This window comes from Paenibacillus dendritiformis (assembly GCF_021654795.1).
In the GTDB taxonomy this organism is placed as follows: Bacteria; Bacillota; Bacilli; order Paenibacillales; family Paenibacillaceae; genus Paenibacillus_B.
This window is the reverse complement of the sequence record NZ_AP025344.1, coordinates 4,895,498-5,010,840: the sequence shown is the minus strand read 5'-3', so window position 1 is coordinate 5,010,840 and position 115,343 is coordinate 4,895,498. Positions and strand designations below refer to the sequence as shown.

At 52.0% G+C, this 115,343-nt stretch carries 83 protein-coding genes, 2 pseudogenes and 1 riboswitch; of the genes and pseudogenes, 52 read left to right on the top strand and 33 right to left on the bottom strand.

Going from position 1 to position 115,343, the window contains the following annotated elements; translation table 11 throughout:
• The first annotated feature begins 258 nt into the window (after positions 1-258).
• From L6439_RS22135 to L6439_RS22105, 7 genes are all read left to right on the top strand, one after another.
• Positions 259-1,203: an AraC family transcriptional regulator gene (locus L6439_RS22135; protein WP_213470804.1), complete on the top strand. Its 945-nt coding sequence runs from the start codon at positions 259-261 to the stop codon at positions 1,201-1,203.
• Positions 1,204-1,762: 559 nt separating this feature from the next.
• Positions 1,763-3,775 carry an endonuclease MutS2 gene (locus tag L6439_RS22130; RefSeq protein WP_213470803.1) on the top strand — a complete coding sequence of 671 codons (2,013 nt, stop codon included), beginning with the start codon at positions 1,763-1,765 and terminating at the stop codon, positions 3,773-3,775.
• Between the two features lie 128 nt (positions 3,776-3,903).
• A complete protein-coding gene (locus L6439_RS22125) occupies positions 3,904-4,644 on the top strand; it encodes an ankyrin repeat domain-containing protein (RefSeq protein WP_172879035.1) in 741 nt (246 codons plus the stop codon).
• Between the two features lie 715 nt (positions 4,645-5,359).
• Positions 5,360-6,223 (top strand): sugar phosphate isomerase/epimerase family protein, encoded by an 864-nt coding sequence (locus tag L6439_RS22120; RefSeq protein WP_168178298.1) that lies wholly within the window; start codon positions 5,360-5,362, stop codon positions 6,221-6,223.
• Between the two features lie 77 nt (positions 6,224-6,300).
• On the top strand, positions 6,301-7,368 hold the full coding sequence (locus L6439_RS22115; RefSeq protein WP_168178297.1) for a Gfo/Idh/MocA family protein: 1,068 nt from the start codon (positions 6,301-6,303) through the stop codon (positions 7,366-7,368).
• 36 nt (positions 7,369-7,404) lie between these two features.
• On the top strand, positions 7,405-9,381 hold the full coding sequence (locus tag L6439_RS22110) for a hypothetical protein (protein WP_213470802.1): 1,977 nt from the start codon (positions 7,405-7,407) through the stop codon (positions 9,379-9,381).
• A gap of 84 nt (positions 9,382-9,465) precedes the next feature.
• A complete protein-coding gene (locus L6439_RS22105) occupies positions 9,466-10,341 on the top strand; it encodes a sugar phosphate isomerase/epimerase family protein (protein WP_168178295.1) in 876 nt (291 codons plus the stop codon).
• Positions 10,342-10,380: 39 nt separating this feature from the next.
• Here L6439_RS22105 and L6439_RS22100 read toward each other — a convergent pair whose 3' ends face one another.
• On the bottom strand, positions 10,381-11,871 hold the full coding sequence (locus tag L6439_RS22100) for a gluzincin family metallopeptidase (RefSeq protein WP_213470801.1): 1,491 nt from the start codon (positions 11,869-11,871) through the stop codon (positions 10,381-10,383).
• A 229-nt stretch (positions 11,872-12,100) separates the two neighbouring features.
• Here L6439_RS22100 and L6439_RS22095 point away from each other — a divergent pair, with 229 nt between their 5' ends.
• On the top strand, positions 12,101-13,843 hold the full coding sequence (locus L6439_RS22095; protein WP_237096591.1) for a protoglobin domain-containing protein: 1,743 nt from the start codon (positions 12,101-12,103) through the stop codon (positions 13,841-13,843).
• A 169-nt stretch (positions 13,844-14,012) separates the two neighbouring features.
• On the opposite strand, the gene L6439_RS22090 is transcribed toward L6439_RS22095, so the two are convergent.
• The 4 genes from L6439_RS22090 to L6439_RS22075 form a co-directional block, all read right to left on the bottom strand.
• Positions 14,013-14,423 (bottom strand): YjdF family protein, encoded by a 411-nt coding sequence (locus tag L6439_RS22090; protein ID WP_168178292.1) that lies wholly within the window; start codon positions 14,421-14,423, stop codon positions 14,013-14,015.
• Between the two features lie 195 nt (positions 14,424-14,618).
• Complete coding sequence (locus tag L6439_RS22085) at positions 14,619-15,593, bottom strand: hypothetical protein (RefSeq protein ID WP_213470798.1); 975 nt, start codon at positions 15,591-15,593, stop codon at positions 14,619-14,621.
• A gap of 384 nt (positions 15,594-15,977) precedes the next feature.
• Positions 15,978-16,895 carry a transposase gene (locus L6439_RS22080; protein WP_168178290.1) on the bottom strand — a complete coding sequence of 306 codons (918 nt, stop codon included), beginning with the start codon at positions 16,893-16,895 and terminating at the stop codon, positions 15,978-15,980.
• A gap of 539 nt (positions 16,896-17,434) precedes the next feature.
• Entirely contained in the window at positions 17,435-18,013 is a 579-nt protein-coding gene (locus L6439_RS22075; RefSeq protein ID WP_168178289.1) for an LOG family protein, read from the bottom strand.
• Between the two features lie 78 nt (positions 18,014-18,091).
• Here L6439_RS22075 and L6439_RS22070 point away from each other — a divergent pair, with 78 nt between their 5' ends.
• A complete protein-coding gene (locus tag L6439_RS22070; protein WP_168178288.1) occupies positions 18,092-18,424 on the top strand; it encodes a MazG nucleotide pyrophosphohydrolase domain-containing protein in 333 nt (110 codons plus the stop codon).
• Between the two features lie 135 nt (positions 18,425-18,559).
• On the opposite strand, the gene L6439_RS22065 is transcribed toward L6439_RS22070, so the two are convergent.
• Positions 18,560-18,922, bottom strand: coding sequence for a VOC family protein (locus tag L6439_RS22065; RefSeq protein WP_213470797.1), 363 nt, complete (start codon positions 18,920-18,922; stop codon positions 18,560-18,562).
• A 230-nt stretch (positions 18,923-19,152) separates the two neighbouring features.
• On the opposite strand from L6439_RS22065, the gene L6439_RS22060 reads away from it, so the two are divergent.
• Positions 19,153-19,545 carry a rhodanese-like domain-containing protein gene (locus L6439_RS22060; protein WP_213470796.1) on the top strand — a complete coding sequence of 131 codons (393 nt, stop codon included), beginning with the start codon at positions 19,153-19,155 and terminating at the stop codon, positions 19,543-19,545.
• A 104-nt stretch (positions 19,546-19,649) separates the two neighbouring features.
• Here L6439_RS22060 and map read toward each other — a convergent pair whose 3' ends face one another.
• The gene (map, locus tag L6439_RS22055) at positions 19,650-20,399 is read right to left on the bottom strand and encodes a type I methionyl aminopeptidase (protein ID WP_213470795.1); all 750 of its coding nucleotides are present in this window, start codon (positions 20,397-20,399) and stop codon (positions 19,650-19,652) included.
• Between the two features lie 249 nt (positions 20,400-20,648).
• Positions 20,649-21,584 (bottom strand): helix-turn-helix transcriptional regulator, encoded by a 936-nt coding sequence (locus L6439_RS22050; protein WP_213470794.1) that lies wholly within the window; start codon positions 21,582-21,584, stop codon positions 20,649-20,651.
• A gap of 327 nt (positions 21,585-21,911) precedes the next feature.
• Between L6439_RS22050 and L6439_RS22045 the strand changes: the two genes are divergently transcribed.
• The 5 genes from L6439_RS22045 to L6439_RS22025 all read left to right on the top strand — a co-directional run bounded on the left by L6439_RS22045 (position 21,912) and on the right by L6439_RS22025 (position 27,927).
• Positions 21,912-23,303 carry an extracellular solute-binding protein gene (locus tag L6439_RS22045; RefSeq protein ID WP_168178283.1) on the top strand — a complete coding sequence of 464 codons (1,392 nt, stop codon included), beginning with the start codon at positions 21,912-21,914 and terminating at the stop codon, positions 23,301-23,303.
• A gap of 346 nt (positions 23,304-23,649) precedes the next feature.
• Positions 23,650-24,969, top strand: coding sequence for an ABC transporter substrate-binding protein (locus L6439_RS22040; RefSeq protein WP_237096590.1), 1,320 nt, complete (start codon positions 23,650-23,652; stop codon positions 24,967-24,969).
• Between the two features lie 122 nt (positions 24,970-25,091).
• A complete protein-coding gene (locus L6439_RS22035; protein ID WP_213470863.1) occupies positions 25,092-26,024 on the top strand; it encodes a carbohydrate ABC transporter permease in 933 nt (310 codons plus the stop codon).
• Positions 26,025-26,067: 43 nt separating this feature from the next.
• On the top strand, positions 26,068-26,889 hold the full coding sequence (locus L6439_RS22030; RefSeq protein WP_213470793.1) for a carbohydrate ABC transporter permease: 822 nt from the start codon (positions 26,068-26,070) through the stop codon (positions 26,887-26,889).
• A gap of 24 nt (positions 26,890-26,913) precedes the next feature.
• Positions 26,914-27,927 carry a zinc-dependent alcohol dehydrogenase gene (locus tag L6439_RS22025; protein WP_213470791.1) on the top strand — a complete coding sequence of 338 codons (1,014 nt, stop codon included), beginning with the start codon at positions 26,914-26,916 and terminating at the stop codon, positions 27,925-27,927.
• Positions 27,928-28,323: 396 nt separating this feature from the next.
• Here L6439_RS22025 and L6439_RS22020 read toward each other — a convergent pair whose 3' ends face one another.
• Positions 28,324-28,932, bottom strand: a complete 609-nt coding sequence (locus L6439_RS22020) for a DUF2087 domain-containing protein (RefSeq protein WP_168178998.1) — start codon at positions 28,930-28,932, stop codon at positions 28,324-28,326.
• A gap of 266 nt (positions 28,933-29,198) precedes the next feature.
• Between L6439_RS22020 and L6439_RS22015 the strand changes: the two genes are divergently transcribed.
• The 10 genes from L6439_RS22015 (at position 29,199) to L6439_RS21970 (ending at position 61,202) form a co-directional block, all read left to right on the top strand.
• Complete coding sequence (locus tag L6439_RS22015) at positions 29,199-30,329, top strand: C45 family autoproteolytic acyltransferase/hydrolase (RefSeq protein WP_213470789.1); 1,131 nt, start codon at positions 29,199-29,201, stop codon at positions 30,327-30,329.
• A 429-nt stretch (positions 30,330-30,758) separates the two neighbouring features.
• A complete protein-coding gene (locus L6439_RS22010; protein ID WP_213470787.1) occupies positions 30,759-35,192 on the top strand; it encodes a non-ribosomal peptide synthetase in 4,434 nt (1,477 codons plus the stop codon).
• Between the two features lie 47 nt (positions 35,193-35,239).
• On the top strand, positions 35,240-35,944 hold the full coding sequence (locus tag L6439_RS22005) for a thioesterase II family protein (RefSeq protein WP_213470785.1): 705 nt from the start codon (positions 35,240-35,242) through the stop codon (positions 35,942-35,944).
• Between the two features lie 44 nt (positions 35,945-35,988).
• Complete coding sequence (locus tag L6439_RS22000) at positions 35,989-44,724, top strand: non-ribosomal peptide synthetase (RefSeq protein ID WP_213470783.1); 8,736 nt, start codon at positions 35,989-35,991, stop codon at positions 44,722-44,724.
• A gap of 17 nt (positions 44,725-44,741) precedes the next feature.
• Entirely contained in the window at positions 44,742-45,962 is a 1,221-nt protein-coding gene (gene fabD, locus L6439_RS21995) for an ACP S-malonyltransferase (RefSeq protein ID WP_213470780.1), read from the top strand.
• A gap of 16 nt (positions 45,963-45,978) precedes the next feature.
• Complete coding sequence (gene panD / locus L6439_RS21990; RefSeq protein WP_168179004.1) at positions 45,979-46,326, top strand: aspartate 1-decarboxylase; 348 nt, start codon at positions 45,979-45,981, stop codon at positions 46,324-46,326.
• 45 nt (positions 46,327-46,371) lie between these two features.
• Positions 46,372-51,012 (top strand): type I polyketide synthase, encoded by a 4,641-nt coding sequence (locus L6439_RS21985; RefSeq protein ID WP_213470777.1) that lies wholly within the window; start codon positions 46,372-46,374, stop codon positions 51,010-51,012.
• Between the two features lie 23 nt (positions 51,013-51,035).
• Positions 51,036-56,516, top strand: a complete 5,481-nt coding sequence (locus tag L6439_RS21980; protein ID WP_213470775.1) for a hybrid non-ribosomal peptide synthetase/type I polyketide synthase — start codon at positions 51,036-51,038, stop codon at positions 56,514-56,516.
• 105 nt (positions 56,517-56,621) lie between these two features.
• Complete coding sequence (locus L6439_RS21975) at positions 56,622-58,070, top strand: condensation domain-containing protein (RefSeq protein ID WP_213470773.1); 1,449 nt, start codon at positions 56,622-56,624, stop codon at positions 58,068-58,070.
• 54 nt (positions 58,071-58,124) lie between these two features.
• The gene (locus L6439_RS21970) at positions 58,125-61,202 is read left to right on the top strand and encodes a cyclic peptide export ABC transporter (protein ID WP_213470771.1); all 3,078 of its coding nucleotides are present in this window, start codon (positions 58,125-58,127) and stop codon (positions 61,200-61,202) included.
• Between the two features lie 114 nt (positions 61,203-61,316).
• Here the strand turns inward: L6439_RS21970 and L6439_RS21965 are convergent, their stop codons facing one another.
• Both L6439_RS21965 and L6439_RS21960 read right to left on the bottom strand, forming a co-directional pair.
• Complete coding sequence (locus tag L6439_RS21965) at positions 61,317-62,219, bottom strand: ABC transporter permease (RefSeq protein ID WP_213470768.1); 903 nt, start codon at positions 62,217-62,219, stop codon at positions 61,317-61,319.
• Between the two features lie 14 nt (positions 62,220-62,233).
• Positions 62,234-63,139: an ABC transporter permease subunit gene (locus L6439_RS21960; RefSeq protein ID WP_213470767.1), complete on the bottom strand. Its 906-nt coding sequence runs from the start codon at positions 63,137-63,139 to the stop codon at positions 62,234-62,236.
• Positions 63,140-63,322: 183 nt separating this feature from the next.
• Between L6439_RS21960 and L6439_RS21955 the strand changes: the two genes are divergently transcribed.
• Positions 63,323-63,733 (top strand): hypothetical protein, encoded by a 411-nt coding sequence (locus tag L6439_RS21955; RefSeq protein WP_213470766.1) that lies wholly within the window; start codon positions 63,323-63,325, stop codon positions 63,731-63,733.
• On the opposite strand, the gene L6439_RS21950 is transcribed toward L6439_RS21955, so the two are convergent.
• From L6439_RS21950 to L6439_RS21940, 3 genes are all read right to left on the bottom strand, one after another.
• Positions 63,730-64,101 (bottom strand): DUF4363 family protein, encoded by a 372-nt coding sequence (locus L6439_RS21950; protein WP_213470765.1) that lies wholly within the window; start codon positions 64,099-64,101, stop codon positions 63,730-63,732. The two genes, L6439_RS21955 and L6439_RS21950, sit on opposite strands and share 4 nt — an antisense overlap.
• A 20-nt stretch (positions 64,102-64,121) precedes the next feature.
• On the bottom strand, positions 64,122-64,838 hold the full coding sequence (locus tag L6439_RS21945; RefSeq protein WP_168179013.1) for a DUF421 domain-containing protein: 717 nt from the start codon (positions 64,836-64,838) through the stop codon (positions 64,122-64,124).
• Between the two features lie 297 nt (positions 64,839-65,135).
• The gene (locus L6439_RS21940; RefSeq protein ID WP_213470764.1) at positions 65,136-65,756 is read right to left on the bottom strand and encodes a flavin reductase family protein; all 621 of its coding nucleotides are present in this window, start codon (positions 65,754-65,756) and stop codon (positions 65,136-65,138) included.
• 95 nt (positions 65,757-65,851) lie between these two features.
• Here L6439_RS21940 and L6439_RS21935 point away from each other — a divergent pair, with 95 nt between their 5' ends.
• Positions 65,852-66,562 (top strand): ArsR/SmtB family transcription factor, encoded by a 711-nt coding sequence (locus L6439_RS21935; protein WP_168179015.1) that lies wholly within the window; start codon positions 65,852-65,854, stop codon positions 66,560-66,562.
• Positions 66,563-66,639: 77 nt separating this feature from the next.
• On the opposite strand, the pseudogene L6439_RS29790 reads toward L6439_RS21935, so the two are convergent.
• Positions 66,640-68,175: pseudogene (locus L6439_RS29790) on the bottom strand (IS1182 family transposase).
• A gap of 176 nt (positions 68,176-68,351) precedes the next feature.
• Positions 68,352-69,116, bottom strand: coding sequence for a class I SAM-dependent methyltransferase (locus L6439_RS21925; RefSeq protein ID WP_168179017.1), 765 nt, complete (start codon positions 69,114-69,116; stop codon positions 68,352-68,354).
• A 471-nt stretch (positions 69,117-69,587) separates the two neighbouring features.
• Between L6439_RS21925 and L6439_RS21920 the strand changes: the two genes are divergently transcribed.
• Positions 69,588-70,337: a class I SAM-dependent methyltransferase gene (locus L6439_RS21920; protein ID WP_213470763.1), complete on the top strand. Its 750-nt coding sequence runs from the start codon at positions 69,588-69,590 to the stop codon at positions 70,335-70,337.
• 280 nt (positions 70,338-70,617) lie between these two features.
• Here L6439_RS21920 and L6439_RS21915 read toward each other — a convergent pair whose 3' ends face one another.
• The 13 genes and pseudogenes from L6439_RS21915 to L6439_RS21860 all read right to left on the bottom strand — a co-directional run bounded on the left by L6439_RS21915 (position 70,618) and on the right by L6439_RS21860 (position 84,447).
• On the bottom strand, positions 70,618-71,220 hold the full coding sequence (locus L6439_RS21915) for a hypothetical protein (protein ID WP_213470762.1): 603 nt from the start codon (positions 71,218-71,220) through the stop codon (positions 70,618-70,620).
• Positions 71,221-71,375: 155 nt separating this feature from the next.
• Positions 71,376-71,591: a hypothetical protein gene (locus tag L6439_RS21910; protein WP_213470761.1), complete on the bottom strand. Its 216-nt coding sequence runs from the start codon at positions 71,589-71,591 to the stop codon at positions 71,376-71,378.
• A 46-nt stretch (positions 71,592-71,637) separates the two neighbouring features.
• The gene (locus L6439_RS21905; RefSeq protein ID WP_213470760.1) at positions 71,638-72,375 is read right to left on the bottom strand and encodes an MBL fold metallo-hydrolase; all 738 of its coding nucleotides are present in this window, start codon (positions 72,373-72,375) and stop codon (positions 71,638-71,640) included.
• A 179-nt stretch (positions 72,376-72,554) separates the two neighbouring features.
• Positions 72,555-73,511: an ABC-F family ATP-binding cassette domain-containing protein gene (locus tag L6439_RS29785; RefSeq protein WP_420540599.1), complete on the bottom strand. Its 957-nt coding sequence runs from the start codon at positions 73,509-73,511 to the stop codon at positions 72,555-72,557.
• A 72-nt stretch (positions 73,512-73,583) separates the two neighbouring features.
• Positions 73,584-74,009 (bottom strand): annotated as a pseudogene (locus L6439_RS29780) (ATP-binding cassette domain-containing protein); the annotation flags it as partial.
• A gap of 440 nt (positions 74,010-74,449) precedes the next feature.
• Positions 74,450-75,919: an MFS transporter gene (locus L6439_RS21895; protein WP_213470755.1), complete on the bottom strand. Its 1,470-nt coding sequence runs from the start codon at positions 75,917-75,919 to the stop codon at positions 74,450-74,452.
• A gap of 95 nt (positions 75,920-76,014) precedes the next feature.
• Positions 76,015-76,797, bottom strand: a complete 783-nt coding sequence (locus tag L6439_RS21890; protein WP_168178631.1) for a TrmB family transcriptional regulator — start codon at positions 76,795-76,797, stop codon at positions 76,015-76,017.
• A gap of 129 nt (positions 76,798-76,926) precedes the next feature.
• Complete coding sequence (locus tag L6439_RS21885) at positions 76,927-77,988, bottom strand: DUF2332 domain-containing protein (RefSeq protein WP_213470753.1); 1,062 nt, start codon at positions 77,986-77,988, stop codon at positions 76,927-76,929.
• A 112-nt stretch (positions 77,989-78,100) separates the two neighbouring features.
• Complete coding sequence (locus tag L6439_RS21880) at positions 78,101-79,204, bottom strand: iron-containing alcohol dehydrogenase family protein (RefSeq protein WP_213470751.1); 1,104 nt, start codon at positions 79,202-79,204, stop codon at positions 78,101-78,103.
• Positions 79,205-79,231: 27 nt separating this feature from the next.
• Entirely contained in the window at positions 79,232-80,077 is an 846-nt protein-coding gene (locus L6439_RS21875) for a MetQ/NlpA family ABC transporter substrate-binding protein (protein ID WP_168178629.1), read from the bottom strand.
• A 53-nt stretch (positions 80,078-80,130) separates the two neighbouring features.
• Positions 80,131-80,790 (bottom strand): methionine ABC transporter permease, encoded by a 660-nt coding sequence (locus L6439_RS21870; RefSeq protein ID WP_168178628.1) that lies wholly within the window; start codon positions 80,788-80,790, stop codon positions 80,131-80,133.
• Position 80,791: 1 nt separating this feature from the next.
• Positions 80,792-81,796: a methionine ABC transporter ATP-binding protein gene (locus L6439_RS21865; RefSeq protein ID WP_168178627.1), complete on the bottom strand. Its 1,005-nt coding sequence runs from the start codon at positions 81,794-81,796 to the stop codon at positions 80,792-80,794.
• 113 nt (positions 81,797-81,909) lie between these two features.
• A riboswitch (SAM riboswitch) is annotated at positions 81,910-82,021 on the bottom strand.
• Positions 82,022-82,092: 71 nt separating this feature from the next.
• Positions 82,093-84,447, bottom strand: a complete 2,355-nt coding sequence (locus L6439_RS21860; protein WP_213470749.1) for a S9 family peptidase — start codon at positions 84,445-84,447, stop codon at positions 82,093-82,095.
• A gap of 359 nt (positions 84,448-84,806) precedes the next feature.
• On the opposite strand from L6439_RS21860, the gene L6439_RS21855 reads away from it, so the two are divergent.
• From L6439_RS21855 to L6439_RS21750, 22 genes are all read left to right on the top strand, one after another.
• Entirely contained in the window at positions 84,807-86,669 is a 1,863-nt protein-coding gene (locus L6439_RS21855; protein ID WP_168178641.1) for a bifunctional metallophosphatase/5'-nucleotidase, read from the top strand.
• 235 nt (positions 86,670-86,904) lie between these two features.
• On the top strand, positions 86,905-87,909 hold the full coding sequence (locus L6439_RS21850; RefSeq protein ID WP_213470747.1) for a DNA-binding transcriptional repressor DeoR: 1,005 nt from the start codon (positions 86,905-86,907) through the stop codon (positions 87,907-87,909).
• A gap of 38 nt (positions 87,910-87,947) precedes the next feature.
• A complete protein-coding gene (gene deoD, locus L6439_RS21845; RefSeq protein WP_168178624.1) occupies positions 87,948-88,658 on the top strand; it encodes a purine-nucleoside phosphorylase in 711 nt (236 codons plus the stop codon).
• A gap of 480 nt (positions 88,659-89,138) precedes the next feature.
• Entirely contained in the window at positions 89,139-89,999 is an 861-nt protein-coding gene (locus L6439_RS21840; RefSeq protein ID WP_168178640.1) for a MurR/RpiR family transcriptional regulator, read from the top strand.
• A gap of 188 nt (positions 90,000-90,187) precedes the next feature.
• The gene (murQ, locus tag L6439_RS21835) at positions 90,188-91,102 is read left to right on the top strand and encodes an N-acetylmuramic acid 6-phosphate etherase (protein ID WP_168178623.1); all 915 of its coding nucleotides are present in this window, start codon (positions 90,188-90,190) and stop codon (positions 91,100-91,102) included.
• A 31-nt stretch (positions 91,103-91,133) separates the two neighbouring features.
• Positions 91,134-92,564, top strand: coding sequence for an ABC transporter substrate-binding protein (locus tag L6439_RS21830; protein WP_168178622.1), 1,431 nt, complete (start codon positions 91,134-91,136; stop codon positions 92,562-92,564).
• A gap of 88 nt (positions 92,565-92,652) precedes the next feature.
• Complete coding sequence (locus L6439_RS21825; RefSeq protein ID WP_168178621.1) at positions 92,653-93,555, top strand: carbohydrate ABC transporter permease; 903 nt, start codon at positions 92,653-92,655, stop codon at positions 93,553-93,555.
• A 21-nt stretch (positions 93,556-93,576) separates the two neighbouring features.
• A complete protein-coding gene (locus L6439_RS21820; RefSeq protein ID WP_168178620.1) occupies positions 93,577-94,437 on the top strand; it encodes a carbohydrate ABC transporter permease in 861 nt (286 codons plus the stop codon).
• Positions 94,438-94,605: 168 nt separating this feature from the next.
• Positions 94,606-95,424 carry a GNAT family N-acetyltransferase gene (locus L6439_RS21815; RefSeq protein WP_306434368.1) on the top strand — a complete coding sequence of 273 codons (819 nt, stop codon included), beginning with the start codon at positions 94,606-94,608 and terminating at the stop codon, positions 95,422-95,424.
• Positions 95,424-96,128 (top strand): PIG-L deacetylase family protein, encoded by a 705-nt coding sequence (locus tag L6439_RS21810; protein ID WP_168178619.1) that lies wholly within the window; start codon positions 95,424-95,426, stop codon positions 96,126-96,128. Before L6439_RS21815 ends, L6439_RS21810 begins: the two co-directional genes overlap by 1 nt.
• Positions 96,129-96,159: 31 nt before the next feature.
• Positions 96,160-97,302, top strand: coding sequence for an exo-beta-N-acetylmuramidase NamZ family protein (locus tag L6439_RS21805; protein ID WP_168178618.1), 1,143 nt, complete (start codon positions 96,160-96,162; stop codon positions 97,300-97,302).
• Between the two features lie 84 nt (positions 97,303-97,386).
• Entirely contained in the window at positions 97,387-98,304 is a 918-nt protein-coding gene (locus L6439_RS21800; RefSeq protein ID WP_168178617.1) for an N-acetylglucosamine kinase, read from the top strand.
• A gap of 489 nt (positions 98,305-98,793) precedes the next feature.
• Positions 98,794-100,494, top strand: coding sequence for a GspE/PulE family protein (locus L6439_RS21795; RefSeq protein WP_213470745.1), 1,701 nt, complete (start codon positions 98,794-98,796; stop codon positions 100,492-100,494).
• The gene (locus L6439_RS21790; RefSeq protein WP_168178615.1) at positions 100,491-101,579 is read left to right on the top strand and encodes a type IV pilus twitching motility protein PilT; all 1,089 of its coding nucleotides are present in this window, start codon (positions 100,491-100,493) and stop codon (positions 101,577-101,579) included. The genes L6439_RS21795 and L6439_RS21790 overlap by 4 nt, the downstream gene beginning before the upstream one ends.
• A 36-nt stretch (positions 101,580-101,615) precedes the next feature.
• Positions 101,616-102,827 carry a type II secretion system F family protein gene (locus tag L6439_RS21785; RefSeq protein ID WP_213470743.1) on the top strand — a complete coding sequence of 404 codons (1,212 nt, stop codon included), beginning with the start codon at positions 101,616-101,618 and terminating at the stop codon, positions 102,825-102,827.
• A 92-nt stretch (positions 102,828-102,919) separates the two neighbouring features.
• Entirely contained in the window at positions 102,920-103,213 is a 294-nt protein-coding gene (locus L6439_RS21780) for a prepilin-type N-terminal cleavage/methylation domain-containing protein (RefSeq protein ID WP_237096588.1), read from the top strand.
• A 113-nt stretch (positions 103,214-103,326) separates the two neighbouring features.
• Positions 103,327-104,679, top strand: a complete 1,353-nt coding sequence (locus L6439_RS21775; protein ID WP_213471782.1) for a transposase — start codon at positions 103,327-103,329, stop codon at positions 104,677-104,679.
• A gap of 365 nt (positions 104,680-105,044) precedes the next feature.
• Positions 105,045-105,305 carry a hypothetical protein gene (locus tag L6439_RS21770; protein WP_213469271.1) on the top strand — a complete coding sequence of 87 codons (261 nt, stop codon included), beginning with the start codon at positions 105,045-105,047 and terminating at the stop codon, positions 105,303-105,305.
• A 297-nt stretch (positions 105,306-105,602) separates the two neighbouring features.
• Complete coding sequence (locus L6439_RS21765; protein WP_213469270.1) at positions 105,603-106,370, top strand: prepilin peptidase; 768 nt, start codon at positions 105,603-105,605, stop codon at positions 106,368-106,370.
• Between the two features lie 11 nt (positions 106,371-106,381).
• On the top strand, positions 106,382-107,542 hold the full coding sequence (gene pilM / locus L6439_RS21760) for a type IV pilus biogenesis protein PilM (RefSeq protein WP_213469269.1): 1,161 nt from the start codon (positions 106,382-106,384) through the stop codon (positions 107,540-107,542).
• Complete coding sequence (locus L6439_RS21755) at positions 107,539-108,141, top strand: hypothetical protein (protein ID WP_213469268.1); 603 nt, start codon at positions 107,539-107,541, stop codon at positions 108,139-108,141. The genes pilM and L6439_RS21755 overlap by 4 nt, the downstream gene beginning before the upstream one ends.
• 1 nt (position 108,142) lies before the next feature.
• On the top strand, positions 108,143-108,898 hold the full coding sequence (locus tag L6439_RS21750; protein ID WP_213469267.1) for a hypothetical protein: 756 nt from the start codon (positions 108,143-108,145) through the stop codon (positions 108,896-108,898).
• Between the two features lie 65 nt (positions 108,899-108,963).
• Here L6439_RS21750 and L6439_RS21745 read toward each other — a convergent pair whose 3' ends face one another.
• The 3 genes from L6439_RS21745 to L6439_RS21735 all read right to left on the bottom strand — a co-directional run bounded on the left by L6439_RS21745 (position 108,964) and on the right by L6439_RS21735 (position 111,695).
• Complete coding sequence (locus L6439_RS21745) at positions 108,964-110,448, bottom strand: hypothetical protein (protein ID WP_237096587.1); 1,485 nt, start codon at positions 110,446-110,448, stop codon at positions 108,964-108,966.
• Between the two features lie 129 nt (positions 110,449-110,577).
• The gene (locus L6439_RS21740; RefSeq protein WP_213469266.1) at positions 110,578-111,243 is read right to left on the bottom strand and encodes a prepilin-type N-terminal cleavage/methylation domain-containing protein; all 666 of its coding nucleotides are present in this window, start codon (positions 111,241-111,243) and stop codon (positions 110,578-110,580) included.
• Entirely contained in the window at positions 111,243-111,695 is a 453-nt protein-coding gene (locus tag L6439_RS21735; RefSeq protein ID WP_213469265.1) for a prepilin-type N-terminal cleavage/methylation domain-containing protein, read from the bottom strand. Before L6439_RS21735 ends, L6439_RS21740 begins: the two co-directional genes overlap by 1 nt.
• Positions 111,696-111,938: 243 nt before the next feature.
• On the opposite strand from L6439_RS21735, the gene L6439_RS21730 reads away from it, so the two are divergent.
• Together L6439_RS21730 and L6439_RS21725 are read left to right on the top strand one after the other, a co-directional pair.
• On the top strand, positions 111,939-112,520 hold the full coding sequence (locus tag L6439_RS21730; protein WP_168178604.1) for a TetR/AcrR family transcriptional regulator: 582 nt from the start codon (positions 111,939-111,941) through the stop codon (positions 112,518-112,520).
• A 136-nt stretch (positions 112,521-112,656) separates the two neighbouring features.
• Positions 112,657-114,573, top strand: coding sequence for a serine hydrolase domain-containing protein (locus tag L6439_RS21725; RefSeq protein WP_237096948.1), 1,917 nt, complete (start codon positions 112,657-112,659; stop codon positions 114,571-114,573).
• 53 nt (positions 114,574-114,626) lie between these two features.
• Here the strand turns inward: L6439_RS21725 and L6439_RS21720 are convergent, their stop codons facing one another.
• Complete coding sequence (locus tag L6439_RS21720) at positions 114,627-115,250, bottom strand: GNAT family N-acetyltransferase (protein WP_213469264.1); 624 nt, start codon at positions 115,248-115,250, stop codon at positions 114,627-114,629.
• Between the last annotated feature and the right edge of the window lie 93 nt (positions 115,251-115,343).

Genomic DNA, 115,343 nt, shown 5'->3' with positions numbered 1-115,343 from the left:
AGCACCATCGGTCACCTCTGCATGTCTGATTTTCTCCTCATGCGGGTTCAAGAATCTTAATATCAGGCTACCGTAGCGAGTGGAAGCCTCGCTCAATCCCAGGCCGTGACTTATTCTACCGGACTTTTCGAATGGGCAGATATATTGCGCATCGGCAAAAGCGAATGTCCGGAACTACCAATTGGGCAAACGGCTGAAAGCGTTGTACAATAGAAGCAAGGACTTTTATCTTCTCAATGGACAGACAGGGTGATGTACATGTCACATGACGGCAGGCGCGGTCATGACAGCGAGGCCGAGGCGCGCGGCGTCATCGAATTTCGTTCGGAGCAGGAGCTGCAGGCCCATCTTCCTTGCAAGGTGTACCGGTTGGATCAGTCGATCGGCAACATCTGGGATCATACTCATGACTACATTCAGATCTGGTACGTGCTGAAAGGCGAGTTCAAGCATACGATTAACCATCATAGTTATCATATGGTCAAAGGGAATTTATTCATTATCCCGCCGTTCGCGGTCCATCGGGTCGAGATGGTGGCCGGGCAAGAGGTGGAGATTATCGGGTGCGAATTTTTACCGCATTTCGTCCTTGATTCGGCGGAGCGCGAAGGCGAGCGGGGCGTTGACTTTTCTTATCTGGAGCAGTTCCTGATGGATGAGAAGCAGTCGACGCCGAAGGTGGCACTGACGGGTGATACCGATATCCAGGTGGGGCGGCTGCTGCAGGAGATGCTGGAGGAGTATCAGCATACCCGCCGGTATTACGAACTGGTGCTGAAGGCTGATCTGCTCCGGCTGCTGGCGATTATTATTCGCGAATATACGAAGCCCGCCGACAAGACAAGCGAAGAAGACGATCGGGTGGAAAAATACCGGGACGTCATTACCTCCGTTACCGAATATATTCATCTTCACTATGCGGAAGAGCTGAGGCTGGAACGGCTGTGCCGCCAATTCAGCTTGTCGAAGACGTATTTTTGCTACTTGTTCAAGCGCTTCACCGGCAAAACCTTCAATGATTACTTGATTGATCTGCGAGTACGCAAGGCGGTCGATTGTCTGCTGGAATCCGATATGTCGATTACGGAAATTTGCTTCGGCGTCGGGTTTAACGATCTGGCTTACTTCTCGCGGATATTCAAGCGGCATACCGGCCTGTCTCCCTCTCAGTACAAGAAGAAGGCGCCCGGGCGGCTGGAGTAGGATGAATCCGGGAATATCAAGCGGCGGAACCGCATTCCCGGGCGGAGGGAGACGCGTGCGAAGCCGGCGGATCGGAGGGAGCGGGAGCCGGACTTGACTTTGCGGGTGCAATCGATTACGATGAGATTATCCATATACAGGGAGAGATGTTAATGTTGGCGAGCGTTCTTAACTAATCAATTCCATAGGGAAGCCTTGCATTTGTTCGAAAAAGCGTCTTGCTGGACGTTTATTTGAGCATGTGCGAATCAGACTTCCGGAATTAGTTAAGAACAGCGGAGATTCATTTGAAGCCAAGATTAACGTCTGCAGGCGACACGATCCGTGCTGTTGTTAGAGCACGGTTTTTTTGCGTTCAGGAGAAGGGAAGACGCACGCTTTCGGCGAATGCGCGCCCGCTCCTTGCACGTGATTGCGCTGCCCGGGCGGGACCGGGCAGAGCCGGGTCGCGATACGTTATGACGGAAGGCAGAAGATGCGATACTTGCGCATTCTTCTGCCTTTTTTGTCGCATGCGGACATCTGTGTTGGAAGGAAGATATGAGAAGGAGTGCTGAACATGGACGACAAAATGCTGGAGCGTCTAGAATACGGACGCGTGAAGCAGGAGGTAATGAAGTATGCTCTCTCTTATGCCGGGCAGCGGCATATAGAGGAGATGAAGCCGCTCACCGATGCCAAGGCGGTGCAGCATGCGCTGCTGGAGACGGAAGAGGCGACTCGGATGCTTGCCAAGGGGGCAAGCGTTCCAATTCCTTCCCTGCAAGGAATGGACACGGTGCTGTCCCTGCTTGGGTCAGGGTATCTGTTCGGCGAGAAGGATATTGCGCATGTACGGCAGTTCCTGCACAGCTGCTCGCAGCTTATCGCCTATATGCGGTCCAAGGAGGGAATCGCCCCGACGGTCGCCGCCTATGCGGCCTCAATGCATCCGCTGGACGGGGTGGCGTCCGAGATCGACCGCTGCCTCGCGCATGGCCGGATTCGGGATGAGGCGAGCAAGGAGCTGCATAAGGTCCGGCGCAAATTGACGGCCGTCGAAGACAAGATCCGCGGCAAAATCGACGCGCTGTTGAACCGGTACCGCTCGCTGATGCAGGAAAATCTCGTGAGCCAGCGGAACGGACGCTATGTTTTTCCGATCAAAAAGGAGTACCGTAAGCAGATCAAGGGCAGCGTCGTTGACGAATCGTCCAGCGGACAGACGGTCTATGTCGAGCCGCAGGAACTGGCCGTGCTGCAGCAGGAGCTGGCGATCCTTCGTATCGAGGAAGGGAAGGAAGAGGCGAAGATTCTCAGCTATCTGACCGAGCTGCTCGATGGTAAAGCGGAGGAGTTGCGCCGCAATGCGGAAACGGTAGGCTGGTATGACTACGTGTTCGCGCGGGGGAAATATGCGCAATCGATCGAAGGGCAGCCGGTCCGCTTGAACGAGAACGGCGTCGTCGATCTGCGGCAGGCGAAGCATCCGCTGCTTGGCGGCGGCACGGTTCCGCTCGATATTCAGATCGGGCGGGGCTACCGGGCCTTGATCGTCACCGGGCCGAACACAGGCGGCAAGACGGTGGCGCTCAAGACGGTCGGGCTGCTGTGTCTGATGGTGCAGTCCGGCTTGCTTGTGCCTGCCGGGGAAGGGAGCAGCTTCCCGGTGTTCCGCCATATCGCGGCCGATATCGGCGACGGGCAGAGCCTGGAGCAGTCGCTCAGCACGTTCTCGGCTCATATTACGCGGGTCATCGATATGCTGGCCTTTGCGGATGAGGCGACGCTCGTGCTTATTGACGAGATGGCGTCGGGCACCGATCCGGGTGAAGGGGTCGCCCTGTCGATCGCGCTGCTGGAGGAGCTGGCGCGGCGCGGGACGATGGTCATCGCGACGACCCACTACAACGAGATCAAGCATTTCGCCGGCGTCACGCCGGGCTTCCGCAACGCCCGGATGGAGTTCGATCCGGATACGCTGCAGCCGCTCTATCGGCTCTGCATCGGAGAAGCCGGCAGCAGCTACGCCTTCCTCATCTCACGGAAGCTCGGGCTGAACCCGGAGCTGATCCGCCGAGCGGAGGAACTGGCGGCGCGCCGGGAGGAAGCGCCGGGGCTGCGCGCGGATGCGGAAGCGGGGACGGCGGCGGGCTATGACGCCGGATTGCTGCGGGATGGCGAATCCATGTCGGAGCCGGTGTCCCGGCCGCTGCTTGACTCAGAGGCGCCCGCGGCTGTTAACGGGGCCGCCTCGCCTGAGGATGGGGCAGCGGAGAATTCGAGTGGAGTGGAGGCGAAGCAGGACCGTCCGCTGGAGATTGGCGATTGCGTCTATATCTCGTATCTAGGGCGGACCGGAATCGTATATGAAGCGGCGGATGCACGGGGCAATGTCGGAGTCATGATTGAGCGGCAGAAGGTCAAAATCAATCATAAGCGGCTGTCGCTGTATATTGAAGGCAAGGAATTGTATCCGGAAAATTATGATATGGACATCGTGTTCGAGACGAAGGAGAACAGGAAAAAGCGGAAGCTGATGGAGCGCAAGCATGTGGAAGGCTTGAGCATTGTCCATGAGGCGGAGGAATGATGCCGGGCGGGGCCTGCGGGCCCCGTCAGATCCGAATCATATGGAACGCGAACAATGAAAATATTTTAGGTATCGGTGAGGGCGTGATACAGTAGAGCGAGATAATTGGTTGCTTGAGGAGGGGATGCATGATGCTGCGCGCAGTATTGTTCTGCCTGTCGCTCGTGTTGGCGTCGGGCTGCGGCGTCGCGGAGGAGCGCTTCGCAGACGGCCATATTCAGGCTGGATCGGGGAAGGACAGCGAGAGCAGGGAAGCGATGGCCCGCGATGCGGCACTGCTTGACGCAGCGAAGAAGGGCAAGGAGGAAGACGTCCGGCGGTATATTAAGGAAGGCGCCGATGTCAATGCGCAGGACGGCAGCGGGCGCACGCCGGCGATGCTGGCGACGCTAGGCGGACATACGGAGGTCGTTCGCCTTCTGATTGACGAAGGGGCGGATGTCAATATCCAGGCGGATAACCGGGACAATCCGTATTTATATGCGGGCGCGGAGGGGCAGCTCGATATTTTGAAGCTGACGATTGAAGCGGGAGCGGATACGAAGCGGACGAACCGCTTCGGCGGAACGGCGCTTATCCCGGCCGCGGAGCATGCGCATCTGGACGTCATCGAGTATTTGCTGACGTCGTCGGATGTGGATGTGAACCATGTGAACAACCTCGGCTGGACCGCCCTGATGGAGGCGGTCGTGCTGGGCAGCGGCGGGGAGCCGCACCAGCGGACGGTGGAGCAGTTGATCCGGCATGGCGCGGACGTGAACATCCCGGATCGTGACGGGGTGACCGCTCTCAGCCATGCCCGTTCGCGCGGCTTCACCGAGCTCGCGCGGCTGCTGGAGCAGGCTGGAGCCAAGGCGGATGCTCCTTAGAGCCAGCAGGCAGCGCCCCGCCTTGGCTTCGGCCTGGCGTGGCGGCGCAGTAGTTGTCCTCTTTGCTCTTATGTTCACTCTGGCATCGGTTCAGGTTCCCTGCCTAGCTTGTTGTCTCATCCCCTTTGATGTCCTTATGAGTACTATCCCATTAAGGCAGAATTATTTTTTCTGTTCCGATGGGATATTGTTCGCGATGAGGGAGACTGGTAGACCTAAGCTTCCTGCCTCGATGGGATATTGGCGGCAAGAGGGCATGAGCAGGTTCGTATTCTGCGCCGATGGGATATTGTTGATAAGAGAGCAAGAGCAGGTTCGTTTTCTGCCTCGATGGGATATTGGTGACAAGAGAGTATGAGCAGGTTCGTTTTCTGCCTCGATGGGATATTGGTTATAAGAGATCATGAGCAGTTAGTTTCCTGCGCCGATGGGATAGCGGTCGTAAGAGGCCAGGGGATGATTAGGGTTGACTATTTAGTACGGCACGCCGTGTCGTTCCTGCCCAAAAGAACGGCTCATTTATACATTTGCCTTCGAACCCGGCTTGCCGGGTTTATTTGTGTAAGAAAGTCCAACAATTGTGGACTATAGTTCAATGTGTTTTGCACGGGCTTTCCTATAATAGAGGTGAGAGGAACGGCCGGGACTGTAACCGTTTGCAGCAGCAGGACGCGATACAAGCCGGTTGAACCAAGACGAAATGGAGTGAGCCAGGGTGAAATTAGGAGTCAGTATTTATAGCTTGCATGCCGCTCTGCAGGATAAACGGATGACGGTACTGGACGTGCTGGACTGGATTAAGGCGCAAGGAGCCGATCATGCGGAGATCGTGGACATGGATCTCGATCTGGCCAATCATCCCGATCGGGTGGATGCCATTCGCGAGAAGGCGGCGGAGATCGGTCTGGAATTGTCCAATTACTGCATCGGGGCGAACTTCGCCGGACTCGATGACGAAGCGTTCGCCAAGGAAGTGGCGCGCGTCAAGTCGCATGTGGACGTCGCTCATCGTCTCGGCGTGAAGCGCATGCGTCATGATGTCGCATCGCGGTTCTATCCGGAGACCGATGTCAGCTATTTCGAGCAGGATTTCCCCGCGCTCGTGGAGGCATGCCGCCAAATCGCCGACTATGCGGCGGGCTTCGGCATTACGACAAGCGTGGAGAACCACGGCTTCTACATTCAGGCAAGCGAGCGGGTGAAGCGTCTGGTGCTGGCGGTCGATCGCGAGAACTTCCGCACGACGATGGACGTGGGCAACTTCACGTGCGCGGACGAGAATCCGCTGAATGCCGTCCGTAACAACGTCGGGCTGGCGTCCATGGTTCACCTGAAGGATTTCTACATCCGTCCGGCGGATCGCAATCCGGGCGAAGGCTGGTTCCGCTCGCTGTACGGCAATTACTTGCGCGGCGCCATCGTGGGGCAAGGCGATCTGCCAATGTACGATCTTATCCGCACGGTGAAGGGATCGGGTTATGACGGATACGTCAGCATCGAATTCGAGGGCATGGAAGATTGCCTTAGAGGTACGAAAATCGGAATCGAAAATGCGCGGCGTATCTGGTCTGAAGTGTAAACGCGCCATAATACGATTATTTTATAGCCGGAGTTAAGCAACTCTTTATTATCAATATCTAGGGGAGGAAGTCCATCATGAGCAAAGTCAAAGTAGGCGTCATTGGCGCAGGTTCGATCTCGGAAATGCATTTTGGAGGATATCAAAAGAACAATGAGGCCGAGCTGGTGGCGGTCTGCGATCTGAATGCGGATCGGGCTAAGGAGAAGGCGGAGAAATTCGGGGCTCCCGAGGCGAAGATTTACACGGACTATCATGAGCTGCTTGCGAATCCGGACGTAGAGGCGGTCAGCATCTGCACATGGAACAACTCTCACGCGGAGATCGCGATTGCCGCGCTGGAAGCGGGCAAGCATGTCCTTGTCGAGAAGCCGCTCTGCAAGACGGTGGAGCAGGCGCTGGCGGTGCAGGAAGCGCAGAAGAAAAGCGGCAAGACGCTTCAAGTGGGTTATGTCCGCCGTTATGGCATGAATACCCGCGTGTTGAAAAAATTTATCGACGCCGGCGACCTGGGCGAAATCTATTATGCGAAGGCGTCCTGTCTGCGCCGGCTGGGCAACCCGGGCGGATGGTTCAGCGATGTGGAGCGTTCCGGCGGCGGTCCGCTTATCGACCTGGGCGTCCATGTCATCGACCTGTGCTGGTATCTGATGGGCAAGCCGAAGGTCAAATCGGTTAGCGGCAACGCGTACAACCGTCTCGGCAACCGGAACCATATCGAGAATCTGTCCTTCTACCAGGCCGCGGATTACGACGCGAACGTGAACACGGTCGAGGATATGGCCAACGCGCTTATCCGCTTCGAGAACGGAGCCTCGCTCGCTGTGGATGTCAGCTTCGCGCTGCATTTGAAGCAGGACGAGATCAGCGTCCGCTTGTTCGGGGACAAGGGCGGCGCGGAAGTTGAGCCGCAGCTGCTCATTATGGGAGAAAAGCATGATACGATTTTGAATATGACGCCGCAAATCGACCACCTCAGCTTTGATTTCGAACGGGGCTTCCAAAAAGAAGTCGATCATTTCATCGATTGCTGCCTTGGGCGCACCGAGACGATCTGTCCGGTGGAAGACGGCGTGGAACTCATGAAAATCCTTTGCGCGATTTACGAGTCGAGCGCCAAGGGAACCGAAATTGTTTTCTCTTAATGCAATGGCGAAGAAGCGGGAGGGAGGAAGAACAGCATGAACCGCAAAGACCCCGCTTTGGCTGTAATAACACGCAGCAATGATAATGATATGCTGCAGGCGATTCGGCTGATTGAGCCGAATGTGGCCGTCCTGCATCCGGATGAGGTGCGGGAAGGCGTATTGGATGCGTACGAAGCGATTGCGCTGCTCGGCGGAACGGAAGAGACGCCGCTTCTGTTCCCCGCGCATCAGCGCGTGCTGCTGGAGAAGCAGATTGCCGCCGGCAAGCGCATCTTCGCGGAATATGTGGCCAGCATCGGCCATGTGTATTGCGAGCCGCCCCAGTCGACGCGGTACCATCGTCTCATCTATTGCTCCAAGGAGACGGATCTGGCGGGACTGCCGCTCGGCGCGCTGCTCGATGATCAGTGCGGCATGCGCCTGCGTCCCTTCGCGGGGGCGTGCCTGCACGATGTGCCGATTTTGCAGTATGCGCGAGTGCATGCGCATGACCGCGTGGAGCTGGATGATTCCTTCTTCGGGGAAGTGTCCGACCGCGCGCTCTGGTTCGAGCAGGATACGCTGCTCGTCTGCGGCTTCCGGCTCTGCCCGTGGCTGCGCGCACGCTATTCTCCGCTGCAGCGCATCCGGCATGTCGTCGCCTTTGTCATCGGCTGGCTGCTGGATCGCGGGATCGAGGTCGCGGCTCTATCTTCGCTGGAGCCGGTCGTCAGCACCGGCCCCGACGGAAGGCGGGCCGCTTCCTATAGAGAAGCCGCGGAACGCGCCATCCGCTGGTTCGAGCGATCGGGCGTGCTGTACGATGAAGGCCGCACCGGGGTGCACGAGGGCTGGGGCACCGAGATATACGGCGACGGCAGCCAGCGGCTGAGCCGCCAACAGCGGGCTGACTGCATCGGCGAGACGGCGATGGCCTATTTCATGCATTATAAGGTGACGAACGATGAGCGCAGCCTCGCCATTGCGAATCGCCTGCATGATTATGTCTTCCAGTACTTTCTGTGCAAAGAGGATGTCCCTTGGTCCGGCATGATGCGTTTTAACGCGGAGGCGTGGAGCATCTGTTATCAGGATGACGTGTCGCGAGCCATTCTGCCGCAAATGTGGCAATGCTTCTTGGAGGGCAGCGAACGTCATCTGGACGACTGTCTGCTGGCGCTCAACTTCCTCTTGAAGACGACCGGGTCGGATGGCATGCGGGTGTCGCGCACGAATAATATGATATTCGACCGACATCCCGAGGAGCTTCACAGAATGCGCAGCGAGCCGGCCCAATTCCCGAGCGCTCATTATAACGCTTATTATTACGCGGCGCTGCTGCTCGCGTACCAGCTTACCGGGATCCGGCTGTTCCTGGATGCCGGCCGCAAAGGGCTGGAGGCGCTGATGCGCGTCTATCCGGATACGGTGCGGGAGCAGAGCCAGACGCAGGAGTTGTGCCGTCTCGTGCTGCCGCTAAGCTGGCTCTACTGGTCGACGCAGGATGAGCGGCATCGCGAGTGGCTGTATCGGGTAACCGAGGATTTGCAGCGCTTCAAGCATCCGAGCGGCACTTATCTGGAATGGGATGAAGGCTATAAGGCGCCGATGTGGGAAGAGAACGGCATGCGGGACAACTCGCTCGTTACGGAGAACGGGCACCCTGTCGTCGACCTGCTGTATTCCAACAACTGGCTTCCGATGGCTTGGATGCAGGCTTACTTCGTGACCGGCGACAGCATGTTCCTTGACTTGTGGACGGAGAGCTCCGACTTCATGGTCCAGGCCCAGCTCAGCAGCCCCAATCCGGACATTGACGGCGCCTGGGCACGGGCCTACGATGTCGAGCTCGGCGAGGTCTTCGGATCGCCGTCCGACATGGGCTGGGGCCCATGGGCGATTGAATCGGGCTGGACGGTGGCGGAGATTGCGAGCGGGCTCATGATTGGCGATCTGAAGGATGAACTTGCCCCCCTTTTTCAAGAGCATGCCGCGAAGCGGCGGAAGGGAACGGGCTACCCGAACCGCTAGACCGGCCACTCGGCCTTCGGAATTGATTTTTGAATATGCGCAGCCGCGCATTTCCATCATAAACCTGATTAAGGAGTGATTCACATGGCATTGTTAACGAATCCAATCGGTGTCATTACGGACAGCTTCCGCCTTCCGCTGCGGGAAGCGCTGGCCAAGGCGAAGGAAGTGGGCGCGGACGGCGTGCAAATCTATGCGGTCAGCGGGGAGATGGACCCGGATAACTTGTCGAAAGATGCGCGCAAAGAACTGGCGAAGTATATCGATTCGCTCGGCTTGAAAATCTCGGCGCTGGTCGGCGACCTGGGCGGTCACGGCTTCCAGGACAAAGAGGCGAACCCGGCCAAAATCGAGAAGTCGAAGCGCATCCTCGATCTGGCGCTTGATATGGGAACCAACGTCGTAACGACCCATATCGGCATCGTGCCGGATGAGCAGAACGAGATATATTATGCGATGCAGCAGGCTTGTGAAGAGCTGAGCCAGTACGCGAACAGCCTGGGCGCGCATTTTGCGATTGAGACCGGCCCTGAGCCGGCGGCGCATTTGAAGTCGTTCCTGGATACGTTGTCGGGAAAAGGGGTAGCCGTCAACTTCGACCCGGCGAACATGGTGATGGTAACCGGAGACGATCCGGTGCAAGGCGTTCATACGCTGAAGGATTATATTGTTCATACGCACGTCAAGGACGGCGTCCGTCTGCGGGAAGTCGATCCGCGCCTCGTCTACGGCATGCTCGGCTTCGAGCCAATGTCGCATGAGAAGATTGCGGACATGGCGACCGACGGGCCATTCCAGGAAGTGCCGCTCGGAGAAGGCAAAGTAGACTTCGATGCATATTTCCAGGCCTTGGTCGATATCGGCTATTCCGGCTATCTCACAATCGAACGCGAAGTCGGTGAATCTCCGGAGACCGACATCCGCAAAGCGGTTGAATTCATTAAGCGTTACAAAGGCTAAACAAGCAAGCCACCCGAATCTCGGGTGGCTTATTTCTTCTTATGATGAGGGTGGATTGTTCAGCAATTGCCAGAGCCGGTCATGCTTCTCCTGTCCGAGCGCATCCTCGGCTATATTGAGGAAGCCTTCTATGGTCGCGAATTGCCCCCGGTAGCGATTGAAGTAGCTCTTCCAGAGGACCGGGACAGCATCGGTTCCGGCCTCCTGCGCCCAGGCCGCGAGCAGTTCGGCGCCCCGGTCGCGGTAGATGGTCAAGGCATCCTCCCCGAGTTGGGCGGCAGGGAGCGCGATCGTCCGGTAATCGGTGGTTAAGGCGGATGGCCAAGGCTCCTGCAGCCGCTGATGCCGATAATAGCGTGCGGCGAATTCGGACATCCCCTCATCAAGGAAGCCATCGGTCCGTGAGTTGACGCCGATTGCGGATCCGAACCACTGCTCCGCAATCGATCGAAGCATATCGGGCGAGAGCGCGCCGTTCAGCTTCTCCTTCCTGCCGAACAGAACCACGCCGTCGAGGCTGTCGCTCATCCCGGCATAGGGAGCTTCGACGAATGCCCAATGCTTTCCCGGAAGCTCCCCGATCGCATCGGAGTAGAACGCGATCGCATCGGCTGCGGCGTCAAGCCATTGCTCGGTCGGCCGTTCCCCGTCGTCCAGCGTGTAGACCGCGAGGGACTTCCCGTCCGGAAGCGGCCGCTTCGTCTCGGTATAGTCCGGGCTGGCGTAGAACGCGAGCTGGCGGATTCCATTCGCCCGAATATGAGTGGATTGCACGCCGTCTTGCACGCGATGCTCCAATTGCTGTCCTGTCGTGACGACAATCCAGGAAGCGGGCAGCTGGAGATGAACGTCGTAATCCGCCGGATAAAAATAATCGCTCGGGTATCCGGGATAATTCGGTACCCGGTTCCAGGCATGGCGCAGCGGATTGTATACCGCAAGCTGCGGCGTCCAATAGGTTCCGCCGGCGAATTGTTCGTTGCAAGCCAGCCTCCAGGCTCCGTACGGGACTTGGATCTCATAGCGGATGCGAAGAGACACGGTGCCGTTCGGGGCGAGGGGCTGCTTCAGTTGTACGGTCAGAGACTGATTGGCATGCTCGTACTCCAGAGGCTGGCTGTTCTCCGAAGTTACGGCGGTCGTGGTGACTCCGCCGCTGGCAGGCAGGTCGGAGAGCGCGGTGCCCAGCAGCCCTTCGGACGCCAGGCGCTGATTGAGCTTCCGCTCATGAATCGGCTGCGCATCCGGAGTGCGGTAGCTGTCGGCATACCAATGGAAGACAAGCTCTTTCAAGGACTGATCGAACTCATTGCGAAAATGCACCACGGCCGTCGCCTTCAGCGAATGAGCGGCATCATTCCAGACGGCGGTCACTTGATACTGAATGGGGGATGATCCCTGCATAGCCTGCGCGCTGTTGTCCTTCCCCGTGCATCCTGCGAGGACGGCCACAAGGGCCAGCAGAGAGACGAGGATGCCGGCATGCCGCTGCAGAAGTGAATTGTATATGGAAACGCCCGTTAGCCTCATTGGCCCTCTTCCTTCCGTCATCGGTCCTATCGTATGCTATTTTTATTGTATCGAAGGCGCGTTTCGAGTCCTATTGAATTGACTTACGCCATGCTTACGATTTTGTCATCCGCAACCGATTCAAAAATTCAGGACTATTGTCGCAGAAAAATATGGTATTATTACATAAGTGTGAAAAATATTATAGAATACAGAACTCATGCATCTGGTTGCAGAAAGGAAGGATATTTTGATTTACCGTAAGCCGAAGATGCCAGACAATATCGAAGCCCTGCAAATGGAAACGCTTCCGTCCCTTCGGACCAAGCTGATGTTTCTGCAGATGACGACTCAAGACCTGAAGCTGTTAAAGCGGTTGACCCCTTATTTCGAAAAGTACGCCAAGGCCATTACCGACCGTCATTATGAGCTGCTGTTCGAAATTCCCGAGATGAAGCAATTAATCGAGCGTCACAGTACGCGCGAACGGCTGGCCAAGACATTCATCATCTATCTGAATTCGATTCCGAACATTCGACTTGACGAAGAATATATCCGGATACGGCAGAGGATTGGCGTTGTGCATAGTCATATCCAACTGGCGCCGGAGTGGTTCGTATCCTCCTTTTTACGAATATATGAATACTTTGTCCCGCTGATCCTGCAGGACTTTCGCACCGCTGAAGCGTCGGATCTGCTCCTGGCACTGCACCGTATCCTGATGCTGGATGCCCAAATCGTACTGGAGGCCTACCAGTCCGCCTACGAGTTCCGCTTGCTTGATACGAATAGCGAGACGATGGAAAAGCTGATTCAAATGGATGGAATACATACTTTATTAATGTCTGCCGAAGCGTCGATGCAGGATGCCCAGCATATTCAGGAGTCTGCAGAGCAGTTGACCGCCTCCATCGAGGAAGTCTCCTCACAGACGACCGAAGCCGCTGCCACGACCGAAAAAATGCTCGGCACGCTTCAGGAGAACCGTGCAATCGTGGAGCAGACGATAGACGGATTAGAGGAGATGACCGACTTGTTCCGTGATACCAAAGCACGGTTCGAGGAGCTTCAGCAGTCGCTCCTGGAGTTGTCCGGAGTCGTCGATATGATCAACTCCGTTGCGGATTCGACTCATCTGCTTGCGCTGAACGCATCGATTGAGGCGGCGCGGGCCGGCGAAGAAGGGCGCGGCTTCGCCGTCGTGGCAGGCGAAGTTCGGAGGCTGTCCGAGCAGACCAAAACCTCCGTAAGCGAGGTCTATGAAGTTATTGCCAACATCCAGCAGTTGGCGACATCCGTTCAGGAACGCACCGACCTGATGGCCGGCAAGATGGAGCTGCAGCATGATAAGAACCGTGGGGCATTCATACAGCTGGAGGAAATGATGCGCGCCATCGACGAGATGGGAATGTCGGAAGAGTCGATTGCTTCAATCGTCGAACAACAAGCGGCGGCCACGGTAGAAATCACGGAGCATATGAAAGAAATCGTCGATCAGACCCGGCAGGTCGTCACGTTGGCAAGAGACACGGGGGAACATTTATATCATACCAGCCGCTCGGTGGAAGAGCTTCGGTCAGAGTCGCTGCAGTGGTTCCATCATTTGAACGATTCTCAGCTGCTGCGGGTCCTCAAGACCGACCATTTGTTATGGAAATGGTGGATCTATAACCGGATGCTCGGCTACGACAAGAGCGAGATCCATATTATCGGGAATTCGCAGCGATGCCGGCTAGGAAAATGGATTGAAGCGCAAAAATCCGTTCCGGGTTCGGTGCTGACTCAACAGCGGGCGTTCCGCGAGATGGTCGAACGGCATGAGCGAGTCCATTCACTTGCGGAGACGGCAGCACGGCAGATCGATGCCGGTCAGACGGAGCAAGCCATCCAAAGCTATCATCAACTGGGTGAGCTGTCTTCGCAGCTGCTGGACAATCTGGATGGCCTGCGAACGCTGTTAAATCAGCCATTGCCCAAGAGCAGCCACGTATAGCAGCAAGACAAGCGCTGTTGCGGAGCGTGTTTTGTGCCCGCAGAATTCGACCGGGAAAGGATTGCCCGGGAAATGAATGTTGACAGCCAGCAAGAAAACTGAAATAAATCCGAAAATAGAAAGAAGCCCCGCTGCGCTTGCGTACGGGGCTTCCCAGATAGCATAGAGGCTATCTGCCTCTATGCTTATCTTTTCTTTTTTGGATGCGAATGCTCCGTTTTTTCTCCTTGAGAGCCTCGCGCTGTTCGCGGGTGCTTACCGTCCGCTCCTTTTTTCTCGCCTCAAGATCCAGCCTCAGCGCTTCCTGAGACTGCGACGATATTCCGTGCCGCTGCATCTCTCTGGCAACGATTCGGGCAAGCCGCTTCGGATTGACCGGACGCTTCCGGGAAATCTCCGTTTCAACACCGCTTTGAACCTGCTCCAACAACGGATTCATTCGGGTCATCACGAATTCCATCACTTCGGCATCTCTGGGCTCTGCACCAAACACATGACGACAAGCCTTCACTTGATTGCCGAATTGCTCTTCCACGACACCTACCCAGAACGGGGTCTCAAAATAAACGGTTAATTTCACATTCCATTCCCCCTCAAGTAACTTCGAGTGAGGGACATCCCGAGGGGGGAAGGTTACTGACATTCGCAGCAGCAAGATTCATTGCGCAAGCGAATGCGCCCGGACTACCAACCGGACCGTGTTTTTACACTCGATTCTATTATAACGCTTTGGCCAGTAGCGCCACAGCACTATATTTTGATGAACAGCAGCAATTTACTTTAGCTTGCCTTTTGATCTCAGATAATCCTCCACGAGTGTTTCGCCATGAAAGGCCTGGACCATCATCCAATCGGTATACAGTTTGCCGAATTTGGAGCTGAACCAATCGGAAGTGTATTGATTGCTTAATGAAAATAATTGGTATATTTCTCCAACGGTATTAGTATGCTTGAATCCATTGTCATCCACCCACTGCACCTTGCGCTTCAAATCGACTTTGCGGATATCTTTGAACTCCATTTGCAGGATGGAACCATCTTGTTTGTAATAAACGGCAATATTTTTCTCGTTAGGATGTCCTTTTAGCAAGCGCCAACCTTTCATATCTCCGCTGGCGGCCACATCATACATTTTCGACTTTTTGCTCTGTGCTGTTTTGTTCTTGGCGGAATCTTTCTTCGGAGGGTTCAAAATGGAATCCGGAATCGATCCGACATAGGTTGTATTCGTAGCTTGGTCATATTTCATCTTGAGCCCTAAAATATCGGCCACAGACTGGAACGAAACATACACATTTCCTCCGGTCGTTCCTCCGGTCGAAATGGTAGCGTCTTCGACCGGGATGCCGTGAATGCTTGCCTTGTATTCATTTATGGCACCGGTTACGCCACGATCGCCGGCGACCTCCCCGGACTCGCCGGTTTCCTTCACCTCTTTGCCGAGCGATTCCCAAGCTTCGATAACCTCATCGGACACCATCCCCGCCGGAAGCATGCCTAGATAGAAGGTCTTGCTGTCTTCATCGTACAAATAATCCAGTTGGAACAGATTGGCCATCCCTTCGAGAGTAGCGTAAACCTTGCCCTTGTACAGGAGGACGTTGCTCTTCACCAGCTTGCCGTTCACTTTCACGCGGGCTTCATTGAAATTGACGTTCATTTTGACCTTCTCCGCCGCAAATGCCTGTACCGGCGCCAGCAGCAGCGTAGCAGCCAGAAGTCCGCTAATCGCTTTTCTCAGTGCTTTCATTGTTCTGGATCCCGCCCTTTCGATATTCAACTTGTCCGGGTCGTAGCAAGTTCCCATTACTAGAATGACTTCCGGATAATCATATGTGAAAACAGCAAAATTGACCAGTATATGATTGGGTGATTGTGGTATCGAATTCCAGTGAAAAATGATAGATTTTAGAAATGTGGGGAAAGGTACGATGATTGAATATGGGATGAACCAGGCGCAAGGTATGCTTGATGACTTATGAATTATGAATGGTGAACTTAGATGATACTCCGGGATAATTAAGGGTTCTCAGTCCTTATCAGCACTCTCCCATTGGCTCAGACTGAACGCCCCAATAATGCTAGCAGGCACGATATGCGCAGGGTGGATCGAAAATGGACGGATAAAGAAGTATCAGGCAGCTTTCGCTCTCGAGTTGAATGCGTTCGCTCTTGTACGTGGTTCCTTGTTATGGAAAGAATAGGGCCTAACAGATGTGCACAATGACAGAAGCCGTGCCCACAGGCTTACGGAGGTATCCAAATTTTTATGGAAAATAAATTCATCTATATAGCGCTGCAAGTACTTGGGACCGATTCCGTGAAACGTATCATTCAGCCACCGGCATGCTTGCCGGAATGTCTGATACAAAGGGCTATTTCTGCGCACCCGAAAATACTGATCGACAATGGAGACACGCGCAGCGGTGCTCGGCTCGACGTGATCGGCAATAAACTGTTCGGTGCCAGAACGGTACAGGCGTTTTTCGATAACATGCTTCTTGTCAACCAACGTCATCTTGAGCTGAGGAAGCTCCCCTTCCGGAACGATGGATTCAGCAACGATTAGAGCGCATTCCCCGGGATGGAGTTCGACAGATGGACGATAGGCCCTGCCATAGAAGACGACAATGCCCTGAACTTCGCCGGAAAGCCGCTTCTCGGCATGGGCTTGGCTGATTGCCGCCCGTATCTTATGAAGCATTGACCAGGCGGTCTTATATGTAACCTGTATGAGGGAGCGCAGGCGAACGGCATTAATTCCTTCCTGAGCCCGTGAAAATAGCCAGAAGGCGGCGAACCACTTGCGCAGAGACGTTCGGCTGCCTTCCATGACCGTGCCCACGGTAGGCGTGGTCTGATGGCGGCAGGCGCGGCACTCATAGATAGGAAGCCGGCGGGTCTTGGTGATATAAGCGCTATGATGACTGCAGCGCGGGCAGGAGAAGCCATGCGGCCATTTCCATTGAACAAGATAATCGACGCAAGCGGACTCTGCCGGAAACTGACGGTATAACTCCTCAAGAGCAGCAATGTTCTCAAGACCATCCACCACCCTCGTCACCACCCTTTGCAAGGAACATTTGTTCTATATTCCATTATAACGAACATTAGTTCTTATTTCAAGATGAAAATGGAATATTCCGGATTGATAAATGGGGCTTTTTTAGTCGGGATTTTTAGTGGGGGAACTTTAGTGCGGATTCGGTTGTCGCTTCTGACGCGAAGGGATAGTGCTACAAAGGAGGAAGTCCCGACCTTTTGGAGCAGGATTCTGAGTCGATGGGAGAGTGCTGCTAAGGAATGGAAGACACCATTTTTCTGACAGGGGAGCGGTCTCGATCGTTTGGTCTTATCGCAAAAATAAGATAAAGTAGTAATTAGTGCATGCGCAAAGAGGGAGGAGGAAATGGTGCCGGGCAAGGCCGTTCTAACGGGGAGTTAGAAGGAAGCCGTTGTGAAGGATTTAAGCCGCTGGACTGTGGCTGGAATGTTGGGGAGCCTATGCCGCGTTCTATCTGTGGAGAGGCTTGGAAGACCACGCGAAAATCTCCACAGATGAACTTGCATAGTAACAATAGCGGAGCAGTTCTAGTCGAGCTGGTTCCATTTGTTGCCGAATTCCGGCGTTTTAAAGCTTGCCAGCATGCTAAGCAGCTCACGCGGATCGGTTGAGGATAGCAGCAGCTGCTCATGCTCGGCTCTGGCAAATCCGGCTTGGATGGAGTGACGAATCATCTCGATCATCGGCGTAAAGTAGCCCTGGATGTTGAGCACGCCAATCGGTTTTTTGTGGATGCCGAGTTGAGCCCAGCTTAGCGCTTCGAACAGTTCCTCGAATGTTCCGAGCCCGCCGGGCAGGGAGATAAACGCATCGGACAGGCGATGCATGGTCGCCTTGCGCTCATGCATGTCCGCTACTTCGATGAATTCGGTCAAGCCGCTGTGCATCAATTCTCCGCGGAACAGGCCGCGCGGCATGACGCCGGTCACTCTGCCGCCGAGACGGAGCATTTCGTTGGCGACTTCACCCATAAGACCTACGGTTGAACCGCCGTAGACCAGTTCAAATTGTTGTTCGGCCAATGCTTGGCCCAGTTCTTTCGCCAAGGCGGCGAAGTCGGGGTGGTTGCCCAGGTTCGAGCCGGCAAAGACACATATTTTTTTCATCGGTATGGCATCTCCTTCAATTCGATAGTACACATGTTCTAGTATAGACATCTTGCACAAGGAAGGAAAGAGAAGGAAATGGATATGAATGAATTTCAGGAATGGGTAAGCGGATTTTACAAGAAGCGGGAATGGTCGCAATATAATTCGTTTATTCGGGTCGGCTTTTTGATGGAAGAGGTCGGGGAGGTGGCCAGAGTGGTGCGGGCCCTGGAAATCGGCCGTGATCGTCCGGATGAGACGCAGTTATCTTCGGCGGAGCTCAGACAGGAGCTGGTTGAGGAGTTGGGCGATGTATTGGCCAATCTGTTGATTCTGTCGGAGAAATACGGGATCGGTCTATCCGAGATTGCCGAGGGCCATATTAAAAAGCTATCGGAACGCTTCGGTATGGCGACGACGGCAGAATAGAACATAGATATAGCAGAAAGCCGTTGGATAAGACAAAGGGATGTTGAGGGGGAGCGGGATCTGTGTCGGCTTGGCCAGCCCGGGAGGCTGCTTCTTCGCCTGGGAGAAGCGGCCTCCCTTTCAGCCGAGGAGAGGTTAACCTTTCAGCAAAAATTGGTTGCCGTCCGGATCAGAGAAGCTGGCATAGGTTCCCCATTGCATTGTATTGGGTTCCCCATTGAACTCTACTCCGTTCGCCTTCATCGTTGCGTATGTCGACATGATGTCGTCACATTCGAACACGATGGAGGCTTTTTGTTCCTCCCAGCCCTTCATCATCGAGCGCGGATAGAGGACGAGACGGCTCCCGCCTCCTGCCGGAGCGACTTCAAGCCACAAGGAGTTGGGACCCATAGGATGCTCCGCGGTGACCGTAAAGCCGACCTTCTCGGTCCAAAAACGCTTGGCTTGCTGCTGAGCTTCGACATAGACCGCAACGGTCGCGATTTGCTTGATCATGAAAATGCCTCCTTTTTTCCTTAATATGCCCGAGCGCCAGAAAATATTGTATCCATACGCAGACTGGCCGGCAAGCGTATCTTTTGGGGAAGTACGCTTTGAGAGACCTGGCGGGTGCATTTACAATGCGGCCGAATTTGTGTATAATACATACCCGTTAGGGTATATTGTCGTTTGTTTTTTTGTTCTCTTTCATACAGTATGGGGTATCTGTCAGGAGGGAGAAGCCGATGTGGATTCTCGTCGTCTTATTGATAATGGGCCTTCTGTATGCCGTGTGGACGCAACGTCCTGTGCAAGGCCTTCACTATTTGCAGCCTCATGAGCTTCAGGCGCTTCGCGAGGGGACTTCGCCGGTGAAGCAGGTGGATGTGCGCGAGCCTGCCGATTATTATTGCCGCCATATGGAGGAGGCGGTGTCGATGTATGTCGGCCGTATGCCTTATGTATGGAGCCAGGTGCTGAGTCCTGGGGATACGGTGGTGCTGATCGGGGCGCGGAAGCGGCATATCCGCAAGGCGGCACGGCTGCTGAAGCGCCGCGGCTTCAGCAGAGTGTACGGGTATATGTACCCGTGCGAGGCGTTCGCGACGTGCGTGCATCCTTGCTGCGGCTGCGCGTAAGCGAGCAGCCACGCGGCCAATGCAGGCGGCGGCGCCTCCCGGCAGGCCGGCTCGGCTGCAGGAGCGAGCTGGCCTGGCAAGAAAGACAGAGCAGCCGGAGTGAGTTAGCGCTGCTCTGTCAGTATGAGCGGGCCATGCTTCGTGATGGCCACGGTGTGCTCGTATTGGGCCGACAAGCGGCCGTCCCATGTGCGGGCGGTCCAACCGTCATCATCGATCCACATCTCGTGCGTGCCTTCGTTGAGCATGGGCTCGATCGTGATGACCATGCCTTCCTTCAGGCGGAAGCCCCGGCCGGGCTTGCCGACATGGACGAACTTCGGCTCCTCGTGCAGGGCGCGGCCGACCCCATGCCCGAGCAGATCGCGGACGACCGAGTAGCCATTCGCCTCGGCATGGCTCTGGATGGCGTGGGTGACATCGCCAATCCGGTTGCCCGGGATTGCCTGCTGAATGCCGAGATCGAGGCATTCCTTCGTGACCCGCATCAGTCGGCGCGCGGCGGCCGATATGTCGCCGACCGCATAGCACCATGCGGAGTCGCCCACCCATCCGTCGTACACCGCGACGACGTCGATTTTGACGATATCGCCATTCCGCAGGGGCTCCGGGTTGGGAAATCCGTGAGCGATGACATCGTTCACCGAGGCGCAGGTCGCATACGGAAATCCTTTGTAGCCTTTTGTATATTGCTGCCCGCCCTGCTCTTTAATATAACGTTCCACGAAATCGTTCAGCTCCAGCGTGCTGACGCCGGGCCGTATGCGCTTCGCCAGCTCGCGGTGACAAGCCGCGACGAGCTGCCCCGCCCGTCTCATCTGCTCGATCTCCGCTGCCGTCTTCAGCTTCACCATCGCGTTGTCTCTCCTTCATCCGAACCTGTTCATTGATGTCCTTGGTCCTTTTGTGGTTCCTGCAACAAAATCTTGTGTCACTTCACCGGAAAACTGCTTTTTACCGGAAACGGTCGAACCGGGCGTTGTCTCAGCAGGCCGCCGAGCGGTGGAGACGATCCGCCGGCCATGCCGGACAAACACCCGATTCAGAGTCTTTTGCAGTAAATATATGCCTGAAATGCGCGATGGTGATTGGGGACGGAATAATTAGCGGTAGTTCGCCGCGATGCCGGAGGCCAGGTCGCGGATGCGCAGGCGGACCGATTCCGGCTCCAGCACCTCGGCTTCGGGGCCGAAGCTGAGAATAAAGCCGTACAGCCAAGCATTGTCGGGCAAGGAGACGTTGGCGATCGAATGCCCTGTCTCCTCCTCCTGCAGCGCTTCCGCTCCGAACCACTCCTCGGCCGCATGCCGGATGCCGGGACCGAAGCGAAGCACGAGGGAGACGAGGCACTCGGGCGCATGCCAATCCTTGTCCCATGGCCGGTTCTCCAGGGAGATGTCTTCCCGCTGGAATCGGAGATCCAGCGGTTCCAGCCGCTTCATCCGGACAAGCTTGAAGAAGCGGAATCCGAGCTTGCCGGTGCAATAAGCGTATAAATACCAGGCATGGCCCTTCAGCACGAGGGTGTAGGGGTGAACGGTCCGCTCCGTTGCTTCTCCTTCAGCGCTGCGATAGGAGAAGCGGACGGCCTGCCGCTCTTCAATCGCTTTTTTCAGCGCCAAAATCATCGCTTCCAGCTTGTCATGGTTCCCCCAAGGGGTTAAATCAACGACAAATTGCTTCGTCCGGAACTGGAAGTCTTCCGCTTGCGAGGCGGGTATAATGCTGCTGATCTTCTCCACCAGCATGGCATGCCCTTCATCCGGATAAGAGGAGGACACGCTCTGAAGCGCGGTTACGATCGCGGCCAGTTCCTCGTTCGTCAGCACATTCCGATCCAGACGGTAGCCTTCGGCGAGCCCGATGCCGCCGTTCGCTCCCTGGTAGGTCACGATCGGAATGCCGGCTTGATTAATCGCATCGATGTCGCGGTAAATGGTGCGAATCGAGACCTCGAACCGCTCCGCCAAGTCTTTGGCCTGCACGATGGGGCGATTCAGCAGCAGAATGATGATATTGAGCAAGCGATCGATTTTCACAATAAGCGTCCTCCACAGCATTGATATCGTTCGGCGGCCTCCCTTGGCGGGATGCTGCTCTTTCCTCTATTGTAGAGGATGGGGGAGCGGGGGGAAAGAGGCGGGCCAGGAAGGGGAGAGCGTTCATTGACTTTTCGTCTTCAGGCCGATATCATGAAATAATATACTAGATATATACTAGAATCTGATCGATAGAGCGACGGATTAGCGTGAGAGACTATGGTAGAGGCTAACGATACAGACTAACAATAGATTAACGCTAGAGATTAACGATACAGATTAACGATAGAGAACTGCAAGTAACGATGAATTGAAGGAGCGTACAGGATGACGAGCAGACCAAGCCGCACTACGTTTAGACAGCGATTGGACGAAATGGTTACCGTGCTGCGGGACGATATTATTACGGGCCGTCGTGCCGCCGGCGATTATTTGCCCTCGGAGGTGGCGCTTGCGGAACAATTTCAATTAAGCAAAAATTCGGTCCGCAAAGGCTTGGAGCGGCTTGTCGAGGAGAAGCTGATCGAGAAGGTGCCGCGGGTCGGGAACCGGATCGCCGATCCGGCGGCGTCCGGCACGGTGCTGCTGCGGTTCGGATATTACCGGTCCGTCATCCAGGAGGCGGCCCTGGACCAACTCATCGAGCGCTTCCAGCAAACCCATCCGCACATCCGGGTCGAGCTTGTTCCCCTTCCGTACGAGAACTATCCCGATGCGGTCTCCGGCTATATCGGGCATGACATGCTGGATGTGGCGACGGTCAATTACAACGATTTCCGCTGGCTCGCGGATGAGGGGCGCGATGAGCTGCTGGAACCGCTGGATCCCCGCCCGGAGCTGTATCCGTTCATCGCGGACTGCTTCCGGCATGAAGGGAGGCTGCTGGGCCTGCCGCTCATTTTCTCGCCGGTCATGCTCTGCTACAACCGGGATCATTTCCTGGCGCTAGATCTGCCCGAGCCGGACAGCAGTTGGCGGTGGCCCGACCTGATGGCTGCGGCGGAGCGGCTCGGAAGGGAGCCGGGCACGTTCGGCTTCTATTTCCATATGCTCTCGAACAACCGCTGGCCGGTGTTCCTGCTGCAGAGCGGCGGGCGGTTCGAGCCCGACGGAGCGGGACATGTCCCTGTCTGCGGTACGAAGCTGATGGAGGGCCTCCGGCTGACCCGCGAGCTGATCGACAGGCAGAGCGCGTATCCGGCCTATCTGTCGGAGAATGATATGGATGCGGAGCGGCTGTTCCTGCAGGGCAAGCTGTCGGTCATTATCGCAACCTACTTCAGCCTGAATCATTTGAAGGATGCGCCGTTTGCGTTCGAGGTGGCGCCGCTGCCCTACTTGAACGAAGCGAAGTCGCTGCTGCTCGCCATCGGCCTGATGGTGAACCGGACGTCGGCGGCGAAGGAAGCGGCGCTTGAACTCGTCGCTTACTTGCTCTCCTACGAGGCCCAGCTCCATATCCGGCAGCATACGTTCAGCATTCCGGCGCACAAGAAGGCGGCGGAATGGAACGGGCCGGAAATGTTCCCGCGGCCGAGCCGCTTCTCGATGTACCGCGAGATTATTCCGACCCTCCGCTTTTTCACGGAGCTGGGGCTGCGATCCGCGGACCTGCAGGACGTGTGCAATGCGTTGAAGCTGTATTGGTCGCGTCTCGAAGACGAAGCAGCGATGTGCAGCAGACTGGAAGGCCTGCTGGCCGATGGGGCCGCCCGTTAAGGGCGGTTTTTTTGTTCATGAGAAAGAACGCCCGGGTCATGGCCGCCCAGTTCGCTTCTGTCTTTAATTCGTCTTTTAAAAAACAGGATTGACAGCGCTTTCTTCGGGGTCTATGATTGTTTACATACCAGATATGAACTACAACTTGTCTGGGTCATTGCAATTCATGCGTGATGAATCGGAAGCAATACAGAATTTTATAAAAAGAGAGCAGGGAAGGGAGGCGGGGTCTGCCTAATCATCTTCATTCGAAGCCGGTGAGAAAATGTGTGCGAGGTCGGAAACGAAGGGGATTAGTATACATCTGGATTATAAAAGCTATGAATAGAAGGGATGGTCTAACAAGATGACGAAACGTTCCAGTCTGTTGATGCTGGCCTTTGTGCTGGCGTTGTCCATGCTCCTGACGGCTTGCGGCTCGGGGGGAGCGGGAAGCTCCGAGTCCCCGGAGAAGGAAGCGGCCAATTCGGGCGCAGGCCAGCCGGAGGGCCAGCAAGAGCAAGCGCTGTCCGGCACGCTTACGGTATGGATTCATCCTTATGTGTCGGAGGAGAAAAAGAACGACATGAAAGCGGTGTTCGACGGCATTATCGCGGAATATAACAACAAATATCCGGATGTGAAAGTAAAGCTGGAGGAAATCCCGTGGAAGAACCGGGAGCAAAAAATATTGACAGCGCTGGCGGCCGGGAACGGGCCGGACGTATTCTATCAGCTTCCCGACCAGATCCCGCAGTTCGCCAGCAAGGATGTCCTTGAGCCGCTAACCCCTTATATGGATGACAATCAGATGGATGATTTCACCCCGGGCGCGTTGGCGGCGGCCACGTATCAGGAGACGCTGTACGCGCTGCCGATTCTGCAGGAAGCGCAGCTTATGTTCTACAACGCGGACATTATCAAGGAGATCGGGGAGGACCCTTCGGCCTTGCCGCAGACATGGGATGAGTTCAATGCGTGGGCCGAGAAGGCCGTGGCCAAAGGCTATTACGCCCGCGATTTCAACGGCGGCGCGGCATGCTGCAACGGTACGCTGTATCCGATTCTGTGGCAGCAAGGCGGGGACGTCATCGACGGAAACGGCGAGATCGTCATCAACAATGAAGCGGGCGTCCGCACGTTCCAGATGATTAAAGAGATGTATGACAAGGGTTGGATTCCGAAGGATTCGATTTCGAATCAGGATCAGTTGGCCGAATTCCTGTCTGGCAAGATGCTGGCGGTCTGGGGCTCGGGCTACACCCAAACCGTCCTTAAGGATGAGAAGTTCAATTATGCGGCCGGCCCGCCGCTCAAAGGCGCGGAGCAAGCCAGCTTCGGGACGGTCGGCATGTTCGCCGTGCCGAAGAACAGCAAAAACAAGCAAGCGGCGGTGGAATTCATCAAAGTCTTGACCAATACCGAAGCGCAGAAAAAGTTCAACAAGCTGGCCACTTATATCCCGACCCGGAAATCGGCTTCGTCCATCTATGAAGGGGATAAGGATATGGAAATGTTCCTGGAGGTAACGGCTTATACCCGTCCTGGCGTAATGAGCCCGGTGGCCCGCACGATTATGCCGAAAATCCAGGCCGAGATCGCCGCGATGCTGGAAGGCGGCAAATCGCCGCAGGAAGCGGCGGATGCGGCAGCCAAGGCGATTCAGGACGACATGAAAAAAAGCTGACTCTTGGCGGAGAGCGGCGGGAGGGCGCGGACCGGAGCTTGCCGGCCGCCGCTCGGCCCGCTGCCTTGCGTGGCGCGGCCGGCCTCATTAACAGGGATGGAAGGTGATATCACGTGCAAACAGTGAAGCAGGGAGCCGCGGCTCGGGAGTCTGCCATCCGGCGGCCGCCGGGAGAGCGGTTCCGGCAGGAATTCCGGCGGAATGCCATTGTGTATGTATTTTTGATTCCGATACTGATTCATTTTCTTGTGTTCCAGCTGTTCCCGCTGGCCTTCAGTCTCGTGCTGACGTTCATGGACTGGCCTATCATCGGCACGCCGGCCTTCGTCGGCTTTGAGAACTGGAGTTATTTTTTCACGGATGAGATTGCCTGGAAGGCGATCTGGAATACGGTGCTCTTCTCGGTCTACTATATCGTGCCGACGATGGGAGTCGGGCTGCTGCTGGCGCTGCTCGTCAATTCGGGCGTGCGCGCGGCGGGTTTTTTCAAGAGCTTGTACTTCTTGCCCGTCGTCACTTCCTTCGTCATTATCTCGGGAATCTGGGCATGGATGTTCAAGGGAACCGAGTACGGCATGATCAACTATGTGCTCAGCTGGTTCGGCATCGAGCCGCAGCTGTTCTTCTCGAATTCGTCGCAGGCGCTGCCCGTGCTGGCGGGCCTGAGCATTTTCAAGGTGGCGGGAAGCACGATGGTCTACTATTATGCCGGCCTCAAATCGATTCCGAATCACTTGTACGAGGCGGCCAAAATCGACGGCGCCGGCCGCTGGCGCACGTTCTGGAGCGTGACGTTCCCGCTGCTGCTGCCGATTCATTTTTACGTTGCCATTATTACGACAATCGGTTCTTTTCAAATTTTCGATTCCGCGTTTCTCATTACGGGCGGCGGACCGAACTATGCAACGATGACTCTGGTGTATTACTTGTATGAGGAAGGCTTTACCGGACTTCGCCTCGGGTATGCCAGCGTGCTTGCGTATATATTGTTTTTCATCATTTTCGCGATATCGCTCGTACAGCGCCGCGTGCTGGGCAAAGAGGTGCATTACTGATGCGCGCCCGCAGTGAACGCCGGCATCCGAAGGAGGGGCTCGCATGAATATTCGTTTGAAGCACAAGGCCGTCATTTATGTGCTGCTCGTCATTCTCGGCATCCTGTTCTTTTTTCCTTTTGCGATGATGATTCTCGGTTCGCTGCAAAAGGTGGAGAAGGCAACGGCCGATCCGTTGTTCTGGATTCCGACGAATCCGACGCTGTACAATTTCACGTACATTATCGGGCAGAGTTCGTTCCTGCATTGGATTAAGAACTCGCTTGTCATCACGCTGATCCCGGTGGCGACCCAGATTTTTTTCGGGGCGGTGCTCGGGTATATTTTCGCCAAAAAGCGGTTCCCCGGCAGGGAGATCGTGTTCTGGCTCATGATGGCTGTCGTCATGGTGCCCGGCCAGCTGCTTATTATTCCGAAGTATATCATGTTCAGCCAATTCGGCTGGATTAATACGTACGGGGCGATTATCGTTCCGGAGCTGTGGGCCATTATGGGGGTATTCCTCGTAAGGCAGTTCATGATGACGATCCCGAAGGATCTGGAGGAAGCGGCCTACATCGACGGCGCGGGGGATTTCACGATTTTCTTCCGCATTATGCTGCCGCTGGCGAAGCCGGCCATCGCGACGATCGGGACGTTCGCGTTCATCAGCTGCTGGAATGATTTGTTCACGCCGCTGATTTTCATGACGACGGAAGAGATGTACCCGATTACGGTCGGACTGGCGTCCCTGCTGACGAAGGAAGGGAACTTCGGGATTGAAATGGCGGGAGCGGCGATTTCCTTTGTGCCGACTTTCCTTATTTTCGTCTTCTTCCAGCGGTATTTCACGGAAGGGATCGCCATGTCCGGTATCAAGTCTTAACACCATAGAAAGAGGAGATTACCCATGAGAGCAGTCGTATCTACAGATGGCGTCGTCCACACCGTGGAAAAGGAGGCGCCGGTGCTCCGGCCCCATTTCGTGCTGGTGGACACCGTCTATTCGGCGATAAGTCCGGGAACCGAGATGTCGATGCAGCAAAAGGTCCAGGGGCCGTTCGCCCTGGGCTACAGCGCCGCCGGCATCGTCAGAGAGGTCGGCGAGGGCGTCGGCCATCTCCGCCCGGGAGACCGGGTGGCCTGCTACGGAGCGCCGTTCGTCAAGCACGCTTCGCTGCTTGCCGTGCCGAAGCATCTGGCTGCGCCGCTGCCCCCGCAGGTATCGCTGCGGGAAGCGTCCTTCGCGGGGCTCGGCGCCATCGCGATTCACGCGCTGCGGCAAGCGCGGCTTCAATTCGGGGAGCGGGTCGTGGTGGTCGGCCTCGGCATCCTGGGGCAGATCATCGCGCAGGTGGCCCATGCGGCAGCCTATACCGTCATCGGCTATGATCTGCTGCCGGAACGGTGCGCGATGTTGAAGCAAGCCGGCGTCGAGGCGGCTTATGCCGACCCGCAGGAGCTGGAAGCGGCGATTCGCGAGCTGACGAACGGCGAGGGCGCCGATGCGGTGCTGCTGTGCGCCGGCGGCAGCGCGACCGATCTAATCGACAAGTCGCTCGGCTGGCTGCGGGATCGCGGCAAGGTCGTCATCGTCGGCGACCTGAAAATGGAATTCGACCGCGAGCGCATGTTCGCGAAGGAAGCGGAGGTGCTCATCTCGCGGGCGGGCGGGCCGGGACGGTATGCGCGCGACTACGAGGTAGGCGGATTCGATTATCCGATCGGCTATGTGCGCTGGACGGAGGGCCGCAATGTGGCCGAGTATGTCCGCCTGCTGGCGGCGGGCCGAATTCGCGTGGATCCGCTTATCTCGGCGGAGCTGCCGATGGAGAAGGCGGACATCGCCTATGCCCGCTACAAGCAATCGCCGAAGGATACGATTGGCGTCGTGCTGCGCTATGCGGACGCCGGCCGCTCATAGGAAGCGGCGCGTATGAGGCGGCCCGGTCCGGGCTTGGATGCGATCCAGATCCGGACCGGGCCGTTGCGCGTTTGGCTCGGCGGGGCGTTCACTTGGTGACGGTGTCGCTTGTTTCCGCGCTTGTTCAGTCGCGCGTTTTCGCTGTTGCTTGGCTCTGCGTTTTTCCGGCTGCCCTAGCTGCACGGTGTGCTGTTGCGCGGCCCCCACCCCGGGGCGTCCCGGTAAGCGCAAGCCCGACTTCCTCCATCACTTCGCGCGCGATGGTCTTTTCCAATATATCGGGCACGGTCCCCTCCCCGTTTTTTTCGAGTATAGCGGATATATTCCTGGCATGTCTTGACGGTCGCCAGTTCGTGTCCGTTCTGCCTCCTCATGTTCAAGGCGCATGGGCGCGGTTTACTTGAGCTGTCTCCAGGAGGCCCACATTTCCGGCGGATTCAGTTCGTAGATGCTGTTCTCCCGGTACATGAATTGGTGCATGACGAATTCCCGGCGCAAGGTCGCGAAGTCGTCGTGATAGGAACGGATGAACGCGTTGATCTCCTGTTCCGTATATTTCCGCCCGCTCTCCAGGCGGGAGACAAGATGCTCGAGTACGATGAGCTTCTTCTTCAATTGGGCCGGAATGGTCTTCAAGCGGCCATCCGCCGTGAAGAAATTGTTGATAACGGACTCCTGGTATTTCTGTTGGGCTTCTTGAACCTGCATTAGGCTCTCCTCCTTCCGGCCGGCATGGCGATAGATGAAGTCAAAGGTCGCCGTCGCGTTCACTTTCATAAAGTAATGGTTCAGTGAAAAATAGATCGTGTTTTTGTCCCGGCGCTCGTTAATGAGGGCCGCCTCCCTCAGCTTGGCCGCATGGTGGGTAATAGTGGCCGGGGTGACGCCGAGACGTTCGGCCAGCCGCTGTCCGCTGTATTCCTCCTGGGCGATAAGGACGAGCATTTTGATGCGCGTCGGGTCGGAGAGCGCCTTATGATACGCAACGATCTTTTCCAATTGCATGTATGCCTCACCCTTTATATTCACATAATTTAATGACCACCTAATAAAACATTCGTTAAATTAGATGGTAATTAAATAAGGTTCCGCTGTCAAGCCGCATTGGCGAATCTCGTAAGGTGCGCAAGGAGCGCATGCAGACATTGGCCCGATGGTGTAGCGTCTGCGAAGCCGTAATCAATAAAATTTGAAATAAATTTATTATATAGTAAAATATGCATATAGCGACTTGCAAAATCAGTCAATTACCGGCGGAAAGGGTGATCCTTATGGAAAATAGCGACCATAAAGAACCGATGATTTTTGATATCCATGTCACAGAAGGAACCCACTATGAGGTAGGCAAGCAAAGGGCGATTACATTTAAGGAGCATTATCCGGAAGATATTGACTACTATATCACTCCTCTGGAAGGACAGGATTTTCTCTGTGCGTCAGAGGCCCATAAAAGAATGATGATGATTGATAAAATATGTCCCGGGTTTACGGATGAAATACAGGGATTTGCCGATGAAATAAATACGGAACCGGAAAAAATAGTATGTTACGCCAATTCATTTCATACCGCACCAAATTGCTGTCAATTCGCCGTACTACCTTCAAATACAAGTGACGGGCACTTTTACGTTGGGAGAAGTTATGAGTATTTTGTAAGAGACGAGAGAAGTTTGTGCATTACCCGAGTAAAAGGAAAACCCAAGCATATGGGCTTTTCATTGCAAAATGCCGGACGAATGGATGGGATGAATGAATATGGACTCGTAGTTACCATGTCGAGCACGGCATATTTAAAACCTCTGGAAGGGCACGGATGTGAGTTCTGGATTGCCATTCGGGCTCTTCTGGATCGCTGTAAAGATGTATATGAAGCCCGGTGCCTGCTTGAAGAGATGCATGTATGCACTAACGCGAATATCCTGGTCGCAGATGCTTCTAATCATGCATCTGTCTTCGAAATTGCCAGTTTCTCTTCGCACAAGAAAAAAATAACCGAACGTAAACCGGTGGGTGACCTCATCCTTGCTACCAATCACTATGTGAGCAATGAGATGCAAGAATTCGATGAATATCATTTCTGGCACTCGGAAATGCGTTATACCGCGGTCTGGAATACTTTATTGCGGGAAGCGCCGAACGTTGATCATGAAAAGATTACGAACTTAATGTCGACAAAATATCCTTTTGGCCCATGCTGTCATTATTATTCAAGTGGAATGGGAACGCTTAGAAGTATGATATTTGATGTAACAGACAAGAAATTAAAGGTTAGTTTTGGCCCTCCGGATATGAATGATTGGCACTCTTTTGATTTTGATGAGCCCGTAGGAATTCATGAAGTTGTGTGCGAATATGAAGATGTGAATATCGATGATCCGGATCAATTTTGGAGAGAAATGTGATGTAACAAAACCGACAAGGCGTAGAGATAAGGGTCCTATGGATAAAAACATCTCCGAACCACCGTAGCATGCCATGTGTGCAAGAAGCTTGCTGCGGTGGTTTTTTTTCCTCGGCTCAGGCATAGGTGTGCTCGACAATGCTTTTTCTGAGGGAACCCGATCGTAACGGTACAAGGAAGGAAAAACCTGGCGGCTCTTTGCAGGCAATAGGTTTTTTTATTTTGGATGAAACAAGCGCATTTACAAAGTTCAAATAAAGTTCATATAATATTGGTCTTTTGTACAAATTAATCCAGCAGGTGTTGAAAATGGTTTGCGAACATGCTACATTGAAGATATTGGAATAGATTCCTTGTATTTAAATCTTGTGGACATTTTGTAAATAAGAAGTGCTAATGCAATTTTTTTCAGTCCGGAGGGGACTATGGCATGTCAAATGAAAAGATTCTCTATCATTTAACTGAACCGCAAAAAAGAATTTGGTATACCCAAATGATCTATCCCAATTCATCGATGTATAACATTGGAGGAACTGTTTTTATTGAAGGGACTGCCAATCTTGAAGCTCTCGAGAAAGCAATTTGTATCTTTGTCAATTCACATGATGCTTTTAAAATTCGGTTGTTGGTTCAGGATAATCAGCCCAAACAATATTTTTGCCGGGAAAAATATGATTCAGTGGAACAAATTGACCTGAGCGATAGAGTTGAGCCTGCTCTGCACTTGAAAAAAATTTGTGATCGTAAAGCAAGAGAGTCTTTTGAATTAGAAGGCTCTCCATTATTTGAATTCATCATATTCAAACTAAATAATGAAAAATCAGGGTACTTTGTAAAAATACATCATATTATTGCGGATGGATGGTCATTACAAATACTAACCCACCAAATATCCAAGATTTGTGAACAAATGTTGGCGGGGAAAGCTGATTTGTCGCCGCAACAACCAAGCTACAAAGATTTTATACATAACGATGCAGAATATTTACGATCACCGAAATACGCTAAGAGCAAACAGTATTGGTCCGAGCGATTTGAACAGTTGCCGGAACAAATGCCGCCTTTATCCCATGACGTTGATGGTGACAGGATCGTTAGCTTTTTACATAAAGAACAGTCCGATAAGATAATAGGTTTCTGTGAACGGCATAATATAACGCTGAATACCTTTTTTATTTCGTTATATCTTATCTATAAATTTAAAGTAACCGGAACCAAGGATATGATTCTCGGAGTTCCGGTGGTGGGCCGTTCAGGTAAAATAGAACGAAATACGTTTGGAATGTTTGTAAACACAATGCCTTTCCGGTTCGTCATGAATTGCGATGAGACAGTTCTGGATGTTATGCACAGGGTTTCAAAACTGTTAACGGTAAATTATAAACATCATAGATACCCGTATAATCATTTCCTTAAAGATATTAACCTTGCCCAAAAAGGATATGACAGACTATTTGAGGTTTGTATCAATTATTATGGGACCCAATTGAGTAATGACATAGATGGTTTACCTGTACATAATCACGAATTTTATAATGGCCAGCAGGAGTATCCTTTACAAATTATTATTCGCAACTGGTTGGATGATAAGGGAATCCAACTGGATTTTGACTACAAAGTAAGTGAGTACACTCAGGAACAAGTAATGGGGATGTTCAACCATCTAAAATTAGCAATAGATCTCATCTTGAGAGATGATCGTAAACCGGTTTCCGATTTTCTTTTAGTCACAGAAGACGAGAAACAGAGATTGGTATTTGATTACAATAAAACGGATACGGACCAGAGAAATGACCGCTCGATTATAGATTTATTTGAAGAGCAGGTTCAACTTACTCCCGATCGCGTAGCTATTGAATGCGGCAATGATTCTTTGACCTATGAGGAACTTAATCAACGCTCTAATCAATTAGCAGCACTTCTTACATCGAAGGGCGTGTCGAATCATGCGATCGTCGCAATCATGACCAAGCATTCCCTGGACACCGTAATCGGTATTTTAGGGATATTAAAGGCCGGCGGGGCGTATCTGGCGCTAGATCCCAATTATCCCAAGGAACGTATTTTGTTTTCATTGAAAGATGCTGGTGTAAATATTCTATTAAGTAATTTGGATCATCATGACTTTCAGTTTGCCGGCGAGATCATAAAGCTTACCGGTGAACTATATTCGAGCGCGCATATTCAGGAAAATATCAATGACTGCAGGCTGAATGATTTAGCTTATGTCCTTTATACATCCGGCTCTACGGGCAATCCCAAAGGAGTTATGGTCGAGCATCGTAATTTAGTGAATTATATCCATTGGGCTAGAAAAACCTATGTAACCGAACAACAGGAAATCTTTGCGCTTTATTCCTCTGTTGCATTTGATTTAACCGTCACCTCGATATTTACTCCACTGGTCAGCGGAGGAACGATCATCGTCTATCCTGATGTACAGGACTCATATATTTTTGACAGCATTTTGCAAAATAACAAGTGTACTATCCTGAAACTAACTCCCTCTCATCTCCAATTCGTAAAGACCTATGACAATAGAACGTCTCGTGTAAAGAAGTTGATTGTCGGTGGAGAGAACCTGAAGGCTGATCTGGCAAAGGAAGTATATGATTCTTTCGGGGGCAAAATCGAGATTTATAATGAATACGGTCCTACAGAGGCAACTGTTGGATGTATGTATTATAAATTCGACCCTCAATCAGACAAGTTCGGGGCTGTACCGATTGGTAAGCCTATTGACAATACTTATATTTATATCCTGGATCAAAACTTGAATCCATCTCCTCTGAATGTAAGCAATGAACTGTATATATCCGGTTCTGGAGTTGCGCGCGGTTATTTAAACCAACCTGAGTTGACGGCAGAAAAGTTTATGAAAGATCCATTTGTAAAAGATGGAGTTATGTATAAAACAGGGGATTTAGCCAAATTTATTGATTTCAAAACTATTGTTTATGAGGGCAGAAAGGATGAACAAATCAAAATCAGAGGCTATAGAATAGAGCCTGGCGAGATCGAAAATACGATACGGTTGTACAACAAAGGCATACAAAATGTCACTGTTGTTATGCACAACAGGCAAGAAGAGGCTAAATTTTTGTGTGCGTATTATGTAAGCGAGAATTCTATTGATGAGAATGGTTTGCGCCAGTTTCTTTTGAGACATTTGCCTGCTTATATGATTCCGGCATTTTATGTACGGGTTGATAAAATGCCTTTGACCATAAACGGAAAAATCGACAAAGGCAAATTGCCTTATCCCACTAAATCTGGCGATAAAAAGCCGGATATAAAATCCTATCATGAAAATGAAGTGGTTTTATTAAGTACAATTTCAAAAGTATTGGGACTTCCGTCTGTAGAACTGGATGACAATTATTTTCTGTTAGGCGGAGATTCGATAAAAGCGATTTTAATATCATCTCGTTTAAATGAAGATCACTATACATTAAAAGTCAAAGATATTTTGTCACATCCGGTACTTGGTGAAATGGCGGCCTTTATGCAAAAAAGAGAGCAAAAACATGTCAGCCAAAAGGCATGTGCAGGAAGTATGCCGCACACCCCCATCGTACACTGGTTTTTCTCCAATGATATTGCAAATCGGGATCGTTATTGTCAAAGTGTTCAATTAAAATTCAGCAAGAAACTTCCTCTAAAAACAGTAAGCGAAATTCTGGGGGAGTTAGTGAAGCATCACGATGCGCTTAGGCTGAACTACAATGCAACGAAAGACACATTGTATTTTAATAACAAATATTTAACACAAGATATAGCTATAGAAGAATGGGATTTCTCTGAAGCGGATCGCAGTCAATTCAATTATGAAGTGAATCGTGTGAAGGCTCGACTCATCTCCCAAATAAAAATAGATTCGGGGTTGTTATTGCGTTCCGCCATATGTCATACACGGGATGGAATGATATGGATTATTGTAGTTCACCATCTGGCGATCGACGGCGTATCATGGAGGATCATACTTGAAGATATCCAAACGATGTTAAGGCAAACGGATCATATGGAGAAATTCAGCCTGCCTTTGAAAACAAACTCTTATCAGGAATGGGCCAATTTCTTGCAGCACTATAAAATTAGCAATGAGTTCATGCCTGAAAAGGCACTATCACAAAATTTTTATAATCAGGCCCCCAATGAAAATAAGATTCACAAGCTATTTCATATATTGGATGAAGAGACTACAAAAAATTTAGTCACTTCAGCAAATAAACCTTATAACACCAAGACCGTGGAACTTCTGCTTGCTGCCTTAGCTTTGGCCATCCCGAATATGGGTAAGACAGAAGAATTCATAATTGAAGTAGAAGGTCATGGAAGAGATGAAATATACAATGATTTCAATATTTCCAGAACAGTAGGTTGGTTCACGACTATCTTTCCGGTTGCCGTAACATCCGGACCCTATGATTTGGCGATGAGTATTAAAGCTATTAAAGAGACCTATCGTTTATCCTCAGAAAAAAGCCTAGAGCATGCGATATATTGCATGAGACATAATCAATGGGATAAATCAACGTTCATCAGGTTCAATTTTTTAGGGGAATTCCAAACTCATTATGAGTATTTCGAGTTGAGTTCTGATGTATTAAACCACGATAATGAAATGACGAGTCTCATCGAAATGGATTCCATGATTGTGGAAAAGCGATTGAAAACGGCAGTTCGAGGAAGGTCGCCACTTTTAGCGGAGGATTTGAACCGGTTGCTGGATTATTATCATGAAATGATCCAAAGTATTGTTCATCATTGCATGAATAAAGGTGATGTGGATTATTCGCCATCGGATTTTAGCAAGAACGATCTTTCACAAGGAGAATTGGACTTATTGTTCAGCGAGTCATGATGTCGAGGGAATTGTAGAATTGAATTTTCGGTAACCGGGAGACTCTTATGGAAAAGTACAAGTTGATTTGTATTCCTTATGCTGGTGGGTCGGAGACGTGTTATGCGCCTCTGAAGAAATACATGGATCAAAATATGAACATGCACACTGTGGAATTAGCGGGCAGGGGGACAAGAGCGAAACACCCGTTTTATAAGGATATTCCAGCAGCTGTGGAAGACATACTAGAAAATATAATCCCTTATATCAGAAATGATAAATATGTATTATTCGGACATAGCATGGGGAGCATACTTGCTTGCGAATTAGTATACAGGCTGATGGATTTAAACTATCCCTTGCCTGTCATGACGATTGTCTCAGGAAGAAATCCGCTCGGGAGTATTGATCATTCCCAAAAAATTCATGATGCACCTATCAATGAATTTACGGAGGAAATTTTGAAAATTGGCGGGACCAACCAAGATATTTTTAAGATTGAAGAACTTAGCTCCTATTTTGTACCTATTTTGCGTGCTGATTATCGGATTGTTGAAAACTATAACTATACGGAAAGAGGCAAAAAAATGCCGTGTAGAATGACCGTGTTTTATGGCGCGGATGATCAAAATACGGACGAAAATGAGCTGGAACAATGGGCAGAGTATACTGAGAAATCATGCACATTGAGACGTTTTCCAGGCGGTCATTTTTTTATAAATGAGTCGGCTGAAGAGGTTGTAAAGGCAATAAAAGAGATGTTAGAAGAATAGGTGATCTGCAACAAATCTCTCCTATCAGGAAAGGAAAGGTTAAAATGAGCCAAGCTTCCACTCTCCAAAAAAGTAAAGTAAGGGATATTATCGGATTAAATGAGCTGCAGAAAAGCATGCTTTATTACTATATTCAAGATTCCTCCAGTGATGCGTATTTAGAGCAAATTGTATTTCTCTTGCCGGAAAATATAGTTGAAGAGAGATGTGTTCAAGCTTGGAAGGCCGTTGTAAATTCACATGCAGCTTTACGCTCCGTCTTTCGGTGGGAGGGCTTGAAAGAGCCGGTACAAATTCTTCTAAAGGAAATGCCCGATCCTATATTTTTTGAGGATTTGTCCTCTAAAACATTACCGGAGGATATAGAGAATTATATTTTTCAGAACGATAGGGAAAAGAAAATAGATATCACAAAAAATCCTTACCGCATCACTTTTTACAAAATCAATGAAAAAAATCAGTATGCTGTGTCATTACTTAGCAACCATATTCTTTTTGACGGTTGGAGCACCTCTATTCTGGTAAATCAATTTATTCAAAATTACAAAAAGCTTGCAAATGGAATTCCATTAGCTCCCGCGGATGAAGATGACAGTGTTTTTTTATGTAAAAGAAGAAGCGATGAGACAGAAGCTTTGCGGGAATTTTGGAAACCGCATTTGGAAAATTGTGTACAACAGCCTTATATAGAAGAAGTGAGCATGGAGTGTACCAACAATGCGATATCAAATGCTTACTATGATTTTCCTATACTCGATGATATTTGCCTGGAAAATGGAAATGAAGCAGCAGCTTATTATTTGGCATGGGGCATCTTCTTAAATAAATATCTGAATATACGCAATGTGATGTTCGGTACAACGGTATCCGGCCGTGTAGATGCCGAGCCAGGCATCGAAAACGCCGTAGGAGTCTTTATCAAAACGATACCGCTCGCGATTCCATTTGATCATGAAAAAACGGTGGATGAACTCTTGGCAGAAGTACGAAACTTTCTAACCCAGCGTTCGGATTACGAAGAGATAACCTACGCGGACATTCGTGAATATGCTCAGGTCTATGATCGAGACAGTCTCTATAATTCAATCGTAGTTATTGAGAATTATCCGATTGAGCAAAGCTTGCTTCAATATGACCGAGATATTTATATTCAGAAATATTTTTTCAGAGAGATGTTACAATCGGAGCTTGTGCTGCAGATTAACCTATTCGATAAGTCTATTCGAATCAATTATAACCAAAATAGGTATTCGGACGAATTTATACAAATGATGTCCGAAAATTACCTGCAGATATTATCTGAAATTACGTATCGTTCAAAATCCCAATACTCTGAGTTACAAATCGTTACACAAAAACAAAAAGAAACTTTATTAGGAAATCATCAAGATGAGATGTTTGCGACGAAATCCCGGACCATTCACGATTTGCTGCTGCAAGCCGTAAGTAAATATCCGCAAAAGACAGCTCTTTATGATTCAAGGGAGTCGTTAACCTATACCGAATTTTATGACCGTATTCAACTTATGTCGGGTAACTTGCAAAGAGTGATTGGTAAAAAACAAGCAACCGTAGCACTCATCATGAACCGAAGCGTGGATATGGTTGTCAGCGCCTATGCTGTTCTCTTTGCAGGCTATACTTATGTTCCTGTTGAGCCGGGATGCTCTGATGATCTAGTGCGGTTTATTTTACATGATTGTCAAGCGGACTGTGTCATTGTGCAGGATAAGAACAATCATCGAATATCCAATGCAGCAGTTTATTCGATGCATGAGTTAGTTGAACCTGTGCCGGCCTTGGCTAAAAGCAACATCACCAGTACACCGGATCAGATTGCTTGCGTTGTATATACCTCAAGTTCAACAGAGGGACTGAGAGGGTTTGCTCTTTCACATCGGAGTATTATTAATTTGCTGTATGAATTACAAAAAAACTGCACTGTACATAAAGATGATACTTATGTGCTAAGAACTTCTTATTCATGTGGTCTTTCGATTACAGAATTGTTCGGATGGATTCTTGGTTATGGGAAATTGTATGTTTCTTCCCTTGGTGAAGAGGCTGATTTCCGTGCCCTTAAGCAGATCATTCAGGAGAATCATATTACCCATATCAACTTTGCTCCTCATATGCTTTTGAATTTTTTACAAGAGGCGGATCGTCATTCAAGCGTCCTGAATAAAGTTAGATATGTAATGGTTTCGGGCGGAGTGGTTACTCCTCAACTGGCAGAACTGTATTATTCATATGTTGAACCATCTAATTTGGTAAGTTTCTATGGTTTTACAGAATCGGCCATTTATGCACTGTGCTATCCTGTGCCCAAAACCGGCAGTAAAGCCATGGTTATTGGAAAACCAATAAGGAATGTGCAGGCTTATGTGTTGGATTCCAGTAAAAACCTGCTTCCGCCTGGGGCGAAAGGATATTTATATTTGGCTGGGGCTTGCCTGTCGCCAGGATATGTCACGAACTCAGAGCTTACGGCGGATAAATTCAGCAAGAGCAAATTTTCTGAGGAAATTTTATACGAGACAGGTGCGGTTTGCCGTTTGCTTAAAGATGGCAGCTTGGAACTTGCAGAAAATAAACAAGACGACTTGGAGTATTGGAAAGACAAATTATGCGGTCATTCTTTCTATATTGATTTTCCTGCTGATTTTCCGGCGCCTGCGAATTTTCGCTTCCACGAAAGTGCTGTAGATTTCGAAATAACTGGGAAATTGGCGCAGGATATTCATTTATTATGCTTCGACACAAGATATCGCATATCTCCGGCGGCCATCCTGTTGACTGCATATTTTGTGATGCTCGATCATGTATGCAATCAACATCATATCGTATTGTTTGCATCATCGTGTGAAGATGCATTGCCAATTTCAGGCCGTTCCTTTACGTTAGGAAATCCTTTTCTTCCCGTTGGCGTAACTATTGATCATGCACAGCCGGTTATGAACTTGCTGAGTCATATACAGGAAACCTATTTAGAAGCGTGCCGCCATAATTCTGTTTCTCTGGAGCAGATCGTGAACACATTTTATTCAGATTTGAACTCCGGTGATATGTCATATTCACAGGCCGTTTATACTTTTCACAAGTCATCGTCTACGGAGCCGACGACAACTGATTGGATTAAGTATCTCTTGAAATTAGATATTCGTGAACAAGGCAATATTTTTAATGGGAAATTCACTTTTTCTAAGGATGCATTTGAAGAAGTAACGATTCAACATCTTGTTCATTTTTATAAGAGAATATTAGCAATCATTTCAACGGAGACTGCTGTTTCTATTAAAGATATGGGGGCATTGCTGCAGGAAGACGGCAAACTGAGCGGGGAACAGGAGATTGTACATTATCCATTTGACGAAATAAGCTTGACGGGTCTGTTAACGGAAGTTGTGCGGCAATATTCGGAACAAGCTGCAGTCATGGATGGACAGAGAGTGTTGACCTACAAGGAATTGGAACAAAAGTCGAATCAATTGGCGTTTGCGCTACAACAGCGCAACCCGGCAGAAAATGAAATTATCGGTCTTTATTTGGAACGTTCCTTAGAAAGCATGATTGCGTTCTGGGGAATTATCAAGGCCGGGAAAATCTATATGCCGTTGGATAAAAAAACTCCGAAAGCTCGGCTCCAGACCATGTTACGTGATTCAGGCGCGAATGCGGTAATCATGTTAGAAGAGGATACATCCGATTTTCATGATATCTCTGCAGATCTCATTTTCTTCGATACGGCGGTATCCGATAGCACAGAAGATGAAATTAAGTTATCCGTTCAACGAAGCTTGAATGACTCTGTTTATGTCCTGTATACATCAGGGACAACAGGTATGCCAAAAGGAGTTTTGTCCACCCAACGCGCTGTGTTGAACCGGCTGCTCTGGATGTGGGATCAATACCCTTTCGAGCCCGGGGAGGTTTGCAGCCATAAAACAACACTTAATTTTGTAGATTCTATATGGGAGATTTTGGGCGGGTTGCTAAAGGGGATTCCTACCGTCATTCTTTCCGATGACGAAGTGGAGAATCTTGAGGTCATGATTAGCAAAATGGAGCAGTATTCTGTAACTCGAATCACCTTGATTCCTTCTCTGATGAGTGTAATGCTTGAGCACTGCAATCATTTGGAAGCCCGTCTGTCATCCTTAAAGTATTGTATGGCAAGCGGGGAACCGCTGCATGCGAACATAGCGAACGGTTTCCTGGACAAATTGCCGCATGTGACTTTGCTCAATTTGTACGGATCTTCAGAAGTTTCCGCAGATGTGTGCTGCTTTCCGGTAGTAGAGAAACAACATCGAGAGATAGTTCCTATCGGTAAACCAATATATAATACGGAAATTCATATTCTAAATGAAGATTTAAACCCTGTACCTCATGGCAGTTACGGAGAAATATTCATTGGCGGCTACAATTTAGCGTCAGGTTATGTAAATAATCCAAAATTAACGGCTGAAAAATTTATAAATTTCGGGCACGGGAAAAGGCTGTATTCATCTGGCGATATCGGGAGATATCTTCCTGCCGGTGATATCGAATACAAAGGAAGGAAGGACAGGCAATTTAAAATTCGCGGCATCAGAATCGAACCGGGTGACATTGAAGCAGCCATCAGGCAGCATCCAAGCGTAAGACAAGCTGTAGTCTTGTTGCAAGGTTCGCAAATGAACGCCTATATAGCTGCGAATCCAAATGAGGAAACCGACTACAATGCTTTTTTGCTGGAACGAATCCCGAGGTATATGGTCCCAGACACCTTTACCGTTATAGATAAGTTTCCTACGCTTTCAAATGGGAAGATAGATATAGCGAATCTGAAATTAAATGCATGTGAAGCAACCAAAATAGAAAGTCAGCCTGAAAACGAAAAAGAAAAAAGGGTTTTGGAACTATGGAAAAAAGCTCTTAAAGTAAATGCGATCGGGGTTGAAGATGATTTCTTCTCTGTCGGGGGAAATTCATTAAAGGCCGTCGTCTTGCTGTTAATGATTAATAAAGAATTTAAAACGAACCTTAAAGTCGAAAGCTTGTTTCGCAACAGGACGGTAAGAGAACTGTGTTCGCTTATTGAAGAAAATAATCACTTCAACAATCATTTTATGAGTAGTCCGGACAGGCCTTACTATGAGGTGTCTCCATCTCAACAAAGAATTTATGTATTAAGTCAGATCGAAAAAAACGGGCTGCTTTATAATTTGCTCTTGGCAATGGAATTGAAGGGCAAACTGGATATTGCCAAGTTGCAGTACTGTTTTGATGTATTAATAGAGCGGCATGAATCGCTGAGGACGACATTTTCATTCGTAGATTCCGAACTGGTCCAAATTATTCATCCTTCCATTGATTTCAAAATCCAGTTGGAGGAAAGCAACGAAGAAAACTTGTCTGATCTTGTTCAACAGTTTAATATGCCATTTGATTTTACATCGGCGCCTTTGATGAGAGCGAAAATCGTAAAATTGCAAGAAGAGAAGCATGTATTGATTTTGAACATCCATCATTTGATATGTGATGGAGTATCCTTACAATTATTGGCCTCCGAAATCACCGCCTTGTACAATAATTGTGATTTGCCGCCCAAGACTTATCATTATAAAGATTACGTTGCTTGGTTACATTCGTATTTAAAAAGCGAAGATTTACGAAGACAAAAAGAGTTCTGGATGGACCTTTATAAAAGTGGACTTCCTGCTTTAGACTTGCCCACAGATTATCCACGCACAGCTAAGCAAAGCTTTGAAGGAAGCGGATATTACGTGACGCTGCCTCAAAGCTCAAGTGACATTGAAGCCTTCACTAAAAAACACCACATGACGATGTTTATGTATCTTTTGACGAGCTGTTATCTGCTTCTTCATAAGCTAACTTCTCAAACGGAAATTGTCATCGGTTTCCCGGTAGCGGGACGATTGCATCATGATACTCAGCAGATGATGGGAGTTTTTATTAACACGCTTGCCATGCCAAGCTACCCGTCCGGTGACAAGACTATCATCGAATTTATGAGAGAAGTCAAAGAGACATTTATACGTGTACTGGATAACCAGGCCTATCAGTTTGAGCAGCTTATCGTAGACTTAAATGTACCTAGAAATCTTAACAGAAACCCGCTTTTTGATGTTTTGATTAATATTCATAATCATGACGGCGAACAAGCGGCTTTTAACGGACTGGAGACGAAATATTTAAGCTATCCTACGCCGATTTCGCAATTCGATTTTTCCATTGATATTTATTATGGGAAAGAAAGGATCGACCTGGAGTTTAAATACTGCAATAAGCTTTTCAAAGAAGAAACAATACAAAGATACGCCAAATATTTTACGCGGATTGTCGAATTTGCCTACAAGCATCCGGATCTTCCGATTTCCGAGATCAAGTTGATGGATGAAAAAGAAGAGAAGCAGCTTCTGTTAGATAACAACAATACTCACAGGCTGATTAGGGAAGATGAGACATTTTTGCGTATGTTTGCGAAGCAAGTAAAGGCAAATCCCGAAGCGGTTGCTGTCATTTTTGAAGATAACGAATACTCTTATCGATATTTGGATGAGGAATCTGACAAAATTGCTGGAAAATTGATTGCATCCGGGATTAAGAAAAGAGATTCCGTAGCCTTCATAATGCGGCGCTCGCAAAAAATATTTACAACGATATTGGGCGTATTGAAGACAGGAGCATCCTATATTCCGCTTGATCCTGAATATCCGTCCAATAGGATAAATTATATTCTTGAGCATAGCGGGGTTAAGTTGTTGATCGGTCAAAGGGAGCTTATTTCCGGCTTGTCATATGAGCATACGGTTCTTGACATTGACAACGATTTTAAGGAAAGGTATGAACCCGTCTCTGTTCAGCATCAACCGGATGATTTGGCTTACATCATCTATACGTCGGGAAGTACGGGCAATCCTAAAGGGGTCATGATTGAAAATCTCTCGCTTGATAATTTTATAGCAGGAATCACCGATCACATTCCCTTTGATAGAACGAAAAAAATATTATGCCTGACAACGGTGTCTTTTGATATTTTTGCTCTTGAATGCTATATCCCTCTGGCCAAAGGAAGTGTCATCGTATTGGCTGGTGAAAAGGAACAGAGGGACATGGGACAGTTAAAGGCCTTAATCAAACGGCATAAAGTGAATATGCTGCAAGCCACTCCTTCCAGGGTTCAACTGATGATAGAGGACGAGAACAGCCGCTCCATGCTTGATTCTATTTCTGCAATGATGGTCGGCGGGGAAGCTCTTCCCATCAAGTTATTCAGCTTGCTCCAGGAGTATTATCATGGATCGCTTTACAATATGTATGGCCCAACGGAGACTACCGTGTGGTCTACGTTAAAAAGGCTGGATGATGCTCCATCCGTCACCATTGGCAAGCCTATTGCGAATACCAGCATTTACGTGCTTACAAAAGATCTGCAGCCAACTCCCGTGGGGATACCTGGAGATTTATATATTGGGGGCCTTGGACTGGCAAGAGGATATTTGCACAATACAGAACTTACGGACAAAAGCTTCATCACGAATCCTTTTGATCCGCAAAGCCGCATCTATAAAACAGGCGATGTTGTCAGATGGAATGAACAAGGAGAACTTGTATATATCCAGAGATCCGATTTTCAAATGAAGATGAACGGGTATCGAATCGAATTAGGCGACATTGAATTCAATATGATGAAGTACAAAGGGATTAAAGCGGCCGTTGTAGATAAAAAAAGGAACGAAAAAGGGGACTATTTGTGCGGTTACTATGTCTCAGATGATGAAATAGATCCGCAAAATCTGCGCCTATTTCTAAAAGAAAACTTACCTTCTTACATGGTTCCCCAATATATGGTTCGCTTGGACGAAGTTCCTTTGACGCCGAATAAAAAAGTCAACAGGCTCGCGCTCCCTGAGCCACAGCATGAACTGGACCATAAAATGTTTGATGCGGATTCCCTCAACGAGACAGAACAGATCGTTGCAAATATCTGGAATGAAATATTGGCGGCACCTGTCGGGCTAAACGATAATTTCTTCGATCATGGAGGGAATTCTCTGCTCTTAATGCGATTACACATGGAATTGAACAATAAGTTTCCGGATGTTATGGATATTACCGATTTGTTCGGATATTCGACCATCTCAACGATTTCTAACCTGATAGATGTCCGGATGAGCGCAAAGAATAAGGAATTCAAAGTGCGGAAAATAACTCTGCCTGGCGAGTTCTATAGTGACCGCGCGAGTGTCAAGAAAAATTCAAAACTCTCAATCGAGCTGGAGAAAGATACGTTCCGCGGGATAGAAAACTATGCACAAAAAAATGGAGTAAACGAAAAAGCGCTTGTTGCTTCAATTTACCTATACTCTCTTGCTGCGGCTGCAGATCTAGGCGAAATATTTGTTTACTCAGCAGATCTGGAAAGGAGTCATATTCAGGAGATTCATATTGACTTTCAGAATAGTGCCTTTGCTGGTATGGATGAGTTGGCAGAGACGGTTCATCGACAACTAGGTGAAAATCAAACTTCCTTCCCGATCTCCAGCACGCCACAATTGACGAACTACAGGTTTGAAGAAGGCAATGGAATTTCGATTTTATTGTGTCGCTCGGATGAGTATAACTCCATATTCTCTCATTTTGATCTGGTATGCATTTATTCGGGTAACGGCCATAAGCCGGAAGTTTCGATGGAATTTGACACAGCCTGCTTGAAAAAGGAAAAAGTAAGCAAACTACTGACCAATTTCGCTGAATATCTGGATTCCATATAAAAGGGAGGTTTGCACTGATGCGCAGATTGGCTTATGTATTCCCGGGTCAGGGCTCGCAATATGTCGGTATGGGCAAAAATTTAAGTCATAACTCAAAACGATTATTGGAAGAAGCCTCAGACATCTTGCATTTTGATCTGAAAAAGTTATGTTTCGAAGGAGAAATGGAAACGTTAACTCGAACCGATCTATTGCAGCCGGCTATTTTTACGGTGAGTGTTGGCATGTTCCGCGACTGCATGGACCGTTTTGGATGTGAGCCCATCGTTCTTGCAGGCCACAGCCTCGGCGAATTTTCGGCTCTGTGCTGCGGAGGTGTCTTACAGTTTGGCGACGCTTTGCGTGTCGTAAAAATCAGAGGCGAGCTGATGCAAAAGTGCGCCGCGAGCGCAGATGGCGCAATGGCAGCCATTAGCGGGCTGGATAAAGCGGAAGTAGAGGAGGTGTGCGCAGGAACTGCAGGTTCGGAAGTCATTGGCGTATCAGGTTATAATTCGAAAACTCAGTTCACCATATCAGGCCATAGAGAGGCCGTTCTCAAGGCCGTGGAAATGTTGGAGAAAAAGGGCGGAAGATCTGTGTTACTCCATGTGAATGCTGCTTTTCACAGTTCTCTAATGTCGGCAATGACAGAAGAATTCAGATCCAGGCTGGAGTTGTGCCAGTTTCAAGAATCACGTTGGAAGGTTCTGAGCAATGTGACCGCCCAGCCGCATGATAATGTAAAAGAAAATATAATCAACCGGCTTGTAAGGCAGGTAGTCTCCCCCGTTGATTGGGCTTCAACCATTGAATATATGATACGAAATGAGATATTTCTGGCAGTCGAGGTTGGGCCTAAAAATGTATTAACCAAACTTTTTAAAGGTTATCCCCAAATGAAAGCATTCAGCTATGAAAATGAAGAGGAGATGATGAGACTGGGACAAGAACTAGCAGTACCGGAGAACAGATTACTGTTCATAAGCCGTTGTTTGGCCGCAGCCATTTGCGTGAAAAATTCGAATTGGGACGAGACGGAATACAGGCAAAAAGTTGTTGAGCCTTACCAAACCGTTCAAAGAATGTATAACGAATTGTCTGAGAGCAAAAAGGAGCCGACCGTCGAGCAAATGAAGCAGGCTCTCGATATGTTAAAGACCGTGATCACAGCTAAACAGTATTCCGAAGATTTAGGCAATGCGCGCATTCAAGAAATTATTAGACAAACGGGTACTGAAGTACACTTTATTTCATAAAAAAGGGGAGTTAAATATGTTGAGAATTATGCACAAATCAAAAATTCATAGAGCAAAGGTTACAGATGCCAATCTAAATTATAAGGGGTCCATTACCATCGATGCACAGTTGATGGAAGCGGCGAATATTCTCGAAAATGAAAGGGTCTCGATCGTGAATATTAATAATGGAGCACGATTCGATACGTATGTGATAACAGGAGAAAGAGGAAAAGGCGATATTTGCTTAAACGGAGCAGCCGCCCGGCTGGTTCAGCCTGATGATCTGGTCATTATTATATCCTACGGCATGTATGATGACTCTGAGCTCGCTGGATTTGAGGCGACCGTCGTGCATGTTGACAGCAACAATAGAATTGTGTAGATACAACCGAATTGAAAGAAAGATTCCGTTTAGGAGGGGGATTTTTTGTTTGAATTTAAAAAGAAAGTTCAAATCAGTTCGGATAACGTGAAAGAAATACAATCAAATGGCATCGCGGTGATCGGCATCGCCGCGCAAATGCCAAATGCCAAGGATTACAGAGAATTCTGGGAAATATTAGATAACTCCGCAGATTGCATCGGTCCATTTCCGGAGAATAGAAAAAAGGACATTAATGATATTCTTGCCTATTTGGAACATGCTTGGATGGAAAAAGAATATGCTCCCGGCGGATATCTTGAGCATATTGACCAATTTGATCATGAATTCTTCAAGCTGTCTGCCAAGGAAGCATCGCTTATGGACCCTAACCAGCGCCTGTTCCTGGAGACGGCTTGGAGCTCGCTTGAAGATGCCGGTTACTGCAATTCGAAAATTATGAATAGTAATACGGGGATTTATCTAGGGTACTCTGGTATTTCAGAGTACCAGAGGATACTTGCTCAAATTCATCCGGAATTGTTAGTCATGTCGGAAGCAGGAAATATCAATTCGATTATCGCCAGCCGCATCGCTTATCTTCTTGATCTGAAAGGTCCAAGCATGCTTGTGGATACCGCATGCTCCTCATCCTTGGTCGCGGTGTCAATGGCAATGCAGGCTTTAAGAAATCAAAAATGCGATATGGCGATTGCCGGAAGTGTCAAAGTGTTGCTTGCTCCGGTGGAAACGGACGAGAAGCTGGGCATAGAATCTTCTTCAGGTAAAACAAAGACCTTTGATGATTCATCTGATGGCACGGTCTTGGGAGAGGGAGCCATTTCGTTGGTACTGAAAATGGTAGACAAGGCTATCCAGGATGGCGACCATATTTATGCCGTCTTAAAAGGCTATGCCATCAACCAAGATGGAAGTTCTGTGGGCATAACGGCGCCTAATGTGCTTGCACAAGAGCAGTTATTAATTGATGCATGGTCGGATGCAATGATATCCCCAGAAACAATTACGTATATTGAAGCTCATGGCACCGGTACCAAACTTGGCGATCCGATAGAGGTAAAGGCAATTGCAAATGCATTCGGGAAATTCACGAATAAAAAAGCGTTTTGTGCGGTAAGTTCAGCAAAATCGGTCGTCGGCCACTTGGATCATGCAGCAGGTATGGCGGGATTGTTAAGGGCTATCTATGCCTTAAAATATGAAAAAATACCTGCATCGCTGCATTTCCTGCATCCAAATCAAAAGATAGACTTTGTACAGTCAGCCGTGTATATCAACGATCAAGTGACTCAATGGGAACCGCATTGTGGAATCAGAAGATGCGGCGTCAGTTCCTTTGGCTTGAGCGGTACGAACTGTCATATTGTTCTGGAGCAAGCTCCGGAACTCACAGTAAAAAAAGAAATGCCTGATCAAAAACATATCTTCGCCTTGTCTGCCAGATCAGAGCGTGCATTATTGGACAGGCTCAAACAAATGGAGTCCTTTCTTCTGCATAACGAAAGCAGCACATTAAGCGATATTTGTTATTCATTGAGCGTGAAACGAAACCACTACAACTATCGTCTCGCCATTATTGTGGATGATTTAACAAGTTTAATAGAAAAACTCAATCTCATTATCAGAAATAAAGAGATGCTGAAAACATCTCGTGAACTTTCCGTGTTCTATGGTTCTTATCATCTTGTCTCCGAGAATGAAGAAAGAAAAAAGGAAACCGATATCTCTGAATCCCAACTTCAGGTTTATAGCCGCCAGGCAAGCGATTATTTTGGGGAAGGACGGGAAGGAAAAGAACTATTGCCGGACCTGTGCAGCCTCTATTGCCAAGGCGCAAATATTCCATGGGACAGGTTGTATCCCAAGAGGGATGTTCGTCATGTTCCACTGCCTGCATATCCATTCCAGAGGAAGCGCTGCTGGATGAAAGTGCCGAAGAGAAAAGTGAAAGAAACGATTTCCAAGCAGGATGGACAGGCAGCGCCATTACATCCATTTGTGCATCGGATGCTGGCCGATTCTGTGGAGCAAAATATCTACAGTACGGTATTCCGCGTAGAAGATTATTGGGTACTTAGCGAGCATATGGTTTTGAATGATTATTTAATGCCGGGCACAGCGTATATCGAGATGGTAAATTACTGTTGCAACCAGTATTTTAAAGGGGCCGGTCTGGAGTTTAGAAATATTATTTTCATGAAGCCCTTTGTTCTGAAAGAGAATGAAGAAAGAGAGATTCAGACCGTATTAAGAAAAAAGGATCAATTTGTTGAATTTGTTATCACCAGCAAAACACCTGTAGTTGAAGAATGGGAAATTCATTGTCAAGGAAGTGTGTATATCAACCAAGAAAATGCACTTCCTTTTGATCGATTATCTATTCAGAACAGATGCGAAAAAATGAGTCAGGATCACCTCGACCGTTTCTCTTCAGAAGATATGAACGACAAGCTTCATTTTGGAGAAAGGTGGAGTTCGTTAATTACTTCGGTGGCAATAGGGAAGAACGAAGTATTGGCGGAGTTATACTTGCCGGATAAATTTGCGGATGATCTTAACGAATTTGCCTTACATCCTTCCTTAATGGATATCGCGGTCAACGTAGTGACACAATCAACCGGATATGGATTGTATCTGCCTATGTCTTACGGGTCGCTGAAGGTGTATGGTCCTTTGACACAAAAGCTTTACAGCCACATCCGGAGGAAATCCAATGACCATGAAGCGGAAGCTATTGTTTTTGACCTCACGATAGCTGACAGCAATCATAACGTTCTGCTGGAAGCGAGCAATTATACCATTAAACATGTGAATAAAGCGGCCTTAAGCAAAGAACAAAATGATATGTACTACGCGATAACTTGGGAGAAATACGATTCATTACCGGCACCGTCTCCATCTCAAAAACTACAGGACCCTGTTATTGTGTTTTCCAGAGACAAGCGCATTACTGCCCCAGACTATCTTAACGTCATTCATGTATCCCCCAACAACCTAGGAACTGATATGCCTGGAGTGAGCTATAGCAATATCAGAACGCAGTCAGACTATGACACCTTATTTAAAAATCTGAAGGACGATCAACCGGCTTCGATTGTTCATATGCTTTCGATGAATGACGACTTCACCAAAGATGTGGATCAAGAGTTTAATCATGGAGTGATCAGTGCTCGCAGAATGATAAAGGCCATTGTGAACAATGGGTACGCTGCTTCCATAGCTATCTATTTTGTAATCAAGAATGCATACAGTGTATCCGGCAATGAGAAGATCATCAATCCATATTCGGCAGCTTTGTGCGGTTATGGAAAGTCTATTGAAAAGGAATATCCAAACCTCAAGGTGCGCTGCATTGATGTAGATGACGGATTTGATTTAGGCGAGATTTGGGATACGATCCAGAGCTGTGAATGGCCTTATCAAATCGCAATAAGAGACTCGCAAAAGTATATCGAAAAGATAGACGTTTTGGAGATCGATCAGACGGATACACAAGAATTTCAGTGGAAAAAGGACGGGGCCTATATCATTACGGGCGGGACCGGCGGTATCGGCATGGCTATGACGCAATCTTTGCTGGATTTAGGCATTCAGGTTGCGCTGATCAGCAGGAACGGGGAGACGGAGAGAAATACGGAGGCTCTTTCTCTTCTGAAAAAGCAGGCAGCATCTAGTGGCGGCTCTCTTGAAGTATACATGGCCGATATCACAGACAAGCCACAAATTGCGAATGCGCTTAATGAAATCAGGGACAGATTTGACCGGATACATGGGGTCATTCATTTAGCGGGAGCAGCTGACGACGCCTATATTATGAACAAAGAAGAGGAACAGGCCGATAAGGTTCTGCAACCGAAGATGCTGGGGACATGGTTGCTGGATCAATTAACACGAGAAGACGATCTTCAATTTTTTATCCTGTCCTCTTCCATTTCGAGTATGTTGGGCGAGGCTGGGCAAGCAGACTATACTGCGGCAAATGTTTTTCAGGATTCATACTGTGATTATAGAAATAGTCAAGGACGAAACACGATATGCTTCAATTGGCCGGCCTGGAAGAATATCGGAATTGCATCCCGGTTCAATATCCAGGATGGAGTGCTTTACAGTCTTACAGATACGCAGGCGATGCAAGCTTTTTATCAAGTCATTGGAAGTCCTTATAAGCGTGTAATTGTCGGAACAATGAACATGCAGATCGTAAGCGCGAATTACGATTCCATTCCGTTGCGGCTGTCAGACAGGCTTATGAAGGGGATGCAACCGGCCGTAAAAAAAGATCATTTGAAGAGCAATCATAAAAAAGTGCCTGCGACCAATGAGAGACAGATGACCACCCTTCAAAGGGTCAAGCTTATTTGGATGAATCTCTTTGAATCGGAAGAGATAGATATCAACATGAGCTTCAGTGATATGGGAGGGGATTCCATTATGGCGACGTACCTCCTCAAAGAAATCGATAAGGAATTTCCTGGACAGGTAGACATCGCAAGCATCTTCAATTACCCGACGGTTTCCAAATTGTCCGACTTTATCGAATCAAAACAAGTCAAGAAAGAACCGCCCGGCAAGCCTGAGCCAAGCAAAGAAACCAGTGCTCCGTCAGAGGATGAATTAGACCTTCTTATACAAGGGCTTGCAGACGGATCAATATCCGTGGAAGAAGCAATTTATCGTAAAGTTTGAGCTTTAGGGAGGATGATCAGGCAATGGATATACTGAAGCAATATCTTTTTTCTCAAATATCCGAGAAGAAGCTTTCGCCGGACCTGGCGAAGCAGCTGCTCATCGAATTAAATCATTACAGTAAAGTACATTCAAAAAATGCAGATGTTGCAATCATTGGCATGGCAGGACGTTTTCCCAAAGCGAGAGATCTAGCGGAATTTTGGAGCAATTTGCTTGAACAAAAAAACTGTATCGATTTGCCTTCACAACAAAGACGCAGTCCCTACATGGAGCTTTACAAAAAAATCCTGGGGACAAATCAACTTGATGACACTCATTTTGAAGTCGGGGGATATCTGAACGATATTGATCTTTTTGATGCGGACTTTTTTGGGATACATGATTCGGAAGCCACATATATGGACCCTTGGCAAAGACAACTTTTGGAGGTGGCTTATCTGGCATTAGAGGATGCCGGGTATGGTGGGGAAGCCATAGCAAGAACCAATACGAGTGTTATTATCGGGAGAGATATGGCTTGTGAATCCAGTTATTCCCGGACTGCGGCAGAACCTTCCCCTTTATTGCTGACAGGAACGTATGAATCTATCTTGGCCAGCCGCATTGCACATACATTGGACTTGACTGGTCCTTGTATGGTGATAGATACGGCTTGCTCTTCCAGCTTGGTGGCATTGCATCAAGCGTGTCTTTTGATTCAGAGCGGGAAAAGCTCCATGGCTATTGTCGGTGGAATCAACTTGAAAGATAACATTGTTAAAATGAAACATAATCCGATGAACAATATTTTGACACAGGATCAGGTGGTTCGTACCTTTGATAAGCAGGCAAGCGGAACATTATTGAGCGAGGGCATTGGAGTTCTTATTCTCAAATCATATGAAGAGGCGGTTAAAGATAAGGATATGATTTGGGGGGTTATCAAGGGAACAGAGATCAACAATGATGGCAAAGTAAACCGCATCTCCTCTCCTAATTCACAGGCGCAAGAGAAAGTGATTATTCAGACCTATGAAAATGCCGGTATCTCGATGGAGGATATCGGTTATGTGGAAGCGCACGGAACCGGAACCTTGTTGGGAGATCCCATTGAAGTGAGTGCAATTGATGCAGCCTTCAGGCATTTTACACCTAGAAAACAGTTCTGTGCCCTGGGGACCGTAAAGACCAATATTGGGCATACGGTTGGCGCTTCCGGCATGGCTTCGATCATGAAGGCGGTACTCTCGTTACATCATAAAAAAATCCCGGCCAATATCAATTTTAATGAGGTAAATCCATATATCAGTTTTGAGCGGACTGCTCTCTATGTCAATGACAGAACTACCGATTGGGAGACAGAGGATGGAAAGTCCAGAATATGCGGAATAAATTCCTTTGGCTTTAGCGGCACCAATTGTCATGTTATTTTACAAGAACCGCCGGTTCATAGAAAAGCAAAAGAAAGGCCAGCCCGAGATCCGAAACCTCACTATATTTTTACCGCTTCCGCGAAGTCACTTCCATCTTTGGAACAATTATTAATGGCTTATCAAGATGTACTTGGCGACCAGCAGACAGATATCGCAGATTTATGTTATTCATCCTGTTCGACTCGGGGCCATTACAATTATCGAATTGCCATATTGGCAACGGCAACATCCCAATTAGAACAGCATGTGCGGAAGATACTGGAAAGTGGTATGTTACGCGCTGATACACAGATTATGGATGATGGCATCTATATTAATGTGGAATCTCAACATTCTGCGTCCTCACCGGATTATATTACCTCTGACAAATATATTGAGGATATGGGTTTTGGTGAGCTCCAAGCCATTGCCAAGCATTATATCCAGGGCGCAAATGTGGACTGGACTACGCTATATGATTCCGAAAAACAGCAAAAGATGAGATTGCCTCTCTATCCGTTACATCGCCGTTCTTACTGGATGGATCACGCAGAAGTATCCGTGGAGAATTTTAAAGGCATTGAAAAGTTGGAAATTGAGAACGCGGAAGATGAGAGCCGTCTTGCTGATCTAGCGAAGTATCGCAATATGGATACAGAGTCTTTATTGACGGCAATTTGGGCTGACGTGTTAAGGTGCCCCAAGATCCATAAGAAAGATAACTTTTATTTGATTGGAGGGGACTCCCTCCGTGCCATGAAAATCATTGATATTTTAAAGCAGACCATCGATTGCAGAGTTGATGTCACCGACTTATTGCAAAACCCTACGCTTGAAGAGTTTTTAACGATCGTTCACGCGAAGAGCAATCAGAGCAGCAAAGGAAGAACTCGGATTCAAAAAATTCCTGCGGACTCGCACGGCAATTATCTTGCATCCTCCGTACAAAAAAGAATGTTTTTCTTAAGTAAATATAATAAAGAAAATACCAGCTATAATTTATCGAGCGCCATACGGATTAACGGGAAATTCGATATAAAAAAATGCAATCACGTCATGAATCAATTAATCAATCGGCATGAGGCTCTCCGCACTTCCTTTTTCACCCGGGATGAGATTCTTTACTATCATGTGGACGAGCATTTAGATTTTCAGGTTCAGGAGAAGGAGCGCGGCGATGATCTTCAAGCCTTATTAGATGAGTTTATTATGCCGTTTGACTTAGGCAAAGCTCCCTTAATGAGAGTCGCAGTGGTTAAGATGAAAGACAACGAATATATGCTTCTGCTTGATTTTCATCATATTATCGCCGACGCTACTTCTCTTGAAATTTTCACCAATGAATTTATACAACTGTATCATGATCGGCCTGTTGCCGATTTACCGTTGCAGTATAAGGATTTCAATGCATGGCAGTTGAAGTACTTTCAGAGCGAGGAGATTAAAGAGCAGCAAGCTTTTTGGCTTGAGCAATTGAAGGGCGAACTCCCTGTCTTGGATTTGCCTACTGAGAAAGCACGTCCTCCGATTCAGGATTTTACCGGAACGGCTTTGACTGTCCATGCAAGTGAAGCATTAACGCAGAAGATTCAGGAATTGGCCGGGAACCTCAAAATGTCTGTGTTTATGGTCCTTATCTCGGCGTACAATATTTTATTGCATCGATATACCGATCAGGAGGACATCATTATTGGCTCTCCGGTCCAGGGGAGAAAAAGAGCTGAATTCAAAAATATGATGGGGATGTTCGTGAATACGATTCTTCTTAGAAATTACCCTGCTGCAAGCAAAAACATTGAGGAGTTCTTACAGGAAGTCAAAGAAAATTGTTTGCTTGCTTACAAAAATCAGGACTACCCCTTCGAAGAATTAATTAATAACTTGGATATTGTGCGTGATTACAGCAGAAATCCGATTTTCGATACCATGTTCAATTTCCTGGATTATAGCCAGCGTAAACTCGATTTGCAGGATATGGAGATAAGTTTTGTCGAATTTGATTCAAAAGTATCCAAATTTGATATTACGTTGGAAGTTGTTAAGCGAGAAAACATTCTCTCGTTTCAGTTTGAGTATAGCACTCATTTGTTCAGCGATGAATTTATGAGGAATATGGCTGCTAATTACTTGCATGTTTTAGATGAAATGGTAAGCGACTCAAACCGCAGCATAGGTGAATTAGAGATCATCTCTCCGGATGAAAAGAAAAGGATACTTCATGATTTCAATGCATCTTCTCAATACGCCCATTCTGGCGAACGATTGATTGACTGGTTCGAAAAAAATGTGTCGCAAATTCCTGGGAAAAAAGCTGTAGTGGATAATAGCGGGTCGTATACGTTCAGTCAGCTTGGGGACATGGTTAACAAGCTATGCAAGATACTTGAAGAGAATGATATTCAAGACGGCCATGTTGTTGGGGTGTATATGGAACGCTCGGTATACTCTGTAGCCGCTATGTTGGCAATTTTAAAACACAATGCGGTGTATCTTCCTTTAGACTCCAATTTGCCTGTAGAACGCATAAACATGATCGTGGAAGATAGTAAAATGGCGTTTCTATTAACCCATTCCCATTATTGGGATAATGCGATTGTTCTCCAGTTACCTTGCTGCAGTGTTGATGGCGATCATCTGCATCGAATGCCAGGCGGCGTTACAGAACCGGAACGGCTTTCAGGGATTCGTTATATTATTTACACTTCAGGAAGTGAACAAAAGCCTAAAGGCGTAGCCGGACTGGAGAAAGGATTGGTAAACAGGCTGAATTGGATGTGGGACAAATATCCTTTTGCGCAAGATGAAGTATGCTGTCATAAAACCCCCATCAATTTTGTTGATTCGATATGTGAGATATTAGGTCCGGTTTTGTACGGAGTACCTTTGGTTATCATACCTGATCGTGTTTTGAACAGTCCTAACGAGTTCATTAAGTATTTAGCGAAGCATGAAGTAACACGAATCACATTAATCCCTTCCCTGTTGAGTCTAATCCTTCAATCCAATCTGGAGTTGAATGTTGCGCTTGCCAAGCTAAGACTTTGGGTATCTAGCGGTGAAGCGCTCTCTGTTGAATTAATTGACAAATTCCGAAGCCGCTTGAAGGGGCATCAGTTGATTAACTTGTATGGTTCTTCCGAAGTTTCTGCAGACGTTACCTGTTTTGACACAGCAGATCTGGATAATCATGTTTCTAGAGTTCCTATTGGCAAGCCTATAGACAATACTCGGATATATGTACTTAATGACAGACAACAAGTCGTTCCGATTGGCGTATGGGGGACCCTGTATGTTGCAGGGGACGGGCTGGCCCAGGGCTACTTATATAATGAAGAACTGACAAGCAAGAAGTTTATAACATTGGATATTCCAGGCAGAGGAGTCGAGACTCTATTCAATACTGGCGATAGAGTGCGATTTAACAAGCGTGGCTATCTTGAATATTTGGGCAGAAATGATCATCAGGTGAAAATCAATGGCTGCAGGGTAGAGCTTGATGAGGTTGAATCGTCCATCCGAGACATTGTTGGAGACACTGAGGTATGCGTATGCAGTTATACCAATTCATCCAACCATCAGCAGTTGCTCGCCTTTATCAGAGGCGATGCGAATGACTACTCTATTTCCGGTATTCGCAATCGATTAATGCAGAAGCTTCCACGGTATATGATTCCGACTGATTTTGTATTTTGCAAACAGTTCCTCCATTTGCCGAACGGAAAAATGGATAAGAGGAGGATGGTTGAACAATTTTTACATCCCCAGCAAAATACATCTGCAAATGAAGCTGATCTATCCGAGATAGAAGAAGCTGTGATTACGATGTGGCGTGAAGTTCTGAATAAAAATATTGAAATTACTTCGGACAACAGCATATTTGATCTTGGAGGAAATTCATTGCAAGCGATGCAGTTTAATATGGCTGTCAATCAAAAGTTTTTTGTCGATATCGCTCTCAAAGATTTATTTACAGGCATGACGATTCGGGAAATGGCGAGCTACATTGAAGGTGAAATACTCAAGAAAAATGATGACGATGATCTAGAGAGCTTGCTGAAAGAAATGGATGAGCTTGATGAGGAAAGTATTGAGAAGTTGCTTAATCGTTAATCCCAAGCAGAAAAAACAAAACTAGATGGATAACTTCACAGCGAGGACCGCAACGGTTCGAGCTGTGGGGTTGTTCAGACAAAATGATGTGGGGGAGAAAACAAAATGAGCGATGAAACACTAATAGCAAGGTTGCAGCAATTATCTCCTGCGAAAAGAAAAATCTTATTGAGACAACTATTAGAAAAGAAAAGAACAACGGAAATGAACAATTCAGAGGACCGAATTGTAAAAAAAGAGAAGAGTCTAAAAAATGAAATCTCATTCCCCCAAGAAAGTATTTGGCTGCTTCAAGAAATCTTAAGCGAAGCGAATGTCACTACGATTTGTAATTCCTTTATTTGTTATGAATTGTTGGAAGAGGAGCTCGTTCGCAAGACCTTAGAAATCATGATCGATCGGCATGCCATGCTGCGTACCGTCTTTGAATGGGGAGACGGGAACGTTAACATCCTTATGAAAGAGAACATCGGCTGCCATTATGACTACACCGATATACGGGGTCTGCCATCGGAAGATAAATATAGGAAGGCCAAAGAAATCATAGACGATGAGTTCAAAATGCCTTTTGATCTGGCAAATGGACCTTTATGGAAAATAAAAATAATCCAAACAGAAGACTTTGAGATTGTGCTGAGCTTGTTCATGCACCATCTTATTTCAGACGGATGGTCGTATGAGATCTTTTTAAGAGAATTTATCCAAGTATACAATGCTCTCAAGACGGGCAACGAGGTGTCACTGCCAGAATTGGAGTTGGAGTATGTAGATTATGCATACTGGGACCGAAATCAGAACTGGATCCAAAACCAGGAAAAATTAACGAAGTACTGGAATGGATATTTAGAAAATAGCCCGTGTGTCCTTCAACTTCAGACGGATAAGCCTTACCCTGCAAACCGGCGCTTTCATGGTGAGTTTGCGCCACTCAAGATGGATGAGCTGTTGTCTGAAAAAGTAAGAACAAGAGCGGCGGAACTGAATGTGACCGTGTATTCTTTTCTGTTGGCTGTCTGGGCTGTACTCCTTTATAAATATACAAACCAAAATGATATATTGATTGCTACGCCAGTCTCAAACCGAGTGCAATGGGAGCTTGATCATGTGATTGGTTGTTTTGTAGATATCCTGCCCATCCGCGCCATGCTGTCGGATGAGATGACGTTTGCCGAACTGGTAGAACAGATATCAACGGATGTATATACTGTCATCGCTCATAAAATTCCTTTCAGCAAATTGATTGATTCCCTGAACATTCCTTCGGATACACAGAGGCCGCCCCTGTGTCAGGTCATGTTTGTATTCCATAAGGAATTAACATCAGTTCAGATGATGCAGCAGCTAATTTATCCGTTCCATCACCATAATAAGGTATCAGAATTTGATTTAGCATTAGAGCTTTACGATGATGAGATCATCGGAGGAGGCATTGAATTTAATAGTGATATTTTCTATAAAGATTCAGTGGAAAGAATGTCAATACATTTTTGCAATATGACAGCCAGCATTGTCGATAATCCAAAACAATTTTGTAGAGAAATTTATTATACCTAATCCAGCAGGGTTGCAGAGGCAGAGTCCAACTGGATGAAAAACAGGGAGAGATTTATGAAACATGCCATAGCTTTGATTTTAGTTTTTATCGTGACTTTTGGGAATACACCTCCCCTTTACGCAGATAGCGTTAGTGTGATGAGCGAATCTGTCTTGGAATTGGCTAAGGAAAGTCTGCAAAAAAACAATATCCCTGGAGCTTATGTTGCGGTTATCAGCGAAAATCAGGATGTACTTGGAGAAGGCTATGGCTATGCCGACCTTTCAAAAGAAGCGAAAGTTGACGAAAACACATTATTTGAAATCGGTTCGAATTCCAAAGCATTTACAGCGCTAGCTATTCTCGCACTGGAACAAGAAGGGAAGGTAAAACTTGATGCTGCAGTGTCTCAGTACATCCCTTGGTTCTACGCTATGTATGAAGGAAAAAAAGAATCGTTAACAATCAAACAGTTGCTGCATCATACAACCGGGATACCTTTTCATACGATTGATCAAATACCGGCGGACAACAGTCCGGATGCGCTGGAACGAACAGTGCGCCATATTGCAGGGGTTGAATTGGATCGCCGGCCAGGGGAGCAATTCCAATATAGTACAATCAATTATGATATTCTCGGACTTGTTATTGAGGAAGTATCGGGAACCCCGTATGAAGCATACATGAAGGAGCATATTTTTCAACCGCTTGGATTACATAACACGCAATTCTACAGCCAACTGCAGGACGGCATGCAGGTCGCGAAAAGCTATAAAAGAGGCTTCTTTCACCCTATAGAATACACATCTCCGAAATATAGAGGCAATGCTCCGGCAGGATATATCATTTCGAACGGTCATGATATGGGTAGATGGCTAAAGATTCAGCTCGGACTGGCGGAAGATATACCGGACACATTCAAGGAATTGATTAAAAAATCCCATGAGGCTGATCGCACTGTCGGGCCAGCTTTCAACGGTTCTTCGTATGCTTTTGGTTGGAATGTTTACCAAGCAGGACAAGGGGAGATAGCTCACGCAGGAGAGAATCCAACCTTTTCTTCCTATGTAGGTTTATTACCGGGCGATCAATCCGGTATTGTCATATTAGCTAACATCAATTCGGCTGCGATAAGCAATACAGGAGAAAATATTCTTAACTTAATAAGGGGGAAGGAGATTACAAGCAACGCTTCCGATCTTTATACAAGAGTTGATTTCGTGGCATCGTTAAGCATTTTCATCCTAGGATTATTAGGCTTGTACTTGACGTATCAAGTGTTATCTCTCATTTTTGAATTGATTCGCCGCCAACGAAGCTATAAGCCCGTCACCGCATCAACAATAGTTGGAATTGTATCCCTTATTTCCTTTTCTATTGTTTTATCGATTGGCTTGTATCTATTGCCGAATGTTCTTTTTAACGAAATGTCGTGGCCATTTGTTTTGGTGTGGGGACCGGTTACGATACTCATTGCTGTTTTAATGGCTTTAGCATCCATTTGGATATATACGTTGATGTTCATTTTGTCTTTGTTATTTCCTAAAAAGGGCGATAATGCGATATTCTCCCTGATCCTCATCAGTTTATTAAGCGGATTTGGAAATGCTTTCATTATTTTTGTCGTAAACATATCCCTTTCCAGGAATAATTTCTCGCTTGGTCTCGTCGTTTATTTTGCTATCGGATTAATCCTGTATGTAGTTGGACAGAAGTTTCTGCGAACGAGATTAATTCGGTTCACAAATGATACTTTATTTGTTAAAAAGAAAGAAATCACAAATACGATTCTAAATTCTACTTACCAGAAAATTGAGAAGTTTGGAAAAGAAAAAATTTACCCGGTGTTGAATAATGACACAGAAACGATTAGCGGTTCTATTAATATTGTAATCGGAGGATTAACGAGTTTCGTTACATTGATTTGTTGCTTTATATATCTGGGGTTCATCAACTTTTATGGCTTGCTTGTCTCATTGGCGGTTATTATCATGACCTCGGGTTTTTATTACTTTTTTGCTCGTCATGCACATCGGGTCTGGGAGCAGACCCGGGATATCCAGAACAAATTTTTCAAAATAATAGATCAACTTCTGGAAGGCTTTAAGGAGCTAAGTCTTCATCATAAAAAACGGGTCCATTTTCAAAAAGGGGCCGTAGATATTTACGATTCCTATCGAGTGAAGCGATCACAAGGAGATATTGCCTTCGCTAACGTTTTTGTCATCGGCGAGTTGTTGTTCACTTTAGTCATAGGATGTGCAATCTTTATATTCCCGGTGCTGTTCCCTGATCTCAATAAGGGGAGCATTAGTAATTATGTTTTCGTTTTTCTATACATGACCGGCCCGGTCAACGGATTATTGAATGCAGTTCCGGAATTTACCCGGATCAGGATCAGTCTGAATAGAATTAATGAATTATTGCAGGAATTGAGAAATTTAAAAGTCGGTGTATCTTGCGGTGAGCAAATAAAGCGAGAGGTGAAAGAAATACAATTGGTAAACATTTCTTACCAATATAATAATGATGGCGGTTTTCAATTTGTGGTTGGACCCTTAAGTTATACTTTCCGCGCCGGCGAAACAACATTTATTACTGGCGGAAATGGCAGCGGCAAGTCAACCTTGGGCAAGCTGCTTACCGGACTTTACGAACCTCACGAAGGTCAAATCCTGATTAATGGGGAAGCCGTAAACCCTAATGTTCTGGGGGAATATTACTCCGCCATATTTACGGATTTTTACCTTTTCGATCATTTGTATGGAATCGATACATATGGCAGGGAAGCTGAGATTCGGAAGTATTTGGAGATGATGCAGCTGCAAGATAAAGTGGAAATTTCAGAGGATGGCCGCGTGAGCAATACGAATTTATCCACAGGCCAAAGGAAGAGGTTAGCCCTCTTGAATGTTTATTTGGATAACCGCCCGATTTGTTTTTTTGACGAATGGGCTGCTGATCAAGATCCGGAATTCCGGCACTTCTTCTACAATCGCCTATTGCCGGATATGAAAGCTAATGGAAAATGCATCATCGCGATTACGCATGATGATGCTTATTTCGGCACAGCAGATAACATAATCAAATTAGAGTTGGGTAAGATTGTACAGGAAAAACCTGCTGTTGAATACGGGTTGGCCAAAATTTAATGGATATAAAGAAGTCCCAGTACGCTTATGTATTGGGACCTTCTTTTTTATGAAAGGAAGACTGATGTTCACTATGAGTTGCGGTAATCGAGTTGAAGGAGGCCGTGAACGCGTTCACAGCAATACGTTCATGCGGCGGTTGAAATGGCGGCGCAGCCCCTCGCCCAATATATTGAAGGTGAGGATGGCGAAGGCGATCGCAGCCGCTGGATAGAAGATGAACCCGAATTTGTTCACGTAGATCTCGGCCCGGTGCTCAGCGAGCAGCGAGGCCCAGTCCAGACTGGTGTTCAAAAACTTCGGCGTGAAGTAATTGACCTCGATCCATTGATGCGTCAGGAAGATGCTCAATACGCCCATCTGGCCGATAATCAGCATTACTTTCCCCATATCGAGACAGAAGTTAACGACTAGCTCGGGCAGGAGCGACGGCATATAGTAGCTTTTCGACATCCGCCACGGGCTCAACCCGAGGCTGTTGCCGGCCTCGACGTACATCTCCCGCGACAACTTATGCGTATGTTCCTGAATGATATGGGCGACGCGGCCCGCTTCGATGACAGCCACGATAAAAATGACCCACCACAGCCGATTATCCGAGTTTTGGATAAAAGGGACGCTCACCAGCAGCACCGCCGAAAAAATGGATGGCAAAAAGGAGAACACCTGATTCATGCTATTCACGATAAAATGGGCAATCCCTTTCTTGCGCCGGGCCAACAGTCCAAGGGGGACGGCAATCAAATAGCGCGCCGTCGTAATCGTCAATACGATGAGAACGGTCGACTTCGTGCCGATAATCAGCTTGCTCAGCAGGTCGACGCCGTTCTTGTCCGAGCCTAGCGGATTGAGTGATGAGGGCGGATAGGGCGGCAGCTGCAGCCGGTTGTTCTCGTTGAAGCGGTGCTTCACTTCTTGCAATTCTTGGTCGACAATGGGAAGCTCGGGGCCGAAAAACATAAAGAACACGATAATGGCCAGCATTGCGGCTCCGATCCACAATGTAATATTTTTCATGTCGTTCTCCTTCCTTACCTCGCTTCGAAATGTCTTCTCGCCGCCAGACTGATCCATTGGACGATAAGCACCATGATCATGAAGCAGAAGGCGATGCCGATGATGACGCCGGGCTCATAATTGGGGCCGGTTCCGAAGTTGACGCTGTAATCGATAGCAAGAAACAATCGGTAGGCCGCTCCCGGGAAGTTCATGAAGTACTCGACCATCAGCAGATTGGACAAGACATAGACGAAAAGGGAAGAGAGATGCGTCAAAATCGTGCCGAAGCTGTTATAGAAGACGTGCTTGTAAAAAATGAGACGCTGGGTCAAGCCTTTGGCACGCGCTACCGTTATGTACATCTTACTCTCCTGCTCCGCAATGGAAGCGCTCGTGATGCGCGCGATATACATCGTCGGATATATCGAGACCAGCACGGCGGGCAGAAGAAAGGAGTACCATTCTTCCGTCGAGAAAAAGCGGATAAAGGGCAGATAGCGGATGACATACCACTGGATAAGCAGCAGAACCAGAAAATCGGGCAGCGATTGGAAAAGCCAGGTCGTCCAATTGCCGAAAAAGTTCCACTTCGTCCGCGACAACTTGTAGTCCATAATTCCCTTCAGTACGCCGAGTCCGAAGCTCAGCACGAGCGCCGTGACGATGACGGCCAGGCTCTTGGCCACGGACACCAGCACGACCGTCACGATCGGAAGATTGTAACGATCGTTGCCAAGGCTTCCCTCATCGAACAGAGCGGCAAAAAAAACCTTGATATTGTTCCCGTACTTTACCCAACTAAAGCCATAGTTGACGTTGACCTTGTATTCATCATAATGAATATCGAGGTCGCGCGGGAACAATACGATGAGGATAACCATCAGCATCGCAAAGATGCTGATGATTAACGTTCGCAGAAATTGTGCTCGAAAACTCATCATTTCCTCCTAATATTCACCTATTTCACCTTATGTTAGTGATATCATACACTGGTCAATTCGTCTACATTTTTATTCATTTTTTTGCAAATCGGGTCCCATATTTTATCGATCGGCGCTGTTTTTCATGATGATAAAGAGAGGGAAACGATAGAGTTCGCCCAAGCGAGTACCGATCAGGGCTTGCCGGTTATCGGATGGAGTCTGTTCAGGCCGGAGTTCGGGCTGAACGACGGCTATGACGATGAGAAGCAGGAGCTGTACTGCCGCGATCCGCAGCAGGATGGGGCGCTTCCGTACACGAAGCGGAACGAACTGCCGATGAAGTTCGTCTGCATGCTGCGGGTAACGGACAGTGATGACGCGGATCGGCTGGAGGCGCGGACAAAGGGGCTGCAGCCGATTCACCGTGGCGGAGGCGCTCTCCGCGGGCTGCAGCGGCTGTTCCCTTTCCCGCATGGCGGAGAGCCTAACGAGCCGGCGATTGCGAGCGAGGCGGAGGCTCTCCTGATGGCCGCGAAGTGGGCGGAGGAGCAAGGGGCCGCGGCGCTGGAACGGATGTATGAAGCGTTGACGGGGGAATGCGTGAGTTAGCGGCCGAGATTTTCCCAGAGCTCGTAGAAAAAATAGACCTCTTCCATCACAGCGGCATCGTCCTTGGCTACGATTCCGCCCCGGATGCGGCTGAGGATGCCGGAAATATCGTACATGTATTCGCGTTCGACACTGTATTGAATCCGATTGACAATACGTCTCCATGCATTGGAGGCGTAGTCGACTTTGTCCTTGGCCTGCTTCCAATTCTTCTTCTCGATATGCTGCTCTATGGACTGGACCGCTTCCAGCAGCCGATCCTCTTTGCCCATCGGCTGCTTCAATACATTGCCCGAGCCCAGGACGGCTCCGAAAAGGACGAGAAGAAGAGCGGCCAGGGCCAACATCAGCCATTTTCTCATTTTCATGCTGATCACCTCGCTAATAACTATTCGCGGTTATCCGTTTCATTGGACAGGTTATCTTTATACAAGTCGACATATAGCGTGTCATCAGGCAGGATCGCCGCAAAGCTGACTTGCTTGATATTTTCGACCCCTTGCTTCTTTAGCTCATGATGAAGCCATTTCGTCGTCTTGTTTCTTCGTTCGAGGTTACCGGTCAAAATTTTGCCTTCATGGACGACATCCGTCATCATGCGGGCAGGCGTGACGGCCCGATTCAGATCTTTCGGCGTCAATGGCTGATCCTCGGATTTGAGCAGGACGGAGAGCCCCCCGTTCGGCTCCAGGATGGCATATTCGACCTTGGTGATATCGAACGTATCTTTCTCGCGAAGCAGCATCATGATTTCATCGAAGCGAATGCGCATTTTCTTCAAGTTCTGCTCCAGAATTTTGCCGTGCTGAATCACTACGGTTGGTTCGGAATCGATCACTTTGGAGAAAAATCGGCTTTTCAATGTCGCAATCTGGAATAGAAACGTAATGATTACGAACACTGTAAGCCCGATGAAATGCAGCCAGCCCTTCGAAGACAGATCGGTTGCCAGCGTTCCCGCCAAGGACCCGATCGTGATGCCGTTAATATAGTCGAAGTAGGAGAGGGACCCCATTTGCTGCTTGCCTAATAGCCGTGTATAGATCACGAGGCTGAAGAAGGCGATTATGGATCGGACGATGACGACCCAGGTTTCCTCCATCATGTGCTATCCCAGCCTTTCCCTATTTTTGAATTAGTCTTCCCGGGAGGGACTGGAATATGCAAAAACACCGCATGGATTACGGAGAAGTCCGTGTCCATGCGGCAGCTATTCGGGCGATGAGGGTCAGAGCGAGGCGCTTGCCTTGGCGGCCGATGGCTTGCCATCCGCGTGTTCAATATATATCGTATCGATACATTGATCACACTTGATGCCGGCCGGTTGTTACAGAATTGAATGATCCGCAAGGCTATCCGTATCTTCATCGTTGTTCCCGGACGCCGGTTCGGTCGGTTCCGCTTAGGTCTCCGACTTGAACGTCTTGCCGAGCGCACGGCCGAGACCGAAGTAGTGCCGGAAATTATAGATAAGGGGGCTCCACCGATTCGGGCTGATATGGTGCTCCCCGAGAATGATTTCCTCGTGCGCATGCACCTGAATGGTCTGCGTCTCGACGATGGCGAACGGAAGCGCGCTGTCCGAGATGCGAATATGACGGACTTGAGCCTCGATCTGAAGCGGACACTCCGCAATTCGTGCCGGCTTCACGGCCATTGAAGGAACGGGAGTCAACCCGCTCCGTTCGAACTTGTCTTTGTGATACGTGAATCCCATCTGTTTCTTAAAGTCAGGGACAGGGCTTCGCCCGGTGTAAGGAGCCAGTTGCTCGACCTGCTTCCACAGCTCCGGACCGGGGACATTGATGACGCACTCGGGATGGCGCTGCACATTCTCGAGCGCCTTCGATCCGGGACCGATTCCCAAGACAATCGAATCTCCCAAGGCCCAGGACGAGGACATCGGGCTAATGTTGACCGTTCCGTCTTCATTCAATGTGTTCAGCAAGATGACAGGCATCCCGTAATATAAAATTTTCGGGCGGATTACTTTGGTTTTGGGGATAGAATTCAGTTGCTTCATGTTTGCATTCTCCTTTGGCTTTGTCATTCGTATTTATTGTAAAATAGCAATATTTCAATTATCATCGAAATATGGAATGCAAAGGGGAGATCATGGTGAAAGCCAATGCGAACGTCGCTATCATCGCTTCGCTTGTCAGCGAGCCGTCGCGGGCGGCCATATTGACCGCACTGCTGGACGGCCGCTTTCATCCGGCGAGCGAATTGGCCTATATGGCGGGCATTAAGCCGCAGACGGCCAGCTTCCACCTGGCCAAGCTGTCGGAAGCGGATGTCGTCAGTGTGGAGAAGCATGGGCGGCACCGTTATTACGGCATCCGGAATCAAGAAGTGGCCCAGGTGATGGAGACGATGCTGTCTATTGCCCCGCCTCCTGTCATTTCGTCTCTTAAGCAATCGGTGGAGGACAAGGCGGTTCGCTATGCAAGAACCTGCTATGATCACCTGGCCGGATTTGCAGGGGTGCAGGTCACGGAGGGGCTGCTGGCGAGAGGGCTCCTGGTTAAGGGAGAGAAGGAATTCGCCGTTACGGCTAACGGCGAGCAATTTTTGGCGGACTTGGGCATCGATCTGGGGCGAACCCGGGCCAAGCGGCGCTCTTTCAGCCATTGCTGTCTCGATTGGAGCGAGCGGCGCCATCATCTGGCGGGCGCGCTCGGCCATGCCCTGCTGGATAAATGGTTAGACCTTCGCTGGATTCAACGTCTGACGGGGACAAGGGCCGTCACGGTTACGGCGGCCGGCAAGCAGGGCTTCAAGGACCTATTCGGGATGGATATGGAGCGGGAGCCAGGATTGGATTCGTAAAAAAGGGGGGGCTCATAAGTAGTTTTTTACTCCCTGTAGGATGGCCGTAAAATTCGTAAAAAAGGTCGAGTTAGGGGTTACACTGCTTCCCCTACTAGACCTTTTTGCTTCATCACTGCCCACTTGAGCAAATTAGGGGCAAGGGAAAGCCACCCGACCTCGAGGCTTACTTTTAACAGGCCTCGAAGCAGAAAGCGTCTGGATCCTCTGTTGTTTTTCATTTGTCCAAACACACGTTCCGGTTCGACCATTCGTCGAACCGACAGGGCATATCCTTCTTCGCTCCGCAGCTTCTCCCTCGCTTGTTGCTTAGAGCGGAGATACTTCATGCTTACTCGGATTTCTCGATTCCCTTTGGCCTTGGTGCAGGCTGCTTTGAGGGGGCAATTCGATCAATCCTGACTTCGGTAATGCCTAAGTTTGATTTCATAACCACTCTCGTTTTTTTGCTTGCTCTCATACCGGAATCCAAGAACTTGTCCGCCCGGACACGTCCATGTATCCGTTTGTTCATTATATTCCCAATTGTCGATCTTGCTGACATCTTGTTTCCATTTCTTTGATTTTTCTTGATGATACGTGCTGTATTTCACGATAGCCTCTGCGTTTTCTTCGTCCAAACAGGCGTAGTTCTCTTCGCTTCCATAACCCGCGTCTGCTATAATCGTTCCCGGCAGCTTGCCCAGCGCGTTCTTCACATTCTCTAAATGAGGTTTCATGCAACGGGTGTCCGTAGGCCGCTGATGCAAACGGTATCCGACCACAAACTGATTTTCGGTGCCAATTTGTACATTATAACCAGGCTTGAGCTGTCCATTTTTCATGTGGTCTTCTTTCATTCGCATAAAGGTAGCGTCCGGGTCGGTTTTACTGTAGCTGTTCCATTCTCCGAGCACTTCCTGATGATGTTCATATTTTTGCAAGCGAGGCAGGAGATCTTTACGCCACAGCCGAACTGCTTTTTTGAGCGGTTTGTTTTTGGGTTGCTTTTGCAGCTTTTGTTCCAGGTGCTCTACGGCTTTCTCCAGCTCTCGCTCGTGACCTCGCTCGATTCCCCAAGCTCTCGTTAATCTTGCCCTTGCAGATCCTGCTCTTCCTGACGCTCCGCTTCTTCAATGCTTGCAAACAACGTCTTTACTTTTTCTTGCACTTTAGTTTTGGGCTTTACAACGGCTTTTCCCCAGACAAAGGAATACTTATTGGCATTGGCTTCGATTTTCGTCTACAAAGTAATGTTCGGGCTTAACGTAATTTTCCTCGACAAGGAAACCAAGAATGGAGGTGAAAATCTGTTCGAGCACATCCTTCATCCGCTCGGACCGAAAGCGGTTGATGGTGCGAAAATCCGGTCGTTGTCTGGCTGCAAGCCACATGAATGGAATATTCTCACGCACCGCTTTGGCAATTTGACGAAAAGAATAGATACGCTGGGTATAAGCCTAGATGATGATTTTGGCGAGCATTTTCGGATGGTAGTTATGACGTCCGCCGCCTGGATAAGCGGAGGCAAAGATCTGATCATCCAGACGATCCACCGCTCGATTGATGATACGAACGAGGTGATTTGCAGGGATATCTTCTTCCAAGTCCATTGGCAGGCACAGTTGGCTCATGTTTTATTGAATGTACAAAGAAACCGCTCCTTTCGTAGATGGTTGGTGGTACTTCCATTTTACTAAAGAAACGGTTTCTTTTTGTTTTACATTTTTGAGAAAAGGGGTGTCCCGTGTCATTTTCAATGACTTTTGGGACACCCCCCTGCCGATGCGCAGCTGCTGCGTGCGGCGGTCTAGGACAATGCAATGGCCAGCAACCAGAACCGGTGCTGCGTGACCTCGAAATAGCCCTGCCGTTCGATAAGCTGATGAATGCCGTACAGCTCTTCTTTATATTTCTCGACCTCGAAATCAGGAATCTGCCACGGAATGGCCTTCAAATAATAGATCAGCGCGCCCGCATCATAGAAGCGTTGGCTTAGGAATTGCTCCGCCTGCTTCACGACCTCGAAGCGGTGCTCCTGCAGTTCCCGGACGGCGATATCGAGCTTCCATTCCGCAAATTCTTCATTCAGCGGCACGCCGAACCGTTCGTTGATCTCGAAGCAATCGCTGCCGCCCGCTTGCTGGGTGAAGAAGAAGCCGCCATCGGCGAGTACCCGCCGCACCTCCCGCGGCGAATAGGATTCGTGCTGGTTCAGCACGAGGTCGAATTGGCCGGTCGCGAAGGGGAGATGCTCGTCATCCTCCACCGGGAGGACCGTCACGCCCAGCGGCTCCAACCGTTCCTTGGCGACGGTCAGATTCGGCGGATAGCCTTCCGTGGCGCAGACGGATTTCGGCCATGGCCTCAGTCTTGATAGCAGCTCGCCGCCGCCGGTTCCCATATCCAGCATCGATTGCGAGCCCTGCATGAGCGGAATGGCCATGCTGCCGTACGACCAGTCCAAGCAGTCGCTGCTCATGCGGCCCGTTCCGGAAATATACGAGAAATCCCATCCCGAGAACGGCTGATTCGCTTGTTCTATCCACCATTGAAATTGCTTGTCTGTTGTCATCATATCCAGGTCCCTCCAGTTCGTTATTCCGCAACTCGAATGTCACTCTATCCGGATACGATCCGGCGGACCACGGGCATAAGGGCAAGGTTGTTAGGTCTCGTGCTCGATCGATCGCATGGGCGTTCTCCTTTCCGCTGGCAGGTTGGGCTTAAATGAATACCTCTTGATTGAATACTTCTTGATTGAATACTTCTTGATTTAATAACTCTTGATTGAATAACTCTTGAATGTATGCCTCTTGATGATGTCGCTTGTTGAAGTGCATACTGAATGCGTATAATTTGATTATATCTTTCCAACGGGGTGATGGGAATGCCGTTTCGAATCGTTCGAGGTAGATAGTCTCCGGGCTGGGTTAATACGCGTGCCAGCCATCAAGGGATCAGTCTGCCCTTGGGACCCGGTACCGGAGCGAACGCGGCGGCGCAAGTTCCTGTCAGGCGATACCCATTGGAAGGAGAATGAACGATGATTGCATTTGATGAAAAAGCTTTTTATGACCGGATTGGATCGATCAATGGCTGGGAGTTCAATTCCGTGCGATCGGTTACCGAAGGCGCGGCGTGGGATTACGGCGCGAAGGTAAGGGAATGGTGCAAGCCGACCGATGTGCTGCTCGATATCGGCACCGGCGGCGGTGAGACATTATTGCCGCTGGCGCAAGCTGTGAGGCTGGCCATCGGGATCGATCGGTCGCCGGGCATGATTGAGACGGCCCGCCGCCATGCGGCTCGCTCGTCCGTTCGCCATGTCCGGTTTGCATGCATGGACGCGGAAGAGCTGGCGTTCCCTGACGGGCTGTTCGACGCCGTCATTTGCCGCCATGCTCCGTTCGCCGCCGGGGAAGCGGCCCGGGTGCTGACGGATGGCGGCGTATTCATCACGCAGCAGGTGAGCGAGCGCGACAAATGGAATGTGAAGGAGGCGTTCGGGCGCGGCCAGGCTTATGGCGAGCCGAACGGAACGCTGATGCGCCGCTGCGCCGGGCAGTTGAAGGAAGCGGGCTTCACCGAGATTCATTGCGATGAATACGATGCCGCCGAATATTTAGGCGGGGCCGAGGATTTGCTGTTCCTGCTGAAGCATACCCCGATTATTCCTGGCTTCGGAGAAATCGAGGGGGATGCCGAACGCTTCGAGCGGTTCATCGCGGCGAACGGGACTGAACGGGGCATTCGGACCAATTCGGCGCGCTTCCTCATCATGGCCCGCCGTTAACATCCGGGCGAGTCGCAAGGGGCTGTTCCACCAGAGGTCTTGGCTGCGGTGAGACAGCCCTCTTGCTTCTTCATGCTCGACTCGCCGAGAACTGCAAAAGTACAGTTTTCCTTCATGTCGTGTATCTCATTGCAAGAGTTCCTGCAAAACTCAGGCTGTTGAGAAAGAAGTTTTGAGCAGGAAAATGGATATTTCCACCATCCTGAAAACTGCACCATTTCCCTAGACACGCCCATCCGGCAGGCGAAATCCGCAAACTCCTCGATTTCTCCAGACACGCCTATTCGGCAGGCGAAATCCGCAAACTCCACGATTTTTCCAGACACGCCGATTCGGTAAGCGAAATCCTGCAAACTCCACGATTTCTCCAGACACGCCGATTCGGCAGGCGAAATCCTGCAAACTCCACGATTTCTCCAGACACGCCGATTCGGTAAGCGAAATCCGCAAACTCCACGATTTTTCCAGACACGCCGATTCGGCAGGCGAAATCCTGCAGAAATACAGCAATTCGATATGGACGACTATTCCAGAAAGGGAATCCTGCAAAATTACAGGAATTTCCCCCGTTTCGCTTCGGTTTGAAGCAAAAGGGCCTAAAATGATGTAGATTTGCAGCAATTCCTCGGGATGGGGACTTATTAAGCCGAAATTCCTGTAAAATAGCAGCAATTTCCTCCGCACGTCCAAGCCACAGGAAGGCAACGATGCTTCCAGCAGGACAGATAATGCTTCCAGCAGGCCGATAGTGCTTCCAGCAGGACAGATAATGCTTCCAGCAGGCCGGTAGTGCTTCCAGCAGGACGGATATTGCTTCCAGCAGGCCGGTAGTGCTTCCAGCAGGACGGATAATGCTTCCTGAAGGCGATGATGCCCCCAGCATCCGACGCGGTCGCTTGGATCCCGTAAAATCAGGCCATTGAGTAGTCTATGGGCCTTTTCACCTGTGATGGATCTCTTCTCCCGGTAGAAAAAAATCGATTTAAAGCGCTCTAAGAGCCAAAGTTTGGATGAGGAAAATGGACCTTCTCCACCCCTTCACAAAAAACAGGGGTTTTCCAACAGCCTGAAAACTGCAGGAATTTCAGCCATGCCTAGGGATGAAAGGCAAATAGCAACGAAAATAATGTACTTTTCACCAATCTCATGACATGGCGCTTCAAGAGCGCAAATTGCTGCCTTCACGCAGGCTTTCCCTGCCTGTTCCCTCTTCCGCCGCTTTGCCCGCGCCTCTTGTCCCGTCTTGTTCCGCATTCTTGCCCTGCTTCCTGGTGCGCTGTTGATGGGACAACGATCCCGCTCAAGGCGTATAGGCATGTACGAGTTCCCGGAGCGCCTGCCGGACATCGCGATCGTACAGGCCCCCATGGTAGCAGATGATTCGCTCGATATCGTAATCGAGGAGGCGACGAACGGAGCGGACCGCCTCCTTCAAATCCCAAGCGTGCCGGGGATTGGCGATATTCAGTCGTCCGTCCTCAATGACGACGGCGTCTCCCGCGATGAGCGTCTTGCACGCGGGAAGATACAACGAGATGTGCCCGGACGTGTGCCCCGGCGTATGGACGATATCGATGCCGCCGCACCAGGGGAGCCGCTCTCCGTGGGCCACGGTCCGATCGACCCGGGCCGGCTCGATCGACTGCAGGAAGCGGATGAACTGCTCCGCCCCCTTCTTGGCTTCCTCCGGCAAGGCGTCGAGCGTGGATTCCGCCTGCTCTTGCCGCAGCGGCTTGCGCTTGCCTTCGATGTACGGCTGTTCCAGCTCATGCGCGAGAATTCCCATGCGCGGGTAGGCCCGTGACAATGCGGCAAGCGACCCGATATGGTCCATATCGTGATGGGTTACGATTAGAGCGGTCATCGAGTCAAGGCGGATGCCCTGCCGATTGGCCGCTTCTTCGAGCAGCGGCCCGAAATCCGGATACCCGCAGTCGACGAGTATCGTATCGTCGCCATCCTGAAGCAGGACCGGGGCGATGGCTTGCCGCTGTTCATTGTATTCACATTCGATCTGAAGCAAATGCAGATGTTTCATGTCAATTCCCCTCTTCCACAACCGATTGCATGCGTAAGCGGTTGGCGATTATCCTTTATTTTCCTGCCCGCCGCCGCTTCCCGTTATCTCAGGGTTCGGCGGCGGGCAAGGCGATGGGGGACGGAGGGCCCGGGCCGCTCCGTCAAAGCGCAAGAATATGGCCGGCTCCCCTCTCTGTGTTACCTCTTGCTCCACTCCTGCACATTCCATACTTGCGAGACCCAATTCCGGTAGAAATCCGGCTCATGGGAGACGAGCAGGATCGTGCCGGCATATTTCCGCAGCGCGTCATGGAAAGCTTCTTTCGCGCGGACGTCGAGATGGCTGGTCGGCTCATCCAACACCAGCACATTGCTGTCCGTCAGCATCAGCGCACACAGCCGAACCTTGGCCTGCTCCCCGCCGCTCAGGAGGCGGATCGGCTTCCGGATATGCTTCTCGGTCAGTCCGGATTGGGCGAGCAGGCGCCGGAAGTCCTTCAGCGTCATATCCGGACGCAGCGCCGATAAATGCTCTAAGGGGCTATGCTCGGGAGGCTGTTCCTCTTGGGCGAAATAGGCGGCCGCAACGCGGTCGCCGAATTGCACAGTGCCGCCCAGAGCCGGAATGAGGCCGAGCAAGGTCTTGAGCATCGTCGACTTCCCGATCCCGTTGGAGCCGACGATGGCGATCTTCTCTCCGCGCTTCACGGCCAAGTCGACCGGAGCGAACAGCGGCTCGCGGTAGCCGATCTGAAGCTGCCGCGCTTCGATGACCGTGCCTGCCGGATCGGCATGCACCCGGAAGGCGAAACGCGGCTGCGGTCCGGACGGCGGCCTGTCGATCCGTTCTATCCGCTCCAGCATTTTTTCGCGGCTTTTGGCCTGCTTCGCCTTGCGGATGCGGTTCTTCTGAATGAAGGCCTCCAGCCGCTCGATCTCCCGCTGCTGTCGCGCATAAGCGGCCTGCAGTTGCTCTTTGTTCAATGCATAGCTGCGCTTGAACTGCTCGTAGTTGCCGGAATAACGCCGAATAGACTGGTGCTCCAGATGATAAATTGTCGTCGTGATCGCGCTGAGAAACCGCTCGTCATGGGAGACGACGAGGAAGGCCTGCTCGTACCGGGTTAAATATCCGATCAGCCACTCGACATGCACGTCATCCAAATAGTTGGTCGGCTCATCGAGCAGCAGCACATCCGGCTGCTCCAGCAGCAGCTTGCCCAAGAGCAGCTTCGTGCGCTGGCCGCCGCTCAGCTCGCTCACGTCGCGATCCGGGCCGAGCGCGAGAATGCCCAGTCCGGCCGCGACCTCCTCGATCTTCGCATCGACCAGATAGAAGCCGGAATGCTCCAGCCGCTGCTGCAGCCCGCCATAGCGGGTCAACAAGGAATCGAGATCGCCCCCGCCTTCGGCCATCCGGGCCGCGAGCTGATTCATGCGGGCTTCCATCGCGTACAGTTCCGCGTAAGCGGTGCGCAAATACTCGATAATGGACGTCCCCGCCTGCAGATCGATATGCTGCTGCAGGTAGCCGGCTCGGATGCCCGGCAGCCATTCGACGGTGCCGCGATCGGGAAGCAGTTCGCCTGACAGAATGCGGAGCAGCGTCGACTTGCCCGCCCCGTTGCCGCCGACCAGTCCGGCATGCTCTCCCCGCACGAGGCGGAAGCTGATATTGTGAAATACGTTCTTGTCCCCGTACATATGGGACAGTTGTTCAACCGTGACAATGCTCATATCGGTTCTCTCCTTTGTTCGCTTCAAGATTAGGAAGCCAACCGGGAGAACAGCAAAATAAAGACAGTTTTCAATTGTATCGGCCATGCGAAAAAATATACAAAAAATGGGCAAGGCGAACGCGCACCTTACCCATACCCATTGATATGCATGAAAGGAAATCGGTTCTTTATCTTCTGCTCTTCGGTTGGCTTAAAGCTAAAAATGGGCAGATCTATCCCGTCTTAAGCCAAATCCCGTTGAAGAACAGTCGATAAATGCAACATTTTCCTTTCCACCTCATTACAAAGTTAATTCCTTACAGTGTGAAGTATACGGATCAACGCGTCTAAATGTCAAGTCATGCCAAACGGCCATTACGTAGAATGGGCCCCGGCTTGCGCCCGCTGGGCCCTGCGCAGCCCGACGACGAGCAGCAGCGTTACGAGCGCCAGCCCCAGGCTGCAGAGGAGCGCCGCCTGGAAGGAGCCGAGATACGGCACGATCGCATCTGCTCCCGTCCTTCCTTCTTCGTGCCGGCTCAAGGCCGAGAAGAAGAGAGTGCCGATGACGGCCACGCCGAGCGCGTTCGCGGTCTGCATGCAGGTGCTCAGCATGCCGGAAGCCGAGCCGGCATGCTCCGGGCGGACGGCGGACATAATCGTGCCCATCAGCGGAGCGCCGACCAGCCCTTGGCCGAATCCGACGAGCAGGAACGGGACGATCAGCTGCTGCCAGTAGAGCTCGGCGCCCGCCGCCATCGTCATGAGGAGCACGGCCGCGTAGCCGGCCATCAAGGCGAGAGCGCCCCAGGCCAGTACCGGCCGCCCGTCCCGCGCCCAACGGGGGCCCCATAGCGAGCCGAGGAAGAAGGCCGCGCCGATCGGTACGAAGGCGAGCGCCGAATCCATCGCGGCCAGCGACAAGCCGTCCTGCAGCGTCAGCGAGACGACGAGGAAGAAGCCGCTGTTGCCGATTTGATACGCCAGTATCGCGAGCACGCCCAGGGTGAAGGCCCTTCCGGCGAACAGACCGGGCGGAATCAGCGGATGATGCCCCCGCTTGGCCATCCCGGCTTCATGAAGCATCAGCAGGACGAGGCTGAGCGCCGCTCCGGCGAAGCTGAGAAATACCCACAGCGGCCAGCCGGCTTCCCGCCCGACGATCAGGGGATAGATCAAGAGCAGCAGGCTGCAGGTCAGGATCGCAATGCCGGTTATGTCCATGCTCTTCTGCTCCTCCGCCCGCGTATCGCGCACCAGCGGGATGACGCACAGCGCCGCCGCGATTCCGATAGGGAGGTTGATGAGAAAGACGGACCGCCATCCCAAGCCCCAGCCGTTCCAATGCAAAATGATGCCCCCGATAATCTGTCCGGCGATAAGCCCCAGTCCGCTGACCGCGCCGTAGAACCCGATCGCCTTGCCTTTTTCCTCGGGCGGGAATATCACTTGAATGATCGTAAGCACCTGGGGGATCAGGATGGCGGCCCCGATCCCTTGGAGCACCCGGGCGAAGATAAGGAACGCTGCGCTGGCCGCCATGCCGCACAGCCCCGAGGCGGCGGTGAAGACAAGCATGCCGGCGATGAACATCTTTTTGCGGCCGAAGCGGTCGCCGAGGCGGGCGCCGGGAATGAGGAGCACGGCATACGACAGCACGTAGGCGGCGACGATGAATTGCACTTGCGCAGCGCCGGCCTGGAGCTGGGTCTGTATCGACGGGATTGCGACATTGACGATGAACGAATCCAGAATTACCATAAAGGTGCCGAGCAATAAGACGGCCAGGGCCCACCAGCGTCTGGCATCGAATGCCGGGGCTGCCTGCGCATACACTTTGTTCATAGTAAAATCTCCTTGCGTCAGATGGTTTTTTTGCCTTAGAAGTATTCGTAAATACTACTACAAACTCTCCAAAAAAGAGGAAATACTCCGCAGAATTAATCTAAGTATTTCCGGTAAGGGTGAATAATGTCATCGTAATGATCGCCGTAGCGTTCAGTGAACATGCCGCCGAAGTCCTGCTCGACCCGATCCATAATGACGTCGTGGTAGAAGCCGTTCAGCAGCAGCTCGACGACGGCGGGATGATTCGTCTCCAGGGCGGACAGCTTGACGGTGCTGCCGAAGCTCCCGAGCAGAGCGGAGCGGGAATCGCACAGAATCGAGAACTTCCTCGCCTCCGACGCGTCCCAGGCATCGCTTCGGCGATGGAACAGCACGCGGTTCAGCCGGACGGCGCATTCCCCGATCACGATCAGCGTCACGAAGACGCCTCTCCGCTCCGCCTCCAGCAGCGGCTCCTCGACCCAATGGACATCTTCGGCCCAAATGTCGACGACGATGCTTTTGTCCGCATTGGCCGCAAGGCGCCGGATGGCGGTGCGAATCGCGTTGTCGCCCTGCCAATTATAGAAGGACGCCGCCGACTGCGGCGGAGACTTCAGATGCTTCACCAGCGTGCGTGCGGTCTGCTCGAAATCGGATTGAAGCATGCGGACGAGCTGTTCGATCGGGACGGCATCGTACAGGACGGGGTCCGCTTCGATCGCGCGGCATACGCCTTTGTCCGTCAAGGAGCGCAATGCGGCGTACACGTTGGTGCGGGAGACGGAGACCTTTTTGGCCACTTCATAGCCTGAAATCTTCGGCTCCGCATGCAGCGCCAGATAGCATCTCGCTTCCAGCTCGGACAGGCCCAGCTTGCGCAATTCCTCGATCATCGGATGGCAACCTCCTCTCGGTACAGATGCTCAAGCAAGGAGAGAGCTTGCTTGAAGGTCATCGCATAGTATTATTTAGAAATACTACTATAGAGATGGACGGCAGTCAAGAGGGCGCTGCTCGGTTTTTTATGCGCCGGGATCGATCCAGCGGAACCATCGCCCGTGTCCTTCGGTCTCGGCAAGCACCGTTCTGCGTTCAACCCCGCCGATATATTCATCCAGATGCAGATTCGCGTCCCACATATTGTTGTACAGGTGGAACAGATCGCGTCTGCTGCCCATCTCCCTGATGTGCTGCTCAAGGCGCCGCTTCGCTTCCGGCGGCATCTGATTGGCGACATGGGTATGGAAGACGCAGATGGCCGCGTCGTCGGGAATGCCGGCCGCGAGACTCGGGAGCAGCTCGGTCCCGTCTCCCTCGATCAGCTTCACCGGCTGTCCGGTCAGGCAGCGGGCCGCATCGTCGAACAGCGCGACTCTGTCCCGGTGTCCGGGCCAGATCAAAGCCCGCAGCCATCGGCGGTCTTCCGGATCGGACAACTGGTTGATATGCAGATCGACGCCGATCCGGGCGGTAACAGGGGGACTGTGCGGCAGCAGCGGCGGGGCAGTGTCTCCGCCTCCGATAATGGCCGCCGCGATCCGGACCTCTCCGGCCGGGTTGCCGTACACAACTCCGGATCCGTAGGAATACCCGTACTGATCCCATATCAGCTGCAGTCCCGCGCTCGTGCCGATCTCGATCAGCGCCAACGGTTTGCGTATGTTCTCGTAGATGTGGCAGAAGCTCGGGTACAGATAGGCGCAGCGCCTGACCTCGTTCGTCTGTACGATCTTGGTCTTCAGGAGCGTAACGATACCGTCAGCGTATTTGAGGCAGAAATCCTTGAACGGCGGGAACGATTGCCGGATGTCTCCCGGCTCCTCGACGAGTCCGTCATAGTAGCGGCGCAGCTCGTGATCGGCGCCGGAGAGCAGCAAGTATTGAACCGCGCCGAAGAGCAGGTTCGGCACCGGCTGGCCCGGTCTTGCATGCGAGGCGATCCGGAGCAATTCATTGTCGGCGGCGATGCGCAGCGCCAGATGCTCGTACAGATCGCAGGATCCTGCGCATTCTTGACGCGCAAAGCGTGCGAAACGGTCGGACAAGCTTGCGTTAGCCAAATCAACCCCTCCTTTTTCCACCATTTTACAACGAGCGGGTGATAAGTGATATTTCTAGTTTTTTGTCGAGGCGATTAAGAAAAGTGATTGCCGAGGCAGAGAAAGAGCGGGAGCCTGCGCCCCCGCCCTCCAGTCGCTATGATGTTCCGGCGGCCGCCGATTCCAGCTGCAGCATCGCTTGCCGCACATCGTCCGCCGTCACGTTCCGGTTCATCAGATGAATCGACTCCTGCGGATGGACAGACGCGGCCGCGACGCGGTCCAGCGTCTCGCGATCCGAAGCGGACAGCCCGAGATCGGACAGGCGGCGGGGGAGGCCCATATCCTGGTAGAATGGCAGCAGGCGCTCGACTTCGGCCAGATTGCCCTCCAGCGCGAGCTGGACGAGAATGCCATAGGCGACCTTGTCCCCATGGAGCAGCTGATGCGTCGCGGGGGCTGCCGTCAGCCCGTTGTGGATCGAATGGGCCCCCGCGATTCGCCCCGCATGGTCGCCGAAGCCGCCGACCGTGCCGCCCGTCATAATGATCGTCTCGACGGCGAGCGTGAACGCGTCCGTCAATTGCTGCCGCTCGGCATCCCGAACGCTCTGCGGGCCGTGCTCCAGCAGAGCGGTCTGGCACAGGCGGGCCGTGAGGTGCGCGATCCTCACGGCCGCGGGCGGCTGGCTCCACTGGCGGACGAGCACGGCGGCCTCGTACCATTTCGCCAGCGTATCGGCGATGCCGGCCCGCAGGTAAGCGGCCGGCGCGCGCAGGGCGATCTGCGGATCGACCAGCACCATGAGCGGACTTCTCGGATGGAGCGTGTAATGCGTGAAGCGGCCCCGTTCATCGTAGAACACGCTGAGCGGCGTCCAGGCCGCGCAGTTCGACGCGAGCGTCGGCACGAGCACCGTGTCGAGTCCGGCTTCGATGCCTGCCGCCTTGACGAGGTCCATCACTTTGCCCCCGCCGACGCCGAGCACAATATCGGCCTGTGCCTCCCGTGCCTCGCGGGCGATGCGGCTGGCCTCCGCCAGCGTGCACTCGCCGCGGTACGCCAGCGTCAGCAGCGTCATCTCCGTCTGCCGCGGCCAATACGGAGCCGCGGCCTCCCAGGAGCGCTCGCCGTGCACGACGAGCGCCCGGCGGCAGCCGTACGGCTGGAGCAGGGACTCCAGCTTCTCCAGGATGCCGGCTTCGCAGCGGTAGATGGCGGGAGCCCCTCTGACGATAAGGGGCTGTTCCAGCGTTGTCATTTCCAATCCCTCCCCATCGGTTCTTCCTTACTTCCGGTTCAGCATCCACTCCGGCTTGCCGAAGCCCTGGAACTGTTCATCGATTCTCTGCTCGAATTCCGGCGACTCGACCGCTTCCTTCAGATCCTTCGCGAAGGCCTTATCCTTGTCGGCCGTGTTGATGACGACCCGGTTGCGGTAATCATCCGGCATATTTTCCAGCTTCAGCGCGTCGAGCAGATTCATCTTGGCCGCGAGGGCGAAGTTGCCCGGCACGAGGGCAAGATCGGCGCTGTCGACGGCACGCGGCAGCTGGGCGGCTTCGATCGGCTGCAGCACGAGCTGCTTCGGGTTGTCCTTGACGTCCTTCTCCGAGACGCGCAGCGGATCGATGTCGTCCTTGATCGTCAGGAGGCCGGCATCCTGCAGCAGCCCCAGCGAACGGGCCAGATTGGTCGGATCGTTCGCCAGCGCGACGGTGCTGCCCTCGGCGATCTCGTCGAGCGAGTTGTATTTCGAGGAGTAGATGCCCATCGGCGCCGTCGGTACGGCGATCAGATCGGTCAGCTCTAGCTTGTTCTCCTTGGCGAAGTTATCCATATAGATTTTGTGCTGGAACAGGTTTGCGTCCAGATCGCCGTTGGACAGCGCCAGATTCGGCTGCACGTAATCTCCGAATTCGACGATTTCGATCGTATAGCCTTTTTTCTCCATAATCGGCTTGATCGCCTTCGTCAGCATATCGCTGTATGGGCCTGCGGTGGCCCCGAACTTCAACGTTCTGCTCTCCTCCTGCTTCGCATTGTCCCCGCCGCTGGAGGACGAACCGCTGCCGCAGGCGGCCAGCAGGCCGAATGTCAGGATAAGCGAGAGAAGAATGACTGTCTTTTTCATGATGATACCCTCCATAATATGTGAAATGATGTTGAAGCCTCCGTTAGCTTGCGTTAGCGCTTGTCTACCTTTTTGGCCGCGAAATCGCCGGCATATTGAATGAGCTGCACAAGGCAGATAAGGATGATGACGGTGGTGAACATGACCATATTGTCATAGCGGTAGTACCCGAAGCGGATCGCCAGATCGCCGATGCCGCCTCCGCCGATCGTCCCGGCCATGGCCGAGTAGGCCACAAGACTGATGGCCGTGATGTTGATCCCCTGGACGATGCCGGGCTTCGCTTCGGGAAGCAGCACATCCTTGATGATCATCCACGGCGTGGCCCCGATCGACACCGCCGCTTCGATGACGCCCTTGTCGATCTCGCGCAGCGCGGTCTCGACGAGCCGGGCGAAGAACGGGACAGCGGCAACCGATAACGAGACGGATGCGGCCGTCGGGCCGATGGTGGTGCCGGCGATCAGCTTCGTCAGCGGCAGCAGCGTGACGAGCAGGATGATGAACGGAATCGACCGGATCATGTTGACGAAGAAGCCCAGGATCACGCGGGTCAGGCGGTTTTCCAGGAACAGTCCTTTATCCGTCACAAATAATATTATTCCAATAGGAAGACCCAGAATTAAAGCGGCAACTAATGAGATGCCCACCATATACAAGGTCTGAAAAAACGCCTTGTACAGATCGGGCAGGATCTGTATGAGGGAGTCCATCTTATCTGATTACCTCCAGTCGGTGCGTTCGCGATGCGATATAATCCATGGCCCGCCGGACTTCGGCCGGGTCGCCGTTCAGCTCCAGGATAAGGATGCCGAGGGGCGCATCATGGATATATTCGATTTTGCCATGCAGGATATTGCCCATGACGTCGAACCTCTTCAGCATATCGGTAATGACGGCTTCCTCCGCCTGCGGGGCGACGAAGTGAACCTTGACGACGGTGCCGGCGCCGTTCCGGAGCAAGCGGTCGGGCAGCTCGAATTGGAACAGGCTGCTGATGAAGGAGCGGGTCATCGGATGCTGCGGATTCGCAAAGATATCATAGACAGGTCCCTCCTCGACGACGCGGCCGTTCTGCATGACCGCCATCCGATCGCAGATCGCCTTGACGACTTCCATCTCATGGGTAATCAGCACGATCGTCAGCTTCCATTCACGGTTGATCTTTTGCAGCAGGTCGAGGATGGACTGAGTCGTCTCCGGGTCGAGCGCGGATGTCGCCTCGTCGCAGAGCAGCACATGCGGATCGTTCGCGAGAGCTCTGGCGATGCCCACCCGCTGCTTCTGGCCGCCGCTCAGCTGCGAAGGATAGACGTCGCGCTTGTCGGCCAAGCCGACCATCTCCAGCAGCTCGGTCACGCGCGCTTCGATATCCGCCTTGGATGTCCGGTTCGCCTTGAGCGCGAAGGCGATGTTCTCGTAGACCGTCTTGGATCGAATCAGGTGAAAATGTTGAAAGATCATCCCGATTTTCAACCGGGCCTGACGGAGCTGCTCGCCCTGCAGCTTGGTCAGATCGACGCCGTCGACGAGGATGCTGCCCGAGCTCGGCTGCTCCAGCAGATTGATGCAGCGCAGCAGGGAGCTTTTGCCCGCTCCGCTTCGCCCGATGATGCCGTAGATGTCGCCCTTCTCGATATGCAGCGAGACATGATCGACACCGACGACCGTTCCCGTCTTGCTCCGGTACTCCTTGACGAGATTCCTTATCTCTATCATCTCTCTCACACTCCAATGTCCATCTGTATCGGCCCGTTCGTCCGGCATCCATTCCAGCGAATGAAAAAAGCCTCTTTCAGGAGAGAAAGAGGCTGCATTGCATCGCTAGGAACCACTTATCTCTCAGAATGCCGCGCATTCTGTAGGATTTAGCACCTTTTACCGCAAATGGGTAAGGTTGCCGGACGTCATAGGGCCTATTCCCTCAGTCGCTCTTGATAAGGTCAAGAAAATGAAATTGTCATGTGAGAATCATACACAGGATTGCGGCGGTTGTCAATTTTATTTTCATAGGATTAGTCGGGAATAGGCGGAGCGGCCTCTGCGGCCGCATGCTGCGCCTCCGGCGCGATCTCATACTGGGCGGGCGGTTCGGCCCCGAGCAGATGCTTCACGAAATAATCCCATTTGCGCCGGATGAAATAGCGGTTGGACTGAATGCTGTGATTGACGTTCGGCATGATGAGCAGATCGAAGTCCTTGTTCGCCCGAATCAGCGCATCGACGAGCTGCATCGTATGGGCGATATGGACGTTGTCATCCATATCGCCGTGCGCGAGCAGCAGCTTGCCCTTCAGATTGGCCGCCAGTCGGGCGTTGTCCTGACGGGCGTACCGCCCCGGATGTTCTTTGCCGGGCAGCCCCTGGAAGCGCTCGCCCCATGCCGCAATGTAGGCGCGCTGATCGTGATTGCCGGCCCCCGAGACGGCGACGGAATAGACGTCGGGATAGGTCAGGATGGCCCGGGCCGAGCCGTAGCCGCCTCCGGAGACGCCCCAGATGCCGACGCGCTCCGGATCGATGAACGGGTAGCGTTCGGCCAGCTGCGGGATGGCGGCGGCATGATCGGCCAATCCGGCCGCATGCTCCAGCCTGCCGTCGGACGTGTCATGGAACGCCTTCGAGCGGTACGGCGTCCCCGTCCCGTCCATCACGATCGCGGCGAAGCCGAGCTGGGCGAACGATTGGGCGCCGCCGGAGAAATCAAGGGGGGCCTCGAACAGGAACGACTTCGGCGTATTGAGAAGCTGGGGCCCGCCATAGAAATAGTCAATCAGCGGATACTTCCGCCCCGGTTCGCGGGATGCGGGAGGGACCAGAATGCCGTACAGATCCGTCTCTCCATCCGCGGCCTTGACCGTAAATCGTTCCGGCAGCTGATAGCCCTGCTCCAGCAGCAGCTCGATATCGGCCCGTTCCAGATCCCGGGCGAGGGTGCCGTCGTTGTGGCGCAGCACGGATACCGGGGGAAGATCGACGCGCGAATACGTGTCCGTGAAGCAGCTCAGATCCGGAGCGAAGGCGATCTTATGATCCGCATCCTCCGGCGTCAACAGCGTCAGGCCCGAGCCTTCGAGACGGATGCGGTACAGGTGCTGGCAGTACGGATCCCGCCCCGGTTCGCGGCCGCTGGCCATGAAATAGATCCATTGCTGGCGCTCATCCACGGCCGCCAGACGCCGGACGTTCCATTCGCCGGACGTAATCTGCCGGATGAGCTGTCCCGTGCGGCTGTCGAACAGATACAGATGAGCGTACCCGTCGCGCTCCGAGAGCCAGAGGGCCGTATCGTCATGCAGCAGACGGAAGTTCGGATCCGGCCGCAGGTACAGGTCCAGATTGCCGAAATGATACAGATCGATGAACAGGAACGTATCGCTCTGTTCCTCGACGGCGATTCGCGCCGCCCCTGTCTCCGCATCGGCGGCGATCAGCTTGGCCGAACGGTAATCGCGGGCCATCGACAGGTAGAAGACCTGCTTGCTGTCCTTGCTCCAGCCGGCCTGCGGCGCGAGCGGGCTGAAGGGGCTGTCGGAACAGAGGATAATCCGGGGCGCCTCCACGGCGATGCTGGCCTCCCGCTCAATATCGCAGATGACGATGTCGGCCAGCGGGACATGGGGATCTCCTGGACAAGCATAGCGCATCGAATGCCGGACAGGCCGGAGATCCCCGCTTGGGGCAGACGGCACGTGTTGAAGCAGATGAAGCTCGCGGAGCGAACGCTGATCGAGCCGCATTGTCAGGAGCTTCGTCGAATCGGGCGACCATAAGGCGGCCGGGAAAGACTTGGCTTCGGGGCGGAGATTCAGGTTCATCGCCTCCACACTGCCCGCATACTCATAATCAGGCTCGCCGCCGAAGGTCAGCTGCCGCACTTCGCCGCTCTCGATATGGCGGATGAACAGATTATGCTTCTCGGCGTAGGCGCCCCACTGCCCGTCGGGAGAGAGCAGCTCGTACGGCTCTGGGCGCGGCCGGGCCGGGAGGCGGGTGCACCGATAGCCGGACAGATCGCATTCCCACCGCTCCCCGTCCATGTCGAAGCGAATGAGGCGGCATGATTCGGGCAGCTCCAGCCGATCCAGCTCCAAATGATGGCGATCCAGCCTCCGGCCAAGCTCCCGGCCAAGGGAAGCGGCGAGGCGTTCATGATCGAAGGCCGGCTTCGAGGCGTTCGCCGCCGGATCGACGAGGACATACTCGGTTCCCTTCTCTCTGCCAAGCCGCACGTCGCGCCGGTACCAGAACCGGTTCCCGCCGGCAAGCCAGTTCGGCACGACACGGCCGTTGAAGACGTACCGGTGCCACTCGGCGCTCATCAGTCTCGCGGCGCGATCATACAGATCGCGGGATATCCTTTTACTCATATCGCCATTCCTCCTGATCGTTCGATGTATGCAGCTTCATCCTATACAACGATTATGAACGGAGCATGAACTTGGGAGAGGAAGGGGCCCGGCCAGCGGCAGGTGTGACGCAAGTTCGTTTCGTATCATTCGTTATGCAATATACAATTTTACAAATGTTCATTTTTAAAGGGAGATGATGCTTGGAAAATCGATGTTTTCCATCCTTCCTGCGCATGAAACTTTATCTTGACCGCCGAAAAATAAACTAGGTATACTATGAATTGAAAAAAGGAATTTAGTATATTTACATTTGTTCACTTTTATGTCGTCATTCTATCAACCAGATGAAAGGGAGAGTGAATTTTTTGAGATTCCAAATGAAAGCGGCTTCATTTCTCGTGACCGGCGCATTGGGGATGCTGTTTTCGGCATCGGCCTTTGCCGCCCCGCTTCAACCGGTGGAGCACAATGAATGGATGCAGCAGAAGCATATCATTGCAGGCTATGAGCAAGGGGATCTGCGGCTCGAGCGGCCCGTCTCGTTGGGGGAAGCTATCGCGCTGATTGCGAGAGGAACCGGGGCGTCCATTCCGGAGCGCAGCGGCTATTGGGCGCAGGGATATCTGGACTGGGCGGCCGGACAGGGCGCGATTACGGAGCAGGAAAGCGCCAATGACAGACAGGCGCCTTCCGCCGAACGCCTTGCCGAGATTGCGCAGAAGCTGGGCGTTGCGCTGGAGCTGCCCGCCGGCGGCTCCGTGACCCGCGAGCAGTTCACGGAAGCATTGGGAGCCGCGCTGACGGAGCATATTACGATCGCCCATACGAATGATGTGCACGGCCACATTCAGGAGGATCAGAAGGGCAAGGAGTTCGGTTACGCCAAAATCGCGACGCTCGTCAAGGAATGGGAGAAGGAGAACAAGAATTTCCTCCTGATGGATGCGGGAGATACGTTCCAGGGCACGATCTATACGAACCAGTTCAAGGGAGAATCGATTCTTCCGATTCTCAATGCGCTCGGCTACACGGCGATGGCGGCCGGGAACCATGAATTCGACTTCGGCTACGAGCAGCTGCTGAAGCTTCGCGATCAGCTCAAGTATCCGATGATTAGCGCCAACGTCTTCAAGGCGGACGGCGCCAACCTGCTCGTGCCGGCGGTCACTACCAAGGTGGGCGGCGAGACGTTCGCCTTCATCGGCTTCGTCGCGGAAGAAACGCCAATCGTCACGCATCCGAACAATGTGAAAGGGCTGACATTCAAAGATCCGGTGGATATCGCCAAAGAACTGGTACCGGAAATGAAGAAGGAAGCGGATCATGTCATTATCGTCTCCCATATCGGCGTGGACAAAGACCGGGAGATCGCGAAGAACGTCTCGGGCATCGACCTCATCATCGGCGGCCACTCCCATACGCCGATTCATACGCCGGAAGTCGTGAACGGGACGTATATCGTACAGGACTGGGAGTACGGCAAATCATTGGGCCGCGTGGATTTGTTCTATTACAACAAGGAGCTTGTCGGGTTCAGCGGCGGATTGGTCGAGTATGACGAGAGCGTGAAGGCGGATCCGGAGATCGAGAAGCTCGTGCAGGATGTCGTGGCCAAGGTCGAGGAATCGATGAAGGCCGTCATCGGCAAGACGGAGGTCGATCTGGACGGCGAGCGGACGCAGGTCCGGGCGAAGGAGACCAATCTGGGCAACTTCATTGCCGATGCGCTTATCGCGAAGACGAAAACAATCAAGGGCTATGAAGCCGATGTCGCCCTGGTCAACGGCGGGGGCATCCGCGCCAGCAAGCAGGCGGGAGACATGACGAAGAAGGATCTCTACTCCATTCTTCCGTTCCCGAACACGCTGACTATCGTCGAGGCGACCGGGGCCGATCTGAAGGCTGCGCTGGAGGTGTCGGTGAGAGGAGCGGAGAATACAGACGATCTCCCGGGCTCCTTCCTTCAGGTAGGCGGCATGTCCTTCGTCTATGACGTGAAGAAGCCGGCTGGCGAACGGGTCACCGAGGTGAAGGTGGGCGGGCAGCCGCTCGATCCGGAGAAGACATACAAGGTGGCGACGAATGACTTCATTACGTCCGGCGGGGACGGATACTCGATGCTGAAGAAGGATCAGGTGCTGGATACCGGCTATACGTTCTACGATATCGTAGAAGAACACTTGGTGAGCACCAAGGTCATTCATCCCAAAGTAGAGAATCGCATTGTGAGGGTCAACTAATCCGGGGCAAGGCGAAAATCATTCGTGCCCTGCCGCGCGGTAAATAAATTGGCTGAGCGTAATGCGGCGAGCGCTCCCCGGCGATTGTGCAGGGGGCGCTTGTTCTCGTTCTGCATGTCCGGGAATGTCATCCGCCTTCCGGGAAAGCCGAATGATAAGATGCGGCGACAATGCTATAATAGGAGGCATAGACCGTTTTTCCTATATTCGACATTGGATAGATGGGTGGCTTGGGATGGATCAAGAGAAAATCAAAAAAATGATTGACGCTGCGAAAATGTATTATTTCATGGACTGCAGCCAGCAGGATATCGCGGACAAGCTTGGCGTGTCCCGGCCTACCGTCTCCCGATTTCTGCAGCAGGCGCGGGAGGACGGAGTGGTGCAGATTCGTATTCAGGATCCGTCCGAGGATACGCATCGGCTTGCCTCCCTATTGCAGGACAAATACCGCTTGAAAACGGCGATTGTCGTCCCGGTGCCTTATTATGAGGAGAACCTGATCGGAGAGTATTTGGCCGAGGATGCCGCGCGCTATCTGGATGAGCTGGTCACCGATGGAGACAGGATTGCCTTGGCTTGGGGGGAGACGATTTATAAGGTAGCGAAAAAGTTGAACCATAAGCATGTAAGCAATGTCAGTGTGGTGCAGTGTCAGGGCGGCGTAAGTCATTCGAAAGCGAATACGTACAGCTGCGAGATTATGCAGCTCTTTGGCAGCGCTTATCATACGTCTCCGTATTTTTTGCCGCTTCCCGTTATCGTGGATCACCCGCTGGTGAAGCAGGCGATAGAGTCCGAGCGGAATATGCGCGCCGTCCTGGACATGGGGGAACAGGCCAATATCGCCCTGTACAGCGTAGGCGCTCCTGCCCCGAATTCTCCGGTTTTACCGGTGCAATACTTTACCGAAGAAGAGGCCGAGGAATTGGCAGGCCGGGCTTGCGGGGAGATTTGCGCCCGGTTCTATGATGCCGATGGCCGGATCTGTCTGCCTGAACTGGACGCGCGGACGATCGGAATCTCGCTCGATTCGCTCGCCCGGAAGGAGCATTCCATCCTGGTCGCCGGCGGCCCGGGCAAGGTGGAGGCGATATTCGGCGCGCTTCAGGCGGGGTATGCGAACGTGCTCATTACCGATCAGTTCACGGCCAAATCTCTTGCCGACAAGGAACAGGAGCGGCTTCATCGGGAGGGGCCAACCTCTTCCTTCCCTCTCTCTAGCATTCCTCTGTACTGAGCAGGCGTTTACATCATAATGGGGAGGATATGACAGATATGAGCGTACACATTGGCGCTCCGCAAGGCGAGATCGCCGAGGCGATTCTGCTGCCCGGCGATCCGGTACGGGCCCGGTTTATTGCGGATGCTTTTTTGGAAGAGGCGCATTGCTATAACGCGGTGCGCGGCATGCTCGGTTATACGGGGAAGTACAAAGGGAAGCGGGTCTCCGTTCAAGGAACGGGAATGGGGGTGCCCTCCATCTCGATCTACGCGCATGAGCTGATTCACGAATACGGCGTCAAGCATATGATCCGCGTCGGCACCTGCGGGGCGATCCAGCAAACCGTAGGGCTGCGGGACATCGTGATCGCGATGAGCGCTTCCACCAGCTCAGCGGTGAACCAGCGCCGCTTCCGGGGCATTGACTTTGCGCCGACGGCAGATTTCCGCTTCCTGAAGCAGGCCTATGATCTATCTTGTGAAAAAAAGCTTCCCGTCAAGGTCGGCAACGTGATGACGACCGATACGTTCTATATGGAGGATCGCGACGAAATTCAACTGTGGGCCGACTATCAGATTTTGGCGCTGGAGATGGAGACGGCGGCGCTGTATACGCTCGCGGCTCGGCATCAGGTCAACGCGCTGTCGATCTTGACCGTGTCGAACCATGTGCTGACAGGCGAGATGACGACCGCCGAGGAGCGCGAGAGCACCTTCACCGAGATGATTGAGCTGGCCCTGGATCTGGCGGTGGCGCAGGAATAAGGCGGGACAGAATTTATGAAATCATGATGTGAAATGATGAATTATCGCTAAAAACGACAGAGATGTCGTTTTTTTCTTTTGTGAGATAGAAGGGGGGGCTGGCTTGTGCTGAATGAATAGGGGGGGCGCGCCTCTTATGAGCATTCTCCCCAAGGCTCAGAAGCTATTATTTTCATCTGGTCTAATCCATTTCTAGGATTAGATGATGAATTAAGAGGGATGCGCGGATATTCTGACCGGATGGGAGAGTGCTGAGAAGGAGCGTGCAGGGTCATTCTGACCCGATGGGAGAGTCCTGCTAAGGAGCGAACAGGACAATTCTGACTGGATGGGAGAATGCCAATAAGAGCAGCCAAAGATAGATCGGCCTCGTGGAATGTGCGCTCTCGTATTGCAAATCGCAGAGGCAGGGTATAAAATAAAATTTATTATTGGAGCAAAACTTTGAAATAAAATTTTAAAGATGAGTAGGGAAAAGTGATGTCAATCCACGACAATATTTTAATTAAGATTCGCGACATGAAGGACAGCTTGACGCCGGTAGAAAGGACTGTCGCCGAGTATGTCCTGAACAATCTGGAGGAGATTCCGCATCTCTCCATCAAGAATCTGGCGCAGTTGACGAAGACGAGCGACGCGTCCGTTCTTCGTTTTTGCAAGACGATGGGCTATTCCGGGTACCGCAGCTTTATTGTCAGTATTTCCGCCTCGCTTGGTTCCATTGAGGATGAGCAAAAAGATCAGTATACGGATATTCAGCCCGGGGATGATCTGGACACGATCATCTCGAATATTTCCCGCAATAACAGCAAGTCTATCGAGGATACGCTTTGCGTGATTGATAGAAAAGAAGTCGAGCGCGCGGTAAAGGCGCTGAGGGCGAGCCGGCGGATCGTGTTTTTTGGCATCGGAGCTTCCGGTCTGGTCGGGATCGATGCGGAGCAGAAGTTTTCGCGCATTAATAAGATTTGCCATGCGTACACCGACGGCCACAGCCAGCTAACCGCGGCAACGCTGCTGGAGAAGAACGACGTGGCGATTTTTATCTCGAACTCCGGCCATACGGCCGATATTCTCGATGCGCTGGATATCGCCAAAAAGAACGGCGCCTGCATTATCGCGATTACGAAGTATACGAAAAGCCCGTTGGCGGAAAACGCCCATATCGTGCTGAGCATCTCGACGCCCGAGATTACGTTCCGCAGCGGCGCCATGGGCTCGCGGATTGCCATGCTGACGGTGATCGATATTTTGTTCGCCGGCGTGGCCAGCGCGGAATACAAGCATGTGAAGAAATATTTGACCAAGACGCATAACATACTCGCCAGCAAGCATCGTTAAGGTTGGGAGCGGCTTGACCGCCAGACATCGGCTCGCGTCCGATGTCTTTTTTTGTTGAAATCTAGAAAATAAAACAACAACAATTTATTTTATAATAAAATTTTATTTCAAAAACTGTTGACCATAGTTGTCTTTGGGGCTAAGATGGCAGTATAAGCAAGTTACACACACAGGATAGGAGGATGGCTATGGATGAGTATCTAGCGGGTCTAACGACGGAAGCGATCAATCCGGAGACAGCGGCCATTGATGAGTGTACGACCGAGCAGATGCTCCGCCTCATGAACGAGCAGGATGCTCAGGTTCCGCAGGCGGTGGCGGCCGAAATTCCGCAAATCGTGAAAGCGGTTAATTCACTTCATCAAGTGCTCAAACATGGGGGAAGGATGTTCTACGTCGGTGCTGGATCTTCAGGGAGAATGGGCGTCCTCGATGCGTCGGAATGTCCGCCCACGTTCGGAACCGACCCTGAGCTGGTGCAAGGACATATCGCCGGGGGAGACACTGCGCTGAGATGGGCCGTAGAAGGCTATGAAGATAATGCGGAGGAGGGGGTTGCATTAATCGAGAATTGCGGCGTGACCGGCAAGGATGCGGTTGTCGGCATTACGGCGAGCGGAAGCGCGCGCTTTGTCATCGCGGCCTTGAAGAAGGCGCGGGAGATCGGGGCGACGACCATCGGCGTCGTCAATAACAAGCAGTCCTTGCTTGAGGGCGTCTGCGATATCTGCATTTCACCCGTGGTAGGACCGGAGGTCATTATGGGATCGACCCGATTGAAAGCGGGTACAGCACAGAAGCTGGTTCTGAATATGCTTACTACTTGTACGATGGTGAAGCTGGGCAAGACGTATAACAACTTAATGGTCGATCTGAAAGCGAGCAACATCAAGCTGCGGGATCGCTCCGTGCGCATTATACAGGCGGCTACGGGCGTTGATGCGGACACCGCCGCCGCGTATTTAGAAAGCGCTTCCATGAGCTGCAAGCTGGCCATCATGATGATTAAGACCGGTCTGGATGCGGCCGCGGCAGAGCAGGCGCTCGAACAATGCGAGGGCAGCTTGAAGAAAGCGATCGGCATGTTTACAAAAGTGGTCTAATTCATTCGATAACCTGAGGGGGCTTATATCAATGAGGAAATTGCGTGTATTGGCATCCATTTTGGCGTTAACCTTGGCTTTGTCCTCTTTAACGGCATGCGGAAGCTCGAAAAATGATGCGAATTCGCCAGGTACTGGCGCTAACGGTGAAAACAGCGCAAAAGATACGATAACGGCGTTGCTCCCGCCGGTGTCTGGCAATTTCCAAGATAACTTCAAACAAATGGAGAAGGAATTCAATGAGTTGTATCCGGACCTGACGTTGAAGATCGAGCCGGCGAGTTGGGAAGACATGACGCAGAAGCTGGATACGCAAGTGAACGCGGGCAGCCCGCCGGATATCGCGTTCATCGGTTCGGCCGGAATTCCGAAATATATTCAGCAAGGCATGCTGATGGATATTAGCGATATTGCCACGCCGGAGATGATTGCCGATTACGATGAAATTCCATTGGAGTATATGAAGAGCGGCGACGGATTATACGGCTTCCCGGCATACATGGAGGTTCACGCGCTTGGGGGCAACCGGGAGTTCCTGGAGCAAGCGGGCATCGATTGGAAGAAGGTGCAGAAGGAAGGCTGGACGTTCGAGCAATTCCGTGAGGACGTGAAAAAAGGCGTCGTGAAGGATGGAGACAAAACGACCCGTTACGGCTTCGTCTTCGCCACGGCGGGCGTAGCGTCCAAGGACTACTTGGCGATTCTGCTCAAAAATGCGGGCATGCCGTCCGCGTTCGATAAAGATCTGAAATATGCGTACACGAGCAAAAACTTCCTGGAAGTGCTGAAAGCGATTCGCGTGCTCATTGATGACGGTTCCATGCCGAAAGAGCTTAGCTCGGTCGATGCGGGGAAACGCTGGAATATGTTCCTGACCGGTCAGACGATGATTACAGGCAAAGGTCTGGCCACTTTCGAAAATAACGCGAACCAGAATAACGAAAAAATCGAGAAGAAAGACGGCAGTGAAGTCAAAGGCAGCATCCCGGTCGATTATATCGTCTTGCCGGTTCCTACGTTCCTGGGCGAGAAGCAGCAGGCAAGCGTCGCGGTTGACGGATATGTGACCTTCCGCGGCAAGCAGGAGCCGACGCCTGAACATAAGGCCAATGTCGTCAAAGCGGCTTATTTCTTGGCCAGCGGCAAGGTAGCGGCCACGACGAACAACGATCTCTTCGCCGCGCATATTACGAAGTCCGGAAGAAAAGCGGCCGAAAGCATGCCGATTGAAAGAAACGAGTTCAATAAAGAGGCTGTAGAAACGCTGCTCAAGCAAGCGACGCCGGCGCGTCCGGATATCCCGACGGACCTGGGCGCGAAGGCGATTAAGCTGGAGGACGAAGTGATTATTCCGAAGCTTCAGGCCTTGATTGCCAACGAGATTTCGCCGGAACAAATGTATGATGCGGTGAAATCGGCCGCCGTCGCCGCATTCGGCGAAGACGGGGTTGTCAAAGACTAGACAGAGCAGACATTCGGATAGCCGCAGGGAAGCGCGTGCGGCTATCCGAAAATATTGCATCACTGCGTATTGAAAGGGGTTTCACGTTATGGCCCAATTAACGAAGCCGCTGAAGAAGCGGAAAATTAGAGGAGACTCGGGCTGGGGATATGCGTTTATCGCCGTAGCCCTGGTTGTGTTCGCCGTATTTACGGCCTATCCGGTTGTCAGCGCCTTTATTATCAGCTTCCAGGATTATAAGCCGCTAGGTTCTACGTTTATCGGTTTTGATAATTATATCAATTCCTTCAAGGATCCGCTGTTTTGGAAATCGATCGTCAATACGGCCGTATACACGGTGTTGACGGTTCCCGTGGCCTTGATTATCTCTTTTGTCGTGGCCATTCTTATTTTGCCGTTGAATAAGAAGCTGCAGACGACGTTCAAGGCCGTGTACTATTTGCCGGCCGTCGCGTCCGGGGTGGCGATGTCCGTCGTATGGCTGTGGATCTTCGATCCGATGGAAGCGGGGATTTTGAACCAATTGCTTGGGCTGTTCGGCATCGGCAATTTGAACTGGCTCGGATCCAGCTCGACTTCGATGTTTTCTCTCGTCCTGATGTCCTGGCTGGCCAGCCACGGCACGGCCATTATTATTTACTTGGCGGCGCTGCTCGGCATTGACGACAGTTATTATGAGGCAGCGGAATTGGATGGGGCCTCTTTTCTGAAGAAGCTGTGGTATATCGTCATTCCTTTTTTGAAGCCAACGACATTGTTCTTGCTTGTAACCGGTGTTATCGGTTCCTTCCAGGTGTTCCAGAACGCCTATCTGATGACGGGCGGCGGCCCGGACAATTCAACGACGATGGTTGGATTGCTTATTTTCAACAACGCGTTTAAGTACTTTGAATTCGGCAAAGCCGCGGCGCAATCTTTGGTGCTGGCCGCCATTATCGCGCTCATTTCGTTCATTCAATTTAAATTTATGGGCAAAGACGTGGAATATTAAGGGGAAGGGGAGAAGCCGATAATGTCACTCTATCATTCACATCATGGAAAGGTGGCAGTCAAATATATTAGAAATGCTGTCATTATTACCGTACTTTTGCTTTTTGCTTTGGCCACGATCTTCCCTATCTATTTTATGATTATCTCTTCCTTCGGAGATCCTGTCGAAGCCGGTGCGATGAGCTACTCGCTCTTTCCGACCAAGTTCAGTCTCGAATCATACAAGTTCTTTTTCGAATATAATGAGCATTCCTTTCGCTGGCTGTTAAATTCCTTGTTTGTGGCAATTGTGGTGACGGTGTCGAACGTGTTTTTTGCGAGCATGGCCGGATACGCCTTCTCCAAAATTAAATTCAGGGGCAGAACGGCGCTGTTCAGCCTGCTGTTAATAGCGATGATGATTCCGTATCAGGTAACGCAAGTGCCATTGTACATTTTGATCGTCAACATTTTTCAAATCCAAAATACGTACAGTGCCTTAATCATGCCTGGTCTCGTTACGGTATATAATATTTTCCTTGCGAAGCAATTCATGAGCAGCATTCCGACCGAGGTGCTGGAATGCGCGAAGATCGAGGGCTGCAACCAGCTTCAGGTCTATTTCAAGATCATCCTGCCGCTGTCGAAAACGGTCTTGGCCGTCATGGCGATTCTCACCTTCATGGATAGCTGGAACACCTTCTTCTGGCCATTCCTGGTCACGAATACGATGGATATGCAGACGATTCAGGTAGGACTCAAGAACTTCCGCTTCGCCAACACGACCTACTTTGCGCCGATGATGGCGGGCGCTACGATCTCCGCGCTGCCGATGTTCATTCTCTTCTTCAGCTTGCAGAAGTATTTCTTGAAGGGAGTAACGGTAGGCGCGGTCAAAGGTTAATGGGAGGTGTTGCTTATGATGCTCGTAACCTGGGACCGGAAGTATAGCGGCGATGCGATTGCGCTATGGAATGAAGAAGCCGTAAGAGACGGGTACAAGGAGCTGACAGAAGCGAGCTTTGAAGCTATCTTTTGATCGAATCCTTACTTCGACCCGGAAAATGCGTTTGTGCTGCTGGAGGCGGGCCGGGTCATCGGATTCGCGTGCGGCTGCACGGGCCAGGATCTGCCTCTCGGGGAGGCTTCCGGCTATATTACCTGCATCGTCCTGTCCCGCGATCGCGGCAGCGAGGAGAACTATAAGGTGATGCTGAAGGCGGTGGAGCGCCGCTTTCAAGCGTTGGGGAAGAAGCAGGCGGACGTCTTGTTCTTCAATCCGATGATGCTGCCCTGGTATATCCCGGATACGCCGAAGCATGAGCATAACAATGCGCCTGGCGTGCCGGCCGGAAGCGCGCTTCATCAATTTTTGCTGCGGCAAGGGTATATCGAGCGCGCGATCGAATGCGCCATGTATATGCCGCTCGCCGGGTTCGCCATCCCGGAAGACATCCGGGCCAAGGAGGAGCGGGCCGCCTCCGAAGGCTATACGGTCGAATTGTTCGATCCGGGTCTGCATAGCGGCCTGGAGGAGATGCTGCGGGGATTGAGCAATCCGCTCTGGGAGCGGGAGATCGGCCGGGCGGCTGCGGACGGCGTGCCGTTCGTCGTCGCTGCGCATGAGGGGAAGGCCGCCGGCTTCGCGGGCCCGGTCATTCGCCAGGAGAACGGGCGCGGCTATTTCGCGGGCATCGGCGTTCATCCCGAGCATGAAGGGCATGGCTTGGGAACGGTGTTGTTTTTCAAGCTGTGCGAGGCGTTCCGAAGCATCGGAACGGAGTATATGTCGCTCTACACCGGAAGCGCGAATCCGGCGCTTCGCATTTATGAGAAGGCGGGCTTTCGCACGGTCAAACATTTCGCTGTCATGAGAAAGGAGCTTGTCTAATGAACGAGCAAAAGATGACGATTCTGGCTATTGGCGGTCATGTGGGGGATATGGAGCTGACCGCGGGCGGCGTCTTGGCCAGCCATTCGTTGAAGGGAGATCGCATCGTCACCTTGGCGCTGACCGCGGGGGAGCGCGGGGTCCCGGCAGGCAGAGATATGGCGGAGTACCGCGAGCAGAAGGTGAATGAGGCGAAGGCGTTCGCCGAGATGCTGGGCGGCGAGGCGATCGTGTTCGATACGCCGGACGGCGAGCTGCAGGACAATGAAGAGAATCGCCTCAAGGTATGCGATGTCATCCGCCGGGTGCGCCCGAATATTATCATTACGCATTTCAAGAACAGCATGCACAAGGATCATATGACGACGCACCGCATTGTCAATGACGCGCGCTTCTTCGCCGGCTTGCCGTCGTTCCAGCGGGAGCTGCCCGCGTTTTTCGCTTCCAAGCTCTATTATGCGGAGAACTGGGAGGACGCGGTGGATTACAAGCCTTACGTGTATGTCGATTTTTCGCAGGAGGCTTATGATTTGTGGGTGAAGGCGGTGTCGCTGCATTGGTTCGTGACAGGAAGCGCCTCGTTCCCTTACCTGGAGTACTATAAGCATCTGGCTCGGGTACGCGGCATCGAGGCAAGGAAGGAGTACGCGGAAACGTTCATGATTCCGGAAGAAAGCATGCGCCTGCGCCAGTCTGAATTGTAAGGGCGGATGCGCGCATGAAGAGGAGGCTGCTATGATCCGCAACGGGGTTGATTGTATCGAGGAGTATGCGCATCTGTTCCAAGGAAAGCGCATCGGGCTCATTACAGCGCCGACCGGCTTGACGAAGGACTTCGTCTCGACGATTCAGGTTTTGCACGAGAAATTCAATCTGGCCGCGCTGTTCTCGCCGGAGCATGGCGTGCGCGGCGATCAGGCGGCGGGGGCCCAGGTGGAGACGTATGTGGACCCGTATACGCAGGTGCCCGTCTACAGCTTGTACCGCAAAGACTCCAAGCGCTTGAGCCGGGAGATGCTGGATGAAGTCGATATGGTCGTGTACGATATTCAGGATGTCGGGGTCCGGTATTACACCTTCATTTACACGATGCTGTACGCCCTGGAGGATTGCGCGAAGGCGGGCAAGGAGTTCGTCGTGCTGGACCGGATCAATCCGCTCGACGGCGTGACGGCGGAAGGGAATCTATTGAAGCCGGGCTATCGCTCCTTCGTCGGGAATTATCCGCTCTGCGTCCGCTACGGCCTGACGGCAGGCGAGGTGGCGGCAATGGCGAACGAGCAGATGAAGTGGAACGGTCGGCTGCATATCGTGCGCTGCGAAGGCTGGGATCGGACGATGCAGTTCCCTGACGCCGGGCTTCCGTGGGTGATGCCGTCCCTGGGGCTGCCGCGGTTCGACTCGGCATTGCTGTATGCGGGGACGTGTCTGTTCGAAGGGACCAACATTTCGGAAGGGAGAGGCACGACGGCTCCGTTCGAGATTATCGGCGCGCCGTTCATCGAAGCGGAGAAGCTGGCCGGGGAGATGAACCGGATGAAGCTGCCGGGCGTCGTCTTCCGTCCGGTCTATTTCAAGCCTTCGTTCTCGAAGTTCCGGGAGGAGCAATGCGGCGGGGTGCAGCTTCATGTGCTCGATCGCCGCGCGCTGCGGCCGCTGGAAACGGGCGTTCAACTGTTGTACGCCATCAAGCGGAATTATGAGCAGTTTTCCTTTTTGCCTCCGGTGAAGGAAAATTCGCGGCCGTTCATTGATCTGTTAGGCGGGGATAGCATCTACCGCGCGGAGCCGGCGGACGTTCCGGCGATGCTGGAACGGTTCCGGGAAGAAAGCCGGGACTTTGCGGACATGAAGCGGCAGTATCATTTATACCCGTAGGGGGAACGGCCGCAGCTTGCCGGAAATGCGCACCGTTCGCAGGCCTGTGCGCAGCTTAGGGCAGAAGAAGGATGTGAGCTTACATTGAACTATGTGGCAGGGGTGGACGGCGGGGGCACGAAGACGGCCGTCACTATTGCGGATATGAAGGGGAAGGCAGTGCATACGTTCACGTCCGGGGCGATCAATTACAACGGACAGGACGAGGCGAGCGTGCGAAGCAGCCTGCGGGAGATTTTCGCGACGATTGCGAGGGTATGCGGAGGGCTGGATCGTTGCGTGCAGGTCTGTATCGGCGCGGCTGGGGTCAGCAATCCGACCGTCATTCCCCGCCTGGAAGCGAGCATTCGCGAATCCGGATATGAAGGCGGCTTGACCATTACGGGCGATCAAGAAACGGCGCTGTGCGGCGCGCACGGCAAGGCCGTCGGCGTCATCCTTATCGCGGGAACGGGCTCGATCTGCTACGGCCAAAATGAAGCGGGCCTATCCCATCGCGCCGGCGGCTGCGGCCATCTGATCGATGATGAAGGCAGCGGCTACAGCATTGGCCGCGAGCTGCTGTCGGCGGTCGTGCGCGCGCATGACGGCCGCATTCCCGCAACGCCCATTGCGGGGATGGTGTATCGGCAGCTGCAGCTGGATTCGGTTCAGCAGCTTATCCGCTTCGTGTATGATCAGCGCACGAACAAAAAAGATATCGCGGCCCTGGCCCCGATTTTGTCGCAGGCCTGCGCGCTTGGGGACAAGACGGCGCTCTCCATCGCGGACAAGTCCGCCCGCTCTCTGTGCGAGCTCGTCGTCCCGGTCGCGGAGAAGCTGGGTCTGCACGCGGGAACGGTGGCGATGGCCGGCAGCGTGCTGCTGAAGAACAGCGAGATTCGGAACCGCTTGACCGCTTTGCTCGGAGAGCGGTACCCCGGGATGCGATGCATCGCCGCAGAGAAGGATGCGGCCTATGGCGCGGTGCTGCTGGCATTAGGGAAGCTGGCCGCGGGATGAAGCGGAAGAAATGTACGGAACGGGGGCACGCCTACAGAAGAGTGCGAATGCGGAAGGCATTTCGCGCTCTTTTTTGCGTTCTCGGGAAGCGGCTGACCATGCAAGCTTTAGAGAGGGAGCGTCTTTGAGAGGAAGGGATGGTTCCGTTGGTTTGTGTCGAAAAAACGAACAATCGAGCCTAAATTTACAGAATTGTGAACGTTTTCGACTTTGTTAACGGTAACGCTCAGATTTTGGAGAATAAGACGTATGGGATATATTGACAGTCATGATAGCCTGTGGTTACATATCCTTAGAAATAGTTTAAACGCTAAAATTTTAAATATCTAAAATCGATGAAACCCAAGCAGGGAGCGGCTTGGCATCGAATCTTGCGTTCTTTTTTAAAGAGCGGGATTTTTAAAGAATGTGGTTTTAACCGCGTTTTTCATGCACTTCTACATATTTTCGGGACGGGATTGCCGTCGCGATTCGAGATGGGGTGGACTCATGAAGCAGCGCAAGCGAATCGGAGAATTGATGGTCGAGGTCGGTCTCATCACCCCCGGACAGCTCCAGCATGCATTGGCGGTTCAAGCGAAGCAAAAAGGACGCCTCGGCGATGTCCTGCTGTCCGAAGGTCTCATTACGGAAGAGCAATTGATCCAGGTGCTGGATTACCAGCTGGGGATCCCGCATGTTCAACTGTACCGGCATCCTATCGAACAGGAGATCATCGATCTCATCTCGCAGCGGCTTGCCGAGCAGTACCGGGTGCTTCCCTTGCGTATTGAGGATTCGAAGCTGATCGTGGCGATGGAAGATCCGCTGGATTACTACGCGCTCGAAGAATTGAGGCTGGCCACGGGGTACCGGATTGAGCCGGTGATTGCCACCCGCGAAGAGCTGGGCCGCATGATACGCCGGTATTACGGCATGCAGGAATCCGTGGACGAGATGCTGCAGCATCTCCAGCAGTATGAGGAAGAGACGCTGTCGGCCCAGCTTGAGGATGAACAATCTCCCGTCGTCAAGACCGTCAATCAGTTGATTACGCAGGCCGTGACGGTGCGGGCCAGCGATATTCATCTCGACCCCCAGGGGGAGGAGCTGGCGATTCGCTATCGGGTAGACGGGGTGCTGCGCACCGAGCGCACGCTTCCGAAGCATATGCAGAGTGTGATTGTGGCACGGATCAAAATATTGGCCAATCTGAATCTGACCGAGCGCCGCCTGCCCCAGGACGGCCGCTTCGAATGGCTGCATGCTCATGAGCAATGGGATGTCCGGGTCTCCACGCTGCCGACGATCCATGGCGAGAAGGTCGTCATGCGGCTGCTGAATCAGCATCATGGCATCAGCGGGCTGGATCAGCTTGGCTTCACTCCGCATAACCTGGCCCAATTCCAGCGGGCCATCCAATCGACCTACGGCATCATCCTGCTGACCGGGCCGACCGGAAGCGGCAAGTCTACGACTTTATATGCCGCTCTCTCTCAGCTCTATCATGAAGGCATCAATGTGATGACGATTGAAGATCCAGTGGAATACCAACTGCCGGCCATCAATCAGGTGCAGGTGAACGCGGCGATTGGCATGACCTTTGCCCGCGGGCTGCGGGCGATGCTGCGTCAGGACCCGAATATTATTATGGTCGGGGAAATCCGCGATCTGGAGACGGCCGAGATTGCCGTCCGGGCGGCGATGACCGGCCACCTCGTGCTGAGCACGCTGCATACGAACAGCGCGGTCAATGCGATGACGCGCCTGATGGATATGGGAGTGGAGCCGTACCTTGTCTCCTCTTCCCTGCTCTGTGTCGCTGGTCAGCGTCTGGTTCGGAGGGTATGCACGCAATGCGCGCAGCCCTTCGAACCGGCCATAGAGGAGCGCATGTGGCTGGAGCGCTACCGGCTGCCGCTGGACGGACTGCGCCGCGGAGCCGGATGCGAGGCCTGCGGGCGGACCGGCTTCCGGGGAAGGCTCGCCATTCACGAGGTTCTGACGATGGATGACGAGCTGCGGCTGCTGACGATGAACAAGCGTCCGGACAGCGAATACCGGGCCGCGGCTGCCGCTCAGAACTTCGCTACGCTCTTCGAAGACGGACTGCGCAAGGCGGCGGAAGGCTTGACTACGATCAGCGAGGTGCTCCGCGTCGCGACTCCGGAAGAGGAAGATCGGAAGGAAAGGAGTGCGGTTGTCCCATGAGTGCTGTAGAGGATTGGTCGAGGTGGGTAGCGCTGGCCGTGAGTATGGAAGCGTCGGACGTCCATCTGTCGTCCGGGATGCCGCCGATGATGCGCGTGCTCGGCGAATTGCAGCCGATGATGAGCCGCAAGCTTACGGCTTCGGAGATTATGGAGCTGTGCGAGGACCTGTTGTCGCTGCCGCAATGGGAGCAGTTCGTTGCCCGCGGCGATGTGGACGCGGCCGTGCAGCATAGCGAGACCGTGCGGGTGCGTCTGCATGTATACCGGATGCGAGGCGCTCCCTGCCTGGCGGCGAGGATTATCGTCGGCAAGCCGGCCACCATCGCTTCGCTGGGACTGCCGGAGGTGACGAGGCAGCTTATTCAGCAGAAGCAAGGGCTGATTCTTGTCGTCGGACCGACAGGGAGCGGGAAGTCCACGACGCTGGGCGCGTTCGTGCATGAGTTGAACCGGACGAAGCCGATTCATATCGTGACGCTGGAGGACCCGGTGGAGAAGCTGCATCCCTCTGAGAAGGCCTTGGTGCATCAGCGGGAGATCGGTATCGATACGCCGACCTTCTTCGACGGCTTGCGCGCCGCGCTGCGGCAAGATCCCGACGTGATCGTCATCGGCGAGATGAGGGACAATGACACGATCTCGACGGCGCTTGCCGCCGCGGAGACCGGGCATCTCGTGCTTGGCACCTTGCATACCTCCAATGCGGCGCTGTCCATCGACCGGCTCATTGACAGCTTCCCCGGCGAGATGCAGCAGCATATCCGCACCCAGCTCGCGTCGGTGCTGGTCGGCGTCGTGGCGCAGCGTCTCGTGCGAAGGCGGTTTGAGAAGGGAATGGCCGGCATATTTGAAGTGCTGGTCAATATTCCTTCGGTGGCGCATTCGATCCGCGCGGGCCGAACGTATCAATTGCCGGGAATTATGCTGACCAGCCGGGCGGAAGGGATGGTTACCTTCGCTCAGGCATTTGCCGATGCGGCCATGAACGGGCTCATTGATTATGATCAAGCCCAGGCGCATTCCGATATCGTGGTGGAGGGGCCGTCCCTCTCTCACGGCGCTTCCCATCGCAGGGTGAATTAAAGCGATTATATTAACGGGGAAAAGAGGTTGTAGGCGTTGGCGACCTTTCAATTCAAAGCGGTGGATGAATACGGCGCCCGCCGGCGCGGTGTCGTGAAGGCGGCAACGAAGAAGCAGGCGGCCGAGCAATTGCAGGCGAGGAATTGGTGGGTTACGAAGCTGGAGGATCGCAAGAGCCACTGGCTTCATCGCGAGATTGCGCTTGGCGGCCCGCGTGTAAAGGTCGGGGAGATGACCGTGTTTTGCCGCCAGCTCGCCACGATGGCGCGCGCCGGCATCCCGCTCGCGGAGTCGATTCGCGTGCTGGCGGGACAGACCGACAATAAGTCATTCGGCGAGGTGCTGCACCAGGTGCTCGACGATCTCGAATCCGGCACTTCCTTATCCCAGGCCGCGGAGCGGACACCCGGCGTATTCAGCCAGATGTTCGTCAATATGGTGAAGGCCGGGGAAGCCTCGGGGAAGCTGGACGAGATGCTGGAGCGGCTGGCGGTCTTTTATGAAAAGGAGCATCAGACGCGGGAAAAAGTGAAGTCCGCGATGATCTACCCGATCATTATGCTGGTCATGACGGTCGTTGTCGTCACCGTCTTGATGATATTCGTGATTCCGAAGCTGGTGCTGAGCTTCACTTCGATGGACATTGAACTGCCGCTGCCGACCCGCGTCGTCATGTCTGTAAGCGGCTTCATGGTCCAGTACAGCTACCTCGTCATTCCGGGGCTTGTCCTGCTTCCGTTCGCGTGCATGGTCTTGCTGAAGCTGCCGCGCCTTCAGTATCCATGGGACAAAGCGAAGCTGCGCTTTCCGATCTTGGGGAAGCTCCAGCAGAAGCAGGCGCTGGCCCGCTTCACCCGCACGTTCGCTTCTCTCTTCAGCGCGGCCATTCCGATCGTCGATACGCTGACGATCGCCGCGCGCGTCACCGGCAACGAGGTGTACGGGCGCATCATCCGCGCCGCCCGGGAGGACGTCAAGAGCGGCCGGACGCTGTCGGATACATTCGAGGAGCATGCCTGGTTTCCGCCGATGCTGGTGCAGATGATGGGCGTCGGCGAACGGACCGGGAATCTGGACGAGATGATGGAAAAGGTGGCCGACTTCTACGAGCGGGATGTGGAGACGTTGTCGGATCGTCTGAAGTCGATGCTGGAGCCGCTAATGATTGTCATTTTGGCGGTCATCGTCGGCTTCATCGTCTTGGCCGTCATGCTCCCGTCCTTCAAGCTGATGGACAATCTGCGCTGATCCGGTCGTGCGGACCGGAGCGCCGTCCTAACTATTGGTTTTACGGAAGTAAAACATAAATCATTGTATTCATGAAAGGGGAAACGAAAATCATGAGTATGGCATGGGCACAAGAACGGCTGAAGGCAGCACGGAACGAGAAGGGGATGACGCTCATCGAGCTGCTGGCGGTCATCGTCATCCTGGGGATTATTATTGCGATCGCGGCGGTGGTGATTGTCGGGCAGTTCGATAAGGCGAAGGAGACGTCGGATGCAGCATCGGCGAGAATTATTACGGATGCGGTGCAGCGTTATATTTTGGAGAATCCAAATGATGAAAACGCGGTGATTAATGAAACCCCCAAACAAATTCCTATCGATATACTCATTGAATCAATTTCATAAATCGAAAGTCTTGCTATGACTGGGTTTTTAAGGTACAGAAAAAGGAGTACCTCCCCAAATCTCGAATAAGTAAAGTATCCACACAATACCCAAAGAGATGAGGCGAACTCCCTATGCCCTATATTCGACATGAGAGCTTATTTACCCTGCAAGAGCTTTATGAGATGGAACAAAAAGATCGTTTTCGTGAGATTTTTTCTACAATCGACATCACTCCGATCTTGCGTTTGGTCAGGAAAACATCTTTTTATGGTGCCCCCATTGAAGTGAATTATAGGGCGATGGTCTATTCCTTGATTGTTAGAATCGTTGAACGTATTCCTACGATTAAAGATTTAATAAAGAGACTTCAACATGACATCTTATTCCGCATGGATTGTGGCTTTATGCTTTCAGAAGCGATTCCTTCGGCCTCTTCCTATTCCCGGTTGGTGCGCAAGATGAGCCAAAGCCATGCACTGGAGGACATGCAAGAGCAGTTACTCGAACAAGCCATGGCAGAAGGATTCATTACAGACGATACGGTTGCAATCGATGCGACCCATATCGAAGCTCGGGATCAGGCACCTGCGAAGCAAGAAAAGGAAAAACCTGAGCCAAAAAAGCGTGGGCGAAAAACAAAAGCCGAACGTGAAGCTTGGCTCAAACAAAAGCAAGAAGAAGAGGAACAAAAACCAATCTTCGAAAAAGAAATTGCCGCTCAATTAAATGAATCATTCCATGTTTTGCGAGATCAAATGCCTCTTGATCCGCAGTGGGGAGTCAAGAAAAATAGTGATGGAAAAAATGTCTTTTGGTATGGCTATAAAGGTCATCTTGCCATTGGAACGCAGAGTCAGTATATCCTCGGAGCCTTGCTCTCTTCCGGAAGCTTGAATGACGGTAAAGCGGCCATTCCACTCCTAAAAGGGGTTGCTTCACAGCATCCGAATTTCAGTTTCAAGTACGCAACCATGGATGCTGGATACGATTATGAACCTATATACAAGCAAGTTCGAGAAGCAGAGGCACATGCTGTAATTGCGTATAACCGTCGCCGAGAACCAGAACACGACGGATTTGACGAACACTTCGCCCCAACCTGTGTAAGGGAGCATTCTTATCGTTATGACAGCTACGATTCAAAATATGGAACACTCAAATATGTTCGACCGAAAGAATGCGAAAGCTGTCCATTGGCGCATGATTCACTTTGCCAGAAAGTCTATAAAATGAAGATAACAACTGATCTTAGAAAATATACCGCCCCGGCCAGAGGCTCAAAGCATTGGAAAGAAATCGCTAAGAGACGTTCTGCAGTCGAAAGAGTGAATGCTTACTTGAAGGAATTCTTCCAATTGAACAATGTGAGACACCGAACGGGTCAAAAAGCTAAGGTTCATTTTAACTTGGTTACTTTGGTTTACAATTGTATAAAATTAGCATGTGATCGTTTAAATCGTCAATTCCAAGAGCAAGCTGCATAATTTTCAAAAAAGGAAATACTTTAATTCGGTTAATCTACAGTTTTGTAATTATGCATTATGAAATTGATTCCATTAGTAAAGGATATATAAAAGATAGACCTGTAAATTCTAAGAAAAAGACACTTACTGAGGTTTATGTAAGTTTTGAAAAAGGAAGCAAGAAATTACTAGTTGATTTTAAAGGCTGGTATACACCCGCTGCAGAATCAGCCACACCCTAACGCCCTAAATCATTTCTATACACCCAAAAGGTAACTCGCAAGAGCTGCCTCAGACTCTCGAAAAAGTCCCGTCACTAGTTTATTTTTAGGATGGGCGGGGCCGGGGAAGCCGAACAGGTTAGGTTCGGGCAAGTTGGTCCGCGCATGAAGCAAGCGGTTCCCCGCGTGAAAATGCTGCACAGGCGCAGCATTTTTAACCTCAAGAGGCTAAATATTGAGGAAATCCTGCAAAATTACATTATTTCGCCATTTTGGATTCGATTTATGCCTTGCCGCAGGGAAATTGCTGTATTTTTGCAGCAATCCTATTTTCGCATCCTCGTCTCAATGAAATTGCTGCATTTTTGCAGTATTGGAGAGCAGATGACTAGAGTGGCGGGAGCTACTGCAGCTATAGTGGAGTAGATGACCGGAGCTGCGGCCATTCTGGGCGGGAACGATGGAAGAAAGCGAGGTAGTTGCGAACTGAACCAATCGGACCTTGAAGGGCGTTTCGGAGCGGCTTCGGGCCCGAGCGGATCATCGCCATCCGCTCGCCGCGACTGAATGATGAAGGAATTGATTCTCACGGAATGGAATTCGACCGCTATCAGGGAATTGATGAATGACACCGTGTGTATGGGGGCCTATCTCGCTAAAACCATTGTTGACAGTCTTAAGGTAACTCGCAAGAGTTACCTTTTCCTTAGAGGAGGGATGAGGATGGAATTGGGCTTGTGGGTGGGCAGCTTCGCGCTGTTCGGGCTCTGCATCGGCAGCTTCCTCAATGTGGTCGCTTACCGGGTGCCCCGCGGAGAGTCGGTCGTCGCTCCGCCTTCGCGCTGCCCGGATTGCGGGGAGCGGGTGCGGCCGTACGATCTGATTCCGGTCGTCAGCTATGTTCTGCTGCGCGGCCGCTGCCGCTTCTGCGGCAATCCGATCCGCGCGCGCTATCCGGCGGTGGAGCTGCTTACGGGCACCGCCTTCGCCGTCGCCGCCTGGCGCATGCCGTGGAGCGCCGAAGCCTTGGCGGGCGCGCTGCTGAGCGCGGTCTTGATCGCGGTGGTCATCACCGATATCGATTGGCGCATCATACCGAACCGCATAATTGCTTGGGGGATTGGCCTGGGCCTGCTGCTGCGCATCCTCAGCCATCCGCTGCCTTGGTGGAATTATGCGCTCGCGGCGATCGCCTGTTCCGGGCTGTTGTTCCTTCTTGCGATCGCCAGCAAGGGGGGAATGGGCGGAGGGGATATTAAGCTGTATCTGTTTATCGGACTGGTGCTCGGCCTGGCTCCGGCGCTGTTGTCGCTGTTCGCGGCCAGTCTGTTCGGGCTGCTGTATGGCTGCATGATGCTCTGCTTCAAGCCGGGCTTCCGCAAGGACCGCTCCCTGCCGTTTGCGCCGTTCATCGCCGTGGGCGCCTGGTGGGCGTATTGGTACGGGCAAGAAGCTCTGGACGCCATGCTTCACTATCTCGTGACAGTCTAGGAGGAGAACGCATGAAGCTGCGCAGGAACCATTCGAGAAAAGTAGGGCTGGAGATTAACGATACGTGGCTGCAGGCCGCCGAGGTAATCGAGCAGCCGGAAGGAATTGAAGTGACCCAGGCGGAGCGGGTTCCGCTTGGGCCGGGCATCGTGGAGGAAGGGCGGGTCGTGCAGCCCGGGCTGCTGACCGCCGCCGTCGCCGATTTATGGCGGCAGGCCGGGTTCCAATCCCGAGAGGTGTATTTCGGGATTCCGAGCTCTATCGTGCTGATCCGCCATTATCAGCTCCCTTCCGCCGAGCGGGCCGAGCTCCGCAAAATGCTGGACATGGAGCTTCAATTGCGGACCCGGCTGCCTTTTTCCGATCCGATTTACGACTTCGTCATGTATGCGGCAGAGCCGGGCGGGACGGCGGATGAAGAGGAAGCGGCGAGCACGCCTCCGCTCCGCCATGACGCCCAGGACGAAGCGGCAGCCGGGAGGGTGATGGAGCGGGAGGAACACGGGCTATGGAGACGGGTAGGCCGCAGGGTGCGCGGAGCGCTGCACCGTGAACCGGCGCAAGGGCAACCGGGGGCGCGGAGCAACGTCCTGCTGGCGGCGGTGCCGGGGGCGGAGATGATCCGGTACCGCGATGCGCTGGAGGGGGCCTCCTTGCAGCCGCGCGCCTTCGACATCAAGCCGTTGGCTGTCGATCGTCTGCTGCCGCTCATCTCGCTGGCCGAGGAGGCTTGTACATACGTCACCGCCAGTATTCATGCGAGACATACGGATATTTTCTTATTCCATCGGGGACAGCTTCGCTTGACCCGGAGTGTGTCTATTAAGTCAGACTCGATCTCGCGCAAGCGGGGAGAAGATTCGTCAAGGGGCGGCGCATGGCCGACAGAAAAGGGCTGGGAAACGCTATGCGAAGAATTGGCGCTGGAGCTGGAGCGGCTGGTTGATTTCTACCGCTACTCCTCGCCGCAGGACAGCGAGCCGATTCAGTTCGTCTTTCTCTGCGGGGATATCGACGGACTTGGGCACATCTGTCCCGTCCTGGAGCGGATGCTGCAAATGCCAACGTTTATCCTGGAAGCGGCGGATGGGCTCGCGACTTCGCTGGAAGCGCCGTTATATCCGTTCGCCGTTCCCATTAGTCTGGCCTGCGGGGGAGGGGGAAGAGCGTGAACTTGATTCCTCATGCGCCGGGCGGACGCCCGGGACGTATCAATCTGCTGCCGGTTCGCCCTCGTCTGGAACGGCGCTTCCCGTTGTATGCGGGAGTGAGTGCCGGTCTGTTCGTGATAGTGGCGGGGGTCCTGGCGTTCGCGACATGGCAATACCGCGCGGAGACCGAGCGGATCGAGACGGAGATGAGCCGGCTGAGAAGCGAGATTGCCGAAGCGAGAGTGCAGAAGGAACCGACCGCCGCCACCCTCATCTATCAGCAGTTGGAGGGAGAGTCTTGGCAGCTGCGGGAAGAGCGGCGGGACTGGGAAAGCATGTGGCGGCGGTGGACGGAAGGGCTGCCGGAGACGTTGCGCTGGAAGCGTGCGTCTGTCGAAGCCGATAGCTCGGCAGACCTGATTCATCTGTCCTTCGTTACGAGCAACGCGGATGACGCCGCCGCATATGAGGCCCGCTTGCAGGCCATGGACGGCGTGAAGGAGGTGCGGTTCCAGCAATGGTCCGGCGATACGGAGCCGCTCCCGGCCGGAGAGCCGCTGTTGGAAGTGGACTACCTCATCATCCTGGAACCGCGGGTCGTGAAGGAGGCGGCGAAGTGAGATGGCGGATATGACACGGAAGAGAGCGGCATCTTCGCTGCGGAAGAAAAAAGCGGCCTTGTGGCTGGTGTGGATTGCCGGGTGCCTCGGGCTGCTGGCCTTTTTCCTGCTGGCGTGGCTTCCTGCCCGGGAAGCCCGCGCGCAGCTTACGGAGTTCGAGGATGTAGAGATGCTGGAGAGGCGGCTAGCGGCGATTCGCAGCCAGCCTGACCCGATGCGAGTTACCGCGCAGGATTGGGCCAAGTGGCATCGCCTCGTTCCCCCTGTTCATGACGAGAGCGGTTGGCTGCAGCAGCTCCGAATGTTATCCCGCGACAATCGGATTAATGTCAAGAAGCTTCGCTTCGTCGAGCGGCGGCTGCTGCCTGCGGCCGGGGAGCAAGCCGAAGCGGTCGGCGGGGGTGCCGCGGCAACTATCCCGTCTAACAGCGAGCAGCAGGCTGCGGGAGAAGACGGATCCGCCTCATACGGCGAGGCGCCAAGCGAGGGTCAGGCAGAGACGCCCCGGCAAGGACAGGCTGCGCCGGCCTTGGAAGCGTGGATTTATGAGCTGGATGGGGCCGGAGAGTACAACGACTGGCTGTCCTGGCTGTCCAGCCTGCAGCGCCAGGAGAGGCTCCATCGGCTGGAAAATTGGGCAATTCAGCATTCATACGCCACTGACGAGTCCCGCCAAGGCGGCGGAAGCGTCTTCAACCTGCAGGTGATCATTCATGTGTACGCCGCCCCCGGCTCTGAGGCTTGGGCCTCGGGCTGAGTGAGAGTCTGCTCCATATACGCACAGGAGCCGGAGGCATCCCGCCTCCGGCTATCCTATTGCGATTACCGCTCGCGGCGCGGCTCCCAGTCGGGAATGCCGACACAGATCCCTCCGTCAATGATAATGCCGGAGGATTGCTCCCCGTCCAGACTCGGCCGGAGCCGGTTATTGCTTCCTTCGAGCCGCATATTCCCTCCGACCGCCAGCAAGCCGCCGAATTCCAGGGAAGTGTTGTTATTTCCTTTCAGATCATGCTGGATCAGGATATCCCCGCTTACGGTGAACGCATTGTTGCCCTGGAGATGCAAGCTGCCTGCGATAAGGTCGCGCGTCAGCTTCTCATTCGTAAAGATCTTGTTGTTCACCGTCAAGTCTCCCCGTACGACGATGCGGTCTCCGCCGACCGTCGCGTTGCCGGCCGTCGTCATCGTGTCGGCATAGAGCAGCTCCCCTGCCAACACCTCGGCATTGTCGTTGACCTCGAGTCTGTTTTTGACGATGATGCGCTTCGCTTGAATGATGGTGCGGAGTCCGTCGCCGTCTTTCCAGTCACTGACGGTCAGCGAACCGTCGATAATGAGATCGCCGTGTATGTTGAGATGCCCCCCATTGTGAAGCGTCAGCGAGGAGACATGCAGGTTCCCGTAGATTTCTGTGTTGACATAGGAATCAAAGGTCAGACTCGTTCCAACCAGATTCAAGTTCCGCTCCCGGGCCCCGATCGTAATGCGGCCGCGAGGCGGCGTCCGATCCGTGACCGACCCGATATCGATCGTCCGATCGGGCACATTGGCCAACTTATCCGCTTGGGACAGGTCGTTCCTGCATTCTTCACATCCATAATCAGCCGGGGGCTTCGTTGTGGCCGCGGCTTCGCTTCTCTTCTCTTCAAGATAGATGCCGATCGGCCCTTGCAAATTATCGTGCTTGCTGATGGTAATATCTGCGATGCCGGAGCCGTTAGGCAGAACGAGCGGCGGTTCCCGATCCCTGTCATGTTGATCCCAGAATCTGCCCTCCAGCAATATCCGATCCAGCATGCAATCCCGCTCATTCGGATCGGGGGAGACTTGCGTCTCGCCGAAGCGCGGCTTTTGGAGGAAGGAATACACAATTTCTTTTTTCCCCTTCTGCAGCGAAGCCGCGCTCCGGATGTAGAAGCGATCGGATTTTACTTCAAATTCCTCATCGGACCTTGGCTGAAATGTCTGGAAATGGACGGAGGTCGACCAGCCGCTGCCGGTCTGCACGGTCTTGTCTCCCATGCCTGCATAGGCCTCGCGGTACTGAGCCGGGGAGACAGAGACTCCGCTCATGCTCTTCCTGTACTTATTCAAGTAGGCAATATATCCTTCCATGTTGCCGATCGTCAGCTCCTGCGCGATGCGCTGCTCCGAGATGAGATGCTGCTGCGCGACGCTGGCGCCGACGGTCTGCAGCAGAAGCGGGATCGCAAGGAACAACAGTGTCATGCAGACGAAGACGATCATCATGGCGCTGCCTTGTTCCTGGCGCAGGATGCGTAAGCAAGAATGCAACCGATTCACGATATCAGGCCCTTTCTTGTATAAAATGCACCCCCTCGCTTGAGAGGGAAGACGGAGCAGCTATGCAGCCGCGCAAGGGTTCGCCGCAGCCGGGATATGGATGGCAGCGGCTTAACGGTCCGGCGCAGCTTACTTGTCCCGCATCAGCTTCGCCGTCATCGTATAGCGCGCTTGCGGATTGCCGGGGGCAAGCGCGGGGCGGCCCATCGAATCGCGAATGACGGTGTGAAAATCCAGCTCGGCCTCAAGCAGGCTGCCCGCCTTGGCGATAGCCGGGAGTGCGGTCGAGTCGACCTTCGAACCATCCGGAAGCTGAATGATGCGGATGCGCGGAGGGTTCGCCATGTTGTCGGCAAGGGAATACATATATTCGTATCGTTCCGGGTGCGAAGCGAGCGTGACGGAAGTACTGGCTAACTTATTCAGGGCTTCCTCCTCCGACAGGCCGGAACTGTCGGCATTGCCGGGAGTAAGCTTGAAGCCGTACACCCGCCACTCCTCTGCGGCCGAGTCATGAAGGACGGCCCGGTACTGCTGGCCGATTCGCAGCCGAATCTCCTCCCGGGTTACGAGAACGGCGGCGGAGGCCTCTGAGATCAGATGGTGGAATTGCTTGGCGGTCCAACGGATAGACGCCTCCTGCCGCTGCGAAGCAGCCACCATATCGGTGCTGGTCTGCAGGCTCCACCAGAAGGCCAGGCCCCCGCCAAGGATAACGGCCGTAAGCAGGAGAGACGCCAACAACTCCAGCAGCGTCAGACCTCGTTCATTCCGAATGAAGAATGAGAAGCGCATTACGATTCCTCCCATGACACGGTAACCGTGAGCAGCATCGGCTTATTTTCATATGAGGGTTCGTCAAGGTAGACGATCGATTGCACGACAGCCTTGTGCCCGGCAGTCCGGGCCGCCGGGGCCGCGCCGTCCACGTAGGGCTGCAGCGGATGGATATAGGCTTGATACTGATGCTTCTGGCCGGAGCGGGCCTTCACGCCATCTAGGGTGATTCCGCTGCCAATCGACAGCGGCTTGGCGCGATATTGATGGACAAGCGATTCCGCGATCGAGGCCGCTTCGTGAGCCCGGCTCACGGACCTGTCTGTCGTCTGCACGAACCCGCTCAAGGAGACGAACAGGACAAGCAGCAGGCTTAATAGGACCGTAGCCGCCAGCACCTCAACCAGCGTCAGGCCGTCACGTCGGCGCAGTCGGGGAGTAAAGCGCTTTAATAATCGATATGCGGACATGCGAAAGCACCGCCTTCACACAAATTAGGCTGGAAGTCAAAGAGGTAGAGCTGATTTGATTATACCATCAATTCCGTAATTTTACATTTGCAACTGTGAAGATATGGCAACAAAATGGGGTGAATTCTGGCGCTCTTTTTTTGTGTCCAAGTGATGCCCAAGGAAATATTTACAAATCAGAACCAGAAGGTATAATAATAACTAACATATGATATATATCAAATGATATGTAAGGAGAAAACAATGGCGCCTAAAAAGAAATTTACGCGGGAGCAAATCATTGACGCGGCTTTTGAGATTGCGCGGATGGAAGGTCTCGCCAGCATCACGATTCGGAAGGTCGCGGATCGGCTCGGGAGCTCGATTGCTCCGATTTATGTCAATTTTCAAGATGCGGAGGAATTGATTCAGGAGGTGATGAAGAAGACGGGCCAGGTGAGCCAACAGATGCTGGAGGATATGAGCACCGGCAATCCGTTCTATGATATCGGGGCGGCCAGCCTCCGGTTCGCCAGGGAATACAGCGGGCTGTTCCGGGATCTGGTCATGAGGCCGAACCCGTACATGCATGAGTATGAGCGGGATATAGGGCCTGTCCTGCTCGAACAGATGAAGCAGGATGCGGATTTGCAAGGATTTTCCGATGAACAGCTGATGATGATTTTGATGAAAATGAAAATATTCCAGCTTGGCTTATCGGTCATGGTCGCGAACGGCCTGCTGCCGGAGCCGTGGGATGAAGCGCAAGCGATGGAGCTGCTGTCCGGCGCGGCGGATGATGTGATGGCGGCGGCCCGGATGCGCAAGGGCGCGGAGAGGGGATAGGCCCCCAACCGTAGAAGAGGAGCGGGAAGAGATGAGGGAACAAACGGCGCAAGAATGCAGGGCGTGTCGTACACGCTGCATATCAATTCGTATGGTGGAGAGGGCCTTGTCTGCGATAAGGCGAGGAATGGCGTTGATGCTGTTATGTGCGCTCTTGGGCTCCGTTCTTATGGCGTGCCCTTCGTCTGCCGGAGCCAAGTCGGCGGCATATCCGGATCTGGAAGCCTTCGTCGATGAGCTCATGAAGGCGCAAATGGAGAAATACGGCATGACCAATGCGGCGGTTGCCATCGTCTCGGATGGAGAGATTCGGCTGGCGAAGGGGTATGGATATGCCGATCGGGAGAAGCGGATTCCGGCCGATGCCGAGCGCACCTTGTTCCGCATCGGATCGACTTCGAAATTATTGACCTGGACCGCCGTCATGCAGCTTGTCGAGCAGGGCAAGCTGGATCTGAATGCGGACATCAACCGGTATCTGGACGTGAAGATTCCGCAGCAGCTTATCCATTCCCCGGAGCGAGCCGAGCCGATCGCGTTAACGCATCTGATGACGCATACTCCCGGCTTCGAAGATTCCGTTGATTCGATATTCAGACTGTCCGCCGACGAGATGCTCCCGCTGCAGGAGTATATCCGAGCGCATCTTCCCGCGCGGGTCTTTCCTCCCGGGGAGGTCGCGGCTTATTCCAACTACGGGGCGGCCTTGGCCGGTTATATCGTGGAACGGGTCTCGGGCCAGCCCTTTGCCGAGTATGTGGAGCAGCATATTTTCACTCCGCTTGGCATGAGCCGCAGCTCCTTCCTCCAGCCGCTGCCGGAGTCGCTGGCGCAGGATTTGGCCAAGGCGTACCGGGCCGTGGACGGCAGCTATGCGGAAGGGGAGTTCGAATATCTTCTGCCCGGGCCGGCCGGCGGCATGAGCAGCACGGCATCGGATATGGCCCGCTTCATGATCGCCCATCTGCAGGGCGGCCGGGCGGAGGAGGGACGCATCCTGCAAGAAGCTACGGCCGGGCAGATGCATCGTCAGCACTTCACCCAGCATCCGAAGCTGGGCGGCATGACCTTCGGCTTCATGGAAGGCACGCTTAACGGCCGGCGCATTCTGTTCCAGAACGGCAACACGATGCTGTTCGATACGGGGCTTTATCTGCTGCCGGATCAGGGGACGGGGATTTTCGTTTCCTACACCGGGGGAAGCTATTTGGCGCATAATGAGCTGTTTCAGGCCTTCATGGATCGCTACTATCCTTCCCGACTCGCAGCGCCGGAGCCGCCGCCCGCAGGGAGTGTTGAGCGAGGGCGCGCCTATGTCGGCGAGTACCATCAGAACCGCCGCAATTTCACGACAGCGGAGAGTATTGTCAGTCTGATGATGGGGACGATCGCGGTCGGCATGGAGGAAGACGGTCATCTGCTGGTCACGCACGGCGGAGAGACGAACCGCTTCGTGGAGGTTGAACCCGGAATCTATCACAATTTGCGGGAAGGCCGAACGCAGGACTATTTCGGCGAATTCCGAACCATCGTATTTGATCGCGATCCATATGGCAGCATCATGCTGATGTCCGACGGACCGATGACGTATTCGCGGGCGCCTTGGTACGGCACAAGCTCCTTCACCATGATGGCGCTGCTCACCGCCGTGCTCGTCGTTGCCGGTTCCTCGCTGAATTGGCTGATCGGGGCGTTCGTGCGGCGGATCCGGCGGCGTTCCGTGCGGCATCCGGCGATTGCGGCCGCGGCGCGCTGGACGGCCGTCGCGTACGGACTGCTCACCGTAATCGCAGTGGCCGGCATGGCAAGCGCGGGAAAGGCCGATCCCGTGTACGGGCTGCCGGCAACGTCTTATATGGAGCCGCCGGCATGGCAAGTCTGGATCGATCGGATCCCGTTCGTGTTGGCGGGTCTCGGCGCCGTGATCGCAATCCTCACGCTTCTGCTCTGGCGGAAGCGGTACGGGCGGCTCGGGGCGCGAATTCACTACACGCTGTTTGCGCTTGCGGTGCTGGGAATGCTGAAGCTGTTCTCTTATTGGAACATCATATAGAAGGGAGAGGGGCGTCTGTGCGGAATCAGCGGACGCCTCTGCTCGTAAGCCGCTTATTTCCTCGGGGCACGCGAAGGCGGCTCTTTCTCTCTCTCCATCTTCATAAATAGCCTTGCGCGAAAGCCGTCCGCCTTGGGGAGGAGCCACTGCTTTTTCGTGTAAAAGACCGTAAAGCCTTGACGTTCATAGAGCCGTCTGGCCTTCACGTTCGTATCCGCAACCTCCAGCTTGAACACCCGGTAGGGGAGCTGTTCGATACTGTGCCGGAGCAGTGCGGCGGCAATGCCTTGGCCCCGGTGTTCCGGCGCGGTCGCCACGGCCTCCAGGAAGCATTCCTCGTCTGTCAAGCGACGGAGAGCATGGAATTCCCGGGCAACGGATAAATAGAACAGCCACCCCTTCCATGTTCCAAGGATGCGCTGCAGCTCGCTCTTGTCGAACCGCCGGGAGCGGGCTCCGCGCGTCGCGTACGCCATAATGCCTACCACTTGATGATTCCATAATGCCGCGTAAAACTGTTTCCGAATGAATGACTTCCGAATCAGCCGGATCAGCACATCCGGATCGGAGGATACCCTTGTCAGGGCATCCATATAACTGTGCACGAACACGTGAGCCGCTTGCTCCACATCGTCTTCGCCCAGCTTATCCAGCCTCTCGAACGCGAGCGGGATCATGATGCTGCGCACCTCCTTCATCTTGACAGGTCGACTATAACGCAAGCGGCGTCCGGGACGGAATGCTCCCTGGAATGAGATTCGCTCCTTCCG

What these genes read in the sequence shown, in the direction of transcription:
- L6439_RS21765 (WP_213469270.1), top strand. Translation starts at nt 105,603, where the DNA reads ATGGAATTGGGCTTGTGGGTGGGCAGCTTCGCGCTGTTCGGGCTCTGC.
- L6439_RS21860 (WP_213470749.1), bottom strand. Translation starts at nt 84,447, where the DNA reads ATGAGTAAAAGGATATCCCGCGATCTGTATGATCGCGCCGCGAGACTG.
- L6439_RS21805 (WP_168178618.1), top strand. Translation starts at nt 96,160, where the DNA reads ATGATCCGCAACGGGGTTGATTGTATCGAGGAGTATGCGCATCTGTTC.
- L6439_RS21950 (WP_213470765.1), bottom strand. Translation starts at nt 64,101, where the DNA reads ATGAAAATGAGAAAATGGCTGATGTTGGCCCTGGCCGCTCTTCTTCTC.
- L6439_RS21870 (WP_168178628.1), bottom strand. Translation starts at nt 80,790, where the DNA reads ATGGACTCCCTCATACAGATCCTGCCCGATCTGTACAAGGCGTTTTTT.
- L6439_RS22015 (WP_213470789.1), top strand. Translation starts at nt 29,199, where the DNA reads ATGGAAAATAGCGACCATAAAGAACCGATGATTTTTGATATCCATGTC.
- L6439_RS21865 (WP_168178627.1), bottom strand. Translation starts at nt 81,796, where the DNA reads ATGATAGAGATAAGGAATCTCGTCAAGGAGTACCGGAGCAAGACGGGA.
- panD (WP_168179004.1), top strand. Translation starts at nt 45,979, where the DNA reads ATGTTGAGAATTATGCACAAATCAAAAATTCATAGAGCAAAGGTTACA.
- pilM (WP_213469269.1), top strand. Translation starts at nt 106,382, where the DNA reads ATGAAGCTGCGCAGGAACCATTCGAGAAAAGTAGGGCTGGAGATTAAC.
- L6439_RS22065 (WP_213470797.1), bottom strand. Translation starts at nt 18,922, where the DNA reads ATGATCAAGCAAATCGCGACCGTTGCGGTCTATGTCGAAGCTCAGCAG.
- L6439_RS22130 (WP_213470803.1), top strand. Translation starts at nt 1,763, where the DNA reads ATGGACGACAAAATGCTGGAGCGTCTAGAATACGGACGCGTGAAGCAG.
- L6439_RS21825 (WP_168178621.1), top strand. Translation starts at nt 92,653, where the DNA reads ATGGCCCAATTAACGAAGCCGCTGAAGAAGCGGAAAATTAGAGGAGAC.
- L6439_RS21810 (WP_168178619.1), top strand. Translation starts at nt 95,424, where the DNA reads ATGAACGAGCAAAAGATGACGATTCTGGCTATTGGCGGTCATGTGGGG.
- L6439_RS21925 (WP_168179017.1), bottom strand. Translation starts at nt 69,116, where the DNA reads ATGACAACAGACAAGCAATTTCAATGGTGGATAGAACAAGCGAATCAG.
- murQ (WP_168178623.1), top strand. Translation starts at nt 90,188, where the DNA reads ATGGATGAGTATCTAGCGGGTCTAACGACGGAAGCGATCAATCCGGAG.
- L6439_RS21720 (WP_213469264.1), bottom strand. Translation starts at nt 115,250, where the DNA reads ATGATCCCGCTCGCGTTCGAGAGGCTGGATAAGCTGGGCGAAGACGAT.
- L6439_RS21775 (WP_213471782.1), top strand. Translation starts at nt 103,327, where the DNA reads ATGCCCTATATTCGACATGAGAGCTTATTTACCCTGCAAGAGCTTTAT.
- L6439_RS21850 (WP_213470747.1), top strand. Translation starts at nt 86,905, where the DNA reads ATGGATCAAGAGAAAATCAAAAAAATGATTGACGCTGCGAAAATGTAT.
- L6439_RS22075 (WP_168178289.1), bottom strand. Translation starts at nt 18,013, where the DNA reads ATGAAAAAAATATGTGTCTTTGCCGGCTCGAACCTGGGCAACCACCCC.
- L6439_RS22110 (WP_213470802.1), top strand. Translation starts at nt 7,405, where the DNA reads ATGAACCGCAAAGACCCCGCTTTGGCTGTAATAACACGCAGCAATGAT.
- L6439_RS21855 (WP_168178641.1), top strand. Translation starts at nt 84,807, where the DNA reads ATGAAAGCGGCTTCATTTCTCGTGACCGGCGCATTGGGGATGCTGTTT.
- L6439_RS21875 (WP_168178629.1), bottom strand. Translation starts at nt 80,077, where the DNA reads ATGAAAAAGACAGTCATTCTTCTCTCGCTTATCCTGACATTCGGCCTG.
- L6439_RS21885 (WP_213470753.1), bottom strand. Translation starts at nt 77,988, where the DNA reads ATGGTGGAAAAAGGAGGGGTTGATTTGGCTAACGCAAGCTTGTCCGAC.
- L6439_RS21795 (WP_213470745.1), top strand. Translation starts at nt 98,794, where the DNA reads ATGAAGCAGCGCAAGCGAATCGGAGAATTGATGGTCGAGGTCGGTCTC.
- L6439_RS21890 (WP_168178631.1), bottom strand. Translation starts at nt 76,797, where the DNA reads ATGATCGAGGAATTGCGCAAGCTGGGCCTGTCCGAGCTGGAAGCGAGA.
- L6439_RS21735 (WP_213469265.1), bottom strand. Translation starts at nt 111,695, where the DNA reads ATGTCCGCATATCGATTATTAAAGCGCTTTACTCCCCGACTGCGCCGA.
- L6439_RS21965 (WP_213470768.1), bottom strand. Translation starts at nt 62,219, where the DNA reads ATGAAAAATATTACATTGTGGATCGGAGCCGCAATGCTGGCCATTATC.
- L6439_RS21780 (WP_237096588.1), top strand. Translation starts at nt 102,920, where the DNA reads ATGAGTATGGCATGGGCACAAGAACGGCTGAAGGCAGCACGGAACGAG.
- L6439_RS22025 (WP_213470791.1), top strand. Translation starts at nt 26,914, where the DNA reads ATGAGAGCAGTCGTATCTACAGATGGCGTCGTCCACACCGTGGAAAAG.
- L6439_RS22040 (WP_237096590.1), top strand. Translation starts at nt 23,650, where the DNA reads ATGACGAAACGTTCCAGTCTGTTGATGCTGGCCTTTGTGCTGGCGTTG.
- deoD (WP_168178624.1), top strand. Translation starts at nt 87,948, where the DNA reads ATGAGCGTACACATTGGCGCTCCGCAAGGCGAGATCGCCGAGGCGATT.
- L6439_RS22115 (WP_168178297.1), top strand. Translation starts at nt 6,301, where the DNA reads ATGAGCAAAGTCAAAGTAGGCGTCATTGGCGCAGGTTCGATCTCGGAA.
- L6439_RS22060 (WP_213470796.1), top strand. Translation starts at nt 19,153, where the DNA reads ATGTGGATTCTCGTCGTCTTATTGATAATGGGCCTTCTGTATGCCGTG.
- L6439_RS22105 (WP_168178295.1), top strand. Translation starts at nt 9,466, where the DNA reads ATGGCATTGTTAACGAATCCAATCGGTGTCATTACGGACAGCTTCCGC.
- L6439_RS21920 (WP_213470763.1), top strand. Translation starts at nt 69,588, where the DNA reads ATGATTGCATTTGATGAAAAAGCTTTTTATGACCGGATTGGATCGATC.
- L6439_RS21750 (WP_213469267.1), top strand. Translation starts at nt 108,143, where the DNA reads ATGGCGGATATGACACGGAAGAGAGCGGCATCTTCGCTGCGGAAGAAA.
- L6439_RS22020 (WP_168178998.1), bottom strand. Translation starts at nt 28,932, where the DNA reads ATGCAATTGGAAAAGATCGTTGCGTATCATAAGGCGCTCTCCGACCCG.
- L6439_RS22045 (WP_168178283.1), top strand. Translation starts at nt 21,912, where the DNA reads ATGACGAGCAGACCAAGCCGCACTACGTTTAGACAGCGATTGGACGAA.
- L6439_RS21880 (WP_213470751.1), bottom strand. Translation starts at nt 79,204, where the DNA reads ATGACAACGCTGGAACAGCCCCTTATCGTCAGAGGGGCTCCCGCCATC.
- L6439_RS21980 (WP_213470775.1), top strand. Translation starts at nt 51,036, where the DNA reads ATGGATATACTGAAGCAATATCTTTTTTCTCAAATATCCGAGAAGAAG.
- L6439_RS21840 (WP_168178640.1), top strand. Translation starts at nt 89,139, where the DNA reads ATGTCAATCCACGACAATATTTTAATTAAGATTCGCGACATGAAGGAC.
- L6439_RS22000 (WP_213470783.1), top strand. Translation starts at nt 35,989, where the DNA reads ATGAGCCAAGCTTCCACTCTCCAAAAAAGTAAAGTAAGGGATATTATC.
- L6439_RS21975 (WP_213470773.1), top strand. Translation starts at nt 56,622, where the DNA reads ATGAGCGATGAAACACTAATAGCAAGGTTGCAGCAATTATCTCCTGCG.
- L6439_RS21905 (WP_213470760.1), bottom strand. Translation starts at nt 72,375, where the DNA reads ATGAAACATCTGCATTTGCTTCAGATCGAATGTGAATACAATGAACAG.
- L6439_RS21740 (WP_213469266.1), bottom strand. Translation starts at nt 111,243, where the DNA reads ATGCGCTTCTCATTCTTCATTCGGAATGAACGAGGTCTGACGCTGCTG.
- L6439_RS21820 (WP_168178620.1), top strand. Translation starts at nt 93,577, where the DNA reads ATGTCACTCTATCATTCACATCATGGAAAGGTGGCAGTCAAATATATT.
- L6439_RS22085 (WP_213470798.1), bottom strand. Translation starts at nt 15,593, where the DNA reads ATGAAAGCACTGAGAAAAGCGATTAGCGGACTTCTGGCTGCTACGCTG.
- map (WP_213470795.1), bottom strand. Translation starts at nt 20,399, where the DNA reads ATGGTGAAGCTGAAGACGGCAGCGGAGATCGAGCAGATGAGACGGGCG.
- L6439_RS21770 (WP_213469271.1), top strand. Translation starts at nt 105,045, where the DNA reads ATGAAGCAAGCGGTTCCCCGCGTGAAAATGCTGCACAGGCGCAGCATT.
- L6439_RS22030 (WP_213470793.1), top strand. Translation starts at nt 26,068, where the DNA reads ATGAATATTCGTTTGAAGCACAAGGCCGTCATTTATGTGCTGCTCGTC.
- L6439_RS21910 (WP_213470761.1), bottom strand. Translation starts at nt 71,591, where the DNA reads ATGCGGAACAAGACGGGACAAGAGGCGCGGGCAAAGCGGCGGAAGAGG.
- L6439_RS21830 (WP_168178622.1), top strand. Translation starts at nt 91,134, where the DNA reads ATGAGGAAATTGCGTGTATTGGCATCCATTTTGGCGTTAACCTTGGCT.
- L6439_RS21790 (WP_168178615.1), top strand. Translation starts at nt 100,491, where the DNA reads ATGAGTGCTGTAGAGGATTGGTCGAGGTGGGTAGCGCTGGCCGTGAGT.
- L6439_RS21915 (WP_213470762.1), bottom strand. Translation starts at nt 71,220, where the DNA reads ATGCTGGGGGCATCATCGCCTTCAGGAAGCATTATCCGTCCTGCTGGA.
- L6439_RS22070 (WP_168178288.1), top strand. Translation starts at nt 18,092, where the DNA reads ATGGATATGAATGAATTTCAGGAATGGGTAAGCGGATTTTACAAGAAG.
- L6439_RS22100 (WP_213470801.1), bottom strand. Translation starts at nt 11,871, where the DNA reads ATGAGGCTAACGGGCGTTTCCATATACAATTCACTTCTGCAGCGGCAT.
- L6439_RS21970 (WP_213470771.1), top strand. Translation starts at nt 58,125, where the DNA reads ATGAAACATGCCATAGCTTTGATTTTAGTTTTTATCGTGACTTTTGGG.
- L6439_RS21960 (WP_213470767.1), bottom strand. Translation starts at nt 63,139, where the DNA reads ATGAGTTTTCGAGCACAATTTCTGCGAACGTTAATCATCAGCATCTTT.
- L6439_RS21730 (WP_168178604.1), top strand. Translation starts at nt 111,939, where the DNA reads ATGGCGCCTAAAAAGAAATTTACGCGGGAGCAAATCATTGACGCGGCT.
- L6439_RS22125 (WP_172879035.1), top strand. Translation starts at nt 3,904, where the DNA reads ATGATGCTGCGCGCAGTATTGTTCTGCCTGTCGCTCGTGTTGGCGTCG.
- L6439_RS21725 (WP_237096948.1), top strand. Translation starts at nt 112,657, where the DNA reads ATGCTGTTATGTGCGCTCTTGGGCTCCGTTCTTATGGCGTGCCCTTCG.
- L6439_RS22135 (WP_213470804.1), top strand. Translation starts at nt 259, where the DNA reads ATGTCACATGACGGCAGGCGCGGTCATGACAGCGAGGCCGAGGCGCGC.
- L6439_RS22005 (WP_213470785.1), top strand. Translation starts at nt 35,240, where the DNA reads ATGGAAAAGTACAAGTTGATTTGTATTCCTTATGCTGGTGGGTCGGAG.
- L6439_RS21945 (WP_168179013.1), bottom strand. Translation starts at nt 64,838, where the DNA reads ATGATGGAGGAAACCTGGGTCGTCATCGTCCGATCCATAATCGCCTTC.
- fabD (WP_213470780.1), top strand. Translation starts at nt 44,742, where the DNA reads ATGCGCAGATTGGCTTATGTATTCCCGGGTCAGGGCTCGCAATATGTC.
- L6439_RS22010 (WP_213470787.1), top strand. Translation starts at nt 30,759, where the DNA reads ATGTCAAATGAAAAGATTCTCTATCATTTAACTGAACCGCAAAAAAGA.
- L6439_RS21940 (WP_213470764.1), bottom strand. Translation starts at nt 65,756, where the DNA reads ATGAAGCAACTGAATTCTATCCCCAAAACCAAAGTAATCCGCCCGAAA.
- L6439_RS21895 (WP_213470755.1), bottom strand. Translation starts at nt 75,919, where the DNA reads ATGAACAAAGTGTATGCGCAGGCAGCCCCGGCATTCGATGCCAGACGC.